Genomic DNA, 112,024 nt, shown 5'->3' with positions numbered 1-112,024 from the left:
CGGTCGGGGCCGGCGACGAGGTAGCCGGTGCCGAGCGGGTACACGAGCGCCCCGGCGGCGGGCGCGGCCGGCAGCGCGGTGGTGCCGGCGCCCGCGCCCGTGGCCGGGTCGAGGCTGCGCACGTCGGTGTTGTCGGGGCCGTCGGTGACCGTCAACCGGGCCGTGGTCGGCGTGGGCTGCTCGGCCGCGACCGGACCGACCACCGTGGGCGCGGTGGCCGAACTCGCGCGCCAGGTCGGCGTGGCGGTGCCGGCGGTGACGCCGTACACGGTGCCGTCGACGTCCACGATCTCGAGATTGCCGATGCCGACGGCCGTCGGCGGCGAGGTCGGGGCCGCCGCGAGCGTAGTGCGCGCGTCGACGGTGCCCGTGTCCTGGTCGTAGTGGGTCAGGGTGCGTCCCGAGACGGCCGACACCAGCCCGTCGGCCGAGACGGGTGTCGCGGTGACGCCGAGGAGGTTCCAGGTGATGCGGTCGGGATTCGCCTTGCTCTGCTCGCTGTCGCCCTCGTCGCGCCCGTCGTAGCCGTTGCGCAGCAGCAGTTGCGGGCCGCGTCCGCAGAACTTGACCTTGTCCTGGCACACCAGCGCGTTGCCGCAGCGCTGGCTGATGAGCGCGCCGCCCGACCCGAGCACCGCGCCGGTGATCGCACAGCCGTACCGGGTGTAGGTCCAGCGGTTGTAGCCGCTGTTCGGGTCGATCGCGTAGATGACCGCGGACGTGCGGACGAGCAGCGTCGTGAAGTCGCCCTGCGCGGCGGTGCTGAACACCGGGGTGCCGTTCACCGGCATGGCGTCCATGTCGAGGGTGCGGGTCCAGCGGCGTTCGCCGGTGCCTGAGTCGAGGCCGGTCACCTGGTCGCAGTTGCCGTTGACCCGGTACACCGCCACGGTCGTGCCGGCGAGCTGCGCGGCCGTGCACAGCGAGCGGTTCGAGCGCGTGTACGACCAGGTCTGCTCGCCGGTGCGCGCGTCGAGGCCGCGCACGGTGTGGTCGCCGGAGACGACCACCGTTCCCCGCCACTGCGGTGAGCCGATGGCGGCCCGGCCGTCGGCGCCCCACCGCTGCCGCACGCTCGGGCCGGGCTGGCCCAGCGGCAACGACGACGGCGCGCTCGCGACCGTCTTCAGCGTCGTGTTGTACGTCTCGCCGCGCGTCCAGGCGACGACGACCAGCACCCCGATCACGAGGACCACGACGGTGATCGCCGAGACGTAGATCGTGCGGGCCCGCTTCATGCGCGCGTTGTGGCGCGCGAGAGCCGGGCTCGTGCCGGGGTCGGCCACGCTCAGTCCTCGGCGGCGGCCGAGCTGCCGGCGCTCGCGTCCGAACCGGCGGCCGAGCCACCGCGGCCACGGCCGCCGCGGCGACGACGGCGGCGCGGCGCGCCACCGTCTCCCTCGGCGGACGGTGCCGACGCGGCCGACGCGTCGGCGTCGGACGCCGCCGCGGTCGCCGGCGCCGCCGACCCGTCGACGGGCTGGCCGGCACGGGTGCGCGTGCGGGTGCGGCTGCGCCCGGCGGGACGGTCGGACGCACGTTCCGACGACCGCTCGGACGGCTTGTCGGACGGCTTGTCGCCGCGCTTCGGCTTGCGCGGACGCGCCGACGCCGAGTCGCGGCCGCCGAGGTCCTCGACCCGCTCGGCGTCGAGGCCGGCGCGGGTGCGCTCGGAGCGCGGCAGCGTGCCGGTGGCGCTCTCGGGGATGTCGAGGTCGCTGCGCAGGTGCGGCGAGGTGGAGTAGGTCTCGGCCGGGTCGGCGAACGGCAGGTCCAGCTCGGCGCAGATGAGCTTCCAGCGCGGCACGTCGTCCCAGTCGACGAACGTGACGGACGTGCCCTTGCGGCCGGCGCGCGCGGTGCGGCCGATGCGGTGCACGTAGGTCATCGCGTCCTCGGGCGCCTGGTAGTTGACGACGTGCGAGATGCCCTCGACATCGAGGCCACGGGCAGCGACGTCGGTGGCGACGAGCGTGTCGACCTTGCCGGAGCGGAACGCGCGCAGGGCCTGCTCGCGGGCGCCCTGGCCGAGGTCGCCGTGGATGGCGGCGGCGGCGAAGCCGCGGTCCTCGAGCTCGTCGGCCACCTTCTGGGCGGTGCGCTTCGTGCGGGTGAACACCAGCGTCAGCGACCGCTCCCGTGCCTGCAGGATGCGGGCGAGCATCTCGACCTTGTCCATGGCGTGCGCGCGGTAGGCGAACTGGTCGACGTGCGAGGTGCTGGGGATGCTGGTGGCCGATTCGGCGCGGATCTGCACCGGCTGGATGAGGAAGGTGCGCGCGAGCGTGACGATCGGGCCCGGCATCGTGGCCGAGAACAGCATCGTCTGGCGACCGGCGGGCAGCATCGCCATGAGCTTCTCGATGTCGGGCAGGAAGCCCAGGTCGAGCATCTCGTCGGCCTCGTCGAGCACCGCGATGCGGGCCTCCGAGAGGTTCAGGTGGCCCTGCTGCGCGAGGTCGAGCAGCCGGCCGGGCGTGCCGACGACGACGTCGACACCCTTCTTCAGCGCGTCGATCTGCGGCTCGTAGGCACGGCCGCCGTAGATGGTGACGACGCGGGCACCGAGCCGCTTGCCGGCGCTCGCGAGGTCGGCCGACACCTGGACGGCCAGCTCGCGGGTGGGGGCGACGACGAGTGCCTGCGGCAGCGCGCCGGCACCGCCGGGCAGCTCGAGCCGGTTCAGCAGCGGCACGCCGAAACCGAGCGTCTTGCCGGTGCCGGTGCGGGCCTGGCCGATGAGGTCGTTGCCGGCAAGGGCGATGGGGAGCGTGAGCTCCTGGATGGCGAACGTGCGGACGATGCCGACGTCGGCGAGGGCCTGGACGATCTCCGGCTTGACGTCGAAGTCGCTGAAGGCGGGGTTCTCGTCGCTGACGGGCGCGCGGGCGGCCAGTTCGGCCGGCTCGGGGGCCGCGACGACGGAGTCGGGCAGATCGGTGGCGTGGTCGACCTCGACGGGCGACAGTTCTTCGGTCACAACTTCCCTACGGTTCGAATGATGCGTCGACCGAGGGGCGGCTACCGGTTTGTCGGGCCAGCGAACGCAGGCGGTCAACGCGCAGATACGAGTGATCGTGCAGACCCAGTCTAGGGCGTCGGGGGGATAACCTGCCGAGGTGTCACCCCGCGCCCCGTCCGAGTCGCCTCCCGCGGACGCCGTGATCGACCTGTTGGGAGCCCTCGCGTACGGCGAACTGAGCGCCTTCGACCGGCTCGCGGACGACGCCCGCATGGCCCCAGACCTGCGGTTGCGGGCGGAGATGTCGGCGATGGCGGCCGTCGAGTTCGGCCACTACGAGACGCTGGCGGCCCGCCTGCGCGAGCTGGGCAGCGAGCCCGACACCGCGATGGCGCCGTTCGTCGCGGCGCTCGAGACCTATCACGAGCTGACCGCGCCCTCGACGTGGCTCGAGGGCGTCGTGAAGGCCTACGTGGGCGACGGCATGGCGGCCGACTTCTACAACGAGGTCGCCGCGTTCGTGGACGCGTCGACCGGCACGCTGATCCGCGAGGTGCTCGCCGACGGCCGCCGCGCGGAGTTCGCGGTGCGGGAGGTGCAGCGCGCCGTGGCCGCCCAGCCGTCGGTCGCGGGACGCCTCGCGTTGTGGGCGCGACGCCTGGTGGGCGAGGCGATCAGCCAGACCCAGCACGTGCTCGCCGACCGGGACTCGCTGATGATGCTGATCGTCGAGGGCAGCGGCGACCTGTCGGGCGTCGCGAACCTGTCGTCGCGCATCACCGCACGCCACGAGGAGCGGATGACGGCCCTCGGGCTGAGCAGCTAGCCCCGTCAGTCGGTGACGAACCCGACCCGGCGCACCTCGGGCTCGGCGATGTCGACGTAGGCGACGAGGTTGCCCGGGACGATGACCTTGCGGCCGCGCTCGTCGGTGAGCTCGAGACGCCCGTTGACGTCCTTCAACGCCGCCGCGACGGCCTGCTCGACCTCTTCCGCGTTCTGCACGGTGTCCACGACGATCTCGCGGGCAGTGTGCAGCACGCCGACCTTGACCTCCACGCCTTGCCTCCAACTGGGTCGAGCAACGATGTACGACCCACGCTAGTCGAGCGGCGGTCGCCGGGCGGCCGCCCCCGCTGCGCCTACAGCGAACGAGGGTCGGCTACTGCCGCGGGAAGTTCGAGATGCCCCGCCACAGCAGGGCCTCGAGCAGACCGACGGCCTGCTCCTGCGACACCGGACGATCGCTGGTCAGCCACCACCGCGCCACCACCTGCGCCGAGCCGGTGAGCGAGACGGCCAGCAGCTCGGCCTCCGCCTTGCCGAGGCCGGTGTCGGCGGCGACCGTGTCGGTGACGGCCTGCACGGTGCGCGCGGTGACCGAGTCGACGCGCCGGCGCACCTCGGGGTCGTTGACCAGGTCGCTCTCGAAGATGAGGCGGAACGCGCCGTCGGCGTCGTCACGGTCGACGAAGTCGAAGTAGGCCGTCAGCACGGCGTGGATGCGCTTCTGGTTGTCGGTGGTGGTGGCGAGTGCCCCGACGACGGCGTCGGCCAGCGCGGTGGCCTGCTCGTCGAGCAGGGCGAGGTACAGCTCGAGCTTGCCGGGGAAGTGCTGGTACAGCACGGGCTTGCTGACGCCGGCCCGCTCGGCGATGTCGTCCATGCCGGCGGCGTGGTAACCGTTGGCGACGAACACCTTCTGCGCGGCGTCGAGCAGTTGACGTCGGCGCGCCGACCGCGGCAGGCGGGCACCGCGTCCGTACTCGGAACCGTCGGCGCTGGGCATGCCGGGAACCCTACTCAACCCAGCCGCACCCGGTTCGCGTCGTCGAGCACCGGCGCGTAGAGGTCTCCGAGCTGCTCGACCCGCTCGAGCACCTCACCGGCCGTGAACGACAGCGCCTCGCCCGAGTCGTGCGCGGCGGTGACCTCGTCCCAGGTCACCGGTGTCGACACGGTCGGCTGCGGACGCGCCCGCAGCGAGTACGGCGCGACGGTGGTCTTGGCGGGGTTGTTCTGGCTCCAGTCGACGAGGATCTTGTGCGGGCGCAGTGCCTTCTGCATCTTCGAGACGACCAGGTCGGGGTGCTCGCGTTCGAGGCGCCGCGCGACCTCGTGCGCGTAGTCGGACGTCTGCGCCGGGTCGTCGACCTCGACGCGGGCCGAGAGCTGCATGCCCTTGCTGCCGGACGTCTTCGCGCACGGCGTGAGGCCGTCCGCCTCGAGCACCTCGCGCAGCAGCAACGCCACCTCGCAGCACTCGACGATGGTGGCCGGCGGTCCCGGGTCGAGGTCGAACACGACGAGGTCGGTGCGCGGCTTCCGGGCGCGCTTCGGCACAACCCACTGCGGCACGTGCAGTTCGAGCGCGGCCAGGTTGGCGAGGAACACCAGCGTCGGCAGCTGCTCGACGACTACGTAGTCGATGGTGTCGCGGTTCTTGGTCGACCCGGGCGCGGGGAGGGTCACCGTCCGCACCCACGAAGGCGTGGAGCGCGACGCGTTCTTCTCGAAGAAGAACTTGTCGTCGACGCCGTTCGGGTAGCGCTTGACGGTGAGCGGACGGTCGGCGAGGTGCGGCAGCAGCACCGGCGCGATGCGGCTGTAGTAGTCGATGACCTCGCCCTTGGCGAAGCCCGCCTCGGGGTAGAGCACCTTCGACAGGTTCGACAGGGTCAGGCGGTGCCCGCCGACCTCGACGGTGACCTTCTCGCTCGTGTCAGCCACGCGCGTCCTCCGGCTGCTTGTCGGTGCGGATTCCACGGAAGACCGGTTGCCGCAGCACGCCGTCGGGCGTCCGCATGCTGAAGGCGACGTCGACGACGACGGTGGGTTCGACCCAATGGGCGACGCGGCCGCGAGGCGTGGTGGGCACGTCCGTCACCGGCTCGGGTCGCGGCACGAACGCCGCCTTCAGCGCTGCGACGACCCGGGCCGACAGGCCGCTGCCGGCGCGCCCGGCGAAGGCCCAGCCGTCGTCCGTGGCGACGCCGAGCACGAGCGACGACGGGGTGCGGGGGTGGTCGGTGCTCGCGTCCCACCCGAGCACGACGAACTCGCCCGACTGCAGGAAGCGCAGCTTGCGCCAGTCGTCGTGGTGGCGACCGGGTCGGTAGGAGGAGTCGACCCGCTTGGCGACCACGCCCTCGAGGCCGTGCTGCCGGGCCACCTGCTGGGTGGCGGGGCCGTCGTCGAACCAGGGGCTGACCGTCCACCCGGGGTGCTCCTCGGCGAACCGGTCGAGGGTGGCCCGCCGCTCGGACCACGGGCGCGCCGTGAGGTCGACGCCGTACCGGCGCAGGATGTCGAAGGCCACGAAGGTGACCGGCACCTGCTCGACGAGCCGCTTCAGTTCGGTTCTGCCGCGGACGTGCATGCGCTGTTGCAGGAGCGCGAAGCTCGGCCGCCCGTCCTCGAAGGCGACGATCTCGCCGTCGAGCAGGACGTCCCCGATGTCCGCCGCACGTGCCACGACGTCGGGGTACCCGCCCGACACGTCGTTGCCGTTGCGGCTGAGGATGCGCACCCGGCCCGTCGAGCTCACGTCGAGCAGGGCGCGGACGCCGTCCCACTTGAACTCGAACGCCCAGCCGGCCCCGGACGGCAGCGTCGTGACCGCCGAGGCCAGCATCGGCTCCATCAGCCCAACGTAACGGTGAACCGTCCCGTCAGCCGGTCCGAGACCACCGTCGCGCCGCCGGCGTCGAGCACCGCGCGCCGCGGGGTGAGTACGAGGGCGTCGAACGACCCGCTCCCGCCGGTGAACCGGGCGGTGACGGTGCTCGCGCCCGCGGGCAGGATGCCGACCCGCACCGGCGTCAGCCGTCCGGGGACGGGCGAGTCGCCCTGCGGCGCCCCGCCACCGGACGTCACCCGCCCGAGGCGGCGGCCGTCGGCCGAGATCACCGCGTCGCTGCCGCGGCCGGGCCGGACGTCGGTCACGACCTCGATCACCCGCGGACGGCCGCTGGGCGTCACCCGCCACGTGGCGGTGGCCGTCCCCGTGACGCGCAGCAGTTCACCGCCGCTCGCCGACGACTCGGCGGACGGGGCGGGAGCGTCGACGGTGCGTGCGTCGCCGGTCGTCGTGGCCGACTCGGCCTCGACCACCGCGGGGGTGCCGCGCGAGACGAGCTCGTCGGCGGCCCGGGCCACCGCCGCGACCCGCGGGTGCGCGTCGAGGGCGAGCATCGACAGCAGGCCGTGGATCGTCGACTCCGCACCGGAGTTGCGGTTGACGGTGCCGTCGGCGGCGATGCCGTCGACCGTGACGCCGGTGGCCGGGTCGTAGGCGGGCGCCCCGGCGGGGTTCTGCCCGAAGTACCAGCCGCCCCAGACGCCGGCCAGCGTCCGCAGTCGCGCCGACCCGGTCGCGTCCGCGGTAGCGAGGGCCGACTGCAGGCGCGAGTCGACGCCGTAGGCGATCGAACTCGTGTCGACCGGCGCGGGCGTCAGGCCGTTGGCCGGACCGACGGTCGCCAGCAACCCGGCCGAGAACGCGCCCGAGTCGGCGGCCGCCGGACGGGCGAGCCGTGGCGTGTGCAGCGCGACCGAGGCGTCGGCGAGGGCCGCGGGCGCCAGTCCGGCCCAGGCGTGCCACGACGAGCGCGACAGCGCCGACGGCAGCGCGGCGCCGTACGGCCACGTGCCTCCCGGACGGGAACCGAGCGCGGCGATGCCCTCGGCGAACTGCCGCAGCGGGGTGCGGCCCTCGCGTCCGCCCGCCTGCACGAAGGCGCTGAGGCCGAGCACCGCCTCGGCGGTGGCGTCGGCGCCGTCGACGATCAGCCACGCGGGCGTGCGCGCGCCGTCGACGCGGTGGTACGTGCCGTAGCGCGCCAGCGTCTCGCGCTGCAGCGCGCCGAGTGCCAGCCGCATTCGGTCGCGCAGGAAGCGCGCGAACGACGGGTCGGCGTCGCGGTAGGCCGCGTACCCCTCGCCGAGCGCCCACACCGTGCGCGCCAGCCAGTACGAGTTCGCGCTGTCGGACGGGTCGGGCTCCTCGCGCGGGATCGCGCTCGGCGTGAGCGTGCCGTCGGGCTGCATCCAGAGCACGACGTTTCCGCGGTCGCGTCCGCGCGTGGTCTGCATGTACGTCAGGCCGCGCAGCAGGTCGAACGCGTACGTGCGGCTGTGCGCGTCGCCGAACTGCCGCCAGTGGCGCAGGTAGACGACGGCGGCGCGGGCGATGTCGTCGGTGTCGTACGCGCCCTGGTCGTAGGTGTCGGTGTCCGGGTGGTAGGTGCCGCCGCCGACGCGCTCGTACCCGTCGTCGCGCTTCTCGGCGTAGACCCACACCTGCCGCAGCGGACGGTCCGGCCGGTACGTCGTGTGCCCGGCCTGCGCGGGCGGGCGGACGGTGTCGGTGAGGAAGTCGAGGTGTGCGAGGTTCGTCAGCGGACGGGCCGGTGCCGCCTGCGCGGGCACGGCCACGAGGAGCGACGCGGCCAGCGCGAGCACCGAGAGCAGTGCTCTCACAAGGCGCCGTCCAGGTCGAGCCGCGCGACGCCGATCGCGGTGTCGGCCATGCCGTAGAACACGAAGTGCGCGCCGTCGACCTCGACGATCGCGGTCGGGAAGACGACGTTGGGCACGGTGCCCGCGGTCTCCTCGGCCGTCTGCGGTGCGAGGAGCGGCTCGGTGGTGCGGTCGAGAACCTTGGTCGGGTCGTCGCGGTCGAGCAGCATCGCGCCCGCGCAGTAGCGGACCTTCTGCTGCTGGTCCCAGCCCTGCGCGAGCTCGCCGGTGACGCCGTGGTGGATGAGCAGCCAGCCGGCGTCCACGAGCATCGGCGGCGGCCCGGCGCCGATCTTCAACGCCTCGAAGTCGTACTCGCTCATCGCGACGAGCCGGTGCTGCCCCAGTGCCACCAGGTCGGCCGCCGTGGTCACCTCGTCGACGGGCACGTAGGAGATCCAGATGCCCGGACGGTCGTCGGTGACCCCCGCCGGCAGGTAGGTGCCCTCACCCGGCCGGATCCAGCTGAGGTCCCACATGGGGCGGTGCAGCATCGCGTAGGCGGGCCGTCCGTCGGGCGCGGTGACCGGTTCGGGGAAGAAGACGCAGTCCTTGTTGGGGAACAGGTTCAGATCGGTGTCGAGGTCGGCCTGGTAGGTGAAGCGCAGCGGGCCGTGGCGGGTCCACGTGCGCAGGTCGGGCGACGACGCGAGCGCGGGGTGCGGGCCGAGCGGGCCGTAGGCGACGTAGGTCATCACGTGCACGCCGAGCGACGGCACCCACGTGGTGCGCGGGTCTTCGACGCCGCCGTACCCGTGGCCGCGCTCCCAGCCCTCGTCGGGCTCGAGCACGACGCCCTCGCGGCGGACGGACGTCGGCACGCCGTCGGTGACGACGACCTCGCCCAGGCCGACGCGCGAGACGTTGCCCTCGGCGACGAGGCGCGGGAGCAACCACAAGCGGCCGTCCGCGTCGCGGCCGGCGGCCGGGTTCAGCACCCCCTCGACCTCGTGCGGGTTGCCGTCCTCGGGCGTCATGACGACGCCGAGGCGGGTGAGACGAGCGGGAAAAGTCATGATCAGCCTTTCACTCCGGAGCCGAGGTCGGTGTTCACGAACCAGCGCTGGAACACCACGAACAGGCCGAGCACGGGTGCGGCGAGCACGCACGCGCCGGCGAGGATGGAACCGAACGGGTTGTCGGCCGCGGCCGCGACCGTGGTGATGTAGTTCGACAGCGACACCGCCAGCGGCTGCATCGACTGGTCCTTGGTGACCAGGAACGGCCAGAGGAACTCGTTCCACGGGCCGATGAACGTGAGCAGCGCACCGGTCAGCAGCGCGGGTCGCACCATGGGCACGGCGACGCTCCACAGGATGCGGAACTCGTTCGCGCCGTCGATGCGGGCGGCCTCGAACAGCTCCTGCGGCAGCTGCAGGAAGTACTGCCGGAACACGAACACCGCGGTCGAGTTGATCGCGAACGGCGCGATCATGCCGAGGTAGCTGTCGGACAGGCCGTAGTCACGGGCGACCAGCACGTACATCGGGATGATCAGCAGCTGGAACGGCACGGTCTGCAGCAGGAGCAGCAGCGCGAACAGCACACCACGGCCGCGGAACTGCAACCGTGCCAGCGCGTAGCCGGCCAGCGTGCCGAAGAACAGCGTGCACACGAGCACCCCGCCGGTGAACACCAGCGAGTTCAGCAGCGACCGGCCGAGGTCGATCGCGGCGTTGATCTCGCTGTAGTTCGACAGCGTGAAGCCGTGCCCGCCGGGGATCAGCCCGGACGGCGACCCGTCCGAGCGCTCGGCGAACGAGCCGACGAGCATGTAGTAGAAGGGGAACAGGAACAGCAGCGCGCCCGCGCCGAGCACGGCGTAGCGCCACCAGGGCACCCGCGGTGCGGCGTCCTCGTCGGGGACGTCGGGCGTGGCCGGCGGGGCGGGCTTGTCGACGGTGAGTGTCATGGTGCGCTCCCTCAGTCCTTGACCAGCAAGCGCTGGACGCCGGCGAGCAGCAGCACGCCGGCCACGAGCACGACGCCGATCGCGGCGGCGACGTCGGGGCGGTTCTGCTCGATGCCCAGCTGGTACATCAGCAGCACCGGCGATGCGGACGCGCCGTCCGGGCCGCCACCCCCGGTGAGCAGGTAGGGCTCGGTGAACAGGTTGGCGCCGGTGACGATCGCGAGCAGCGTGACCAGCGACGTCGCGTGACGGACGCCCGGCACGGTGACGACGAAGAACTGCCGCACCGTGCCCGCGCCGTCGACCGACGACGACTCGTACAGCTCCTTGGGCACGTTCTGCAGCGCCGCCAGGTACAGCAGGACGAAGAAGCCGAGCTGCTTCCACGTGACGAAGCCCGCGATGGACGGCATGGCCCACGAGCTGTTGACCAGCCACGACGGGTCGGGCGCCCACGAGCCGAGCACCTGGTTCACCAGCCCGGTGCTGTTGAACAGGAACAACCAGATGCCGACGACGGCGACGCTCGCGGTGACGTACGGCGCGTAGAACGCGGTGCGCAGGAACGTCCGCCCCCGCAGTTTCGCGTTGAGCGCGGTGGCGAGCACGAGCGAGAGCGCGACCGTCAGCGGCACGTTGATGACGAGGAAGACGAGGATGTTCTTGAAGGCCTGCTGGACGGCGTCGCTGCCGAGCGCATCGCGGTAGTTCTGCAGGCCCACGAACGGCCGGGGCACGTCGACACCGGGTGCGGTGAACACGTAGCGGTGGAACGACATCCACACCGCGAGCCCGATGGGGTAGGCGAACAGCACCGCAATGAACAGCGCGTAGGGGGCGGCGAACAGGTAGCCGACCGGCTGCCGTCCGAACGTCCTGCGCAGGGACGGGGTCTTCGGCATCGTCACGGTCATTTCTTCGTCACCAGCCCGTCGATGGCGTCTGCGGTGTCGCGCAACGACGCGTCCACCGGGGTGTTGCCGAAGATGACGCTGCGGGTCCAGCCGTCGCGGAACCGCTGCCAGATCTGCACGGAGTTCGGCACGTTCGGTACCTCGACGAGGCCCGGCGACAGCGAAGCGAACGTCTTGTAGTCGCGGTGTTTCGCGAAGTAGGACGCGTACTGCTGCGTGACGTCCGTCCGCGTCGGGATCTGCCCGGTCAGGTCGAGGAACTTCCCGTCCTGCTGCGTGCTCGTCGAGAACTTCAGGAAGTCCCACGCGGTCGCGCGGTTCTTGCACGACGCGTACATGGCGACGTTCTTGGCGTCGGTGAAGGTGTGCGGGCTCGGCGTGCCGGACGGGGTCGGCACCCGGGTGACTCCCCAGTCGACCTTGTCGCCGTAGACGGAGATCGCCCACGGACCGACGGTCGCCATGGCCGCCACGCCGTCGGCGAACGCGTCGCCGTTGTAGACCTCGTTGCCGGCGAGCTTCTCGGCGTAGAGGGTGCGCCAGAACTGCGCGACCTCGCGGCCGGCGGCGTTGTCGAACGTGGCCTTTCCGTTGTCGCCGATCAGCTGTTTGCCGCCGCTCGCGGCGACGTAGGTGGGGTAGAAGTCGAACCAGCTCTGGAAGAAGTCGCTCGCCGGGGACGGGTTGATGGCGAAGCGGGCGGCCTTGCTCTTGACGATCTTCCGCGCGGCGGCGAGGAAGCTGCGGTAACTGCGCAGGTCGGGGTTGTCGGGATCGAGACCCGCCTTCGCGAAGATCTTCTTGTTGTAGAAGATCATCACCGGGTTGGCCTTCCACGGCAGCTGGTAGTACTTGCCGTCCGGGCTGCGGTACTGCTCGGCCGTGGCGCCGCTGCGCTGTTCGATGTACTGCCGGGCACCGGGGAACTGGTCGAGCGGCACGAGCCCGCCGATGGCCTGGAACTCCGGCACCGACGCCGGCGAGGTGTTGTAGATCAGGCACGGTTCGGTGCCGGCGATGATGCCGGCCTGGATGACGGCCTCGGACGACTTGCCCGTGGGCACCTCGCCGCCGGTGACCTTCTGGTCGGGATGCGCGCGGTTCCACGCGGCGACGGCCTGCTTGGCCCACGCCACCTCCTGCGCGTTGTTCGAGTACCAGATCTGGATCGGTCCGCGGGAGGTGCGCGCGCTGTCGGCGTCCACGGGGTCGACGACGCTGCACGCGGTGAGCGCAAGCGTGGCGACGGCCCCGAGCGCGGCGAGCGCGCGGCGGGAGTGGCGGGTCATCGTTGTCCCTTCGCCGGTTCACTGATCGAGCCGCGCGCGACCATGCGCGCGGGGGAGAGGTCGAGGTGCCGTGGCGGGGCTCCGCTCACGGCGTCGAGCAGGGCGCGCGCGGCAGCGGCCCCCCATTCGGCGACGTCGGTGCGCACGCTCGTCAACGGCGGGTACAGGTGCTGCACGAGGTCGGTGTCGTCGAACCCGGTGATCGACAACTCGGTGGGAACGTCCAACCCGAGGCGTTGCGCCACGGCGAGCCCCGCGACCGCCATGACGTCGTTGGCGTAGGTGATCGCGGTCGGACGCCGCCGGCGGGCCAGCAGCCGCTCGGTGGCGGCAGCGCCGGCCGCCGCCCCGAAGTCGGTGTACTCGAGCGGCCCGGGACGCAGCCCGGCGTCGGCGAGCGCGGCCGTCCACGCGTCGCGGCGCGAGCGCACGTGGCCGAACTGCTCCGGCCCGGTGACGTGCGCGATGTGGCGGTGACCCGCGGCGATGAGCGACTCGACCGTCTCGCGCATTCCCGCCGCGTCGTCGACCGACACCGAGCCCACCCGCGGGTCGGCGGCGTCGGCGTCCGGACGGCCCAGGGTCACCGCGGGCAGCCCGAGGTCGGCGACCAGCCGCGGACGGGGGTCGCCGGCACGCAGGTCGGTCAGGAACACGCCGTCGACCCGCTGCTCGGCGGCGAAGCGCCGGTACGTCTCGATCTCGGCGCGGTCGTCGGGCACGACCGTGAACACCAGGGCCTGCTCGGTGGGCTCGAGCGCGGTGGTCACGCCCGCGACGAACGCGGGGAAGAACGGGTCGGCGCCGACCGTCGTCGCGGGCCGCGCCACGACGAGCCCGAGCGTGGAGGACGAGCGCCGCGAGAGCGAGCGGGCCCGGTGGTTGGGGCGCCAGCCGAGTTCGGTGGCGACGTCGAGGATGCGCTGTCGGGTCTGCTCGCCGACGCCGGGGCGGCCGTTGAGCGCGAACGACACGGCACCCGGCGAGACACCCGCGTGGCGGGCGACGTCGGCGATGGTGACGGGACGCGGCATTCGTCCACTAAAACGCTTTAGCGTGGAGTGTGTCAACCGTCACGGCACGATGGGTACGTCCCGGGGATGCCGCGACCTGATGTCCTCGCCCTCGTCCTCGCCGGGGGACAGGGCTCCCGCCTCGACCTGCTCACCGAACACCGCGCGAAGCCCGCGGTGCCCTTCGCCGGGGGTTACCGGCTCATCGACTTCCCGCTGTCGAACTGCCTGCACAGCCGCATCACCGACGTCTGGGTGATGCAGCAGTACCAGCCCGCGTCGCTCAACGACCACCTCGCCAACGGCCGTCCGTGGGACCTCGACCGCACGACCGGCGGACTGCTCGTGCTGCCACCCTTCGAGGGCACCGTGCGGGAGGGGTTCACCAAGGGCACGGCGGACGGCCTGTGGCGCTACGCCGACTTCATCCGCGAGGAGAAGCCGCGCACGATCGTCATGGTCAGCGCCGACGCCGTGTACCGCCTCGACTACGCCGATCTCGTGCGCGGCCACCGCGAGTCCGGGGCGGCGCTGACGATGGTCACCTCACGCGTCGACCGCTCGGACGCGGGCCGCTACGGCGTCGTCGTGATCAACGGCGACGACGAGCAGGACGGGGCGACGGTCGCCGAGTACGCCTACAAGCCCGACGAGCCGGCGTCCGACCTCGTCGCCAACGAGGTGTTCGTCTTCGAGCCCGGGCACGTGCTCGACGTGCTCGACCGGCTGGCGAAGGACGCCGACACCGAGGAGGAGGGCCTCGGTGATCTCGGCGACGGGCTGCTGCCCGCGCTCGTCGAGGCCGGAGAGGTGCGGCAGCACCGCCACCGCGAGTACTGGCGTGACGTCGGCACCATCGACGCCTACTGGGAGGCGAACCTCGAGTTCGCCTCCGACGACCCGCCGCTCGACCTGGACGCCGACGAGTGGCCGGTGCGCTCGCAGGGTGGCGAGCGCTCACCGGCGTGGTTCGCCGCGTCGGCGTCCGTGTCGCGCAGCCTCGTCGGCGCGGGGGCACACGTCGCGGGAACCGTCGAGCACAGCGTGATCTCGCCGGGAGCCGTCGTCGAGGACGGCGCGACGGTGGTCGACAGCGTGCTGCTGCCCGGCGTCGTCGTCCGCGCCGGCGCCCGCGTCGAGCGGGCCGTCGTCGACGACGCCGTCGAGATCGGTCGCGACTGCGTCGTCGGCGGTCCGGGCGGGGAGCTCACCCTCGTCGGCGATCAGGCGGTGCTGGCCACGGGTACCCACTTGGCGGCCGGATCGCGGTACCCCGAGGGAAAGGACGAGTAGATGATCTTCATCGCCGCCAGGTGGCAGGTCAAACCCGAGCACGCCGACGAGTGGCCGCAGCTCACCCGCGAGTTCACCGAGGCCTGCCGCGCCGAACCGGGGTGTCTGTGGTTCGACTGGTCGCGCAGCCTCGACGACCCCGACGAGTACGTGCTCGTCGAGGCCTTCCGCGACGGTGACGCCGGAGGTGAGCATGTGCGGTCCGACCACTTCAAGAAGGCCCGGCAGGACCTCCCGCAGTACCTCGCGGCCACGCCGAAGATCGTGAACGTCGAGGTCGAGGGCACCGACTGGTCCGAACTGGGCGAGATGAAGGTCGACTGAGGCTTTCCTACCGATCCGGTCGACTACGGTGGAAGCCATGAACGGGTTGCCCGTGCTCGACCTGTCCGAACTGGACGACGGGGCCGACGCCGCGGTGCAGTTCGGCGAGCAGGTGCTCGCCGCCGCGCACGACGTCGGCTTCTTCGTCCTCACCGGTCACGGCATCCCCGACGACGTCGTGGCGCGCGCGTTCGCGACGGCCTCCGACTTCTTCGCGCTGCCGGACGAGGACAAGCTGTCCGTCGAGATGCTGCGCAGCCCGCACTTCCGCGGGTACACGCGCACCGGCGGCGAGCTCACCGGCGGCGCCGTCGACTGGCGCGAGCAGATCGATCTCGGCGCCGAGCGCGAACCCGTGGTGGGCGGGCCGGCGTACCTGCGGCTCGAGGGCCCGAATCAGTGGCCGTCCGCCCAGCCCGACCTGCGCGAGGTGTTCGGCGACTGGGAGCGGCGCGGCGTGGTGGTCGCGACCCGGTTGATGCACGCGTGGGCGGGGGCGCTCGGCTGTCCGTCCGACGCCTTCGACGGCCTGTTCGGCGACCGGCCGTCGACGTTGATCAAGCTGATCCGCTATCCCGGGCGGGACGAGCGCGGCCAGGGCGTCGGCGCCCACAAGGACCCGGGCGTGCTCACCCTGCTGATGGTCGAGCCCGGCAAGGGCGGTCTGCAGGTCGAGCACGGTGACGAGTGGGTCGACGTCTCCACCCCGCCCGGCGCGTTCGTCGTCAACACCGGTGAACTGCTCGAGTACGCGACCGACGGGTACCTGAAGGCCACCCGCCACCGGGTCGTCTCGCCGCCCGCGGGGGAGTCCCGGCTGTCGATCCCGTTCTTCTACAACCCGGCCCTCGACTCGACCGTGCCTCGCATTCCGCTGCCGGCGGGGCTGACCGGACCGGGGGTCACCCAGGACCCGGCCAACGTCATCTCCGGCACCTTCGGCGAGAACCTGCTCAAAGCCAGGTTGCGCGCCCATCCGGACGTCGCCGAGCGTCACCACGCCGATCTGCTCGCCGAAACGCGCCGCTGAGGCCGCAGTTCGGGCAGACTGCCGGGCATGCGGTCGATCTGGAAGGGGTCCGTCTCGTTCGGGCTCGTGAGCATCGGGGTGAAGCTGTACTCGGCGACCGAGGAGAAGTCGGTCAGCTTCAACCAGGTGCGGCGTGAGGACGGCGCGCGCATCCGCTACAAGCGGGTGGCCGAGACCGACGGCGAGGAGGTCAAGTACTCCGACATCGCCAAGGGCTATCAGCTGCCCAGCGGCGAGACGGTGGTGCTGACGGACGACGACTTCGCCGACCTGCCGCTGCCGAGCGCCCGCGTGGTCGACGTGGTGCAGTTCGTGCCCGCCGAGCAGATCGACCCGATCTACTACGCCAAGAGCTACTACCTCGAGCCCGAGAAGAACGCGATCAAGCCCTACGTGCTGCTGCGCCGGGCCCTCGAGGACAGCGACATGGTCGCCATCGTCAAGGTGGCCATCCGCAACCGCGAACAGCTCGCCACGCTGCGGGTGCGTGAGGACGTCATCGTGCTCAACACGATGATCTGGCCGGACGAGGTGCGCGCCGCCGACTTCGGGTTCCTCGACGAGGACGTCGAGCTGCGTCCGCAGGAGGAACAGATGGCGCGCTCGCTCGTCGAGAGCATGGCCGGCGACTTCGACCCCGACCAGTACACCGACAACTACCGCGAGGCGCTCGAGGCCGTCATCGAGGCCAAGGCCGAGGGTCGCGAGGTCGTCGAGCCCGAGGACCAGCAGCCCACCGCCGACAACGTCGTCGACCTCATGTCCGCTCTCCGCGCGTCGGTCGACGCCGCCAAGAAGGGCCGGGGCGAGTCGACCTCGTCGGTGCCCGCGAAAAAGGCTCCGGCCAAGAAGGCGGCCGCGAAGAAGGCACCCGCGAAGAAGGCGGCCGCGAAGAAGGCACCCGCGAAGAAGGCCGCGGCGAAGAAGACGACCGCGAAGAAGGCGGCCAAGAAGGCGGCGCGCAAGACCGCCTGACTCCCGCCTGTCGTCAGAACGGGGGTGGGTCGGGATCTCCTACCGTCTCGGGGACCGGGTCGGGCGGGAGTGGGTCGAGCCAGGGTTCGGGGTGGCCGGCGTAGTGGCGGCTGTCGGGTGAGAGCCAGTGGGTGGTGCCGTCGTGGCGAGCGGTGATCCAGCCTGCGTCGTGTTTGAGGCGGTGGTGCCGGCGGCAGAGGCAGTGCAGGTTGCCGGCCTCGGTGAGCCCGCCGCGGGCGGGGTCGGTGTGGTCGAAGGGGTCGAGGTGGTCGCAGTCGCAGGCTTCGGCGCGGCGGCGGCAGCCGGGGAAGCGGCAGGTGCGGTCGGTGAGTTCGACGAGCCGTTTGAGCATGGCGCCGCGGCTTGTAGGTGCGGGCGCCGACGGCTTCGAGGCGGCCGTGGCGGTCGATCAGGACCGGCCGCCACCAGGCTGTCGGGTCCATCGCGAGGCGGGCCGCGACCGAGATGGGGACGGGTTCGCCGTCGATCTCGGCCACACCCTCGGCGTCGGTCGCCTTCGCGCTCTCGAGCGCGCGGAGCGGGACGACGACCTGGATCGGCCGGGGCTTCTTCGCCGGACGCCGCCGACCTCCACGTTTCGCCCGCGCCACCCCGCGCGTGGGATCGGGCGCTGGCGCCGGGTCGGTCGGCCGTGCCCGTTCGCCGGTCGGCTCGTCGCAGGCGGCGGCGTCTGCGGCGTCTGCGGCGTCACCGTTGTGGGGATCGGCGCCGGCGGTGAGCAGATCGACCAGTACGTCGGCGCGGATCTCGTCGCGGGTGCGCGCGTCGTCCGGGTCTTCGGCGGCGGCGGCCACCTCGGCCTCGGTCAACGCGTCCAGTTCGTACCGCACCCGCGCCAGCTCGTCCGCCCCGAGGTGGGCGAACAACGATCCCATCCCGTCCGGATCGGCGACGAACCGCACCCGACGCGCCTTCCGCGCGATCGCGTGCCGCCGCTCGGCTCCCTCGGGATCGACCGCGAGCAGGGCTTTGCGGCAGCGGGCCTTGAACTCCGCCACCGACAGGTGATCGCAGCGCGGCAGCACCCGCGCCTCCACCCGACCGGTCGTCTCGGCATCGGCCAGCAGCGTGACGTCCAGCAGCACCGCCACGTGCCCACCGGTGATCCGCCCCGCCTCCAACGCCGTGAGCGTCTCGGGCAGCAGGTCGCACACCGTCCGCGCCTGCGCCAGACGCCCGGCCGCGGTCACCGGCGCGCACCTCAGCAGCGACGACACCGCCTCCCGGTTCCAGCGCATCGCCGGATGCTCGCGCTCGTCCAGCCGGTCGATCGCCGCGAGCGTCATCAACCGTCGCGCGTCCAGCGCGCACTGCTCCGCCTGCTGCGCCTCCAACTCGTCCAGCAACGCGTCCCGCGCGAGCACCGCCGGCTCGACCGCAAGACCGTTGCTGCTCATGTGTTCGATTCTACGAACCGCTACCGACAGAAAGTTCGTCCGCCGAGCCGTACGGTCTGGTTCGGGCGGGTCGACGAGTTCGTGACGATCGTCCGGCGACGGGCAGGACCGTCGCCGCTCTGACCAGCCGGGAGCGGCCCGGAGCGGCCCGGAGCGGCTCGGATCTCACCGTTCAGCGCACGGACCCCAGCCAGCGCCGCAGCTCGACCCCCAGCGCGACCGGCTGGTCGAGGTGGATCAGGTGCCCGGCGTCCGGGATCAGCGTCAGCGTGCTGCCCGGGATCGCGGCGTGCAGCCGGTGCGCGCGGTCGGCCGGGATCCAGGTGTCGTCCTCGCCCCAGACGATGTGGGTAGGAATGTCCAACCCGCCGAGCAGATCCTCGAACTCGGCCGTGAACCGCTCGTCCGCCTGCGCGATCTGCCGGTAGAACGCGGCCTGCCCGGCCTCGTCCGTCCAGGGGTCGACGAGCACCGCGAGCTCGTCCTCCCGCAACCCCCGGTGCGACGCACCCGCGATGTACGCCGCCAGCGCGCCGCGGTGCACGGCCGGTGGCAGCTGCGCGAAGACGTCCGCATGGTCCTTCACCAGCCGGAAGAACGGCGATCCCCAGGGGCGCAGCGCGACCACGTCGACGAGGCACAGCGAGGCGTACGGCACCCGGTCGAGCAGGTGCGTGCGCAGCGACACCGCGCCGCCGTAGTCGTGCGCGACCACGTGCGGGCGGTCCAGCCGCCAGTGCGCGAGCAGATCCGTGAACGCCTGCGACTGCACGCCGAGGTCGACGTCGTGCGCGGCGTCCTTGGACGACAGCCCGTACCCCGGCATGTCCCAGAGATGGACGGTGAACTCGCTCGCCAGCGCACGGGCGAACGGCGCCCAGAGCGCGGACGACCAGGGCGTGCCGTGGCAGAACACCAGTGGCGGACCCTTGCCGAACCGGTCCCACGCGATCTGCCGGCCGCGCCACTCCCACCGGTTCATACGACCACCCGCTGCTCCGTCTTGCCGGCCACGAGCAGGTGCAGCTGCATCGGCACGCCCTCGGCCTCGAGGGCGGTCCGCGCGGCGGGCAGGGCGTCCTCGACCAGGAATTCGCGGACGGCGTCGATGTCGCCGGCGGCGTGGGCCGCGACCCGCAGCACGAGGGTGGGCGTGTCCGCGCGACCGGTGACCAGCACCCGGGCCCGGGCGACGCCGGGGTGCGACTCGAGGTCCTCCTCGACCTGGTCGGTGAGGGCGGTGGCGGCGAGGACGGTGCGGCCGTGTTGCCCGGTGTCGGGGTCGATCGGCAGCCGCCGGAGCCGGTCGATGCGCGGCTGCACGAACAGCCAGCGCAGCGCGACGAGGCCGACGAGCGCCGCGGCGCCGCCGACGACCGCGAACGCCCACGTGTGGTCGTGCACCCACCGCCGTTGCGGACGGCTGTAGAGCCGGTCCGACTTCGGGAGTTGGGAGATCCAACCGAAATGGCGGGCGAGCAGGAACGTGCCCGCGGCGAGCAGGACGATGCCGACCACGACGAGTAGCACGTGGTTGAGCCGGGTGGTGCGCCGGTGCATCGTCACCCACTCCCTCGGACCACGGCGCGCACCGCGATCGGCCTGACGGGCGCGAGCACCGACAGACGCTCGCCGACCGCCGACTCGACCGCCTCGGACATGCCCGACACGTCGCGCAGCGGCGAGCGCGCCGTCACGCGGGCGCGGCCACGCCGCAACCGCACGCGTGCCGAGCCGATGCCGTCGACGCCGACGGCGACCGCGGCGAGATCGCGGGTGAGCCCGCCACGGGTGATGCCCGTGACGGTGTGGGCGTCGACGTCGGCGAGCTGCACCAGTGACCGCCGGGCGGGCAGCAGCCCGGCGAGAAGGAGCAGCAGGCCGGCTGCTGCGAGCACGACGCCGGCGACCAGCACGCCGACGTCCGTCCAGTCGTGGTCGCGCAGGCGGGCGGCCACGTCGGACGCGTCGCCCAGCACGGTGCGGTCCCGGCCCGACGCGACCTGGAACGCCGCGACGGACCCGAGCGCGGCGAGCACGAGCACGGCGAGCGCGGCGAGCGTCGAGGGCAGCGCGCGACGCCGCCGCGGCAGCGCGTTGCGGGCGCTCATCGGACCGGTCCGGACGCGGCCGGCTGCGCGCGGCGCAGCCGGGTGACCTCGATGTCGACGTCGCGGACGTCGACGTCGCACAGCCGGTCGACGACCTCGGTGACGTGACGGCGCACCTCGCGGGTGACGGGCACGACCGGGTTCGGGTACTGCACTCCCAGTTCGAGGCGCAGCTGCACGAACCGTCCGCTGACGACGGCGGACGCGCGGGCGCGTCCGACGTTGCGGCCGGGGAAGCGTTCGGCGAGCTTCGGGTCGAGCGGCGCGGTGCGCTCGACCTCGCCGGCGGCCTGGGCCGCGACCTTCTCGATGACCCGGTTCGCGACGAACAGCGAGCCGCGGTCCTCGGGATCGAGCAGCGGCCGGGGTCGGCTCATCGGTCGCGGCGGCCCTTACCGCCGAGGTACTCGGTGAGGTCGAGTTCGCCGTCGGCGACACGTCCGACGAGCACGCCGACCGCGGCGAAGACCGCGACCACGACGAAGCCCTGGAAGCCGCCGAAGACGAGGGCGAAGCCGAGTGCGATGCCGACGGCGAGGCCGATCAGCGTTGCGGAGTTGCGCATGGAAGTCCTTCTCGAAGAGTCATGTCAGATTGCGCGGCGGTCGCCCGGACAGCCGTCGCCGCACGTCGCGCACGACCCGCTGCACGACGCGGTCGGGACGGCGGCTGCGTACCACCCGGGGACGCTCGGCGCCGGTCGGACGCGGTGCGTCGAACCCGCGCAGTCCCGCGATGAACGCGTCGGGATCGCCGCCGCGGTCGGGATGCGCCGACCGGATGAACGCCCGCCGGGCGGCGGCGCGTTCGGCGGCCTCGCGTCCGTCACGGTCGGCATCGCTCACCCCTGCGAGTCTGCCGGATCGACCACGGGACGGGGTGCGGGCGCCGGTTCGCCGGGCAGCAGCACGTCCTCGACGGTGACGGTCACCGGCCGTCCGCCGGTGAGCGTCCCGAGCGCGGTCGCGACGCGCGCGCCGAGCCCGCCGAGATCGCCCCAGCGGGCGACCACGTTCAGCTCGACGTGCTCGTCGTCGACCCGCACGCCGGGGACGCTCGCGCCGCCACCGAGGTAGCTGCGGAACTGTCCGTGCGGCCCGGACGACATCGCGACGACGTCGTCGACGGTGAGCACCGCCGCCGCGATCGCGGCGGCGGCACCCGGGTCGGCGGCGGTCACTGCACCCGCGGATCCTCGTCCTCGGGATCGTCACCCGGGATGAACACGTCGTTGATGGCGATGTTCACCTCGGTGACCTCGAGCGCCGTCATGCGCTCGACGTTGGTGATCACGTTGCGGCGCACGGCCTTGGTGAGCTCGGCGAGCTCGACGCCGTACTCGACGACGAGGTCGAGGTCGATCGCGGCCTGCCGCTCGCCGACCTCGACGTTGACGCCCTGGCCGACGGCGGCCTTCACGCCGATGCGGTCGCGGACGGCACCCAGCGCGCGGGCGGTGCCGCGGCCGAGGTTGTGCACGCCACGCACCTCGCGTGCCGCCATGCCGGCGATCTTCTCCACGACGGTGTCGGCGATGGTCGTGCGGCCCTCGGTGGTGACCAGCGCGCTCTCGGGAGCGGGGGTCACCGCGGTGCCCGGGGTGTCGGTCTGCTTGGCGGTGCTCGTCATCTGCGTGTCCTTCCTGTGCTTCGCTGCGTGTCGGTGTGTCGCCGGGTCCGACGGGGCACGATGCCGTCGCGGCGATCGTTGGTTGGACGCACCGGCCGACGTGTTCGTCATGCGGCCATCGTGTGACCTGCATCACCGTCGCAGCGGGAGCGGAGGGAACCATGGCGACCGGTCACGGCGACCTCGCCGATCGCGCCGACGACGTGCTCGCCGATCGGGCTCGCGACGGCGACGCGGGCGCCTTCGAGACGCTGCTGCGCCGTCACGAACCCGCCGTGCGTGCCCTGGCCCTGCGCATCACCGGCAACGCCGCCGACGCCGACGACGCCCTGCAGGTGGCGTTCGTGTCCGCCTGGCGGGCGCTGCCGCGCTTTCGCGGCGACTGCGCGTTCGGCACCTGGTTGCACCGCATCGTCGCCAACCGCTCGACCTCGCTGGTGCGCGGCCGGCGGCCGGCCGTCCCCCTGCCCGAGGCCGACGACCGCCACCCCGCCGCCGACCATGCCCGCGGTCCCGCGGCATGCGCCGAGCGGGCGGCCTTCACGGGGGCGGTCACCGACGCGCTCGCCGCGCTGCCCGCCGACCAGCGCGCGGTGTGGCTGCTGCGCGAGGTCGAGCACCGCAGCTACGACGAGGTGGCCGTGCTCGTGGGCGAGAGCGCGAGCACCGTGCGCGGACGCCTGGCGCGGGCCCGGCGCACGCTCGCCGGTTCGATGGCGCAGTGGCGATGAACGGGTCGTCCGCCGTGCCGCCGGCCACGTCCGACCTCGCGTCCGACCTCGGGTCCGACCTCGTGTCCTCCGTCATGCGGACGGTCGCGGCCGAACCGCACCCCGCGCCGCTGCTCGACCTGCCCGTCGACGGGTGCCGGGTCACTGCCTCGGCGGTCGCGGCCGCCGTCCGCATCGCGCTCGACGCCGACCCGGGCGTCGTCGTCCGCCGCTGCCGCCTCGAACCCGGCGACAGCGCGTCGCGGGTCGTCGTGTGGGTGTCGCTCGCGATGGTGCTGCCCGCGTGGCGGGGGGCCGCGTCCGTCCGCACGCTGGTCGTGCAGACCGTCCGCACGTCGTTCGGGCTGGACGTCGAGCGGGTGGACGTCGACGTCGTCGACGTCGAGCTCCCGGTGGACGGCACATGAGCGTGACCGTCCGCTTCGCCGACGCGGCGATCCGCACCCTCGCGCGCCGCGCCGCCGGCACGGTCGCCGGGTTGGTGCGGGTGGTCGACTGCGACATCGCGCCCGGCGGGGGTGCCGTCGCGCTGCGCGTCGTCGTCCGTCCCTCGCCGCCGCCGGTGACGGTCGCGGCGGGCGTCGTCACGGCCGTCCGGACGCAGCTGCTGAGTGCGGGCGCAGAAACGGATGGGGAAATGCCGCGCGAGGTGGGCGTCACGATCGTCGGCGTGGAACCCTGATCCCATGGCCGCACGCCGCAACCCGTTCCTCGTCGCCGTCCTGGTGCTCGTCGCGCTGTGGGTGCTGGTGTCGGTGATCGGGCTGCTGATCAAGGGCCTGTTCTACCTGTTCGTCATCGGCGTGCTGCTCGTCGTCGGCACGCTGCTCTACGGCGCGTACGGCGCCGGACGCCGCTCCCGCCGGTGACTACCGGCCGGTAGCCGCCCGGTTAGGCTCGTCGAGTGCCGAAACCGCCGTCGCGTTCCGCCCCGGTCGCGCGTCTCGCCGACGCCGACTTCCCGTCGCTGGACGGGGTCACCGCGTGGCCGGCGTCGCGCACGACCGTCCACACGCCGGCGGGCAGCGTGACCCTGCAGGTGCGCACCACCTCGGGCAGCGACGGCGAGCCCTCGCGTGGCGAGCCCGCCCTGTTAGTGCACGGACTCGGGGGGTCGGCGCTGAACTGGACCGACTACGCCGGCCTGCTGCGCGACCGTCTCGCCGTCGAGTCGATCGACCTCCCCGGGCACGGCGGCTCCGATCCCGCGCCCGGCAACCGCTACACCCCGCAGACGCACGCCGACGCGGTCACCGCCTACCTCGAGCAGTCGGGCAACGACGGTCGCGGCCGCGGCGCGGTGCACCTCGTCGGCAACTCGATGGGCGGCGCCATCAGCATCCTGGTCGCGGCGCAGCGGCCCGACCTCGTCCGCAGCCTCACGCTGGTCTCGCCGGCGGTGCCCGACAACCGCATCCGCATCCACCCGCTCAAGGCGAACCCGCGCTTCGCGTTCATCATCGTGCCGGTGCTGGGCGAGTGGCTGACCAGACAGTTCACGAAGCGCTACGCCGCCGAGGTGCGCGCCAAGGGCACGATCGCGCTCTGTTTCGCCGACCGCAGCCGCTTCCCGCAGCAGCGCCTCGACGAGCTGGTCGCCGAGATGCGCGAGCGGGAGAAGATGTCGTGGGCCGACGCCGCCGTGCTGCGCTCGACCCGCGGACTGGCCCGGTCGCAACTGCTGCGTGGCCGCAGCGGCTGGCGTCTCATGCGCGACGTGAAGGCGCCCACCCTCGTGGTGTGGGGCGACACCGACCGTCTGGTGGCGCCCGACCTCGCGGCGTACGTCGCCGCGGCCATCCCCGATTCGCGGTTGCTCGAGCTCGAGCACATCGGGCACACCGCGATGATGGAGGACCCGGTGATCACCGCCCGGGCGACGGTCGGGCTGCTGGACGACCTGTGAACCGGTTCGCCGACATCCCCGTTTTCCCGGGTCGCTGTGCGACGCTGGGGGCGTGTCGCAGCACGGGGATCACGGCGCGCGCGGGCGGACGATGACCGCCGAGCGACGCGGCCACCCGCGCGACCCCTCCGGCGGGTACGGCACCGTCGAAGAGGGCCCCACCGAGGACGTCGACGTCCGCCACGCGCGGGGCAACCTGCGCCACGCCACCCCCTCGTACGGACGGCCGTCGCGCCCACCTGCGCGCTCCGGGGGCGTCGAATGGCTGCGCACGTTCGTGCGCCGGTACGGCTGGCGCGCGTACGCGTTGCCGATCCTGACCGTCGTCACCATCGTCGCGCTGGCGACCACCGGCAGCAGCAGCCCCTCCGGCGGCGAGGCCCCGCCCGCAGCTCAGGGCGGGCAGTCGTCCGCGTCGACGCCGCCCATGGCCGGCTCCCGCATCCCGCTGAAGAACGACGACAAGGGCAACCTGTCCGACACGCTGCTCAAGGCCGCCGCGCTGCCGCCCGGCCCCGCGTACACGAAGGCCGGCAACGGCACTTTCCGCGTCCTGCCCGGCAGCATGGCACCCGTCGGCACGGGTCAGCGCTTCCGCTACAGCATCGACGTCGAGAACGGCGTCACCGGCGTGAACCTGACGGCCTTCGCGGCCAAGGTCGACGCCGTCATGAGCGACAAGCGGTCGTGGGCCGGGCACGGAGTGTCCGTGCAGCGGGTCGGCTCCTGGAAGGGCACGACCGAGGGCACCGACGACTTCCACGTCACGCTGACCTCGTCCATGACCGTCCGGACGCTGTGCGGCTACGACATCCCGGTCGAGACGTCGTGCTTCGTCCGTGCCGGCTCCACGCCCGGTCTGACGGTCAACCGCGTCGTCTACAACGTCGCCCGCTGGGTGCGCGGCGCCCCCGCCTACCTCGGCGACCTCGACGCCTACCGCACCTACATGATCAACCACGAGAACGGCCACGCCCTCGGCCACGGGCACGCACACCAGTGCCTGCCCGGCGGGCTGTCGCCGGTGATGCTGCAGCAGACGTTCGGGCTGCGGTCGGCGGCCACCGGCAAGCTGTGCGAGGCGAACCCGTGGCCGTACCCGCCGGGCGTCCGGGGCACCCCGGGCGCCGAGCAGCCCGACACCCCGCAGAACAGCGAGTACGGCAAGGGCGACTGACGCGCCTCGTCGGAATGCGGGCGGCCACCGTACGGTTGTGACGAGACGTTGTCGCCGACCGTGAGAGAGACCGCACCGTGTCGATAAAGCTGCCGCCGCTCGTCGAGCCCGCGGACGAACTGACCACCGACGAGGTCCGTCGGTACAGCCGCCACCTGATCATCCCGGACGTCGCGATGGACGGGCAGAAGCGGCTCAAGAACGCCAAGGTGCTGTGCGTGGGCGCCGGCGGGCTCGGCTCGCCCGCGCTGCTCTACCTGGCCGCGGCCGGTGTCGGCACGCTCGGCATCGTCGAGTTCGACGTCGTCGACGAGTCGAACCTGCAGCGCCAGATCATCCACGGCCAGAGCGACATCGGCCGTCCCAAGGCGGACTCCGCGGCCGAGAGCGTCCGCGAGATCAACCCGTACGTGAACGTGATCGTCCACAACGAGCGTCTCGACAACGACAACGTGCTCGACATCTTCGGTCAGTACGACCTCATCGTCGACGGCACCGACAACTTCGCCACCCGCTACATGGTCAACGACGCGTGCGTGCTGCTCGGCAAGCCGTACGTGTGGGGTTCGATCTACCGCTTCGACGGTCAGGTGTCGGTGTTCTGGGACCAGTACGGACCCAACTACCGCGACCTCTACCCGGACCCGCCGCCGCCCGGAATGGTGCCGTCGTGCGCCGAGGGTGGCGTGCTCGGCGTCATCTGCGCCTCCATCGGCTCGGCCATGGTCAACGAGGCGATCAAGCTCATCACCGGCATCGGTGAGACCCTGCTCGGCCGCCTGCTCGTCTTCGACGCCCTCGAGATGACCTGGCGCGAGCTCAAGATCCGCAAGGACCCGAACGGGTACGAGATCAAGGAGCTCATCGACTACGAGGCCTTCTGCGGCGTCGTGTCCGAGGAGGCGCAGGACGCCGCCCGGGGCTCGACGATCACCGCGGCCGAGCTCAAGGAGCTGCTCGACAGCGACAAGCCGACGTACCTCGTCGACGTCCGCGAGCCGGCCGAGTGGGAGATCGTCCGCATCCCGGGCGCGACCCTCATCCCCAAGGACGAGATCCTGCGCGGCGACGCCCTCGCGACGCTGCCGCACGACAAGCAGATCGTCATGTACTGCAAGTCGGGCGTGCGCTCGGCCGAGACCCTCGCCGCCGTCAAGAACGCGGGCTTCAAGGACGCCGTGCACGTGCAGGGTGGCGTGACGGCGTGGGCCAACCAGGTCGACAAGACGCTGCCGGTCTACTGACCCGTCCTGCGACGTCATGAGCGAGGACGGCCTCACCGAGTTCGGTGAGGCCGTCCTCGACGTCGTCGAGCGCATCCCGCCGGGCCGGGTGATGACCTACGGCGCTATCGCCGAGGTCGTCGGTCGCGGCGGCCCCCGCGGCGTCGGGTCGGTCATGGCCCGCGAGGGGATGGCCGTCGCCTGGTGGCGGGTCGTGCGCGCGAACGGCACGTTGCCGTCCCATCTCATGCCCGATGCCCAGGAGCACTGGATCCTCGAGGGCACCGCGTTGCGCCGCGGCATCGTCGACGTCGAGCAGGCGCACTGGGTGCCCGACGACTGACGGTCCCCGTCGCGGAACTGTCGGACGTCCGTGATCCGATGGACGGGTGAGCGACGCCGCCTACCGCCTGGTGCGGACGAGCCGGCCCCCGGCCGACCCGCCGGTGCTCGACGACGCCCAGCGCGCGGTGGTCGAGCACCCGGGCGGTCCGCTGCTCGTGCTGGCCGGCCCCGGCACCGGCAAGACCACGACGCTCGTCGAGACCGTCGTCGCCCGGGCCGACGCCGGCGTTCCCGTCGAGTCGATGCTCATGCTCACCTTCAGCCGGCGCGCCGCCCAGGAGTTGCGCGACCGGGTCGCGGCCAGGCTGGGGCGCACCGTGCGCGAGCCCGTCGCCCGCACCTTGCACTCCTACGCGTTCGGCGTCGTGCGCATGGCCGCCGTCCGCCGCCGCGAACCGACCCCGCGCCTGCTGACGGCGTCCGAGCAGGACGTCGTCATCCGCGACCTGCTCGCCGACGGCGACGCGGGACGCTGGCCGGCGTCGCTGCGTCCGGCGCTGCGCACGCTGGGGTTCGCCGACGAGCTGCGGGCCCTGCTCACCCGTGCGGTCGAGCGGGGCCTCGACGGTCCCACGCTCGCCGAGCTCGGGCGCCGGCACCGCCGTGCCGACTGGGTGGCTGCGGGGGCGTTCCTCACCGAGTACCAGGGCGTCACCGTGCTGCGCGACCCCGGCGGCTACGACCCGGCCGAGCTCATCCAGGCGGCCATCAACGCGCTGCGCGACGACGCCGACCTGCTGGCCGGCGAGCGGGAGCTGCGGCGCCACCTGTTCGTCGACGAGTACCAGGACACCGACCCCGCGCAGCTCGAGCTGCTGCAGTTGGTGTCCGCGGGCAGCGACGAGCTCGTCCTCGTGGGCGACCCCGACCAGTCGATCTACGCGTTCCGCGGCGCCGACGCGAGCGCCATCCGCGACGTCGACACCCGCTTCGGCGACGGCCGGCCCGTCCCCGTCGTGGCGCTGCGGCAGTGCCGCCGCAGCGGTGCCACGCTGCTCGCCGCCACCCGCCGCGTCGCCTCGCGGTTGCCGGGGCGGCGTGAGCAGCGCGCGATCGTGCCCGCCCCCGGCACGCCGCCGGGCGAGGTGCAGGTGTCGGTGTTCCGCAGCGCGAGCGAGGAGGCCGCCTACGTCGCGGGCGAGCTGCGGGCCGCGCACCTGGCGGGCGTGCCGTGGTCGCGCATGGCCGTGCTCGTCCGGTCGACCACCGCGTCGCTCGGCACGCTGCGCCGCGCGATGGTCACGGCGGGCGTGCCCGTCGCGGTGGCCGGCGACGACCTGCCGCTGGCCGACCAGTCGGCGGTCACCGTCCTGCTGCAGCTGATCGGGCTCAGCCTGCGCCCGCACGCCCTCGACGAGCAGTTCGCCGAACAGCTGCTCACCGGGCCCATCGGCGGCGCCGACGACCTCTACCTGCGCCGGGTGCGCCGCACGCTGCGGCGCACCGTGCCCGAGGAGAACGGCGCCCTCGTGCCCGCCCTGCGCGACCGGCTCGGCATCGAGGCGCTCGACGACCAGGTGCGCCGTCCGCTCGCCCGGGTGGCCGCGGTGCTCGCGGCCGGCGCCGAGGCGGTCGCCGAGAACGTGGCCACCGAACAGCTGCTCTGGGCGCTGTGGGACGCGTCCGGTCTGGCCCGACGCTGGGAGGCCGCCAGTGCGGCGGGCGGCGCTGCCGGCGCCGCGGCCGACCGCGACCTCGACGCGGTCGTCGAGCTGTTCCGCGCCGCCGCCGACTTCACCGACCGCCTGCCCCACCTGGGCGCCGGCGAGTTCGCCGCCTACGTGGCCGCGCAGCAGATCCCGGGTCCGGGCGCGTCCGGCCGGGCGCACGAGCCCGAGGCGGTCGCCGTGCTCACCGCCCACGCCAGCAAGGGCCTCGAGTGGGATCTCGTGTGCGTGGCCGGCGTGCAGGAGGGCCGGTGGCCCGACCTGCGACGCCGCGGCTCACTGCTCGGGGTCGACCAGCTCGTCGACGCGGTGCAGCAGCTCGACATCACCCCCAGCACCGGCGCCGACGCCCTGGCCCCCCAGCTCGCCGAGGAACGCCGCCTGTTCTACGTCGCCGCCACCCGCGCCCGCCGCCGCCTGGTCGTCACCGCGGTCGCGGGCGACGAGGAGCAACCCTCGCGCCTGCTCGACGAGCTCGACCCGACCGACGGCACCCGCGCGGCCCAACCGCCCAAGCTGGGCGTGCACCTGCCGGGGCTGGTGTCCGAACTGCGGGCGGTGGTGTGCGATGCCGCCGCGGCCGACGCCGACCGCCGGGCGGCCGCGGCGCAACTGTCCAGGCTCGCGGCCGGCGGGGTGCCCGGCGCCGACCCGGACGAGTGGTGGGGCCTGGCGCCGCTGAGCACCGAGGCGGGCGCGGCCGACCCCGACCGTCCGGTGCGGGTGGGCCCGTCGCGCATCGAGCAGTTCCTCACCTGCGAGCTGCGCACCCTGCTGCTCGGCCTGGGCGTCACCGGCGGCGAGAGCGCCGCCGCCGACCTCGGCACCCTCGTGCACGATCTCGCCGCCACCGCCGATCCCGACCAGACCCTGCAGGAGTTCGAGGCCCGGCTCGACGCGCGGTGGCACGAGATCGACTTCGGCGCCGCGTGGCTCTCCGACAACCAGCGGGTCCGGGCGAGCGAGATGCTGCGACGGCTCGTCGACTGGTTGCGCGAGAGCCGCCGGCGGCTCGAGCACGTGGCGTCCGAACGGGAGTTCTCCGCCCAGGTCGGCGACGCCGTCATCTCCGGCCGCGTCGACCGACTCGAACGCGACCAGCAGGGCCGGCTCGTCGTCGTCGACCTCAAGACCGGCAGCACGAAGGCGAAGGACCTCGACCGGCACCCGCAGCTCGGGGCCTACCAGCTGGCCATCGCCCACGGCGGTTTCGCCGGCGAGGGCACCGACCCGGGCGGTGGCGAGCTCGTCCAGCTCGGCGCCTCCGGCGCGGTCACCCAGACCCAGCCGCCGCTCGCCGACGCCGACGACCCCGGCTGGGCGCGCGAGCAGGTCGACCACGTCGCGTCCCGCATGCGCGGGTTCGAGTTCACGGCGATCCAGAACGACCGCTGCCAGCTGTGCGTCGTGCGCACGTGCTGCCCGTTGCAGCCGAGCGGACGGCAGGTGCCGTGACCGCCACCGTCTCCGCGCCCGAGCTGGCCCGCCTGCTCGGCCAGCCCCCGCCCACCGACGAGCAGCGTGCGGTCATCGAGTCGGGGCTCGAGCCTGCCGCCGTCGTCGCCGGGGCGGGGTCGGGCAAGACCGAGACCATGGCCGGCCGGGTGGTCTGGCTGGTGGCCAACCGGCACGTCCGTCCGGACGAGGTGCTGGGGCTGACGTTCACCCGCAAGGCCGCCGCCGAGCTCGGACTGCGCATCCGGCGGCGGCTCGCGCAGTGGCGGCGGGTGGTCGAGCACGACCTGCCCGGCGACACCGAGCACCTGGCGATGCTGCAGTCCTTCGAGCCGACGGTGTCGACCTACGCCGCGTACGCCGGCCGGCTCGTGTCCGAGCAGGCGCTGCGCGTGGGCCGCGAGCCCGACGCCCGGTTGCTGTCGCCCGCGCTGCTGTGGCAGGTGTCCGACCGGGTCGTGCGGCACTGGGAGGGCCCGCTGCCCGACTTCAAGGCCGTCTCGTCGCTGGTGCACTGGGTCATCGCGATGGCCGGGCAGTTCGCCGACCACCTCACCGACGCGGACACCGTCGGCGCGTTCTGCGACGACGCCCTCGCGCGTTTCTTCGCGCTGCCCATCGGCAAGGGCGCGCGCAGCGACGTGCCGTCGTCCACCACGGGTTACGTCAAGGCCATGGGTCAGCGGCAGGCGCTGGTCCCGATCGTCCGCCGGTTCCAGGAGGCCAAGGAACAGCTCGGCGCCGTCGACTTCGGCGACCAGACCCGCATCGCGGCCGAGCTCGCGGGGCTGCCCGAGGTCGCCGCCGCCGAACGTGCCCGGTTCCGGGCGGTGCTGCTCGACGAGTACCAGGACACCGGCCACGCCCAGATCGTCATGCTGCGCGGCCTGTTCGGGGCGGGCCACCCGGTGACCGCGGTGGGGGACCCGTTCCAGTCGATCTACGGCTGGCGGGGGGCCAGCGCCGGCAACATGGGCGCGTTCGACGTCACCTTCCGGCGGGCGGACGGCGAGCCCGCCACCGTCTACCCGTTGGCCACGAGCTTCCGCAACGGCCGGGCGATCCTCGCTGCCGCCAACGACGTCGCCGCGCCGTTGCGCACCAGCCGGGTCACGGTGCCGCTGCAGCCGCACGCCGGCAGCGGCCGGGGGCACGTCGCCGTCACCTTCACCGAGACCGTCGACGAGGAGGCCCGCTGGGTCGCCGCGCAGATCGAGGCCGCCTGGGACGGCCTGCCCACCGGACAGCGCACCGCCGCGGTGCTCGTGCGCCGCCGCAGCCAGATGCCGGTGCTCGCCGATGCGCTGCACGAGGCGGGGTTGCCCGTCGAGATCGTCGGGCTGGGCGGCCTGCTCACCACCCCCGAGGTGGTCGACGTCGTCGCCACGCTGCGCGTGCTGGGCGAGGGCAGTCAGGCCGGTGGCAGCGCGGCGCTGATGCGCCTGCTCACCGGGGCACGGTGGCGCATCGGCCCGCGCGACCTCGCCGTGCTGCGCGACCGCGCCGCCGACATCGTCCGTGTCGACGCGCCTGCCGACGCGCCTGCCGACGCGCCTGCCGCCGAACCGGTCGTCGAGCCGTTGAGCCTGGTCGAGGCGCTCGACGACCTCGGGCCTCGCGAGCGCTTCTCCGACACCGGGTACCGGCGGCTGCGCCGCCTGGGCGGGGAGCTGGCCCGGCTGCGGCGACGGCTGCAGGCGCCGCTGGCCGAACTCGTGGCCGAGGTCGAGCACGCCATCGGAGTGGGCGTCGAGGTCGAGGCCCGCCCCGACCACGCGCAGGTGGGCCGCGTGCATCTCGACCGGTTCCTCGACGTCGCCGCCGGTTTCGCCGCCGAGGCCGGCGACCCGAGCCTGGGTGCGTTCCTCGCCTACCTCGAGGCGGCCGAGGACGAGGAGAACGGCCTCGAGGCCGGCGAGGTGGTCGTCGCGGCCGAACGGGTGCAGCTGCTGACGGTGCACGGCGCGAAGGGACTCGAGTGGGACGTCGTGGCCGTTCCGGGTCTCGTCGACGACGTCTTCCCGGGCAGGCCCACCGGCATCAACTGGACGAAGGCGCGCCACGAGCTGCCCGCGCCCCTGCGGGGCGACCGCGACGACCTGCCCGCCCTCGACCTGCGCGAGGCGACCACGCGCGTCGAGATCGGCACCGCGCTCAAGACGCACGAGCAGGCCGTCCACGACCGGCACCGCGACGAGGAACGGCGCCTGGCGTACGTCGCGCTCACCCGCGCCCGGTCGACCCTGCTGGCGAGCGGATACGCCTGGGACACGACCAAGAAGCCGCGTACGCCGTCGCCCTACCTCGAGACCCTGCGTGGGCACGTCGAGCCCGACGAGTGGTTCGTGCCCGAGGAGGACGCGGTCAATCCCCGCACCGCCCAACCCGTCACCGCCACCTGGCCGGCCGACCCCTTGGGCGCCCTGCCCGGGGTCAGCGACGACCGCCGCGCCGCGGTCGAGGCGGGTGCCGCCCTGGTGCGCGCGGCGGCGGCGGTGCTCCCCGGCCTGGCGGACCTCGGCAAGGTCGCGGCCGGCGGCGCGCCCGAACCCGGTACCCGCGCGGCCCAGTGGCGCGACGACGTCGACGTGCTGCTCGCCGAGCGCGAGCGGCAGCGCCGGGGCGCCACCATCGACGTCCCCCTGCCCGGGCGGTTGTCGGTGTCGCAGCTGGTCGAGCTCGACCGCTCGCCGGACGTGCTCGCCCGCCGGCTGCACCGCCCGTTGCCGTCGCCGCCCGCGCCGTGGGCGCGCCGTGGCACCGCGTTCCACGAGTGGCTCGAGCGTCGATGGTCGATGCCCACGCTGCTCGACGTCGACGAGCTGCCCGGCGCCGCCGACGACGGTGCCGGCGAGGCGCCCGGTCTGGCCGAGCTGCAGGCCGCGTTCGAGGCCGGCGCGTGGTCGCACCGCACCCCGCACCAGGTCGAGGTGCCGTTCGAGATGACCATCGACGGGCGCGTCGTGCGCGGGCGCATGGACGCCGTGTTCGCCGAGCCGGACGGCGGGTGGTTCGTCGTCGACTGGAAGACCGGCGCACGCCCGGCCGGCGCGGCGGCCGCGGCCGCCGCGGTGCAGCTGGCCGCCTACCGCCTGGCGTGGGCGCGGCTCGTCGGCCTGCCCGACGCGCACCTGCACCGCGTCCGCGCGGCGTTCCACTACGTGCGCACCGACGAGACCGTCGAACCGCAGCCGTTGCTCGACGCCGACGGCCTGCGCGCGCTGCTCGCCGGCGAGCAGCCCGCGGTCAGAGGGGCTTGAGCTCGCTGATCCGCCAGCCCGCAGCACGGTGCACGGCGGTGATCTGCACCTGGGCGGCCGACACCGAGCTCTGCCCGTCAGTGGCGCGGGTGCTCTGCTGGTCGAGGAACACGAGCAGCCGCGCGGTACGCCCGTGCAGCTCGACGACACCCGCCGAGGTCACCCGCGCCACCAGCGTCAGCTTCTGGTTCGGGGCCAGCTGCTGCAGCTGCCGGAACAGCAGCGTGTACTGCGCGGGCGCGTCACCGACCAGCCAGCGCCGCGCCGCGGCCTGCGCCACCTCGGGCTTGCGGTAGTCGTAGCTGAGCATCTGGTTCAACGCCGTGCTCACCTGTCCGACGGCCTCGCCGGTCGTCGTGCGGTCGAGCAGCGCCCGGTTGGCCGTCGCGGGGTCGTCCGAGAGCGAGTGTGCCCGCACGAGCAGCACGGTCCCGAGCGTCACGCACACGAGGGTGACGGCGGCCAGGGCCGCGACGAGAGCGGTGCGGCGCCGGGGAACCGTCGTGGTGACCGCCATCAGAACTGCACCGCCACGATCGTCAGTCCCGACAGTTTCCACTCGTCGCCGACCTTCGTCATCGTCGCCTGGAACCGGTTGCGCGTCGTCGTCGCGGCACCCCGGGCGGGTTGCTTCTTCACGTTGACCGAGGCGATCACCGTGGCCGTCCCCTTCGTGGTGTCCAGCGACCGGACGGCGGCGTCGAGCACGGTCGCGCTGGTCGTGGTGCGGGCCTGGGCGAGCAGTTTCACCGCCGCGGCCCGCGAGTCGGAGAACTCGTCGTGCAACGAGCCGGTCGACACGTCGAGCCAGTTGCGCATCGCCGCGTCCGGGTGCTGCCAGTCGGACGTGTTCACCGTCGCCACCGCCAGTCGCGCGTCGGTCGCCACCTCGTCGCGCGCGTGCGCGAACGCGCGCTGCCGGTCGTGGTCGGCGCGCCACCAGATCACGCCGCTCACCACCGCGAACGCCACCGCCAGCGCCGCCGCGACGCTCGCCGCGACCACCGCCGCTCCCGGGCGGGCGCGGCGCTGCGGCGCCGCGTCGTCGTCGGGCTCGGGGTCGGTGTCGGTGTCGGTCGTGTCGTCGTCAGCGGCGGTGTCGTGGGTGGTGCTGGTGGTGTCGTCGTCGGCGGTGACGGTGTCGTCGGTGGTGTCGTCGGTGTCCTCGGTGACGGCAGCGTCGAGATCCGTGTCGTCGCTGTCGATCCGGCGCGTCGCGCCGGACGCCGGTGCGTCGGCAGCCTGGGACGTGTCGGATGCAGCGGGGGCGCGCCCCGCCGCCCGCAGGGCGCGCAGGGTGGCCCCGGCCATCGTCCGATCGCGCCCGGCGTCGGGCTCGGAGGTCGACGAGGTCGAGGAGGTCGACGAGGTCGAGGAGGTCATCGCGGTCTCTCTGCTCTCGGTGTCGGGGTGCGTGCCGGTGTCGGTGTCCGCGGGCGCGCCCGGCCGAGGGCCGGGGTCGCCGGTCACCTCGACCCCGGGGCGTTGCGGCTGCCGCGCACGTCGGTACCGGAACCGGGGGCGGCGGCGCACCCGGCGTCCAGATTGAGCGGCGGGTCGCCGGCGGTGTCGAGACCGCTGCGGACGGCCGTGCCGCCGTATCCGCTCGTGCACGGCAGCGGGTCGAAGAACGTCGGCACGAGCCCGACGTTGATGCCGTTCGGCGTGACGAGTGCTCCGCCGGCGGTGACGGCGACGGGCAGTTTCACGAGCAATTCGCGCAATCCTGCTCTATTTGCGAAGAACACCTGCGACGAGGTGAAGAGGTTCGACAGGATCGTCCGCAGCGGTGTGCTGACGTCGTCGAGCAGGTCGTTCGCAGTGGTGAGCGCGGGCGGCGCCGCGGCCAGCACACGGCCGATGTCCCCGTCGCTGGCCCGCAGCTGCGCGCCGATCAGCCGCAGGTTCGCGCTGAACGCGCGGATGGCGTCGGACGTGTTCTGCTGCGTGGCCAGCACCGTGCGCGAGGAACGGATCAGGTCGAGGGTCTGCGGGAGCGACTGCTGCGCCCGTCCGACGAAGCTCTTCGTCGTGGTGATCAGAGAGCCCAGGTCGGTGCCCACGTCCTGGGTGGCGAGGTAGAGCTCGTTCACGACCGTCTGCAGCGACCCGATCGGCACCGAGCGGGCGAACCGGTCGGCGCTCAGCAGGAGGTCCTCGACCGGGGGCGGTAGCGCGGTGTCGCGCTGGGCGATGACGCTGCCGTCCTTCAGCGACGGTCCGCCGCCGCGGCGCGGCCGGAGGTCGAGGTACTGCTCGCCGATCACCGACCGGTTCGCGACGACCGCCTCGACGTCGTCGGGGATGGGCTCGTCCGTGTCGATCTCGGCGATCGCCTGCACCCCGTCGCGGGTCAGGCGCACGTCCGAGACGCGGCCGACGGACACGCCGCGGTACGTGACCTCGGCGTTCGGGAAGATGCCGCCGGCGCGGGCGAGGTCGACACGCACCGTGTAGCCCTCCGCGCCGATCCAGCGCGCGACGCCCACATAGCGCACCCCGAGGTAACCGATGCCGAGCAGCGCGATCACCACGAAGGCCACGACCTGGAACCGGGTCGTCCGTGTCAGCATCAGCGGCCTCCCGGCGAGGACGGAGAGCCGGACCCCGAGGACGACGCCCCGCTCGTCGACCCGTTCGCCGACCCGGTCTGTGACGACGACCCGGACGGGGACCCGGACGGGGACCCGGACGAGGACCCGGACGGGGACCCGGACGAGGACCCCGACGAGGACCCGGACAAGGACCCGGACGGCGACCCGGACGGCGACCCGGACGGCGACGGAGACCCGGGTGAGGACGACGACGGGCTCAGGGTGAGCGTGCCGGGCAGTCCCGTGCCCGCCGAGCTGGTGGCGGGCAGCAGCCCCGACGGCGTGGGGACCGTCGGCGGTCCGGACGCCGGCAACCGGGACGCCGCGCGCCGCGTCCCCGTGCCGCGGGTGTCGGCGTCACCGGTGAGCGGCCGGTACACCGACCCGCCCGGTGTGCGCAGCTGCGCGGTGACGTACCCGTTCAGGTAGTCGCCCTTGATGCCCGCCAGCGCGCCGTCGCTGAAGGGGTAGGTGAACAGCACCTGCAGCGACTTGGGCAGCGCGTCGCCGGCCGCGGCGAGCTGCCGCAGCACCGGCGCGAGCGACGTCAGGTCGGCCACGATGTCGTCCTTGCTCGCGTCGAGCGTGCGGACGGCGACGGTGGACAACCGGTTCAGTGCGGCGAGCGCGGCGACGAACTGGTCGCGCTGGCCGGAGATGACGTCGATGCCGGGCGCGAGCGACGTCAGCACGCGCCGGATGTCGGCGTTCTGGTCACGCAGTGCGCCGGCGAGGGTGGCCAGCGAATCGAGCGCCTTCGTGATCGCCCCGCGCCGCGCGTCGAGCGTGCCCACGACCTTCTGCACGCCGTCGATGAACGAGCGGACGTCGCCGGTGCGCCCGGTCGTGACCGCGTTCAGTTCGCGCGTGATGTCGTCGAGCTGTCCGACGCCGCCACCGTTGAGCAGCATCGACAGCGCACCCAGCACCTGTTCGACCTCGACGCCGTTGCTGGTGCGCGCGACGCCGATGACGTCGCCGTCGCGCAGCCGTCCGCGTGACTCGACGCCGAGCGGAGGTGACAGGGCGACGTACTTCTCGCCGAGCAGGCTGGTCTGCTGGATCGACGCCTGTGCGTTGGCGGGCAACTTCACGTCGCCGTTGAGCTCGACGCTGACGTCGGCGACACGCCCGCTGCGATCGAGGGTGATCTTCGAGATGCGTCCGACCGCGACGTCGTCGACCTTCACGCCGGCCTGGGGGACGAGGTCGAGTGCGTTGCGGAACTGCGCGACCACCGTGTACGGGTGGTCGCCGAGGTCGGCGCCGCCGGGCAGCGGCGCGTCGTACAGGCCGTCGCCGAGGCCGCAGCCCGACAGCGTCGTGACGGCGGCCAGGGCCGCCGCGAGCACGCCCCGCCTCACCGCGACACCTGCGTCGCGTTCGCGCGCGGCAGCAGCAGGGGCGGCCCGCCCGGCACGGACACCCCCGGCGAGCCCGACACCGCGGGCGCCCCGGACCGGGCGGTTGCCGCCGACGACGGCGCCGCCGTCGACGGGGCCGCCGCGCCGCCGCGCGCCCACACCGTCAGCTCGTTGAGGTTGGCGCGGCCGCGCAGCAGGTTGCCGTCGCCGTCGTAGGCGGCGAGGAAGTTCTGCACCAGCACCGGCGCCGACCGCAGCGCCTTCGCCAGGGACGTCCGCTGCTCGCCGAGCGCGCGGGCGACGCCCGCCAGCCGGTCGACGTTCGTCGACAGCGCGGCGCGGTTGTCGCGCACGAACCGCTGCACGAGACCGAGGGCGGTGCCGAGTTCGCGGATGGCGAGGGCGAACGACTGCCGGTCGTCCGCCAGGGTGCCGCTCACGCTCGCGAACGTGCGGTTGGCGCTCGCGAGCTCGTCGTTGCGGCGGCGCAGTGTGCTCGTGAACGTCGCGAGCTGCTCGACGGTGGCGAAGATGTCGTCCTTCGCGCTGTCGAGCGTGCGTCCCGACCGGGCGAGCCGCCGGATCGTCGCGTTCAGCGTGCGCCCGGTGCCGTCGAGGTTCGCCGCGCCCGTGCGCAACAGCCGCGAGAGCGCCCCGCCGCTGTTGGCGCCGTCCGGGCCCAGCGCGGTGGCCAGCCGGGTCAGGTTGCGGTTGAGCTCGTCGAGTTCGACCGGCGTGCGCGTGCGCGCCGGGCCGATGACCGCACCGTCGCGCAGCGTCGGGCCCGAGGCCGGCGACGCCCACGCCCCGGTCAGCTGCACGAAGCGGTCGCTGACCAGGTTGGGAGCGATCACGACGGCGTACGTGTCGGCACGCACGCGGACGCCGGGGTCGAGGTGCATCGCGACGGAGACGTACGTGGGGTGGGGGACCACGGAGTCGACCTCGCCGACGGGGACGCCGAGGACGCGGACGTCGGACCCGGCGTACACGCCGACGGCTGCGCTGAAGCGGGCGGTGAACGCGATGCCGGTGCGGTGCTCACGCCACCACCACAGACCCGCGGCGGTGGCGAGGACGACGGCGACCACGACACCGAGCACGGCGCTGCGCCGGCGCAGGTGCGGACGCGGGGGAGCGGACTCGTCGCTCATGTCACCTCCCGGCCTGCGGACGGCAGTTGCGGCGGGCGTTCGCGTTCACCTGCGGGTCGCCGTCGGCCGCGAACAGCCCGCAGATGTAGACGTCGACCCAGGGGCCGCTGCCCGTGGCGTCCGCGAGCAGCGCGTAGTAGGGACCGATGCGCCGCAATGCCGCGGTGAGGTTTGCGCGGTTGCGCGCCAATACCTCCGTGACCCTGGACAGCTGCGTCAACGCCGGCCCGATCGACGCCTCGTTGTCGCGTACCAGTCCGCGCAGCTGGACGGCGAGCTGCCGCGTGCCGTCGAGCAGGCCGGTGATCGCCTCGCTGCGCGCATTCAGTTCCTGCAGCAGCAGGTTGCCGTCGCGGATGAGCGCGTCGACGCTCGCGTCGCTCTGGGCGAGCGAGCGGGTGACCGCGTTCGTGTTCGCCGCCAGCTGCTTCAGGGCGCCGTCGCGTTTCGCGATCGTGTCGGACAACCGCGACAGACCCTGCAGTGCGGTACGCGCCGCCGCCGGGGTGTTGCGGAACGTCTCGGACAGGACGTCGAAGCTGCGGGCCAGTTGGGTGGTGTCGATCGCGCCCGCGCGATCGGACAGGCCGCCCAGCGCGTCGGCGACGTCGAGCGGGGTGCGCGTCCGCGCCTCGGGGATGAGCCCGTCCTCGGCCAGGGCGTGCTCGCCCTCGGGGACGATCTCGAGGTACTCCTGCCCCAACAGGGTGCGGATCTTGATGTTGGCCGAGCTGCGGTCGCCCACCCACGCGTCCTCGACGGTGAACTCGACGCGCACGTGCGCCCGCACGAGCCCGACGGAGTCGACCTCGCCGACCCGGACCCCGGCGATGCGGACGTCGTCGCCGGGTTTCAGGTTGCTCGCGTCGCCGAAGTTCGCCGCGTAGCTCGTGCCGCCGTCGCCCACCAACGGCAGGTCGTCGTAGAAGAACGCCGCCACGAGCAGCAGCACCGTCACGGTGATGCCGCCGACCGCGATGGCGATCGGGTTCCGGTCGCTGAACGCCTTCACGCGCCGCACCTCGCCGTGGTCACGTCCGCGCCCACGTGGCCCGTCGGGTTCGGCGGTCCGATCGCGATCGTCGGGTACGGGCCGACGCCCGGCGGTGCCGGGTACTGCTTCGTCGGGACCTTCCCGTAGGTCGGCGTGCCGTTCTCGATCGGCACGGGGATGCGCCCGCCCACCGAGCAGAGGTAGGTATTCAGCCACGATCCGTAGGACGCGATCCGTCCGATCGTGGTCAGCTTGCCGGGCAGTCGCTGCAGGAACGAGTTCAACGCACCGGACGACCCCGCGAGGTTGCGCGAGAGCGCCCCCAACCGGTCGATGGACGCCTTCAGCGGGGCCCGTCCCTGCCGCAGCAGACCGGCCACGCTGGTCGTCAACCCCGAGATGCCGGTGAGCGCGGAACCGATCGTCGTGCGATCGGCGGCGAGGCCGGACACCAGCTTCTGCAGCGAGACCACCAGGGTCGACAGCCGGTTGCCCCGTCCGTTGACGACGTCGAGCACGGCGTTGAGGTTCGTGACCACCTTGCCGATGACGGCGTCCTTGTCGGCGAGGGTGCCGGTCAGGCGGCCGGCCTCGTCGAGCAGGTTCTCGATGGTGGGGCCCTCGCCCTGGAACACCGCGATGATCGCGCCCGACAGCAGGTTGATCTGCTTCGCGTCGAGGGCCCGGAACAGCGGCTGGAACCCGTTGAACAGGACGGTGAGGTCGAGGGCGTCCTGGGTGCGCGAGCGCGGGATGGTCGAACCCGCCGGGAGCGGGTCGTCGAGCGACCCGGTGCCCTGGTCGAGCGCGAGGTACCGCTGGCCGATGAGGTTGCGGTAGCGCAGGGCGGCGGTGACGGTGCGCGTGAGCCTGCGGTCGTCGGGCAGCGAGAACGTCACGAGCGCGCTGCGCCGGTCCTCGACGCGGACGGAGTCGACCTGCCCGATTCGGACACCGGCCATGCGGACGTCGTCGCCGGGGTTGACGTTGGTCGCGTCGCCGAACACGGCCCGGTACGTGGCGCCGCCGCCGCTGGACCCGTTGGCGATGGTGAGCCCGAGGACGGTGGTCGCGAAGACGGTGACGGCCACGAAGACCAGGCTCTTGACGATCGGGCCGGTGAGGCTCTTCATCGCACGGTCACCTCCGTGCCGCGCAGGGCCGGCCCGAGCAGCAGACTGCTCCACGCCGGGACCTGCGCGGGGCTCAGGCCGGTGCGCGCCGCGAGCAGCTCGCCGATCAACCGGTTCTCCTGGGGCGAGTTCGGGCTGCCCATGCCCGCGACCTGGGGTCGCACCCGGGTGGTGGCGGTGTCGGCGCCGGGCACGCCCGGCAGGTCGGCGAGCGCGGTGCTCGCCAGCGAGGTGGCCGGCACGTACGGGCACTGCGGCCCGTCCGCGGCGTCGAAGCGTGGTGTCTGCCCGGCGCGGTAGGGCGTGCGCGGCGGCACCACGGTGAGCGTGAGCCGGGCGCCGGGACGGCGCGTCCCGGCGCCGAAGGCCTTGTCGGCGCGCGGGATGTACGCGACGAGCGCGCGGCTCAGGCAGGGGAACTCGCTCGCGTAGCGCCGGGTGAGGGCGAGCGGGGCGCGCGCGTCGCGGGCCAGACCGATGATCGACCGTTCGTTGGTGTCGCCGAACTCGCCGAACGTGGTGCCGGTGCGGGTGAGGGAGGCGAGCACGTCCTCGAAGTCCTGCCGCTGGCGCACGAGGGTGCGGGTGGTGGTGGTCAGCGCTCCGAGTCCCTGCAGCAGGTCCGGCGCCGCCGCACGGTAGGTGTCGGCGACGGACGCGAGCCGCTGGAGGTCGTCGGTCAGGCGGGGGACGTCGGGCGCGAGCCGTTGCAGGTAGCGGCCGACGAGCTGCAGCGTGTCACCGAGCTCGGTGCCGCGGTCGCGCAGGGCGGCGGCGACCTCGCCGAGGGTGGCGGCCAGCTTCTCGGGCTGCACGGCCCGCAGAACCGGCAGCAGGTCGGCGAACAGCCGCTGCAGCTCGACGGCGTGCGGTGCGGTGTCCTGCCGCAGCACGTCGCCGTCGCGCAGCCGTCCGCGCCGCTCGGCCGGCAGCACGAGGGCGACGTAGCGCTCGCCGAACAGCGTCTTGGGCAGCAGCTGCACCGTCAGGTTCGCCGGCAGTCCGCGGACGTCGTCCGGGTCGAGTCGCAGCTGCACAAGGGCGCCGCGTCCGTCGGTGGTGACGTCGCCGACCTGGCCGACGGTCACGCCGCGCACCTTGACCTCGCTGCCCTCGCGCAACGCGTTGCCGACCGCCCCGGTGCGGGCCGTGACGTCGACGAAGGTGGTGAACCGCTTCTGGTAGATCGCGACCGACAGTGCGACCAGCGCCGCGATGACGACGACGTACACCAGCCCGATGAGGGCGTCGCGCCCGCGGCGGCTCATCCGGCCACCTGCACGGTGGTGGTCGAGCCCCAGATGGCCAGCGAGAGGAAGAAGTCGAGCAGGCTGACGCCCACGATCGACAGCCGCACCGCCCGACCGACAGCGTGCCCGACCCCGGCCGGTCCGCCGGACGCGGTGAAGCCGTAGTAGCAGTGCACGAGCACGACGAGGACCGAGAAGACGAGCACCTTGAGGAAGGACAGCAGGATGTCGCCCGGCGGCAGGAACAGGAAGAAGTAGTGGTCGTACGTGCCGGCCGACTGCCCGTAGAAGTAGACCGTCACGACGCGGCTGCCGAGGTAGGAGACCAGCAGGCCGACGACGTACAGCGGGACGACGGCGACGAAGCCGGCGATCACGCGGCACGTCACCAGGTAGGGCACGCTGCGCACCGCCATGACCTCGAGGGCGTCGATCTCCTCCGAGATGCGCATCGAGCCGAGCTGGGCGGTGAACCCGCACCCGACGGTGGCCGCGAGTGCGAGGGCTGCGACGAGCGGCGCGATCTCGCGCGTGTTGAAGTAGGCGGAGACGAAGCCGGTCAGCGGGGCGGTGCCGATGGCATCGAGTGCGCTGTAGCCCTGCAGGCCGACGACCGCGCCGGTGAACAGGCTCAGCGTGACCATGACGCCGACCGTCCCGCCGATGACCGCCAGCGCACCGGATCCGAACGACACCTGGGCGAGCAGGCGGACGATCTCGCGCGGGTAGCGCAGCACGGCGATCGGCACGTAGCCGAGGGCGCGCACGTGGAAGCGCAACTGCGCACCGAGACCGGCCAGTCCGTCGATCGGTCGGGTCAGGGGCGAGGACGTCATCTCAGCCGACCTTCGGCGGCACGAGCTGCAGGTACACGACCGTGACCGCGAGGTTGACGAGGAACAGCAGCACGAAGGTGACGACCACCGACTCGTTGACGGCGTCGCCGACGCCCTTCGGCCCGGGACGCGGGTTGAGCCCGCGGAAGGACGCGACGACCGCGGCCAGGAAGCCGAACAGCACCGCCTTGATCTCGCCGACGACCAGGTCGGGAAGCTGCGCGAGCGCGGAGAAGCTGGCGAGGTAGGCACCGGGCGTGCCGCCCTGGACCACCACGTTGAAGAAGTAGCCGCCGACGATGCCGACCACGGACACCATGCCGTTCAGCAGCACCGCGACCAGGACGGCCGCCCACACCCGCGGCACGATCAGGCGCTGGACCGGCGAGATGCCCAGCGTGCGCATGGCGTCGATCTCGTCGCGGATCGTCCGGGCGCCCAGGTCGGCGCAGATCGCGGTGCCCGCGGCTCCCGAGATGAGCAGCGCGGTCACGATCGGGCTCGCCTGCTGCACGACGGCCAGCACCGCCGCGGAGCCGGTGAACGACTGCGCGCCGATCTGCACCGTCAGGGTGCCGAGCTGCAACGCGATCACGGCGCCGAAGGGGATGGCGACCAGCGCCGCCGGGAGGATCGACACGCTGGCGACGAACCAGAACTGTTCGACGAACTCGCGCCACTGGAAGTCGCGGCGGAAGGTCGTGCGCAGCACGTCGAGGCCGAGCGCGAACGCGGACCCCACGACGATGGCGCCGCGCGCGAGCCGGCCGTGCTGCGGCGGCCACGGGATCGGCGGTGTCCCGTCCGGCTCGGACGGGCGACCCGCGGGCGGCGGCTCGTCGAGCAGGTCGTCGAGGGTGGTCACGCGGCGCCCACTGCGGCGAGGCGGGCCCGGTGACGGTCGAGCCCGCGGCGCGGCGGCAGGCCGGGCAGCGGTTCGAGCTGCGGGGGAAGGACGTCGAAGCGATCGCCGTCGTCGCCCTCGTCGAGGTGGGCCTCGGCCGTCATCGTGGCGACGTCCTTCTCCTCGGACATGCCGATCGGCCCCTGGCGGCGGCCGGTGAGGAACTGCCGAATCGCCGGGTCGGTGCTGGTGAGCATCTGCTCGCGCGGGCCGAAGTCGACGAGGCGGCGGCGGTACATCATGCCGAGGTTGTCCGGCAGCGTCCGGGCCAGGTTGATGTCGTGGGTGACGACCAGGATCGTGGCGTCCGTCTGCGCGTTGAGGTCCATGAGCAGCTGCGCGAGCAACGTCGTGCGCACCGGATCGAGTCCGCTGTCCGGCTCGTCGCACAGGATGATCTGCGGGTCGAGCACCAGCGCCCGCGCGAGCGCCGCACGCTTGCGCATGCCGCCGGAGATCTCGCCGGGCAGTTTCGCCTCGGTGCCCGCGAGCCCGACCATGGCGAGCTTCTCGAGCACGATCGAGCGGATCTCGCGCTCGGACTTGCGGGTGTGCTCGCGCAGCGGGAAGGCGACGTTGTCGTAGAGCGGCAGCGACCCGAACAGCGCGCCGTCCTGGAACAGGACGCCGAACAGGCGGCGCACCCGCAGCAGGTCCTTCTCCTCGGCGCGCACCGTGTCGACGCCGTCGATCACGCACGACCCGCCCTCGGGACGGACGAGGCCGATCAGGCTCTTGAGGAACACCGACTTGCCGGTGCCGGACGGGCCGAGCAGGGCGCTGATCTCTCCCGCGGGCAGCGTGAGGGACACGTCGTGCCAGATGTTCTGCCGTCCGAACGACTTGGACAGGTGTTCGACCCTGACCTCGACGCCCACCGAGCTCCCTCCTCGAGCCGCGACGGACGCGGTCGCGACACGACCGCGCGGCACGGCCGCGTGACGTCCGTCGCGGGCACCCGGCAGTGCCCGACGTGACGTATTTCGCAGTAACCTTTCGCGGGCTGTCACGTTAGCCAGCCGACCGAATCGGCACAAGACTGCCTGGATCACACCCGTCGGATCGTGGTAGAACCTCGATAGTTGTCATCGACGTCACTACTTCGGTGGGCGCCGACTCGGGGAGGTGGGGGCGTACGACAGCAGTTCGTTGCGCCGTCAACCGAGGCATCAGCGGCATGAGCGGCATGGACAGCGTGTGGGCGGGGATCGCGAGCGAGGTCCTGCCGCGCGCCGCCCGTGACATCACCGAGCGCATCCGCACCGAGGTTCCCGAGCTGCACGACGACGCGTCCGGCGTGGTCTCGCTCGAGGCCGGCCGGGCCGTCCGCGAGGCGATGGCCGCCTTCCTCAGCGACACCGTCGCCGGCCTGCCGCCGGGTGCCCGCACCGCCGACGCGTTCCGCAGGCTCGGCCGGCAGGAGGCTCACGCCGGGCGCAGCCACGACACCCTGCAGAGCATCTACCGCATCGCGTCCCAGTCGGTCCTGACGCATCTGCTCGACTGGGAACGCGAGCACGACGTGCCCCGCGAGGTGATGGCCTCGCTGTCGGCCGCGGTGTTCGGGTTCATCGACGACCTCGCGCGCTTCTCGGCCGAGGGCCACGCCGCCGCGGTCGCCGCCGCCCTCGACGCCTCGCACGCCCGCGGCGAGCTGCTGGCGATGCTGGTGCATCCCGACGGCGCGAACCGTCGACAGCTCGCCGCGGCGGCCCGCCGCGCCGACTGGACGTTGCCGGCCACCGCCACGGTCATCGAGGCGGTCGACGGCCCGGTGCCGTCCGGGCTCGTCGGCGAAGGGGCGCTGGTGGCCTGGGTCGGCGACCGCGCGCTGGCCGTCGTGCCCGGCCCGGTCGACCCCGAGGCGCTCCGCTCGGCCGTCCGCGCGGCTGCGCTCGACGTCCTGCTCGTCGTGGGTCCGTCGGTGCCCCTGGTCGAGGTGGGTTCGGCGGCGCGGCTCGCGCACCGCCTGCGCCTGCGGCACGACGTCCGGCAGCGTGCGGTCGACGGTGTCGTCACCTGCGACGAGAGCATGGTCGAGATCGTGCTCGACTCGAGCCGGGACGCCATGCGGGCGCTCGCGTCCTCACGGCTGCTGCCGCTGGCGGCGCTCTCGCCCGCGAAGCGCGTCAAGTACGGACGGCTGCTGTCGGCGTGGCTCGAGTTCGGCACCCTCGCCGCGGACGAGCCGGGCGTGCTCGACAAGCATCGCCAGACGTTGCGCTACCAGTGCGGCCAGCTCGAGAAGATGTTCGGCGACGCGCTGCACGACCGCACCGCCCGTCTCGAACTCATGCTCGCGTTGCGGGCGGCACTGCCGCTGTGGGAACGGCAGGCCGGGGCGTCGCGGTGAGCCCTCCCGCCCGCCGTGCGCGGCGCGCCTGGCGTCTCGCGGCCGCGGCCGCCGCCCTCGTCGCGGCGGTCTCGTCCGTGAGCGCCGCCGCCCCGGCCCCGACCGACGCGGGCGCGACCCGTGGGACGGCCGCCGCGCCCCGCTTCGGCGTCCCGCCGCTCGATCAGCGTTACGCGCAGGCGTTCGAGGGCCTCGCCGACACGACCGGCCAGGCGCGCAAGCTGCTCACCACCATCCGGGTCCCGCGCGTGACCGTGCTGGGCTACCTGCAGTTCTGCGTCCAGCTGTTCACCAACCCGCCGGACGACCCGGCGACCTGTCCCGACTTCCACCCGCCGCGCACCGACTTCGACGGCTTCGACAACCCGTTCTTCCCGATCTGGCTGCTGACCAGCGGCCCGCTGTGGGTGCAGTCGCCGAAGGGGGCTCCGCTGCGGTACGGCACGTTCCCCAGCTTGCGGGTGCGCACCCTCGCCTTCGGTTCGATCCCGGTGTCGGCCACCGTGCACATCAGCCAGTCGTTGCGTGCCGACGGCATCGTCGACCCCCTGCGCATGCGGCTGCTGATCGACAGCAACCCCGTCCCCCAGGGTGGGGGCACCATCTACGCCAACCGGTACTGGCCGGGGCTGACCTTCGGACGCAACCAGGGCACCAACTACGTCAACCAGTACTTCGTCATCTCCGGACGGGTGCAGCTGCGACTGAGCGACGTGACCATCGACGGACGCCCCGTGCCGGTGGGCCCGTCCTGCCGCACCGCACGACCGGGCAGCATCCGGCTGACGTCGCCCACGGGCATCTACCTCAACGTCGCGCCGGCGTCGTCGTTGCGCGGCCGGCCGGGCGGTGCGCAGCCGTTGAGCAGCAGCGACGCGGGCAGCATCCAGGGCAGCCTCGGCATCCCGGCGTTCGAGGGTTGCCGCAACGGCACCGAGGACCTCGACCCGCTGTTCACCGGGTTGGTGTCGGGCCCCTCGAACCCGATCGACGTGGCGTTCGCGTCCGGGTTCTCGCAGTGCGGCGTCGACCGCTGCGGCGGCGACTATCCCGTCCGTCCAACCGCGTCGACCGGCGCGTCCGGTGCGCTACGGACGGCGCTCGCGCAGCTTCCCGCCGCCCGCCGCGACCGGGTGCTGCGGCAGGTCCCGGCTGCCCTCGGCGGACGCGCGCGCTGAGGATTTTTCGTACCTCCTGCACGAACGACGGCCCTGTCTTCGTCGCGCACGGACGGACTTCGGGCCCGCCTCCCGAACGCCGTCGCGCGGCCCTTCTACCGGGCGCTGCGGCTGCCTAGCGTCCCTGTTGTCCGGCTTCATCTCCTCTCGAAAGGACCACGTCCATGACGTCACTGCTCGCGCGATCGCTGGTTGTCGGTACCGGCGTCGCCGCAGCGGGTGTGCTGCTCGCGACCAGCGCACTGGCCCACGGTGCCCCCTACACGGTCAAGGCCGGCTCCGCCGCGTCCGGAACGACCGTCGCGGTGACCGGCACCTCCGGAACGATCAACTTCAAGGACACGACGACAGGCGTCACGCTCACCTGCACCAGCTCGACGCTGACCGGCTCGATCAAGGTCGGCAAGCCGACGACCGGGTCGAAGATCGCGACCATCAGCGGCTCGGGCGCCAAGTTCAACGGCTGCACCGGACCTGCCGGGCTGAAGTTCGCCGTGACCGGTGTCGGCACCTGGTACATCAACATCTCGGACTCGACCAGCGGCGTGAACAAGGGCACGGTCAGCAACATCGTCGCCAACGTCAAGAGCACCGCCGGCCCGACCTGCTCGTTCAGCGTCGGCTCCACCTCGGGCTCGTCGGGCACGGTCGTCGGCGGCTCGGTGGCGGGCACCTTCACGAACTCGACGCAGAAGCTCGTGGTGCCGGCCACGACCACCGGCTCGCTGGGCCTGTGGAACGTGAAGGGCGGCACCACCGGGACGAACACCTACTGCGTCTCGCCGTCGATCATCAAGAAGGGCGACAAGGCCTCGTTCTCGGCGACCTACACGCTGAAGGCCAGCACGGCCGCGTACAACCCCATCTCGATCACCTGATCGGCCATGACTCGCGGCGGGGGCGGACGACCGTCCGCCCCCGCCCTCTCGCCCGAGACGAAAGGCAGGACATGACCCGTACCCTTCGCCGGCTCGCGGTCGGCGGCGCGGCTGCCGTCGCCCTCACCGCCACGGCGCTCACCGGCGCGGCCCCGGCCGTGGCGTCCACGGCTCCGCCCGGATCGTTCGAGATCGACTACGACGCGACGGGCACGTCGCTGATCAAGAAGCCGAACTCGACGATCAAGCTCGGTCCCACCGTCAGCAAGACCTACATCAGCGACTCCGGGGACGGCTCGTTCACCGCCGACCTGCCGCTGCCGCCGACGAAGTCGACGTTCAAGATCCTCGGGTTCGTGCCCGTCAGCGCGACCGTCAACTTCATCCCCGTCGGCAAGCTGACCGGCCGCATCTCCGACTCGGTCCCGGTGCGGCTGACGGCGACGGCGAAGTACACGATCCGCCTCACCGACGTGAAGGCGTTCGGCCTGCCGACGTTCCAGGGCAGCAGCTGCCAGACGGCGAGCCCGGTCTCCATCCCGGTGGCGACGCCCGCGGGCCAGCAGTTCGACCTGACCGAGGGCGGCAAGCTCTCCGGCAGCTACACGATCGGCAAGTTCGCCCACTGCGGGCTCACGACCGGGCTCATCAACGCGGTCGTGCCCGGGTCCGGCAACACGCTGACCTTCTCGCTCAGCAACGGTCGTTTCGTCGAGTAGCAACCCCACCGGGGGCGGGGTCGCGTGTCGCCGTCGGACGAGACGGCGACACGCGATCCGGGACGGATCCGCCCCGGGTCTGCTCTCGCGAGCTCCGCGAGGTTAATGTGTCGGGCATGTCAGACGTGCGGCGGTTGCGGTGACCCTGCCGGGTTCGGCCGCACCCGCCGGGTGGCCGCCGGACGGCGCCCGCCGCGCCTCCCACCGGGGGGTACCGCGCGCGCTGGCGCAGTTCATGCGCCCGGTCGAGGACGACCTCGTGTCCGAGATCGTCGACGAGGTGCAGCGCCGCATCGCCGAGTACGGGCCCGACCCGGACGGCGTCAACCTGACCAGCACCCGCCTGGTCGTCGACCAGGCGGTGCGCTACTTCGTCGAGCACATCGAGCAGCCGGACGCCCCGCGCGACCAGCTGAACGAGACGTTGCGCCGGCTCGGGCGCTCGATGGCCTACGAGGGGCGCCGCGTCGAGGTGCTCCACTCCGCGTACCAGATCGGTGCCCAGCTGGCCTGGAAACGGATTCGCGCGATGGCGGAGCGTCGCGGTCTCGGGGCGACGCTGCTGGGCGAGCTCGGCGAGGAGCTGTACGCCTACATGGCGACGCTCGCCGAACAGTCCGAGATCGGCTTCCGCGAGGCGCAGTCCCAGTTGAGCGACGCCGCCCACCAGTGGCGCGGCCGGGCCCTCGAACTCGTCCTGGCCGGGCAGGCCGCACCGACCGGCGAGCTGGCGGCGCACGCCGCCGCCGGCGGGTGGCAGGTGCCCGAGCAGGTCGCGCTCGTGGCCGTCCGGCCGTCGCGGGACCTGCCGTTGCCGTCGGTGCGCATGCTGCACCCCAGCACCCTCGCGACGATGCGGGCGGACGATCCGGTCGTCCTGCTGCCGGCGCCGGTCGCCCCCGAGCTCGGCCGCGAGCTGGCCGTGCTGTTCGAGGGGCATCGCATCGCCATCGGCTGCGAGGTGCCCCTCGCGTCGGCCGCCGCGTCGTTGCGCTGGGCCCGCCGGGCGCTCGAACTCGTCGACGCGGGCGTCATACCCGCGGCGCCGGTCGTCGACTGTCGCGACCACGTCGGCACGCTCTGGATCCACGCCGAGCCGATGCTCGCCGAGATCGTGGTGTCGTCCACACTGGCGCCGCTGTTCGCCGAGCCCCGCAACAGCCGCCGCATCCTGGGTCTGACGCTGCTGCACTGGCTCGCCGCGCAGAACCCGTCCGCCCCGGCGATGGCCGAGGCGCTCGGGGTGCATCCGCAGACCGTCCGCTACCGCCTCAAGCGGCTGCGGGAGATCTTCGGCGACCGTGTCGACGATCCGCAGGTCCGGCTGGAGATGTCACTGGCGCTGCGCGCGACCGGCCCGCAGTGGAACGACGGGCGGCCCGCGCCGGCCTGACGGACGCGGACGTCAGCGCGCGACCTCGGCCGCGACCTCGGCCGCGACCTCGTCGGGGCGGACGGGGTGGTCGGCCTCGGCCAGGCGGTGCTCACCGTGGTGGTGGGCGGCGGCGCGCCCTCCGGTCACCATCTCGCCGAGGCCGATGAGCAGCGCCGCCGCCACGAAGGCCGCCGCGACGCCGAGACCAATCTCGAACGAGGCCGCGAAGTCGCCGCGGCTGTTCGCGAGGTGCGCGAAGAAGGCCGATCCGACGGCGGCGATGCCGACGGCCGACCCGATGCGTTGCCCGGTCTGCAGCAACCCGCCCGCCGTCCCGGCGTGGCGCACCGGTACGTCGTTGAGCGTGAGGGTCTGGTTCGGGGAGATCACCAGGCCGTTGCCGAACCCGGCGATCAGCAGCGGCAGGATCGTCGCGATCGCGGTGTCGTGGTCGGGGAACAGCCGGGCCGCCACGAAGGTGCCGGCGAACCCGAGCAGCACGAGCAGCAGCCCGATGACGACCACGGACCGTCCGGCCCGCTCGACGAAACGGCTGCCGACGGCGGCCATGATGCCGGAGCCGACCGCGAACGGCGTGATCGCGAGGCCGGCGAGCAGCGCCGAGTACTGCTGTCCGGTCTGCAGGTACAGCGTGAAGACGAAGAACAGCGGCGTGAAGCCGGCGAAGTAGAGCGCGATGAGCGCCGAGCCGAAGCTGTACGACCGCGCCTTGTAGAGGTCGAGATCGACGAGCGGTTCGCGTCCGCGACGCTTGTACCGCACGTCCCAGAGCACGAACGCGGCCAGCAGCAGGAGCGCGGCGGGCACGAGCAGCCACTTCGTCGAGCCCGTCCAGTTCTGCTCCTGTACGAACGGCAGCAGCAGCACGACCGCGCCGGCGCCGAGCAGCACGACGCCGAACAGGTCGAGGTCGTGGTGCTTGCCGTCGCGCTCCTTCGGCTTCGGCAGCAACCGCCACGCGAGCGGGATGGCGACGAGGCCGATCGGCACGTTGACGACGAAGACCGCCCGCCACCCGTGGTCGGTGCCGAACAGCTCGATGAGCACACCGCCCAGCAGGGGGCCGATGGCGGTCGAGACGCCGACCATGCTGCCGAACAGGCCGAACGCCTTCGCCCGCTCCTTGCCTCGGAACAGTTCCTGGATGACGGCCGTGATCTGCGGCGTCAGCATGCCACCGGCCAAACCCTGCACGAGCCGGGCCAGCACCAGGAAGATCGCGTTCGGCGCGGCACCGCACGCCGCGGACGCGAGCGTGAACAGCCCCAGGGCGACGACGAACACGGTGCGCCGCCCGCGCAGGTCACCGATGCGTCCCGCCGGGACGAGCAGCAACCCGAAGGTCAGGGCGTAACCCGACACCACCCACTGCAGCTCGCTCTGTGCGGCGTCGAGGCCGGTGCGGATGGACGGCAGCGCGACGTTCACGATCGAGACGTCGAGCAACACCATCGACCCGCCGAGCAGGCAGACGGCGAGGGCCCGCCAGCGGTTCGGGTCGGGCCGGTCCTGCGGTTGGCTCACCCGGACCCCTTACCCGCCTCACGCGCGAGCTATGCGTGGCGTGTGCGGCACCGGCGGGTACGACTCTCAGCGTGCTGGAGCGGCTGACGGACGACGAGCGGGGTCTGCTGCGGGAGGCCCGTCCGCCCGTGTCCGTGCCGGTCACGCTGGCGACGCTCACCGACGAGCGCTTCAGCGACCCGCAGTGGATCTTCGAGCGCAAGTGGGACGGCATCCGGTGCGTCGCCCACCGGTCGGCGGACGGGTCGGTGCGGCTGACGTCGCGCAACGACCTCGACCTCACCGGGCGCTTCCCGTCCGTGGCGGCGGCGGTGTCCGCACAGGGTGACGGAGAGCTCGTCGTCGACGGCGAGGTCGTCGCGATGGACGGCCGCCGCACCAGCTTCGAGAAGCTGCAGCAGGGCGGGCGTCCCGTCTACTACGTCTTCGACGTGCTGTTCGCCGGCGGGTACGACCTGCGCGCCCTGCCCTTGCGCACCCGCAAGAAGGTGCTGCGCGACGTGCTGGCGTTCGACGACCCGCTGCGCTTCACCGCCCACCGGGTCGGCGCGGGGGAGCAGATGTTCCGCGAGGCCTGCGCCCGTGGCGACGAGGGCGTGATCGCCAAGCGCGCCGACACGCCGTACGAGGGCGGTCGCTCAAAGCACTGGTTGAAGTTCAAGTGCGTCAAGGACCAGGAGCTTGTGCTGGGCGGGTGGACCGAGCCGCAGGGCAGCCGGACGGACTTCGGGGCCCTGCTGCTCGGCTACTGGCACGGGGACGAGTTCCGCTACGCCGGCAAGGTCGGCACCGGGTTCACCGGGCACACGCTGGCCGAGATCGGCGCCGCGCTACGCGAGCGCGAGACCGACACGTCCCCGTTCAGCACGCGGGTGAAGGAGAAGGGGGCCCACTGGGCCCGTCCCGAACTCGTCGCCGAGATCGGTTTCACCGAGTGGACGGCGGGTGGCATGCTGCGCCACCCGCGCTTCCTCGGCCTGCGCGACGACAAGGACCCCCGTGAGGTCGTCCGCGAGCAGAAGTAGGTTCGGGGGTATGAGCGAGCGTCAGCGAGCGAATCATCAGCACAGCGCGTTCGGTGCCTCGTGCCGTCGCCCGGAGCGAAGCGAGGACGCGGCATGAGCACCGCAGAGCGTGAGTATGTGACCGCCCACCGCGACGACCTGTTGTCGGACCTGGACGCCTGGCTGCGCATCCCCGGCATCAGCGCCCAGCCCGATCGGCACGACGACGTGCGGCGCAGCGCCGAGTGGTTGGCCGACGCGTTCCGCCGCACCGGCTTCCCCACCGTGGAGGTGTGGGACGGCGGCCCGTGGCTGCCGGCCGTGTACGCGGAGTGGCGCAGCGACGACCCGGACGCCCGCACCGTGCTGGTCTACGGGCACCACGACGTGCAGCCGGTCGACCCGCTGGAGCTGTGGCACACCGACCCGTTCGACCCGACCGTCGACGGCGACGTGCTGCGCGCCCGCGGCGCGTCCGACGACAAGGGCCAGTTGCTGTTCCACCTGCTCGGCGTGCAGGCGCACCTCGCCGCGACCGGGCGCACGTCCCCGGCGGTGAATCTCCGCTTCGTGATCGAGGGCGAGGAGGAGTCGGGCTCACCGCACTTCGAGGAGCTGCTCGCCGCCCACGCCGACCGTCTCTCGTGCGACGTCTGCGTCGTCACCGACACCGGCATGGTCGCTCCGGACGTGCCCAGCACGGTCACGGGCATGCGGGGGCTCGTCGCCGCGACGGTCGGTTTCCACGGCCCCGACCTCGATCTGCACTCCGGCCAGTTCGGCGGTGCGGTGCCGAACCCGGCCACCGAGCTGGCCCGGCTCGTCGCGGCGCTGCACGACGCGGACGGCCACGTGCAGGTCCCGGGCTTCTACGACGACGTCGTCGAGCTGACCGACGAGGAACGCGACCTGTTCGCGAAGGTTCCCGGCGAGGACTCGGATTTCCTCAAGGTTGCGCAAAGCCGGGCAACCCGCGGTGAGTCCGGTTTCACGACCCTCGAGCGACTGGGCGCCCGTCCGACCGCCGAGGTGAACGGCATCGGCGGTGGCTACCAGGGCGACGGCCACAAGACGATCGTCCCGAGCGACGCGTTCGTGAAGCTCAGCTTCCGGCTCGTCGCGAACCAGGACCCGGCGAAGATCGTGGCCGGCGTCGAACGGTTCGTCTCCGAGCACACCCCGGACGGCATCGTCGCCCACCTCGAGTGGGAGGGGGCCGGCGTCGCGCCGTGCCTTGTGCCGCTCGGCACCCCCGCCTACACCGCGCTGACCGACGCCATCTCGGCCGCGTTCGACGGGGCCGAGGTGCTGCCGACCCGCGAGGGCGGCAGCGGGCCCGAGGCGGCGCTGCAGCAGGCGGTCGGCGCGCCCCTGGTCTTCCTCGGCGTCGGCCTGCCCGACGACCAGATCCACGCGCCCAACGAGAAGGTCACCCTGTCGATGCTCTACCGCGGCGCCGAGGCGGCCGCCCACCTGTGGTCCCGGCTCGCCGCGCTGTAGCGGCGGCGCTCGCCGTCGCCGCGACCGTCCTGACCGCCTGCTCGACCGTCGACGGCAGCGGCTCGGTCGCGTCCGGGGCGTCCGCGGTCCCGTCCGGTTTCCCGTCAGCGCCGGCCGGTACCGCCGGCCCGGTCATCCCGTCCTCGGTCCCGGGGTCGGCGGCGCCCGGTTCCTACCGGTGCCCCGACGCGCGCTTCCCGCTCGCCGACCTGTCGTTCACGTGCGTCACCGACGGCATGACGGTCTCCTCCGGGCCGGTGTTCTCGCCGGTGCTGTCCCGGGAGGTCGAGGCGGGCACGGGCTGGCGCCTGGAGATGAGCGCCGAGCGCTGGAACCAGGGCCCGTCCAGCGCCCCCGCCATCGTGCAGGCGATCAGCCAGGAGCAGGTGGGCCTCGAGTCGTACGGCGAGGACCCCACCGTCCGACAGGTGCAGCGCACGACCCGCACGGTCAGCGGCCGTCCGGCGTACCTCGCGGTCGACGACATCACGATCAACCCCACCTGGGCCCGGTCCGAGGGCACGAAGGTGAAGGTGGAGCGCCGGTGGCTGATGGTCGTCGAGACCACCACCGACAACTTCTCGGTGTTCTTCGCGAGCATCCCCGACCTCGAGAAGCAGCTCTGGCCGCGGATGGGTGACGTGCTGGACTCGGTCAAGATCCTTTGAGGACGCCCCGCGCGCGTCCGGCGTGTCGTACGTAGGGTGAACTGGTGCCGCCTGCCGTGAAGACGCGCTCCCGGACGAAGCCAGTGCCGTCCCCGAGCTTCGAACTCGCCCATCACACCCTCGACAACGGCCTGCGGGTCGTGCTCGCCCCGGACCGGTCCGCGCCGGTCGTCGGCGTGGCCGTCCTGTACGACGTGGGCATCCGGTCCGAGCCCGAGGGCCGCACCGGGTTCGCCCACCTGTTCGAGCACCTGATGTTCCAGGGATCGGCCACGCTCGAAAAGCTCGAGCACTTCCGCTACGTGCAGTCGAGCGGCGGCACCTTCAACGGCTCGACGCACTTCGACTACACCAACTACTTCGAGGCGTTGCCGTCGAACGCTCTCGAACGCGGGTTGTTCCTCGAGGCCGACCGCATGCGCAGCCCGCGCATCACCGCCGAGAACCTCGCCAACCAGCTCGAGGTCGTGAAGAACGAGATCCGCGTGAACGTGATGAACCGGCCGTACGGCGGGTTCCCGTGGATCCACCTGCCGTCCGTCCTGTTCGACACGTTCGCGAACTCGCACAACGGCTACGGCGGGTTCGAGGACCTCGAGAGCGCGACGACCGCCGACGCCGAGGACTTCTTCCACCGCTACTACGCGCCGGCCAACGCGGTGCTCAGCGTCGCCGGCGACCTCGACGTCGACACCACGCTCGCCATGATCGAGACCCACTTCGGTGGCATCGAGAAGCGTCCCGCGCCGAAGCGTCCGTCCTTCGCCGAACCGCATCTGACGTCGCAACGGCGTGCGACGCACGAGGACCCGCACGCGCCCATCCCCGCCGTGGCCATCGGCTACCGGGTCGCCGACCCGGTCGGCTCGCTCGACCGGTTGCTGGCGAAGCTGCTGCTGTGCGAGGTGCTCACCGACGGCGACGCCTCCCGCCTGCAGCGCCGGCTCGTGCACCGCGACCGGCTGGCCACCAGCATCTCCGCCTACGTGGGCGAGTTCGGCGACCCGTTCGACGAGCGCGACCCCACCACGCTGACCATCAGCGCGCACTACCCGGACGCGAAGGCGCTCGACGCCATCCTCGACGCGCTCGACGACGAGATCTCCCGCGTCGCCGACGACGGTCTCGAGCCGGGCGAGCTCGACCGGGTGCGCACGCGCCTGGTCAGCGTGCTGCTGCGCGAGGTCGACGCCGTCATCTCCCGCACGCTCGAGTTCGCGAAGTTCGAGCTCGTACACGGTCGCGCCGAGCTGCTCAGCGAGATCCCCGGGCGGCTCGCCGCCGTCACCGAGGACGACCTTCGCGCAGCCGCGCGCGAACTCGTGCCCGAGCGCCGCGCCGTGCTCGAACTGATCGCCGGCGGAGGCCGCTCATGACCGTCCCCGCCCTCACCAAGCCCAAGGCGGCGCGGGCGCTCAAGGCGTCCGAGACGACCCTCGACAACGGCCTGCGCGTGGTCGCCGTCCGCAAGCCGGGCGTGCCGCTCGTCGAGATGCGGCTGCGCCTGCCCTTCCTGTCGGCGAAGCCCGAGCACCCGGCGCGGGCCACCGTGCTGGCCGAGGTGCTGCCCACCGGCGCCGGGCCGTACGACCGGTCCGCCCTGGCCGCGGCCGTGCAGGAGCTCGGCGCCGACCTGTCCGTGTCCGTCGACGCCGACCGGCTCATCGTCGGCGGCAACGTGCTCGCCACCAACCTGCGGCCGTTGCTCGACATCGTCGCCACCGTGCTCACCGAACCGGCGTACGCGAAGGACGAGGTCGCCACCGAGCGCGACCGCATGGTCGAGCGGCTGACGATCGCCCGCGCCCGCGCCGGCGTCGTCGCCGCCGAGGCGCTCGCTCGTCGCATGTACGGCGACCACCCGTACGCCGTCGACCTGCCCCAGCCCGAGGCCGTCGCCGAGGTCACGTCCGCCAACCTGCGCTCGCTGCACAAGTCGCTGGTGCGTCCCGACGGGGCGATGCTCGTGCTGGTGGGCGAGGCGACGCCCGACCGCATGATCGCGCAGGCGCAGGAGGCGTTGGCCGGCTGGACCGGCACGCCCACGAAGCAGCGTGCCCCGAAGCTTCCGACGCCCCCCGGCGGACCGCTGCTGGTCGTCGACCGTCCCGGCTCGGTGCAGTCGTCGCTGCGCATGGGCCGCGCCGGCATCGGTCGGCTCGACGAGCGCTTCCCGGCGCTCGCGCTGGCCAACATGATCTTCGGTGGGTACTTCTCGTCCCGCTGGACGGAGAACATCCGCGAGGACAAGGGCTACACGTACGGCCCGCACAGCCGCATCGAGCACCACGCGCTCGGCTCGTCCCTGACGCTCGAGGCCGAGGTGGCCACCGAGGTCACGGCGCCCGCGCTGCTCGAGACCTGGTACGAACTGGGTCGCATCGCGTCGCTGCCGGTGACCGCGACGGAGGTCGACTCGGTGCGGCAGTACGCCATCGGCACCCTCGCGCTGTCGACGGCCACGCAGGCGGGGCTCGCGTCCACGCTGTCGGCGCTGTCGCCGTTCGGGCTCGGGCTCGACTGGATCAAGCAGTACCCGTCCCTGCTGCAGAAGACGACCGTCGAGGACGTCAGCGCCGCCGCCGCCGAGTTCTTCACGCCGACGGGTTTCACGTCCGTCGTCGTCGGCGACGCCGGCCAGATCGCCGAGCCGCTGGCCCGCCTCGGCGCCGTCGAGCGGTAGCGGTGCCCCGCGACCCGGACGCGCCGCCGTTGGCGCGCGAGGCCTTCGACCGCGCCGCGCACCGGCGCTCGGACGACGCGTGGCTGGCCGACGCGTGGAACCGCGCCCGGGTCGTGCTGATCAGCCCCGGCTCGGCCACGCCGGTCGGTGCGGACGGGCACGCCGACTTCCGTCCGTCCTCGTCGGTCGACGCGTCGCTGACCCGCCGCTTCCTGGGCGAGGTCGACGGCGTCCCGTACTTCACCGTCACCACCGAGCCCGACGGGGCGGACGGCGCCGACGCCGGCTGGCTGACGCTGCGCGACATCGGCGCCTCGAGCACGGACGTCGAGGGCGCGCTGCTCGCGACGTCCATCGGGCTCGAGCAGTGGCACCAGAAGCACACCCACTGCCCGCGGTGCGGTGCGCCGACGGACGAGACCCAAGCCGGGTGGACGCGTACCTGCACCGTCGATCACAGCCAGCACTTCCCGCGCACGGACCCGGCCGTCATCATGCTCATCCACGACGGCGTCGCCGGTGCGGGCGGGCTGGCGCTGCTCGGCCGCGGCCGGCAGTGGGGGCCGGGTCGGTTCTCGACCCTGGCCGGGTTCGTCGAGCCGGGGGAGTCGCTCGAGCAGGCGGTCGCGCGCGAGGTCTTCGAGGAGGTCGGCGTCGGCGTGCGCGACGTGCGCTACGTGGCCTCGCAGCCGTGGCCGTTCCCGGCATCGTTGATGCTGGGGTTCACCGCACGGCTGGACGGCCCGTCGGGCATCACACTCGACCCGGTCGAGATGGCCGAGGCCGACTGGTTCTCGCGCGACGAGGTGCGCCGCGCCGCCGACTGGACCGACGACCTGACCACCCCGATCGAGGGCGAGGGTGACGTGCGGCTGCGCGCGATCCCACCGGTGTTCTCGATCAGCCGGTTCCTCATCGACCGCTGGCTGGCCGGCGGGGACTGACCCCGCCGACCGTCCGCGGTCAGACGATGTTCAGCGCGTCGAGCAGGGCCGTGCCGTAGGCCTCGTCGCCGGCCAGGGTGCTCGACGGACGCCAGTCGGCGCGCTTCGTGCCCCAGAGGACGAAGTCGGTGGCGGCGGACGTGACCGTCGCGGCGGGGTCGGTGAGTCCCTCGCCGATCGTCGGGAAGGGCTCACCCGGCAGCAGCGTCCACTGTCCGCCGCCCGGGCCGGTCAGCACGATGCCGAACGGGCGGTCGAGTCGCTGCGCGACGGGCGAGCACATCTGCGGGATGCCGGCGAGCATCCACCCCACGCCCGGGGCGAGGATCTCGTCGGTGACGGGCTGCGGCGGACGCTGCACCGGGCCCTCGGGCGCGAGCAGGTCGATGTTCATGTGGCAGTACATGTCGAACGCGAAGGCGTCGGCCAACAGGTTCATCGGGTAGGTGCCGAGGTCGGCGAGCGTCAGCGGTGCCTCGGCGGCAGGAGGCTGCTGCACGGCCTCGAGCGCGCCGATCGCGGGCTCGAGCCACTGGTCGAACTCGGCGCGGACCTCGTCGGCCGACCAGCCGCGGCGGGCTGCGACCAGCATCTCCTGCTGGTCCTCCGCCTTCTCCGGCGGCGGGGGAGCGTCGAGGTCGGGAGCCGGCGGCTGGGCGAGGACGAAGAAGTTGCTGCCGGTGTGGGCGACGAGGTCCTGCACGCTCCACCCGGTACAGCGACTGGGCGCCGCCCACTCCTCGGGGGTCAACGTGCCGACGACCTCGGCATAGCGGCGGGCGAGCTCACGGCTCGCGGCGGCTCCGGCTGTTGTCACTCTGATTCCTTACCGTAGGCGGTGTACAGAAACGTAACCGCTCGCGATGCCGGGCGCCACAACGAGATTTCTGTGCGCCTCTACCGCGTGACCCGTCGGTTGCGCGCAAGAATGCGGAGAGTGCGTGCCGAGCGTGCGGTCGTCGGTGGTTCGTGTCGCAATCAGGACGGTGTCGTCCGGCGGTTCCCACGGCTTTCCGCAGTTCTGCTGCTAATTTCCGGGCGTGGTCCAAAAAAGGGAAACGGTCGTGTCGCTCATCGACGACCTGGACGGCGGCAAGGCCGACCGGACGATCTCGTTCGCGTTTGAGGGAGCGCACTACGAGATCGAGTTGAGCAAGAAGAATGCGGCAGCGCTCGAGAAGGCGCTGAAGCCCTACATCGAGGTCGCACGCCGGTCCGCGGGATCGAAGCGGCCGTCGCGTCCGCGGGGTCGGTCCCGTGCCGCGTCCGGCGCGGCGTCGTCGCGCAAGGACCTCGCAGCCATCCGCGAGTGGGCCGCTGCGAACGGCATCGAGGTCTCGACACGCGGGCGTATCGCGCAGAGCGTGCTCGACGCCTACGCCGCCGCGCACTGACCTTCAGCTCAACCTGACCAGCACCGGTCCGAATCGGACGTCGGGTGGGTGATGCGCATAGTTGCGCAAAGGTCGCCGCTGCGGGTCGAGCAGGCGGGGCGGGATCCATTCGGGTCGTCCGTCGTCGGCCATGCGGACGCTCCAGTCACCGCGGTCGAGCAGCTGGTGGTGGAACACGCAGACGAGGCACATGTTGTCGATGTCGGTGCGGCCGCCGTCCTCCCAGCGGACGACGTGGTGGGCCTGCGTCCAGGCCAAGGGGCGGGTGCAGCCGGGGAAGCTGCAGCCGGCGCCGTCGCGGCCGGCGATGACCTTGCGTTGCGTGCCGGTGGCGTTGCGCCGAGCGCGCCCGTAGGCAAGCACCGGCCCCCGTCCGGGGCGGCGAGGGAACAGGCGGGTGACGAAGCGGCGGACGGCCTCGAACGGCGCCGTCTCGTCCGGGCCGGGCATCGGCTCGTCGCTGGTCGGCTCGTTCGCCCTCGGCTCGTTCGCCCTCGGTTCGTCGGCTACCGGTTCGTCGGCTACCGGTTCGTCGGCGAGGGTGTCGTCAGGCGTGTCGTCGGTGAGGCACAGTTCGATGCCCAGCTCCCCCGCCAGGGCGAGGACCTGCTCGACGCCGAGCAGTTCGCCGTGGCTGGTGCGCACCACCCCGCCCGCGCGGGCGAGCTCCCGGAGGCCGACGGTGACGATCAGCGTGGCGGGGACGCCGCCGGCATCGGGCAGCACGCCGGAGCGCAGCAGCCGCAGCCCGATCTCCTCCATCGCATCATGGCGCCGTTGCGCCGGACTGCGCTCGTCCCGCACGACTGTCCCGTCCGCGGTCGTCGTCTCCGGGCGGGGTGCGGCGAGCGTGTCGAACAGGGTCCGCCACAACGCCGCGCACCGTGCCGTCATCGCGCCCGACAGGCCGGCCAGCCCGGCCACGTCCGGTGACAAGGTCACACCACGCCGCTCGGGATCGGGCTGCTTCTCGGGCAGGATCCGCTGCAGCAGCTGCTCTCCGAGTTGCCGCAGTGTCTGCGGGTCGGTCTGCCTCGCGGCACCCAGCAGCGCCGTGTGGGCGATCTGCCACACCTCCGGCCCGAGCGATTCCGGCACGCGCCGCAGGATCGCGGCGATCACACTCGCGTGCGGCCCCGATATTTCCCCGCGGGTCACGGCGTCCGCCACCTCGTCCAGCAGCGGGGGCAACGCCTCCCCGGTCACCGCCCGCCGCGCACCGATCTCCGCGGCCCGCCGAACCCGGGCCCGTGCCTCCGCCCGGGCCACGTGCAGCCGCACCGTGAGCACGTCCGCCACCGACGTACGCCCCAACTCGCCGGCCAGACGACGATCGTCGACCTCGGCCAGCCATCGCGCGTCCACCGCAGCAAGACGCCGCGACTGCACCTCCAGCGCATCCACCGACGCCAGAAACGCCTCGGCATCACAGCCGGTCAGATCCACCGACAACAACCCGTCGATCGCCGCACGCAACGCACCCACCGCCTGCACGGCGGAGATCGGCGGCGCAACGCTGGTCACGAATCGAACATAGAACGGGGGTCTGACAGTTTCGGCCATCCGGGACCCGGTCAGGCGAAGATCATTCTGCTGGCGGCGAACACTCGTGTCACCATCTCGGCATGACTGTTCCGCCCGAGCTGCGACGCAGCAGCTCGCCGTCGGGAACCGTCCGCGACGTGGTCGTCGTCGAGGGCTACGCGATGGTGCTCGACGACCGCAATTCGGACGGTCAGGAGGTCGAACTGTCGATCTTTCGCGTGGACCACGACGGTTGGCGCTTCCTTTGCGAGCGCGATGACGTCGGTTACCCGCCCGCGGGCGCGACGGGCGATGTGGCATCGGGCGGCTCTCTCGGATTCGACGGTGAGTACTACGACTGGGCGGCCGGGCGGGACGCACCGCACGCCCGGGTGACCCTGCACTGGCACGGCCACAGCGTGGACGTCGCAGCGGACGACGACGGTTGGTGGCTGTTCGTCCGGCCGACGACCCAGGCCGAGGCGGGACGGATCCGGCGTGCGTGGTGAGCCAGGAATCCACCACGCCCGGCCGAGGGCGTACTCGCATCTACGACCTGCTCAGTCCGTCGAACAATCCAACTGACTCGACGACGCGGCGCAGTCGGTCGAGGAGGACGTGCGTCAGGCTGTCGTCGAAGAACGAACGGCCGGTCCGCGTCCACACGTCGCCTCGCCCGACGTCAGCGGTCGCGGACGAGTTCGGGGTCGCGAGGGTCGTCATGACGGACGACGATGGACGCGCGGTCGAGCGGGTCCTCCTCGGTGAGATAGAGACGGCACGCGGCCATGTACCGGGTCTCGTAGGCGTGGCGGGCGACGTCCGGGCCGCCGAGTCGGGCGGCGTCGCGGGCGATGCCGCGCGCCTGCGCCGATGCGAGGTCGGTGTCGAGGAACACGACCTCGTCCCAGAGGTCGCGCAGGCCACCCCGCTGCAGGAAGGTGCAGTCGAACAGCAGGACGCCGTCGTCCGGCAGCGTCGACCACGCGACGTCCGGACGGTCGACATCGAGGTCCATGACCCGTGTCGCGAACCGCCTCGAACCGCCGGGACCGAGCGGCAAAAGCACGTGCTGCTCCAGCGCTGCGAAGTCGTACGCGTCGTCGTAGTAGCCGCGGGCCGGGTCGTCCCGGTTACGGCGACGTCGTTCGGCCAGATGGTGGAAACCGTCGGAGTCGACGCGGGCCGCAGGACGCCCGGTGGCCGCGACCGCGGCCGTCAGCTCGCGCGCGAACGTGGTCTTGCCCGAGCCGCACACGCCGTCGACGCCCGCCCGCAACGGGTGGCCCGGCGACCGTTCATCCAGCCTGGCGACGATTCGGGACAGCAGTCCGTGGCGATCCACCCCAGCAGCCTGACAGGTGTCACCCGACGGCGCCGACGGACTCGAAGCTGCGCCACATGCGCGCGTACTCGCCGTCGCGCTCGAGCAACTCGTCGTGCGACCCGACCTCGGTGACGCGCCCGGCGACCAGCACGGCGATGCGATCGCAGACCTTCGCGGTCTGCAGCCGGTGCGCGATGACGATCGTGGTGCGGTCGCGGGCCACTGCCCGCATGGCGTCGTTGACGCGCGCCTCGGTCGCGAGATCGAGGTTCGAGGTCGCCTCGTCGAGCAGCAACAGGGCCGGGTCGGCGAGCTGCGCCCGGGCGAGCGCGATCAGCTGGCGCTGCCCGGACGACAGCGACCCGCCACGCTCGCCGAGCTGCGACTCGTACCCGCCGGGCAGGGCGCTGACCATCTCGTGCGCACCGACCGCGCGGGCGGCCGCCTCGACCTCGGCGTCGGAGGCGTCCGGCCGTCCGTAGGCGATGTTGTCACGCACCGACCCGGTGAACAGGAACGCCTCCTGCGGCACGTACCCGAGATGGTGCCGGTAGTCGCCGAGCGCGAGCGTCCGCAGGTCGTGGTCGTCGAGGCGGACGCTGCCGGTGTCGGGATCGTAGAAGCGGGCGAGCAGCTTGAGCGCCGTCGACTTGCCGGCGCCGGTCTCGCCGACCAGCGCGACCGACTCGCCCGGGACGACGTCGAGCGAGACCCCGCGCAGCGCGTCTCCGGCGGCCGATCCGGGGTAGGCGAACGACACCTGCTGCAGCTCGACGGCACCGTGCACGTCGTGCAGCGCCACCGGACGGTCGGGTTCCGGTGTCAGCGTCTCCTGACGCATCAGGTCGGCGATGCGGTTCACCGACACCCGGGTCTGTTGCCAGGCGTCGAACACCTGGGACAACTGCTGGATCGGCGCGAAGAACATGTCGATGTAGAGCAGGAACGCGATGAGCGCGCCGACGGTGAGCGACCCCGAGTCGATGAGCGCGGCGCCCACACCGAGCACCAGCGCGTCCGCGGCTGCGGACAGGAACTGCACGAACGGGAAGTACAGCGCCACGAGCCGCTGCGCGGCGACCCGGCTGCGGAAGTAGCCCATGCCGAGTTCGTGGAACCGTTCGTTCGCGGCGGCCTCGTGCACGAAGGCCTGCGACTCGCGGACACCCGACAGGCTCTCCTGGAAATCGGCGTTGACGGTCGCGATGCGGTCGCGCGACAGGTCGTAGAGGGCGGACGACCGCGTGCGGAACCACACCGTCGCGATCGCCAGCGGCACCAGCACCGACAGCACGACCAGACCGAGCTCGAGGTCGAGCACGAGCAGGAAGACGCCGACGCCGACGAAGGTCACGAAGGCCACCAGCGCAGCGAGCAACCCGTTGGACACCAGCTGCTCGAACTGGTCGACGTCCGTGGTCATCCGCGTCATGATGCGGCCGGCCAGCTCGCGTTCGTAGTAATCCAGCGACAGCCGCTGCAGCTGGGCCCACACGCGCAGGCGCAGCGACAGCATGATGCGCTCGGCAATCCGCCCGGTGACGAAGGTCGACGCGACGCGCACGACGAGGTCGACCGCGGTGACGGCGAGGAAGCCGACGGCGCAGGCGAACAGCACGTCGCGCGACTCGTCGACGACGCCGTGGTCGACGCCGTACTTCACGAAGTACGGACCGGCGAGGCCGAAGACCGCATCGAGCACGACGAGCACGAGCCCGACGGCGAACGCAGCGCGGAACTGCCGCAGCAACCGTCCGAGGGAGAACTCGCGCTGCGGCGCGGTCTCGGTGGCGAGGTCGACCTGCGCCTCGTCGCGGACGGGGGGAAGTGCCGCGACCTTGTCGGCCAGTTCCTCGGGCACCGCGAGGCCGTCGACCCGCCGGCGGCGGGGGACGGTCGCGACCGGTTCGGGCTCGGCGACGGGTGTGGATGCCTCGCCCGACAGCAACGAGCGGTACCGCGCACTGCGCTCGGTCAGTTCGGCGTGCGTGCCCTGGTCGGCGACACGGCCGTGGTCCATGACCACGATGCGGTCGGCGAGGCGCAGCGTCGACAGCCGGTGCGCGACCAGCAGGGTCGTCCGTCCGGCCAGCACGTCGCGCAGGCGGTCGTGGATCGCCTCCTCGGTGCGGGCGTCGACGGCACTGGTGGCGTCGTCGAGCACGAGCACCCGCGGGTCGGAAATGATCGCGCGCGCCAGCGCGATGCGCTGCCGCTGCCCGCCCGACAGGGTGAGCCCGCGCTCGCCGACGACGGTGTCGTACCCGTCGGGCAGGGCGCGGACGAAACCGTCCGCCTGCGCCACGACCGCGGCGGCGGTGATCTCGTCGTCCGTGGCGTCCGGACGGCCGTAGGCGATGTTCGCGCGGATCGTGTCGGAGAACAGGAAGCTGTCCTCGAAGGCGACCCCGATGCGGCGGCGCAGCGAGGGCAGCGTCACCGCGCGCACGTCGTGGCCGTCGACGCGGACGACCCCCGAGCGCGGGTCGTGGAAGCGCGAGACGAGGGCCGCGACCGTCGACTTGCCGCTGCCGCTCGCGCCGACCAGAGCCACCCGCTCGCCGGGTGCGATGTGCAGCGAGAACCCGTCGAGGACGGGTGCGTCGTCGCCGTAGCCGAAGACGACGTCGTCGAACGCGATGTCACCGCGGATGTCCGCCAGGTCGACGGCGTCAGGCGCGTCCGCGATGCGCGGCTGCAGGGCGAGCAGCCCGAAGATGCGCTCGACACCCGCGCGGGCCTGCTGGCCGACGGTGAGTATGCCGGCGAGGTATCGCGCCGGGGCCACGAACTGCCCGACGTAGGTGGTGAAGGCCAGGAAGGTGCCGATGCTGATGCTGCCGTCGAGCGTCAGCAGGCCGCCGAACACGAGGATGGCGACCTGCGCGAGCGTCGGGATGGCCGACAGCAGCGGCTGGTAGCGCGCGTTGAGGCGGACGGCGCGCAACCGTGACCCGTACAGGGTGCGGGCGGCGCCGGTGAGCCGTTCGAGCTCGCGCTGCTCCTGCCCGAACGCCTTGACGACCCGGACCCCGGTGACGCCCTCGGACACGAGCTGGGCGACGTCGCCCTCGTGCTGCTGCGCGACCCAGGTGGCGGGGAAGATCTTCACCCGCATGCGGTACGACGCCACGAACAGTGCCGGGATGACGACGAGGGCGACCAACGCCAGCAACGGCGACAGCACGAACATCACCACGACGGCGAGCACCATCAGCACGACGTTGCCGGTGACCAGGGGCAGGAACATCAACAGTCCCTGGATGAGCCCCGAGTCGGAGTTCGCCCTCGACACCAGCTGGCCCGTCGGCAGGGTGGCCAGCGTCCCCTGGTCGAGGCGCTGCAGGTGGTGGTGCACCGCGTCGCGCAGGTCGAGCTGCACGCCGAGCGCGACACGTCCGCCGTGGTAGCGGCGCACGTACGCGAGCGCGAACGTGACCACCGCGACGCCGAACAGCGCGACCAGCCACGGCCAGAGCGCATCGCGACGGGCCACGACCACCTCGTCGACGATCTGCCGGGCGATCAGCGGTACGGAGATCTGCCCGACGCTGCCGAGCAGCGCGGCGCCGAAGGCGAGCACCACCCCGTTGCGGTGCCGCATGAGCTGGCGCCACATCAGCGTGAGCCACCCGGCCGGCGGAGCGGGGGTGGGCAGGTCGGCGGCCGTCACGCGCTGCTGCGCGCGGTCTGGCGGGTGGCCTGTCGGGTGCGGTGGTAGTGCGCGCGGACGCGCTCGCGATTGCCGCACTCGCCGGGTTCGCACCAGCGGCGCGAGTTGTTGCGCGTTGAGTCGACGAACAACCATCCACAGGTCGGACCCTCGCACGCACGGACCCGGTCGAGCCGGTCGGACGACAGCAGGGCCGCCGCCGAGAGCGCGACGGTGTGCATCGGCAGGTCGAGCGGGTTCGGCTCGGTGTCGAGGCGCAGCAGCCAGCCGCCGTCGCCGTCCGGCCTCAGCCGCAACCGGGCCGACGCACGGGCGACCCATTCGTCCAGGGCAGCCAGCTCGTCGGCCGGGGGCGTGCCGCCGGCGGCGGTCGCGGCGAAGACGGCGTGCACGGTCTCGCGCAGCGCGACGGCGCGGGCGAGGGCGCGAGCGGCCGCGCGTGGCGAGGCGTCGGCGGCGGCACGCAGCGTGGCGAGGTCGCCCGGCTCGCCGAGGTACGTCGCGTGCAGGCGCAGCAGGAAGTCGACGTCGGTCATGCGGTCGACCGGTTCGTCGCTGCGGCGCCACTCGACCGTGTTCACGAACAGCAGGCATTTCGCGCCGCCGTAGCGGGGATCGGTGGTGTCCGCGGCGAGTCGCAGCGCCGGTGAAGTCACCTAACGACCATACCGCCGTTTGCTCAGACTAACTATCTAACTCCGTTTGACACATTAGGCTCGGCACATCTAGCGTCTGCCGCACCCGACCAGGAGGACCACCGTGACCAGCACGATCCCGGCGCTCGCCGAGGCGCCGACCGGCGTCCCCGCCGCGTATCCCGCTCCGGCCGAGGCCGTCGCCCACCACCGGCTGCACCGCGTGCTGCCGCGCGAGTTGCGCCGGCTGCCGGGGCTGTTCGCCGCGCTGCCCGCGACCGATCTCACCGTCCGCGTGCGCGTCGCCACTCATGCGCGCGAACTGCTCACGGTGACGCGCGCGCATCTGCGCCCGGGCGAGGGCCCGTCGCGGGAGATCGCCGAACTCGCCTCGCGGGCCGAGACGCTGCTCGCGCGCTTTCCGGTGTTCGACACCTCGGCCCTCGGCCGGTGCTTCGGGCAGCTGGCCGACGTCGCGGGCCGGTCCGGATGGTGTGCGGGGCCGCGCAGCGATCTCGGCCTCGGTCTCGTGCCGCGACCCCGGCGGCTCGCCCTCGTGGGTCGCCTGCTCGACGGTGCGCACCCGGAGGAGAAGGCCGCAGTGGTCGCCGCGCTGCCCGGCCCGCTGCGCTCCGCCTGGACGGTCGCCGGCGAGCGCCGGCACCGTGCCGAACTCGCCGTCCTCGACGCCATCGCCGCCGGCACCCGCCGCCACGGCCCCACCGGAATCAGGAGAACCCCGTGACCAGCACCGCTTCGCCGTCGGCCGACGTGCCCGACACCACCGACATGATCGTCGTCCATCGGTTGTTCCGGCGGGAGTTCCGCCGCCTGCCCGAGGTCGTGGCCGCCGCGCCGCGGGTGGCCGCGGCGGGCGATGCGGCGGGCCTCGCCCGCATCGTCGACCACACCCGCGAGGTCGTCAGCGGGTTGCACCACCACCACCTCACCGAGGACAAGTTCCTGTGGCCGCTGCTCGCCGAACGTGCCTCGTTCGACGCCGGGGTGCTCGCCCGCATGGAGGGCCAGCATGCGCAGCTCGGAGCCGCGCTCGACCGGGCGGCCGTCCTGCTCGAGGGACTGCCCGCCACCGCCGCCGACCTCGTCGAGGTGCTGCGTCCGGTGCCGGACCTGCTCGAGGCGCACCTCGACGAGGAGGAGCGGGTCGTGCTGCCCGAGGTGCGGCGCGTGGTCAGCACGGACGAGTGGTCGCAGCTGGGCGACCGCGGTCTCGAGGCGATCCCCGCGAAACGGCGGCTCGTCGCGCTCGGTCACATCCTCGACGGTGCGAGCACCGCCGAACGCCAGGTGTTCCTGATGAAGGCGCCGTTGCCGGCGCGCCTGTTGTTCCCGCTGCTCGGAGAGCGGCGCGCACGGCGGGAGCGGGCGGCGCTCGACTCAGTGCTGCAGGCCTGACACCGCCGGCCGTCGCGGGTCGTCGAGCTTCACGACGACGTCCGCGAGCTGCGCCGGCCGCACCTGCTCGTCGTACTCGTCGTAGGCGGGCAGGGTCCACGCCTCGTCCGCGGGGGTGCGGCGGGTGCGTGCGGCGGGGGACAGCGCGAGGTGCACGACGAGGTCGAAGGTGAGGCCCAGGCCGAGCAGGAGCGGGCCGCTGACGGCGAGGACGGTGCCCGGTTGCACCGCGACCGGTGCCGCCCGTGTCGAGCGGTCCGTCACCGGGTCGCGCAGCGTCGGCAGGTACTCGCCGCGCTCGACGGCCGCAACGAGCACCTCGCGCTGCACCGCGCCGTGGTCGAGCCAGTTCGCGTACGACTCGACGTCCTCGTGACCGTGTTCGAACCGCACGGACGCGTCGCGCAGGAAATCTTTCGCGCGGACGTGCGCAAAAGGACGTCCAAGGACGCGCAACGGCTCGCGCAACGCGTCCGCGAACGCGCCCGGGTCGGCGCACGGCGGGCCGTCGACGGCCACGCGCACGAGACCGCCGCGGCCGGCGAGCAGATCGGCCAGCCGTCCGGTGACGACGTCGGGGGAGAGCGGGACCCAGTCAGGCAGCGAGCTTGGCCTTGACCTGCGCGACGGACGGGTTGGTCATCGCGGTGCCGTCGGCGAACACGACGGTGGGGACGGTGCGGTTGCCGTCGTTGGCGCTCATGACGATGTCGGCCGCACCCTCGACGCGCTCGATGTCGATCTCGTGCCACTCGATGCCCTCACGGGCCAGACCGGCCTTGAGGCGGGCGCAGTAGCCACACCAGCTGGTCGTGTACATCGTCATGCGGGAGTCGGTGGGGACCGAGCCCTCGGTGGTGTCGCTCATGGTGGGGCGCCTTTCGTCGGGACCTCATCCTAGGAACCCGGTCACCCACCCCCGGATTCCCGGTCGGACGGAGCGGCCGGGTGGAGCGGCCGGACGGAACCGTCGGACCCGGCTGGCAGGATCGGGAACCGTGCAGGAGGCGGAGCAGGTTCTGGCGGGTCTCGACCCCGAGCAACGCGAGGCGGCGCAGGCCGTCCGCGGGCCGGTGTGCATCCTCGCCGGTGCCGGCACGGGCAAGACCCGGGCCATCACGCACCGCATCGCCTACGCGGTGCGCAGCGGCGCGGTGCCGCCCGGCCAGCTGCTCGCGGTCACGTTCACCGCCCGCGCGGCGGGCGAGCTGCGCACCCGGCTGCGGGCGCTCGGTGCGCAGGGGGTGCAGGCGCGCACCTTCCACGCCGCGGCGCTGCGCCAGCTGCAGTACTTCGCGCCCAGCATCCTGGGCGGCGAGATGCCCGAGATGCTCGACAACCAGCTGCGCCTGGTGGGCAATGCCGCCGCCCGGCTGCGACTCAAGGTCGACCGCACCGAGCTGCGCGACCTCACCTCCGAGATCGACTGGGCCAAGTCCGTCGTCGCCACCCCCGAGAGCTACCCGAGGGTGGCGCGGGAGGCCGGCCGCGAGACCCCGATGACGCTCGACACCATCGCCAAGCTCTACGCCGAGTACGAGGCCACCAAGCGGCGCATGGGCGTCATCGACTTCGCCGACCTGCTGCTGATCATGGCCGCGGGCATGGAGGAGAACGCCCGCGTCGCCGAGGAGGTCCGCAGCCGGTACCGCCACTTCGTGGTCGACGAATACCAGGACGTCTCGCCCCTGCAGCAGCGGCTGCTCGACGCCTGGCTGGGCGACCGCGACGACCTCTGCGTCGTGGGCGATCCCAACCAGACCATCTACTCCTTCGCCGGCGCCACGCCCCAGCACCTCCTCGGTTTCCCGCGCCGCTTCCCGGGCGCTGTCGTCGTCAAGCTGCACCGCGACTACCGCTCCACCCCGCAGGTGGTCGAGCTCGCGAACTCGCTGGTGCTGGGCGAGCAGGGGGTGAGACTGACCGGTCAGCGTCCCGACGGGCCGGCCCCCACGTTCGCCGAGTTCGACGACGAACCCGCCGAGGCCGCCGACGTCGCGGCCCGCTGCGTCCGGCTGATCGAGGCGGGGACGCCCGCGAGCGAGATCGCGATCCTGTTCCGCATCAACGCGCAGAGCGAGGTCTACGAGGCCGAGCTCACCCGCGCGGGCGTCCCGTACGTGCTGCGCGGCGGCGAGCGGTTCTTCGACCGCACCGAGATCCGGGAGGCGCGGCTGCTGCTGCGCGGCGCCGCGCGCAGCGGCGAGGTCGCCGACGAGGCCCTGCCCGACGCCGTCCGCGCCGTGCTCGGCAACCTCGGCTGGTACCCCGACAACGCTCCGCCCGGCGGTGCCGCGCGCGAGCGGTGGGAGTCGCTGGCCGCGCTCGTCACCCTCGCCGACGACGTGCTGGCCGTCGACCCGCAGGCGCACCTCGACGAGTTCACCGCCGAGCTCGACGCCCGCGCCGGCGCACAGCACGCCCCCACGGTGCAGGGGGTCACGCTGGCGTCGCTGCACTCGGCCAAGGGACTCGAGTGGGACGCCGTGTTCCTGGTCGGGCTCACCGACACCACGCTGCCCATCCAGCACGCCACCACGCCCGAACAGCTCCAGGAGGAGCGGCGGCTGCTGTACGTCGGCATCACCCGCGCCCGGGAGCACCTTGCGCTGTCGTGGGCGCTGGCGCGCAGCCCCGGTCAGCGCAAGGGCCGCCGGCCCAGCCGGTTCCTCGACGGGCTGCGCCCGGCGGGCGAGCGGGTCGCCCCGCGCAAGAAGGCCAAGCGTCCCGAAGCCGGCGACGCCGAGCTGTTCGGCCGGTTGCGGGCCTGGCGCAAGGCCCAGGCCGAGGCGCAGAGCGTGCCGCCCTACGTCGTGTTCAGCGACGCCACCCTCGTCGCCATCGCCGACGCCCAGCCGTCGTCCCGGGCCGCGCTCGCGCAGATCTCGGGTGTCGGTCCCACCAAGCTCACGAGGTACGCCGACCCGGTGCTCGCGGTGCTCCAGGGCGCCGACCCGTCCGACGTCGCCCCCGTCGAGGTGAGCTGACGGCCCACGCCGTTCACCTGGCGGCCCTAGCCTGACGCTGTGACCCACGGCACCGACGAGGAGCTGCTGGCGGCCGGCCGCGAGCCCGACCCGCGCCGGCGCCGTCTCGTCCTGCTGCTCGTCGCCGTGCTCGCGGGGCTCGGCGCGATCGTGGCCGTCGTCGTCGCGGTGTCGTCCGGGGGAGACGAGCCCTTCGCGCGGCCCGCCCCGTCGAGCGCGCCCGCACCGTCGGACGGGCTCGAGGTGCGGCGCGCACCGCAGGTGGTGGTGTCGGCGCCGCACATCCCCGGACGCTGCCCGCAGACCGTCAACTGCCGCGGCGCCACCACCCCCGCCCGGGTCGTCGCCGCCTACCGGGCGGCGATCGCGCAGGCGTTCGGGCGCCCGAGCCAGCTGCGCACGTTCACCCGCGAGCGGGCCGACGGACGGGTGTACAGCCGCACCGTCCTGGCCACCGTCGACTACGGCACGGTGCAGGTCCTGGTGACCGCCGACCCGCGCGACGACCAGAACTTCCCGATCCGGGGCTGGCCGCTGTCCAACGCGCGCGCGACGGCGCGGGGGTACCACCTGACCGGTCAGCTGAACGGCACCGAGGAGGACCCGGCGGTCGTGCCGTCGCCGCGGTTGGCGCGGCTGCTCGCCGACCCGCGCCTGCTGGCCGGGCTGTGACCGTGTCGCGCCCCGATCCCGACGCCGTCGAGTTCCTCGACGACGCCGGCGCCCCCGCGGACGACGAACTCGACACCGGGCGGCAGCCGACGCGGCCGCGCCGGCCGTGGGTGCTGCCGCTGGCGCTCGTCCTGCTCGCCGGGCTCGTCGCGGCCGTCGTCCTCGTGCGGCGGACGGACGACGGCAACGGCACGGACGACCGGCGCGCCCGTCCCACCGTGTCCGCGTCACCGACGGCCATCCGGGCGTCGACCCCGCCCGCCGACGCGGGTGGCGAATGCGTCGAGCAGGCGGCATGTCGTCTCGTGCCCACGCCCGCGGCCGTCGTCGCGGGCATCCGCGCGGCGGTCGTCGACCAGTTCCGCGGCGCGCGCGACCTCAGCGTCGCGACGCGGGTGCGCATCGGCGGCGAGCTCTACAGCCGGTCGATCTTCGTGCGCGTACCGGCCGGCTACGTGTCGCTCGAGGTGTCGGCCCTCGGCGACCGCTCGCTGCCGGTGCCGCGCGGGGCCGGACGCTTGTCGGTCTCCGGCGCGACGGTGGGCGACTTCGCCGTCCGGGGGTTGCTCGTCGTCCCGGGGGCGGAGCACACCGTCACCTCGTCGAGCGGGCTCGACCGGCTCGTGGCCGACCGCCGCCTCGTCGCCTGACCCGGTCCGGGCGGCCCGCCTACCCTGGACCGGTGCCCGACGTCGAGTTCGTCGATCCCGACGCGGGTACGTCCGGTGCGGACGAGGAGCTGGCGGCGGGTGCGCGCGAGCGCCCGCGACGCCGCTGGCCGGTCCCGGTCGGCATCGCCGCCGTCGTGATCGCCGCGGCCGGAGCCGTGCTGCTGTCCGACACCACCGGCGGCGAGACCACCCCCACGCCGTCGGCCTCCGTGATCCTGGGCGCTCCGCTGCCGATCCCGCGCCCGTTCCCGTCCCGCAGCGTGGCGCCCGTCGTCGTCGCGCCGCTCGCTCCCCGGTGCCCCGGGACGACGGCGTGCCGCGTCACCGCGCCGCTGCCGGACGGCGCCGACCGGGTGCGGGCGATCGTGCGGCCGGTGGTGGCCGCGCCACGGGTGGTGGGCATCCGCGACGCGCGCCGCGACGACGGCCGTCTGGTGCAACGCGTGATCACCGCGATCGGTGACACCCGCACGCTCGTGATCTCGGTGTGCCGCGTCGACGACGTGGTCGTGCCGCGCACGCTGGAGACGAGGGAGCAGTCGTACCAGTCGTCGCTGACGCGGCGTGGTTATCTCGTCACCGTGCAGATCGGCGACCCCGCGGGCCTCGAAGGCGGCGGCATCCCCGAGGCCGCGCAGCGCATCGCGACCGACCCGAGGTTGGTGCAGTGAGCGGCATCGACTCCGGCGGTCGGGGTGTCCGGGCCGGTGATCCCCGACTACGGCGCGCTGCCCGGCGGGTCGGAGTCGATCTCGCAGCCACCGGCGGATCCCGACTGCCCTGCGCCCACGTCCTGCGTGCAGCGGCCCGCCCCACCGGCCGTGCTCGCGGTGGCGGCGCGGGCCCTCCGGCCGCTGATCGCGGACCCCAGCAGGCTGTCGGTGGTCGACACCGTGACACGCGGGGGAGTGTTCTCCGAGCGCAGCATCACCGCCGCCGGCGGCGGACGCGGGCTGGCGGTCGTCGTGTCGCGCCGGGGACGCGAACCCGACATCGACGGCCCGGGGTCACGCGCGTACGGACACGGCCTCGTCGGCGACTACGTCGTCAGCGGCACCCTGGTGAGCCGGCACGGTGTGGTCGAGCGCGACGCGACGGCGCTGTCACGGCTCTGCCGCAACCCGCTCCTCGCCCCCTGAGTCCGGTTCGCGCGCCGCGGCCACCGCGATACCGGCCACCACGACCAGTACGGCGGCGACGAGCAGCGACCAGCGCAGCCCGTCGAGGAAGCCGTCGACGAACGGCTGCAACTGCGGCGTCGTCCGCAGCGCCTCGGTGATGTCGACCCCGCCGATGTCGCCGCCGGTCTGCAGCAACCGCACGGCCGCCTCCCGTCCGCCCACCAGTTTCACCAGCAGCGGGTCGACCCGGTCGACCGCGGACGTCAGGTAGTGGTTGACGACCGCGCCGAGGGCGGCCACGCCGACGACGGCTCCGAGCTGCCGTGCCGTGTTCGTCGCCGAGGCGGCCATCCCCGAGTCGCGGGCGGGCACGTGGGTGAGCACCGCCGACGTCAGCGGCACCACCGTGATGCCGAACCCCAGCCCGGCGACGGCCAGCGCCGTCGCCAGCACGGCCGAGGACGGGTCGCCGGCCACCACCGACCGGGCGAGCAGCATGCCCGCCGCCGCGAGCGCGCACCCCACGGCGGTGGGCCGTCGCGACCCCGCCCGGGCGACCCACCGTCCGGACAGCAGGCCGCCGGCGACGATCGCGACCGCCATGGGCGCGAAGGTCAGCGCGAGGCGTCCGCCGGAGTAGCCCAGACCGATGTCGAGGTACAGCGCGGTGAAGAAGAAGATCGCGAACACGCCGAAGTAGACGGCGAACGCCGCGAACAGCGCCGTGCTCACCACCCTTTCGCGCAGATACGCGATATTCAGCATCGGGTTGCGCGCCCGCCGTTCCACCGGGACGAAGAGCACCAGCAGCACCGCGCCGCCGACCAGGCACGCGAGCACCCACCAGGTGGTCCAGCCGCGGTACTCGCCGCTGATCACACCGAAGATCAGCAGCCCCAGCCCGCCGGCGGCCAGCACGGAACCGGGCGCGTCGACCGGGCCCGGGCGCGGGTCGCGGGACTCGGGGACGCACCGCAGCACGGCCGGCAGCAGCACCGCCGCGGCCGCGAGGTTGGCCCAGAACACCCAGCGCCAACCGCCGGCCGCGACCAGCACGCCGCCGACCACGGGCCCGAGGGCCAGGGCGAGCCCCGACACCGCCGACCAGGCGCCGAGGGCACGGGAGCGCTCGCGCCGGTCGGGGTAGAGCTGCCGGATCACCGACAGCGTCCCGGGTTCGGCCGCCGCCGCTCCGACGCCCATGACGGCGCGGCCGGCGATGATCCATCCGACCGAGGGCGCCAGCGCGCACACCAGTGACCCGGCCGCGAAGGCGACGACGCCCGCGACCATGACCCGACGGCGTCCCACCCGGTCCGAGATCGCGCCGCCGAGCAGCATCAGCGCGGCGAAGACGAGGGCGTAGGCGTTCACGACCCACTGCAGCGGGATGACACCCGCGCCGACGTCGGCCACGATGTCGCCCAGCGTGACGCTGACGATCGTCGTGTCGAGGAAGGTCAGGAACAGCACGCCGAGGACCGCCCCCGTCGCCGCCCGGCGACCCGATGGCGCGGCGACCGTCACGGCGGCGAGTCTGTCAGGTCGGCACGCGCACCGGCCCGGCGCGCCGTAGGGTCGGGATCCCGACCGGAAGTCCGGAGCTGAGACACATGTGCGGCATCGCCGTGGTGCACGACCTGCGTCCGACCCCCGAACGGCTGCGCGCCGCCGTCGCCGTCGGCGAGGCGATGCTGCCGGCCATCGCCCACCGCGGCCCGGACGGTCAGGGCTCCCGCCTGGTCGGCCCCACGTGGCTCGGCCACACCCGCCTGGCCATCGTCGACCTCGACGGCGGACACCAGCCGCTGTCGAGCGGCGGGTCCGGGCTCTGGGTCGCGGCCAACGGCGAGATCTACAACCACGACGTGCTGCGCGAGCGGCTCGGCGGGCCGTTCACGACCTCCAGCGACAGCGAGGTGATCCTGCACGTCGTCGACCGCGGTGACGGCACGGTGACCACCGACGGCATCCACGACATGCGCGGCATGTACGCGTTCGCGGTCGCCGGCCCGGACGGGTCCCTCGTGCTCGCCCGCGACCCGCTGGGCGTCAAGCCCCTCTACTGGGCGCGGCACGACGACCGCGTGCTGGCGGCGTCCGAACTCGGCGCGTTCCCCGACGAGGTGCGTCCGCTCGTCGAGGAGTTCCCGCCCGGCCACCACTGGACGCCCGCGCAGGGCCTCGTGTCGTTCGTCGACCTGCGCAGCGAACCGCTCGGCGAGGACGAGCCGGTCGGGCCGGCGTTCACGTCGCGCACGCAGGCGCACGAGGCGATCCGCACGACGCTGTCGACGGCCGTGTCCGAGCGGATGATGGCCGACGTCCCCGTGGGGGTGTTCCTGTCCGGCGGCCTCGACTCGTCGCTGGTCGCCGCCATCATGGCCCGCTCGACGAGCGAGCCGGTGCACTCGTTCAGCGCGGGCACCGCCGACAGCTCCGACCTCGTGGCCGCCCGCCGGGTCGCCGACGAGTTGGGCCTGGTGCACCACGAGCGCGTCTACACCGACGACGAGGTGATGGCCGTGCTGCCCGCCGTCGTCCGCTCGATCGAGAGCTACGAGCCGTCGCTGGTGCGCAGCGCGGTGCCCAACTACCTGCTGGCCGAGCTCGCCGCGCAGCACGTCAAGGTCGTGCTCACCGGCGAGGGCGCCGACGAGCTGTTCGCCGGTTACCACCACCTGCGCGAGCTCGACCCCGACCAGCTGCGTGACGCGCTCGCGGACGGCATCGACACGCTGCACCACCTGAACCTGCAGCGCTGCGACCGGGTGACGATGGCGCACGGTCTCGAGGCCCGCGTGCCGTTCCTGTCGCGCGACCTGCTGGCCGTGGCCCAGCGGGTGCCGCTGGAGTGGAAGCTGCTCGGCGACGACGGTCAGGAGAAGGCGCTGCTGCGCGAGGCGTTCGACGGCTGGTTGCCCCACGACATCCTCTGGCGGCGCAAGGAGCAGTTCGGCGACGGCTCCGGCACCGCCGACGTCATGACCCGGCAGGCCGAGGCGTTCGTCCCCGACGCCGAGTGGCGGTCGGTGCGCATCCCGGGCCTGCCGCCGGCCCGCAGTCGTGAGGAACTCGGCTACCAGCGCATCTTCGCCGACCACCTCGGCGGCATCCGCGCCGAGCAGGTGCTGGGACGGTTCGCCACCGCCTGACGCGCGCTGGCACAACCCCCTCGCCCGGACGCGGGCAGCCCGTCACGCCCCGGCAACACGGCCGTGTCACGCTGGCGCAATGCACCCGGTGAGCGAGCTGCTGCAGCGTGAGGCCACCGGCCCCACCACGCTGTCGGCCACCCGCCTCGCGCACCTCGTCGGCGCCGGCGAGCTGAGCGCCGAGGAGGTCGTCGCCGCCCACCTGCAGCGCATCGCCGACCTCGACCCCGGGCCGGGTGGCCTGCACTCGCTGGTGCACGTCGACGGCGAGGGCGCCCTCACCCGCGCTGCCGCGATCGACCACGACCGGCGCACCGGGCGACCGCTCGGACCGCTCGTCGGCGTCCCGTTCGTGGTCAAGGACAACATCGACGTACGGCGGCAGACGACGTCGTCGGGATCGCGTGCGCACACCGACGTCGTCGCGCTGCGCGACGCCCCGGTCGTCGGACGGCTGCTCGACGCCGGCGCCGTGCTGATCGGCCGCGCCAACATGGACGAGCTCGCGATGGGTGCGTCCACGCACACGTCCGCCTTCGGCCCGACCCGCAATCCCTGGGACCGTCGCCGCAGCCCCGGCGGCAGCAGCGGCGGCAGCGCGGCCGCGCTCGCCGCGGGGTTCGCCGCCCTCTCCCTGGGCACCGACACCGGCGGCTCCATCCGCGAGCCGGCGAGCCAGTGCGGTGTCGTCGGCATGGCGCCGTCACCCGGGCTGGTCCCGGTCGAGGGCACCGTGCCGTTCGCTCCCGACTTCGACCGGGTCGGTCCGCTCGGACGCACGGTGGCCGACACCGCCCGGCTGCTGGCCGTGCTCAGCGACGACCCGCAGCTGGCCTCGCTCGCGCTGCACCCGAGCGGTCCCCGCACGTTGCGGGTCGGTGTGGTCGAGGAGCTGTGCGGGCCGCGCAACCATGACGGTGTGCTGGCGCGGCTCGCCGCCGCGGAGCTGCTGCTCGCCGAGCTGGGGATCGAGGTCGTCCGGGTCTCGGTGCCGGACGGCCTGCGCGCCCTCGCCACGTACATGACGATCACGTCCGCGGCGTGCGTGGTGTCGCTGGAGCCCTACGTCCGCACCGGACACGCCGGCGACGAGGTCGTGCGCCGCTGGGAGCTCGGCGTCTCCCTGCTGCGCGACGGTCGCGACGAGCTGTCGGCCGCCGAACGGGTGCGAGCCGACCTCGTCGCCCAGACGCACGCCGCGCTCACGCGCTGTGACGTGCTGCTGTCGCCGACGATGCCCACCACGGCGCCTCTGCTGTGGGACGAGACCGCCGACCGGCACGACATCCACGCCGAGGTCCTCGCCGACCCGATGACCGCCCCGTACACCGACTGCTGGACGGTCGTCGCCAACCTGACCGGGTTGCCGTCGCTCTCGCTGCCCGCGGGCCGGTCGTCCGAGGACGGCATGCCGGTGGGTGTGATGCTGACCGGACGCGCCGGGTCGGACGGGGACCTGCTCGCTCTCGCGGCCCGGCTCGAGGCCCACCAGCTGGCGTCCCGCTGAGGTCCGGACGGACCTGAGCAGCAGTACTCTTTCCCGGCACGAATAAATCGGTTGCGGCCCGGTTCCGGGCCTCGATAGCCTGCCTGCACACACGTCGGAGCACGCGCGCCCGCGCCTGCCCGTCCGCGACGAGAGGAGGTCGATTCCCGTGGAGAACGCCATCGCCACCACGACGTTCGGCCCCCGCACCGCCGCGCTGCGCCTCGAGCGCGAATGGCACGCCACGCCCCTGAAGACCGTCGCCGGCCTGCCCGGAGTGCGTGGCCTCGTCTCGCAGGACGAGTCCGTCTTCATGTCGAGCGTCCAGCCCACCGTCAACTACATCGACCCGAGCGCCGTGGCAGCGGCAGGCGTCAGCGACGCCGGCCGCACGGGCCGCCCACCTCGAGGAGAACCACGCTGACCCTGCGTCAGCGCACCGGCTCCTCGAGGCCGCGGCTCCCCACACGGGAACCGCGGCCTCTTTCTTTTGTCCGATCCGGCACCACCGGCGCCACAGCACGCGAGCAGAGATGACCGACACACGACCCGACACCGCACCCGCCACCGATCCGACACCCGCACACGACCGAACACGCACGACGACCCAGGGAGGTGACCCGACATGTTGACCAGCTGCACCGGCACCATCGATCGAGGCATCGAGCACGGCACCGACACCGATCTCGAGTCCTTCAGCGGGATCGAGCCGTTGGACCCGCTCGCCAAGGACTGCCCCGACGACCTGCCCTGCCGGGTGGAGAACGGCGAGCTCTGGTTCGCCGACACCCCGGCCGAGCTCGAGCAGGCGAAGGCGTTCTGCGCCGGATGCCCGGCCCGGCTCGCGTGCCTCGCCGGCGCCGTCGATCGTCGGGAGCCCTGGGGAGTCTGGGGCGGCGAGATCTTCGAACGCGGCGTGATCATCGCGCGCAAGCGGCCCCGCGGCCGCCCGCGCAAGTCCGAGCGGACCGAGGTGGCGGCGTGATCCCTGCGACCGCGCCGCACCTCGACCGCCACACCATCGTCAGGAGCACCGAGATGACAACCATGCACGAAGCCCTCGCGCGCGAACGAATGCGCGAGCACCTGCGGCGCTCGGCCGCCCACGCGCAGGCCCGCGAGCTCGCGGCCCAGCGGCGGTGGCACCGGGTGTCGGCGTACGCGCGGCGCGTCGAGCGCCGGCACGCGTCGCGCCTGAGCTGAGCCGGTCGCACGACCGGACAGGCTCGCGAGGAAGAGACGACGGCCGCCGGACCCCGTCGGGTCCGGCGGCCGTCACGTGTCCCGGGGGAGAATCACCACCACTGCTGGTCGAGCTTGGCCTCGATCGCGCGCACGTGCCGTCGCGTGCAGTCGGGGCACACGTACGTCACGGCGCCGTTCGGGTCGCCCCGACCGGGGTCGGCCACCTCGGCCGTCCAGAGCAGCGGCGGGTCGCCGTCGAGCGCGGGGTCGGCGGGCCGGCCGCACATCGTGCAGCAGGTGGCGGGGCCCGGCGCGGAGGTCATCGCCCGCGGGCGTCCCGGCTGTCGGGCACCGCGCCCGGACCGTCCGCGGTGAAGCCGGGCTGCCACTGCTCGGCGAAGGTCCGGTAGGGGGCCGTCGCCCCGAGCTGGCACAGCACCGCCACCGACCCGAGGGTCACGCGGTGGACCAGCACGAACTGGGCGGGCAGGTTCAGGTACCGGCCGACGCGGGCCTCGGCGCTGCGCGGGTCGGCCAGCCGCGCCGCCTGCGCCTGCATCCACTCGCGCGAGAACGTGAACGTCGGCGTGCGCAACGGCTCGACGACCGGACCGAGGTAGTCCATGACCTCCTCGCCGGTCAGGTCGATGCCCGCCCGGACGAAACCGAGCCGGCGCATCAGCGCGATCATGGCGTCGGAGTCGCCGTCGACCGCGAGCCTGGTCAGGCGGCCCAGTTCGGGCGGGAACCCGTCGTCGAGCCGCGCCACCGCGCCGAAGTCGATCACGCCGAGGCGGCCGTCGGGCAGCAGCCGGAAGTTGCCCGGATGCGGGTCGGCGTGCAGCAGCCCGGCACGGGCCGGGGCGCTGTAGTGCAGCAGCGCCATCATCGAGCCGGCGCGGTCGCGCTGCTCCTGGGTGCCCGCGCGGATGATCGCCGACAGCTGGGTGCCGTCCATCCACTCGGTGACGATCGCCTTCGGCGCGCTGGCGACGACCCGCGGGATGGCGATGTCGGGGTCGCCCGCAAAGGCCTCCGCCATGCGCCGCTGCGCGTCGGCCTCGAGGGAGTAGTCGAGCTCCTCGAGCACGCGTTCGCGCAGCTCGGCCAGCAGCGGCTTGACGTCGAGGCCGGGGGAGATTCGTCCGAACAGCCAGGCGAAGCGGGTCAACTGGTTGAGGTCGGCCATGAGCGCCCGTCCGGCGCCGGGGTACTGCAGCTTCACCGCGACCGTGCGTCCGTCGGCCCACACGGCCTTGTGCACCTGGCCGATGCTGGCGGCGGCCGCGGGCTCGTCGTCGAACGTGCTGAACCGCTCGCGCCACGTCGTGCCGAACTGCTCGTCGAGCACCCGGTGCACCTGCGAGGTCGGCATCGGCGGCGCGGCCTCCTGCAGCTTGGTGAGCGCCTCGCGGTAGGGGGCTGCGCTGTCCTCGGGCAGCGCCGCCTCGAACACCGACAGTGCCTGGCCGAGCTTCATCGCCCCGCCCTTGAGCTCGCCCAACACCGCGAACAGCTGTTCGGCGGTGCGCGCCTGCAGGTCGGCCTGGACCTCCTCGGCGGAGCGACCGCTGATGCGGCGGCCGAGCCCGAGCGTCGCCCGGCCCGCCACGCCGAGCGGCAGCGCGGCGAGCTTCGCGGTGCGACGGCGCGTCGGGATGCGGTCGGTGTCGCCACGGTCCTTCTGCTGTGCCACGGAGCCATCATGCCCAGATCACGGGTCGCTGTCCGTCGGCGGCCCGCCGGGCGTGCAGCCGCACTCGGCGTGGGGCGGACGGCTGCGCCGCCGCAGCCGCCAGTCGGGCAACCGGAGTTCGAGCGAGCCGTCGAGGCAGGCCGGGTCGCCGCCGTCGAGGTGGGCGAGCACCTGGACGGCCGCCGCCGCGACGACCAGCGCGGTGACCGCGGCGTCCGAGGACACGCCGTGGCGCGGTGGCACGGACAGCTGCGCCGCCAGCATCGGCCAGAGCGGGTCGCGGTCACGCCGGTGCAGCTCGGCGCAGCGCAGGCAGCTGGTCAGGCCCGGCACGACCAGCGGCCCGACGACCCCGTGGGCCGCGCCGACGGACACCAGCAGGTGCGCGTCACGGGCGTCGTGCAGCGCCGCGCACCGGGCCTCGTCGACCGGACCGTCGACGGCGAGCACGGTGACGTCGGGTCGTTCGCCGGGTGCGAGCGGACGGGTGTCGGCATCGGGGACCGCGCGGCGGATCGCCGCCTCGGTGGCGTCGGCGATGCGTTCGCCCTCGTCGTCCGTGCGCACCCCGCCGGGCAGGGCGTGGTGCAGCCGGACGGTGCCGGTCGCGAGGCTGTGCACCCGTCCGACCCCGGCGGTGGCGAGCAGCGCGGCCAGCGGTGGTCCGGCCCGGCCGTCGCCGTGCACGACGACGGACGCGCGGCGTCGCGCGGACACGACCTCGGACGCCCGCTCGCCGACCCGGGTCGCCAGCGAGCGCAGCTCGCCGCTGAGCCGGGGGTGGGGGACGCTGCGCCGCGGGTCGGGACCCGACGGCGACCCCGCGCGCGGCCAGAGCTGGCCGCCGCGGGCCAGCTCGGCGAGAGCGGTCGTGACGGACGGGTCGTGAGCGGTGTCGGACACCGGCTGGCTGCCGGCGTGCGCCAGCCGCCGCACGACCGCCGTGGGCAGGCCGTCGACCACGTGCGAGGTACTGCCGTCGGCCGACTCGAGCTGCACCGACCGCGGCGAGCGCCAGAGCAGCCGGGTGGCCGGGGCGAGCACGTAGTCGGGGTTCTGCGGGTGGACCGTCACGCACCGGAACCCTGCCACCGCGAACGACGCCGTCCGGAGTTGTCCACAGGGGTGGGACGTCGCACGGCGCGGTGGAACGAGGGTTGTGCCCTACCGGTGGGTTGCGGTGCGGCCGCACTCACTCTGCGTGTTCATTGCCGTCGGGACGGGGACGCAGCGTCGCCGCCGACGTGGCCAGGAGGTAACCCTGAAGTGAATGTCCACACCTGTGGACGGAATTGTGGATAGTCGGGCCCGCGCCTGTGGACGGCGCTGCGGTGCTGTGGACGGAGCCGAACCCCTACCGTGGCTGCCATGGCGGCACCCCTGACCCGAGTCGGCGACACCGACGTGGAGGTGCGCCGCAGCACCCGCCGGCGCCGCACCGTGTCCGCCTACCGCGACGGTGACCGGGTGGTCGTGCTGGTGCCCGCCCGCTTCACCCGCGCCGAGGAACTCGACTGGGTGACCCGCATGGTGGAGCGGGTCGAGAAGCGGGAACGCCGTCCGCCCGCGGGGGACGCCGACCTCGCCGCGCGGGCCGCCGAGCTGTCGCGGCGGTACCTCGGCGGACGGGCCCGGCCGGCCTCGGTGCGCTGGGTGCCGCGCATGCGCACCCGCTGGGCGTCGTGCACGCCGGGTGACGCGACGATCCGGCTGTCGCGGGCGTTGCAGCCGTTGCCCGACTGGGTGCAGGACTACGTGCTGCTGCACGAGCTGGCGCACCTGCTCGAACCCGGGCACGGGCCGCGGTTCTGGACGTTGCTCGAGGCGTACCCGCGCACCGAGCGGGCGCGCGGGTTCCTCGACGGCGTCACCGCGGCCGCGCACCTCGACCTGGGCCTCGACGCCGACGTCGAGGGCAGCCCGGACAGCAGCTGAGTCAGGCCTTCGGGTCGTCCGGACGGTCGGAACCGCCCTGCTCGTCCGGACCGTCCTGGTCGGTCGCCCCGTCCTGGTCGGTCGCCCCGTCCTGGTCGGTCGCCCCGTCCTGGTCGGTCAGCAGGTCGAGCTCGCTGAGGTCGTCGGGGGCCTTGAGGTCGGTGGGCATCGGGGTGTCGCCGAAGCCGAGCGGGTCGTCGAGGTCGTCGGCGACGGGCAGCAGGTCGGGGTGGGTCCAGACCGCGTCGCGGCCGGAGACGCCGCGCTTCTCGGTGACGCCCCACCACAGGGTCGCCGCCTCGCGCAGCCGGCGGGGCCGCAGCTCGAGCCCGACGAGGGTGGCGAAGGTCTGCTCGGCCGGACCGCCCGACGCCCGGCGACGGCGCATCGCCTCGCGCAGCGCCTCGGCACCGCCCATGTGCTCGCGTGCCGCGGCGTCGACGACGGTGTCGACCCAGCCCTCGATGAGGGCGAGCAGGGTCTCGAGCCGCCGCAGCGCGGCCTGCTGCTCGGGCGTCTCCTCGGGGGTGAACAACCCGCCGCTCAGCGCCTGCTGCATGCTCTCGGGGTTCATCGGGTCGATGCCCTGCACGGCCTGCTCGATCGCGGACAGGTCGACCTCGATGCCGCGCGAGTAGCCCTCGACGGTGTCGAGCAGCCGCTGCCGCAGCCACGGCACGTGCACGAACAGCCGCTGGTGGGCGGCCTCGCGCAGCGCGAGGTAGAGCCGCACCTCGTCCGCGGGCCGCTCCAGGTCCTTCACGAACGCCGCGACGTTCTCGGGGACGAGGGCCGCGACACCCGGCGAGCCGACGGGCAGGCCGATGTCGGTGGCCGTGAGGACCTCGCGGGCGAGGCCCCCGAGTCCCTGGCCGACCTGCGCGCCGAACATCAGGCCGCCGACCTGCTGCATGATGCCGGCCATCGGGTTGCCCGGGCCCATGGCCTCGATCTGTTCCTGCGGCATCGCCTTCGCCATGGCGGCGACGACCTGGGTGGCGATGGGGTCGCACAGCGACGACCAGACCGGGATCGACTTCTCGAGCCATTGCAGCCGGGTCCACGACTCGACCGTCGAGACGCCGGACGGCAGGTCGGTGACGCCGTCGAGCCACACGTCGGCGACCCGCAGGGCGTCGGCGACGGCCATGCGATCGGCCGGGCTGACGATCGAGCTGCCGCCGAGGGTGGAGACCGCGAGCTGCTTGGCGAGGTCCCAGTTGACCGGGCCACCCTGCCAGCTCAGCAGCTTCTGCAACTCCGCGAACAGCGGCATCTGCGACGAGAGGTCGTCGCGCTTGGCCGGGTCGCCCTCGCCGTCACCGGACGGGGCCCCGAATCCGAAGGGGAAAGTCATGGCCGTCCTCCGCGGGGGCTGGTCGCTGCCGTCACTGTGCTCACGGTAGTAGCGACGAACGAGCGGTGGCCGCTGTTCCCGCGTTGCGCGCAGGGCGAACGGCATCACGCCGGTACCGTCCGCCCCGTGGCCTGGATGTGGTGGCTCTCGGCGCCGGTCTTCGCGACGGTGCTGGCCGCCTGCTGGTCGTGGGTGCGGTCGCGGCCGAAGCGACGTCCGACGACGGACGAGAGCCTGGCGGAGCACCGCGACTATCTCGACGCGCTCGCCCGGCGGCCCCGCAGCGACGCTGGTTAGGCTGCCCGTGTGGCGAACGCAGCGTTACAGGGTTTCGCGCGGCTGAGCCGACGCGTCCGCAGCCTGATCGTCGCGGGCCTGCTGTTCCTGGTGCTGTTCGTCCTGGTGCTGACACTGCCGGTGCCCTACGTGATCCTGTCGCCGGGCCCGACGTACAACACGATCGGCAGCACCCCCGACGGCCAGCAGATCATCCGCATCGAGGGCACGACGGTCCGCAAGACCTCCGGCAACCTCAACCTGACCACCGTCGGGGTGTCGACGCAGTCGATCACCGCCTTCGAGGCGCTCAAGGGCTGGCTGGCCGGCGACGAGGTGGTCGTGCCGCGCTCGTCCGTCTATCCACCGGGGGTGTCCGAGCAGGAGACCGACCGGCAGAACACCCAGGACTTCATCACCTCGCAGGACAACGCGACCGCCGCTGCGCTCTGCGAGCTGAAGTACCCGCGCGCGTTCGGCGTCATCGACGTCCTCGACGACGGCCCGTCCAAGGGCAAGCTGCGCGGCGGCGACGCGCTCCTCACGCTCGACGGCAAGGACGTCAGCACGGAACCCAAGCTGCGCGCGGTGCTCGCCGACCTCGCGCCCGGCAAGGCGGTCGACGTCGTGGTGAAACGAGCCGGCAAGCCGGTGACGCTCAGCGTGGCGCCCGCCGCCGCGTCGAAGGGCCAGCAGGGGGCGCGGCTCGGCGTCACCGTCTCGACGACCTGCCTGGCGCCGTTCACCGTCGACCTCGCCCTGGCCAACGAGATCGGCGGCCCGTCCGCCGGGCTGATGTTCGCGCTCGGCATCATCGACAAGGTCGGCACCGAGGACCTCACCGACGGACGGTTCATCGCCGGCACCGGCACCATCGACCCGTCCGGCAAGGTCGGGCCGATCGGCGGCATCCAGCTGAAGATGATCGCGGCGCGCGACAAGGGCGCCAGCGTCTTCCTCGCGCCCGCCGGCAACTGCGGTGACGTGCGCGGCAACGTCCCCGACGGGCTCAAGGTCGTGAAGGTCGAGACCCTGCACGGCGCGATCGTCGACCTCGAGAAGATCGAGAAGGGGCAGTCCGTCCCCGGCTGCTGACCGTCAGCGCAGGGTGTCGCGCAAAGCCGCGACGAGGTTCGGCGCGAGGTCGTCCCCGGTCACGAGCTCGCCGTCCCCGGACGGGTCCTCGGGGTCGCGCAGCCGCAGCAGGGTGGCGTCCGTCCCCTCGCGCAGGGCGGCGGCGACGAGGCGGGCCTCCCGCCGGTCGGGATTGCGCGCGGCGTCCTCGGCGGACGTCTCCTCGGCCCCCGGCGGCAGGATGACGATCTCCTGCACGACGGCGCAGCCGTCGACCGAGTCGGGCCAGGCGATGCCGGCCAGCAGCTCGTCCAGCGGCTGGTCGGGAAGGTCGTCCTGCTCGACCGGGCACAGCGCGTCCGCCGGAAGCGCGTCGATGCCCATGCGCGAGGCCGTCTCCGGATCGTCGGCGGTGAACCGCCCGGCGGTCACCAGCGCGAACAGCGAGGGGGCGCGGTCCCAGCCCGAGGCGTGCACGTGCGCCTCGATCTCGGCGAGGACGGCAGTCAGGCCCGATTCGTCCATCGCCCCAGTGTGCACGGTGCCGCACCGTCCGGACGGACGCGGCCGGAACCCCGGGGACGGCCGGTACGTTGATCGGGCAGTCCCCCCGACGAGGACCCGGTGGTCCCGAGCAGGTCAGGAGCACGCCCGTGGCGATGCGGCCACCCATGCCGTCCGTGAGCTTGTCGCGCCGAACGAAGATCGCCTTGACGGTGGTCGGCATCCTCATCGTGCTGCTCGTGCTCGTGGTGAAGCTGTCGGGCACCTTCGTCGACTACCTGTGGTTCGGCGAGGTCGGCGCGCGCGGTGTGTTCTCCACCGTGCTGTGGACCCGCGTCGTGCTCTTCCTGATCTTCGGCGTCCTCATGGCCGCGATCATCGGCGGCAACATCGCGGCCGCCTACCTGCTCAAACCGCCGTTCCGGCCGATGTCGCCCGAACAGCAGAACCTGCAGAACTACGTGCTCATGGTCGAGCCGCGCCGCAAGCTGATCCTGATCGCGGTCGGCGCCGTCGCGTTCCTCGCCGCGGGCGCCTCGGCGCAGGGCGACTGGGCGTCCTGGCAGCTGTGGCTCAACGGGCAGAGCTTCGGCACCAAAGACCCGCAGTTCCACCTCGACATCTCGTTCTTCGCCTGGGACTACCCCGTCTACCGCCTGGTCCTGGGCTTCGGGTTCACCGCGGTGATCTTCTCGCTGATCCTGTCGATCGGCATCCACTACCTGACCGGTGCCATCCGGTTGCAGACGCCCGGCCCGAAGATCACCGTGGCCGCGCGGCGGCACCTCACCATCCTGGTCTTCGTCTTCATGGTGCTGAAGGCCGCCGCCTACTGGCTCGACCGCTACGGCATGGTCTTCTCGCAGCGCAGCCGGTTCACCGGCGCGAGCTACACCGACGTGAACGCGGCCCTGCCGGCGAAGACGATCCTGTTCTGGATCACGATCGTCCTGGCGCTCGGCGTGCTGGCGAGCCTGTGGCTGCGCAGCTCGCTGCTGCCCGGCATCGGCTTCATCGTGCTGCTGATCCTGTCGATCCTGATGGGCGGCGTGTACCCGGCGATCGTCCAGGGCGTGTCGGTCAACCCGAACGCCAGCGACAAGGAGAAGCCCTACATCTCGCGCAACATCGAGGCGACGCGCGAGGGGTACGGCATCCAGAACTACGACCCCGCGACCAGGTCCGGCACGGTCACGTACGACAACTACCCGGCCACCCCGCAGCCCTCGGCCGCCGCGGTGACCGACACGAACACCACCGTCGGCAACATCCGCATCCTCGACCCGAACATCGTCAGCCCGACCTTCCTGAACGCGCAGAAGATCGGCCGGCCGTACGGCTTCTCGAGCCGGCTGGACGTCGACCGCTACACGATCGACGGCGTCGAGCGCGACTACGTCGTCGCGGCGCGCGAGCAGGTGCCGGGCAGCAACCTCAACGGCTCCGAGAACAACTGGATCAACCAGCACACGGTCTACACCCACGGGTACGGCTTCGTGGCCGCTGCCGCCGACCGCGACGTCACGGCGGGCAGCTCGACCGACGCGTACACCGAGGGAGACATCCCGCCCAGGGGCCCCCTCAACGTGAAGGTGCCGCAGATCTACTACGGCCAGCTCGGCAACGACTACGCGATCGTCGGCGCCAAGGGCACCAAGCGCGAGTTCGACGCCAACGGCACGAAGATCACGTACACGGGCAAGGGCGGGGTGTCGCTGAGCAACCCGTTCACCCGGCTGGCCTTCGCGCTCGACTACACCGAGACGAACTTCCTGCTCAACGATGCCGTGTCGGCCGACGGCGCCCGCATCATCTTCAACCGCGACCCGAAGCAGCGCGTCGAGAAGATCGCGCCCTTCCTCACCGTCGACGGCGACCCGTACCCGATCGTCGACCAGAAGACCGGGCACATCGTGTGGATGGTCGACGGGTACACGACCATGGCCAACTACCCGTACTCCGAGCGGCAGTCGCTGTCCGAGATCACGGGCACGTCCCTGCAGCGCGGCCAGCGCGACACGCAGATCAACTACATCCGCAACTCGGTCAAGGCCACCGTCGACGCCTTCGACGGCACGGTGAAGCTGTACGCGTGGGACGCGTCCGACCCGGTGCTCAAGACGTGGCGGTCGGTGTTCCCCGGCCTCGTCAAGCCGGCGTCCGACATGCCGTCCGAGATCAGGTCCCACGTGCGGTACCCGCAGGACCTGTTCAACACCCAGCGCTCCCTGCTCACGCAGTACCACATCAGCGACCCGGTGCAGGCGTACAACGGCAACGGCCGGTGGCAGGTGCCCGCCGACCCGTTCAACCCCGGGCAGGGCGACCAGCCGGCGTACTACGTGCTGGCCAACCCGCCGATCGGTGACGCGACCTCCGACCCGCAGTTCCAGCTCACCACGCCGCTGGTGGTCAACGGCGCCCGCAACCTGGCCGCGTACATGTCCGTGAACAGCGACCCCGGGCCGAACTACGGACGAATATCGGTGCTCCAGGTGCCGACGACCAACAACATCCAGGGTCCGGCGCAGATCGCCAACGTGTTCAAGACCGAGAGCGTGATCTCGACCGACATCAACCTGCTCGACCAGGGCCAGACTCAGGTGCTGCACGGCAACCTGCTCACGCTGCCGCTGGGCAACTCGTTCCTGTACGTCGAGCCGCTCTACGTGCAGTCGACCGGCGCCGGGTCGTATCCGACGCTGCAACGCGTGCTCGTCACCTACGGCGACGAGAAGGGCTACGCCGCCAACCTCGCGGACGCGCTCGCCGACCTGAAGGACGGCGGTTCCCTGGGCCAGTCGATCGACGCGGGCAAGACGAGCGCGTCGGGTCCGAACCCGACCGGCAACGGCAACTCCAGCTCGCCGCCGCCCTCGTCGTCCTCGTCGTCGGCGCCGTCCTCGGGCGGCTCGACCTCGTCGGGAACGACGGGCACGCCGGGCACGTCCGTCGACACGCTGCTGACACAGCTGCAGAAGGCCCAGGCCGCCCTGGCGGACGCGTACGCCAGCGGCGACCCGCAGAAGATCGCCGACGCCACGGCGGCGCGCGACAAGCTCGTGGCCCAACTGGTCGCCGCGCGATCGAGCGAGACCGCCCAGCCGTCGCAGCCGTCGTCGCCACCGGGCAACAGATCGTCGGCGAGCCCGTCACCCACCGGGTGACGGGCGCGCCGGCCCGGCGGCGTACCTGCAGATAGCGCAACCCTGCGCGAAAGCGACGATCGGGACACCGGAGGACGCCTGCCGGACAGTTCGAGCCGCCGTGCTTAGACATCGGCTGTGGAGGCTCAGGTCCGGGCCCTCGACGTCGATGGGCAGGGTATGGCCGCTGCCCCGACGCATCGTTGGCGAGACCGCATCACGATCCGGGCGCGGCTGGTCGCGCTCTCGGTCTCGGGGGCGGTCGGCCTCGGGGTAGTGACCACTGCGGCGTTGATCGGCAGCGCGCAGTCGTCCGCCGCCGAACGCGAGATGGTGCGCGTCAGCGCGGCGATGAGCTCGCAGTGGAACGCGGACATGCTGCACGACGGCATCCGGGCCGACGTGATGGCCGCGCTCTACGCGACGACGCCCGACGAGCGTCGCCGCTTCGAGGTCGACGACGTCGCGACGAAGGCGCGCGAGATGGTGTCGGACCTCGATGCGGCGGCCGAGGGCGCTCCTGCCGCGTTGGGCGCGAGGTTCGCCGCGGTGCGTCCGGACGTGGAGCGCTACGGCCGGCTCGCGACCACCCTTGTGCAGCGGGCCGCGACGGACCGGAGCGCGGCGGAGGACCGGCTGCCGGCGTTCCTGCAGCTGTTCGGATCGCTCGAGGACCGCCTGGGCGTCGTCGACGAGCGGCTCGAATCGGCCGTCGACGACACCCAGGCCGCCGCCTCGGAGACCGCCGGCACGTGGCGCACCGTCATCGTCGTCACCGTCCTGCTCGCGGTTCTCGCCTTCCTCGTCATGGGGCTGCTCGTCGGCCGCGCGGTCCGGCGACCGCTCGAGCGCATGCGCAAGGCCCTGGCCGGCCTGGCCGAGAAGGATCTGACCGTGTCGGTGCCGGTCGAGCGTCACGACGAGTTCGGGCAGATGGCCGCGTCGCTCGACGCCGCGCTGGCGCCGCTGCGCGAGGCGCTCGCGTCCATCGGCGCGCGGGTCGAGTCGCTGGTCGACACCGGTGCCGGTCTGGACACCGTCGCGGCGGACCTGGGCAGTGCCGTCGACACGACATCGCGTGAGACCGGCCGGGCGTCGGCGTCGGCCCGCGAGATGTCGGAGAACGTCGCGAGCATCGCCGCGTCCATCCGGCAGATGGACGGGGCGGTACGCGACATCGCCGGCCAGACCAGTACGGCGGCGGCGATCGCGTCCGACGCCGTCGACACCGCGGCCGCCGCGTCCGCCGACATGGACCGACTCAACGCGGCCAGCCAGGAGATCGGCCAGATCGTCAAGGCGATCACGGCGATCGCCGGGCAGACCAACCTGCTCGCGCTCAACGCGACCATCGAGGCCGCCCGTGCGGGCGAGGCCGGTAAGGGCTTCGCCGTCGTGGCCTCCGAGGTGAAGGACCTCGCGCAGGAGACCGCGGCAGCGACGAACGACATCACCGACAAGATCACGAGAATCCAGGGCATGACGGCCGAGACCGCCGGCGCGATCGGACGGATCACCGACGTGATCGGCCGCATCAACGAGAAGCAGCTCGTCGTCGCGTCCGCCGTGGAGGAGCAGAGTGCGACAACTGCCGAGATCGATCGCAGCGTCGGAATGCTCAGCGTCGGCGCGACGGCGGTCACCGACAACATGGCGGGTATCGAGCGCTCGACCACGACGTCGGCCGACTGCGCCGCTACGACCCGCGACTCGGCGGCCCGGCTGACCACGGTCGCCCGCGAGGTGCAGTCGCTCGTCGGCCGGTTCCGCTACTGACGCCGCGCCCCGGCCGCTCGTCTCAGGGCAGGTTCAAGGCGGTTTCCTAGGCTTCGCGGATGCCCGAGCACGCCGTGGACCCGTCCGGCGGCCGGGCTGCGCGTCCGACGCGGACCGTCCTGCACAGCATCCCCGTCCGCCTGACCGCACGGGTGGTCGCAGCGCTGGTGTCGGCAGCGCTGCTGGTGCTCGCCGGGTACGTCTGGGTGTCGTACCGCGACCTCGACGCCGGCGTCACGCGACTGCCGATCGCGGTGGGCCGGCCCGACGGTCCGGGTGCCCCGCGCGACGTCGACGGCAACGACCAGAACATCCTGCTCGTCGGCAACGACGACCGCTCGACGATGACGAACGACGAGGTGCGCGAACTCAAGGTCGGCCGCGACGGCGGCAGCCTCGCGACCGACACCATGATGATCGTGCACATCCCGGCGGACGGGTCGCGGGCGACGTTGATCTCGCTGCCGCGGGACACGAAGATCGACCTTCCCGGTCAGGGGCAGGTGCTGCTCAACGCGCCGTACGCGCTGGCGTACTCGCAGACGCGGGGCGACCGCGACGCGCGGCGCACCGCGGGCGCGAACGCGCTGCTCGCCTCGCTCAAGAGACTGACGGGGTTGACGTTCGACCACTACGTGCAGGTCGACCTGCTCGGCTTCTACCGCATCAGCAACGCCCTCGACGGCGTGCCGGTGACCATGTGCGCCGCCGTGAACGACACGGTTGCGTACAACCGCGCCCACAACGAGGACGGCGGCTCCGGTCTGGTGCTGCCGAAGGGGCGCAGCGTGCTGGACGGCGCGAAGGCGCTGCAGTTCGTGCGGCAGCGTCACGGCTTCCCGACCGGTGACCTCTATCGCGTCAAGCGACAGCAGTACTTCCTCACCGCCGCGTTCCGACGGGTGGCATCCGTCGGGATCCTGTTCGAGATCCGCCGGCTGAAGGACGCGTTGCGGCGCTCGGTGTTCGTCGACGACGGACTGAGCAACCTGCTCGACCTCAGCGGGCAGCTCGAGAACCTGACGGCCGACCGCATCGTCGGCAGGACGATCCCGGTCGCGCTGGACGGCTCCAACGACCCCCTCCGGGTCAAGCAGTTCGTCACCGCGTTGACGGCACCGTCCCGGCGTCCGACCACGTCGCCGAGTACGTCCCGCCGGCCGTCGCCGACCCGGCCGACGCGTTCCGCGCCGATCGACTCGGGTTGCATCAGATGAGCGCCGAGCGGCGTGGACCACGAGCCGCGCGAGGCGATGTCGAGAACGCGCGTTCGGCTCCGTCCCCGTCGTGACGACACGGTCACGACGGAAGGAACGACCATGGACCAGCAGCAGATCGACGCCGTCCTGAACGACGCGACCACGCGGGAGCTTCTCGCACGCTCGCCACTGATGCGGGTGGCCTACACCGGCCGGGACGGCGCGCCGCGCGTCGTCCCCGTCGCCTACGTCGTGCGGGACGGGCGCTTCGTGTTCGCCACGGCCGAGAGCGCGGCCAAGGTCGCGGCGCTGCGGGCCGACCCGCGGGTCGCCGTCACGATCGACACCCCGCACCCGGAGCTGTGCTGCCTGCTCCTGCGGGGGACGGTCTCGGTCGACATCGTCGAGGGCGTGCCGGACGAGTACCTCGAGGCGAGTCTGCGCACCGTTCCGGCCGAACAGCACGCGATGTTCGAGCAGCAGGTGCGCGGCCTGTACGACCGCATGGCCCGCTTCGTCGTCGCGCCCACCTTCGCTCGGCTCAACGACTTCGTCCGTACCGCTCCGCGCGCCGTCGAGAGGATCATCGCCGCGAAGTCGTGACGGGGGCAGCGGCGCGGCGTGACGAGCCCGCTGCCGAACGCGCGGACCACGGCTGCGGCGCGGTCGCGCAGGTGCAGCTCGGCCGTTCTCGACGACTTCTCGTGCGCTACCCCGACTGTCCCGCCGCCCGTCCGCGTGGGGCGGCTCGGTCGGGTGTCCGACAGCCGATCGGGACCGAAAGCCTCTTAAAGCGCCCTTGTCTTCTGGCTAGCGTGCGCCGTACACGCCGCGAATCGCCCGCATCGGCGTTCTACCTAGGAGCCTTCGTGGAATTTCTCGCCCCCGACATGCTGGAGAAGCCGGCCCTCGAGGTCCAGAAGGCGATGAGCAAGGACGTGCGGGCCGCGGCCAAGAAGCTGAACACCTCGCCCGGGTTCTTCGTCGTCGCCGACGACGTGCCTCTGAAGGACAAGAAGTCGCCGTTCTTCGTCGTCGTGAAGACCGAGGCCGAGGCCAAGGACTGGGTGCTGAAGGTCAAGGGCAAGAAGCCGCGCGTCGTGCTGACCGGTCAGTGCAAGCTGCAGATGGCGGGCGCGGACGTCAGCGTGTCGCTGACCAAGGTCACGGGTGACCGCGTGACCGCGCTCAAGGCGCTGAAGCTCGCCTTCCGCATGGACCCGACGGTCAAGCTGCCCGACCTCGAGGAGAAGAAGCCGGGCGAAGCGGGTGCCGGCGCGGCGAAGCCCGCCGCCACGTCGCTGTCCATCTCGCCGACGGTCGACGCGATGGTCGCGAAGGTCCCGGAGAAGGACCGCACCGAGATCGCCGGACTGCTCAAGGAGTTCGAGGGTCTGGGGCTGAGCGAGCAGGACCTCAAGGACGCCCTCAAGGAGACCTTCGCCCGCAAGTAGGCCCCGCCACCGATCGCCACCTGCACAGAGCTCACAGAAGAGGCACGACATGACGAGTCCGGCCGCACAAGCACTCCGCAAGACCCTCGAGGCCAAGCTGGCCCGCAGCCGTGCCCAACAGGATGCCGGCCTCGCCGACCGTCCCCTGCCGCCCCTGCCCGACCTGCCCGTCCAGACCCGCGCGCGGGCGAACGCGGTCGTCGGGCGCCCCGGTGGACCGGACGCCACCGGGCCGGACCTCGACGCGACGGTGCTTCCGCCGCTGCCGGGCCTGCCTCCCCAGCCGGACCTCGACGCGACGGTGCTTCCGCCGCTGCCGGGTCTGCCTCCCCAGCCGGACCTCGACGCAGTCGTCCTGCCCCCGGTGCCGGGTGTCCCTCACAGCCCCAACGCGCACGGCCGGCACGACAGCCTCTCGCCGGCGCGCGAAGGACACTCGGGACGACGCGGCGACATCCTCGAGCAGTTCCACACGAGGACGGGCGCGTACGAGGGCCGGGCCGACGACGCCGTCGCTCCGACGATCTTCAAGCTCACGATCGCCGGGTCGGGCGGCGTGGTCTGGAAGACGAAGGCCCTGACGTCGGACAGGTCCGCCACCACCGACGGCAAGCTCGAGAAGATCTTCGAGGTCGGTGACTGGAAGGCGAAGGACACCTCGGTGTACCAGGACACCGACAAGGGCGATCTGATGTTCTCCGGCCCGATGGGCCTCGGCGGAACGAGCGACAGCGGCGCGAACAGCATCGACATGCTCGTCAAGAAGGTGCCGGGCGCCGTCATCAAGGCGCTGCCGCCGGGTACGGACGGCACGAACGTCGTCCTCATCGTGAAGGCGCACAGTCGCGGCGCGGTGGCCGCCAGCATCATCTCCAAAGCGCTGAAGCGCGCGCTGCCGAAACTGACGATCGAGCTCACGCAGTTCGACCCGGTCCCCGGTCCCGCGAACTACGGGAAGAAGAACGAGATCGATTTGGGGCAGACCGGGAAGCGCGACGACATCACGGCGGCACTCGACGAGACCACGATCGTCTACTCGATGGCCTCGGGCTACAGCTACCTGCTCAGGTCGTTCGTCCCGCAGCGCGTCTTCGGTGTCAAGCGGATCATCCTGTCGGCGCAGAACCACGGCGGCGGCATCCGGACCGGTTACATGATCGGCGACCAGAAGTTCAAGGGCGCGCGGCTCAACTCGATCCCGCCGGGCGCCTACTACGAGACGGGTGTGATCGCCCAGGGCCAGGACGCGGGCTACCTCACGCTGGAGCGGATGAACCAGAACAACTTCATGGCCATGCTGGACGCCACCTACGCGAAGAGGGTCGAGGTCAAGGACACCGGCCGGTACGACAACGTCAAGGCCGCGCTCAAGGAGTTCTTCAAGCGCAACGGCGGCTGATGTCGGGCAGAGCCGGGGCGACGCGTCGGACGACGGCGTGGGTCTACCCGACTCGTCGAGCGGCACGTCGCGCCCGGGGGCGATGGCGTCGTTCAGCGTCGCGGGGTGACCAGCCCGCTGTCGAACGCGCGGACGACCGCGGCGGCGCGGTCACGCAGGTGCAGCTTGGCGAAGACGTGGTTCACGTGCGTCTTGACCGTGCCCTCGCCGAGGACGAGTTCGGCGGCGATCTCGGCGTTGGTGAGTCCCTGCCCGATCAGTGACAGCACCTCGCGCTCGCGGGCGGTCAACTGCTCGATCCCGGCCGTGGCGGACGGTGTCGGCGCGGCGCGGTAGGTCGTCAGGACGCGTCCGGTGACCGCGGGGTCGAGCCAGTGCCCGCCGGCGGCGACCGTCCGCACCGCGCGCTGCAGGTCCTCGGTCGGCACGCCCTTGAGCAGGAAGCCGGCGGCACCGGCACGCAGCGCGGCGGCGAGGATCTCGTCGTCGTCGAACGTGGTCAGCACGAGCACCGGCGGTGCGGCGCCGTCCTCGCGCAGCGCGGCGGTGGCGGTGACGCCGTCGACGCCGGGCATGCGGATGTCCATGAGCACGACGTGCGGACGCACCGCGGCCACCGCGCCCGGCACGCCGCCGCCGTCCGAGCACTCGCCGACGACGTCGAACCCGGAGGCCGGGCGCAGCAGTCCGCGCAGCCCGGCCCGCACGAGGTCCTGGTCGTCGACGATGAGCACCCGCACCGGTGCGCTCGCGTCGGACGGCTCGGTCACGAGGCCCTCACCGGCAGCGATGCGCGCACCCGCCAGCCGGGACCACCCGGACCGGCCTCGCACGTGCCGCCCACCGACTCGGCGCGCTCCCGCATGCCCACGAGTCCCAGCCCGGTGCCGTCACCCGGACGTCCCTCGCTGTCGACCAGCAGACCGACCGATCGGTCGGTCGCGTCGACCCGGAGGGTCACGGGCCGTCCGGGCGCGTGCTTCGCGGCGTTGGTCAGGGCCTCCTGCACGATGCGGTAGGCGGCGAGGCCGACCGTCGCCGGCAGCGACTCCAGGTCACCCTCCACGGTGGCCGACACGTCGGCGCCCGCCCGCCGGAAGCCGGCCACGAGGTCGGGCAGGTCGGTGCTGCCGGGCAGCGGCGCGGTCGGGTCGGACGCGCCCCGGGCGCGCAGCGTCCCCACCGCGTGACGCACCTCGTCGAGGCTGGCGCGGCCGAGGCGCTCGGCCTCGGCGAGCGCGCGGTCGGCGTCCGCGGGGTCGTCGACGAGTGCCACCCGGGCGGACGACACGTGCAGCAACGACACGGTGAGGCTGTGCGCGATCACGTCGTGCAGCTCGCGCGCGATGCGGGCGCGTTCCTCGGCCTGCGCCCGCACGGCGAGATCCGCCTGCGCCTCCCGCAGTTGCAGGACGAGTTCGCGCTGGTGCCGGCCGGCCCCGAACCCGAACAGGCTGAACGCGGCGCCGCCCAGCCACGAGAACCACCCGCTGTCGGGCACCACCACGAGGGCCTCGAGCACGAAGGTGGCGGACACGAGCAGCCACAACCCGGCGGCGACGAGGTACGACATGGTCCACACGGCCCAGCCGATGAGCAGGCACAGTGCGAACCACGCGATGTTGGACGAGGCGTCGGTCGCGACGAGGGCGACGCCGACACCGGCGACGACCGCGACGGCGGGCTGGGCGGCGTCGACGGACGCCGGCCGCGCGGCGAGCACCGCGGCGGCGGCCAGGGCGAGCACGGCACCGACGATCACGCGCACGGCGTTGCACGGGCACACCGCGTCCGCCACGCCCACGAGGACCAGCGCGGCGAACACGCCGAAGGCCGCCCACCCCGCACGGCGGGGGAGCGGCTCCGGTCGGGCGCGCAGGTCCATCGGCTGCGGATGCTACTTACAGCGCGGTACGGCGGACGGCGAGCGCGGTGGTCACGACCGCGAGCACGGCCACGGCGAGCAGCTGCGGGGTGGCGGACGACAACCCCAGCCACGGTTCACGGATCGCCTTGGTGACCCAGGTGAGCGGCAGCACGTCGGCGACGGTGCGCATGGCGTCGCCGAGCACCCGCGGCGGCGGGCCGCCGGCGCCGAGCAGGAACGACGGGAAGAACAGCATCAGCCCGACCGCCTGCGCCGCGCGGGCCGAGGGCAGCGCCGTCCCCAGCAGCACGCCGATCGAGACGAACGCGACGGCGCCGAGCACGGTGGCCAGCGCGACCCGCCACACGCTCTCGACCGTGGGGATGCCGAACACCGGCAGCGCGACGATCAACAGCGCCACCGCCGCGACGGCCACCGTGACCAGACCGAGCACGAGCACCGCGACGGCGAACGACCACCGGGGGAACCCCGCTGCGGCGAAGCGCCGCAGCACGCCGCGCTCGCGGTAGGCGGCGAGGTGCACCGGGATCATGATCAACCCCACCGCGGCGACGACCACGGTGAAGTACGACGCGACGTACCACTGCGAGGGATCGGCGTTCATGAAGGCCGGGTCGGGATCGGTGCCGAACGAGTTGCCGATGATCAGCATGGTGACGATCGGGAACGTGAGCACGAAGGTCAGCACGATCGGTTCGCGCGTGGCCAGCCGCAGCTCGGCGGTGACGAGCCGGCGGACGGCGGACGGGTGGCGGGTGCGGGCGACGGGGACGGGACGGGCGGCGGTCGCGGCGGTCATGTCAGGCTCCGATCTTCTCGAGCTGCGGGGCGGGCGAGCTGTCGAGCAGGTGCAGCAGGGCGTCCTCGAGGTCGGGGACGTCGACGTGCAGGTCGGCGGGGATGCGGTCGCGGCGGACGAGCTCGGCGCCGACGTGGGCGATGCACTCGCGGTGGCCCTCGATCTCGATGCGGCCGTGGCGGACGGTCGCGTGGCGGACGCCGGGCAGCAGCTGTAGCTCTGCGGCGGTGGCGGCGGCGGTGCCGGCGTCCCATCCGAACCGGACGTGCGCCCACGGTGCGTGCCGGTCGATGAGCTCCGCCGGCGTGCCCTGGTCGAGCACCCGTCCGTCGCGCATCGCGACGACCCGTTCGCACAGCGCCTCGGCCTCGTCGAGCTCGTGCGTGACGAGCAGGACGGTGGTGCCCTCGTCGCGCAGCTGCGCCACGGCGGTCCAGACGTCGCGCCGGGCGGCCGGGTCGAGGCCCTGCGTCAGCTCGTCCAGGACGACCAGGCGGGGCCGGTTCAGCAGGGCGAGCACCAGGAACAGTCGCTGCCGTTCGCCGCCGCTCATGCCCGCGAACGCCGAGCGGCGTCGCTCGGCGAGACCGAACTGCTCGAGCAGCTCGTCGGCGTCGCGGGCCTCGCGTCCGGCGAACAGCGTGATCGCCTCGCCGACGCGCATCCGGTCGGGGATCGCCGAACTCTGCAGTTGGCTGCCGAGCATCGTCCGCAACCGGTCGGTCTCGCGGGCCGGGTCGCACCCGAGCACCCGCAGCGTGCCGGCGTCGGCGCGGCGCAGTCCCTGAACGCACTCGACGGTCGTGGTCTTGCCGGCACCGTTGGCGCCGATCAGGCCGACGACCTCGCCGGCGCGGACGTCGAGGTCGACGCCCGCGACGACCTCCCGTCCGCCGTAGCTCTTGTGCAGCCCGCGGACGGTGACGACGGGCTCGGGGAGTGTCGCTGTCATGGGGCCAGCCTGCGGGCCGGCGGCGCCGGACGGATCCACCCGTGGGTGGAGATCGCGGTCCACCCGGGTGCGTGGACCACGTCGCCGAGGTCGGCCACCGCGAAGAAATCGGCGTGCCGCAGCTCGCGCGGAGGCCGGCGTCGCGCCCGGCCTCGTTGTGTCAGGCGGCGTGCACCCCGACGGGGATGTCGCCCCGCAGCGTGACCCGGTGCATCACGCGGTGGAAGTCGGCGTAGTTGAAGTCGGCGTAGTGGGCGGTGCTGCGGTTGTCCCACATGACGACGTCGCCCGCGTGCCAACGGTGGCGCACGAGGTGTTCGGGCTTGGTCAGGTGGGCGAAGAAGATGTCGAGCAGGCCGCGGCTCTCGGCATCGCTGACGTCGCGAATGCGGGTGGTGAACCCGGGGTTCACGAACAGCGAGCGGCGTCCGGTCTCGGGGTGGACGCGCACGACCGGGTGGGGCACGGGCACGAGCTTGCGCACCGGCTCTTCGTCCCAGGTGTTGCCCTCGCCCTGCCGCCGCTTCTCGAGGTACTCGGCGAACTCGCGGCTGCCGTCGTGCTCGGCGACGAGGGTGTCGGCGAGGTCGCGGACGGCGGGCGACAGCGAGTCGTAGGCGGCCTCGAGGTCGACCCAGTTCGTGTTGCCGCCGACGTCGGGGATGTTCACGGCCCGCAGCACCGACGCCATCGGCGGACGGGGCATGAAGGTGACGTCTGTGTGCCACACGTCCGAGCGTCCGCCGTCGTAGCTGTCGAGGGCGTACACCTCGGGGTGGTCGGACGTCGCCCCGACGACGACGGGATGCGACACGGTGAGCTCGCCCATCGACCGGCCGAGGGCGACCTGGGCGTCGAGGTCGAGGGACTGGTCGCGGAACACGAGCACCTTGTGCTGGGCGAGCAGCGTCCGCAGCCAGTTGCCTCGTCCCTTTTGCGCGATAATGCGCAAATCAACACCGTGCACTTCGGCGCCGATGGTGGGGGCGAGCCTGTCGAGCGTGGCGGCGAATTCGGGAGTTGCGCTCAGTGATGTCCGGTCGATGGTGGTCATGTCACGTCCCGCTGCGTTGACTTCTACTTATTCTGTAGACAACATATCAACTTGGTTCGAGACGCAAGGACCGCACCACGACCGGACCATCGCCGGCCGCTCAGGCCCACCCTGGAGAATCGCTCATGCAGCTTCGTCCCCGCCTCCGCCGCACCACCGTCGCCGTGGCCGTCGTCTCGGCCGCCGCTCTCGCCCTGAGCGCGTGTGGTTCCGACAGCGCCGCCGGCGGCGGGAGCCAGATCGACATCGGGTACTTCCAGAGCGCGACCATCGGCCCCGAGGTCCTGGTCAAGGGCAACAGCGACCTCGCCGACAAGGTGGGCGCCACGCTCAAGCTCACCCCGATCCAGTCCGGTGTGACCGGGCTCGCGTCGCTGCGCGGCAACGCGTTCCAGTTCGCGTCCGGCGTCGGCAACCCGCCGGTCACCGGCGCCATCTCCAACGACACGAAGCTCAAGGTCGTCTTCGCCGAGTACTACGACGCCGCCCAGCTGATCGTCGGCCCTGACGTGAAGCAGAACTCCGACCTCGCCGGGAAGACGGTGGGCGACCTCCAGGGTTCGTCCGAGGACTACGAGATCCGGGGCTGGTTGAAGACGCAGGGCCTCGACTCGAAGGTCAAGGTCGTCGGCTTCCCGAGCGAGCAGGCCGTGGAGGCCGCCTACAAGTCGGGCCAGATCGACGCCGCGTACGTCGAGGTCGCCCAGGCGCAGGATCTGCTCAAGGACTCGAAGAACCGCCAGATCGTCACCGCGCAGCAGATCGCCAAGCTCGGGTACGCCTCGCTCAACGTGCTGGTCGTGCTCGACTCGTACGCGACGAAGAACAAGAAGACCGTGCAGAACCTGGTCTGTCAGATGATGAACGCCCAGGCCAAGGCGGCCGGCGCCGACGCCGAGAAGTACATCACCAACGGTTCCAAGCTCGTCGGCGCTACGCCCGCCACGGCCGTCGCCGCCACCAAGGACCTGCCCTTCGTCACCGCCAAGGACCAGCTCACCTGGTTCGGCACCGAGAAGGACGCATCGAACAGCAAGCTCGCCGACTCCTACGTCAAGACCGGTGAGTTCCTCAAGGAGCAGGGCCGGATCAGCACGCTGCCGACGAAGGCCCAGATCGGCTCGAAGATCGACCCGACGTACGTGCAGCAGGCGGTCAAGGACGGCTGCGGCGCATGACCTCGCTGGAGAAGCCGGTGGGCGCGCGGGAGGTCCGCGCGCCCGTCGCGGTCGAGATCAAGGGCGTCCGCAAGCAGTTCGCCGGGCGCAACCGCAAGTCGGCGGGGCGCCTCGCCCTGGACGGGTTCGACCTGACCGTCCGCGAGGGTGAATTCCTGTGCCTGCTCGGCCCGTCCGGCTGCGGCAAGTCGACGCTGCTGAACCTGCTCGCCGGCTTCTCCGACGTCGACGGCGGCGAGGTGCTCGTCGCCGACAAGCGCGTGACCGGGCCCGGCGCCGACCGCGGCGTGCTGTTCCAGACGCCCAACCTGTTCCCGTGGCTGACCGTGCTCGACAACGTCCTCTACGGACCGCGCGCCCGCCGCGAGAGCGGCAAGGAGACGAAGGACCGCGCCGTCGAGATCCTGGAGACGGTGGGGCTGGGCAAGGCGATGCATTCGTACCCGCACGAACTGTCGGGCGGCATGCGTCACCGCGCCGCCTTCGCGCGGGTGCTGATCAACAAGCCGAAGCTGCTGCTCATGGACGAGCCGTTCGGTGCGCTCGACGCGATCACGCGGGTGGCGATGCAGAAGTTCCTGCTCGAGCTGTGGCAGCGCGAGCGCATCACCATCGTCTTCGTCACCCACGACGTCGAGGAGGCCGCGCTGCTGGGCGACCGCGTGTGCGTCATGACCGGCAGCCCCGGACGGGCCCGCCTGCTGCTCGACGTCGACCTGCCCCGGCCACGCACCATCGAGACCACCGAGACGCTGGAGTTCGTGCGCATCAAGCGCGAGATCCGTGAGGCGCTCGAACACCAGGAGGTCGGCCGATGACAGCCACGGACAGCGGCGCGGCCACCCGCGCCGACGACGAGGTCATCGCCCTCGCCGAGACCCGGCAGCGGCGGTCCTTCTCCTGGGCGCGCATCGGCTACGGCCTGCTCGGCCTGCTCGTCTTCCTGGCGATCTGGCAGACCGCCGCGCTCGTCAAGGACGACTCGGCGATCCTGCCGACGGTGCCGGCCACGGCGAGCACGTTCTGGCACTACCTGTGGAACGACTACCCGCAGGTCGACGGCAAGACCCTGTTCGGGCACACGTTCGACAGCGCCAAGCGCATCGTCGGCGGCTGGGCCATCGGCGTCGTGATCGGCGTCGCCGTCGGCGGTGCCATGGCCTCCATCCGGGTGGTGCGCTTCATGGTCGACCCGATCATCGAGCTCACCCGGCCGCTGCCGCCGCTGGCGTTCCTGCCGCTGCTGATCGTCTGGCTCGGCATCGACGACACACCCAAGACCGTCCTCATCGTCATCGGCGTCGCCCCGATCATGATCATCGCTACGGTCACCGCGCTGGACGCGGTCCCGAACGAACTCGTCCAGGCCAGCCGCAGTCTCGGCGCGTCACCGCTGTGGGCGTTGCTCACCGTGCGGTTGCGCGCGGCGTTGCCCGTGATCATCACCGGCATGCGCCTTGCCATGGGCGGTGCCTGGACCTGTGTCGTGGCCGCCGAACTCATCGCGAGCACCAGCGGCCTGGGCTTCCTCATCAACGCGGCGGGGCAGAACCTGCAGATGTCACTGCTGCTCAGCGGCATCGTGATGATCGCGATAGTCGGCATCGTGCTCGACAGCCTGCTGCGCCTGCTGCACCGCCGCACCGATCCGACCTCGAGGTAACGCCGTGTCACTCCAGCTGCACTGGTACCTGCCCACCAACGGCGACGGTCGCGGCATCGTCGGTTCCGGCAACGCCGGCGACCGCGGTCAGGGCGAGTCGGCCGCGATCGAGCGCGAGGCCACCATCGGCTACCTCACCCAGCTCGCGCAGGCGGCCGAACAGCTCGGTTTCGAGGCCGTCCTCACCCCGACCGGGTCGTGGTGCGAGGACGCGTGGCTCACCACGGCCGCGCTCAGCCAGGTGACGTCCCGGCTGAAGTTCCTCGTCGCGTTCCGTCCCGGCTTCATCAACCCGGTGCTGGCCGCTCAGCAGGCGCAGACGTTCCAGCGCATCAGCAACGGCCGGCTGCTGCTGAACATCGTCACCGGGGGCGACCCGGTCGAGCAGCGCCGTTTCGGCGACTTCACCGCGCACGACGAGCGCTACACCCGGACGGCCGAGTTCCTGACCGTGCTGCGGGGCGCGTCGAGCGGCGAGCCGTTCGACCACGAGGGCCCGCAGTACCGGGTCCAGGGCGCGACCGCACGGCTGAGCGAATGGGGCCTGCCGCCGCTGTTCTTCGGCGGGGCCAGCCCGGCGGCCGAGCAGGTCGCCGCCGAGCACGTCGACGTGTACCTCGCCTGGGGCGAGACGCCGCCGCAGATCAAGGAGCGGCTCGATCGCATGCGCGAGAAGGCGGCCGCGGCCGGCCGGGAGCTGAGCTTCGGCATCCGGCTGCACGTGCTGGGTCGCGGCACGTCGGCGTTGGCGTGGGACGAGGCGCAGCGCATGGTCGACGCCCTCGACCCGGCGCGCGTCGCCGCGGTGCAGAAGCAGCTCGCGGCCATGGACTCCGTCGGGCAGCAGCGTATGCAGACCCTGCACGGCGGCAGCCGCGAGGAACTCGAGATCTACCCGAACCTCTGGGCGGGGTACGGCCTCGCCCGCGGGGGTGCCGGCACCGCGGTGGTCGGCAGCCACGAAGAGGTCGCCGAGCGCCTCGAGGAGTACCACGCGCTCGGCATCGACCACGCCATCCTTTCGGGCCAGCCGCACCTGGAGGAGGCGTACTGGTTCGCCGAGGGCGCGGGCCGGTTGCTGCGTCAGCGCGGGGTCGTGGCGTCCCCCGGGCCGCTGTAGCGGGCGGTCGTCCCCGCACTGGTGCGGCCTGCGCGCACCTCCGCGACCGAGTCCGCCAGGTCGGCGACGAGGTCGTCGACGACACGGGCGTGGAACGGCGACAGCATGGCGTGCAGCGCACCCGGTTGGCGGTTCAGCCACCACCGTCGCTGCTCCATCGCGTCGGCCACGGCCGCCATGTCGAGCTCGTCGCTCGTGAACCGGACGACGGGGCCGTCGGGCACCGCGCTCAACCGCAGCCCGTCGATCGCCCCGACCCCGTCGACCAGCGTCCGCGTGGCCCGCACGGTCGCCGCCGCCTTGCGGCGCAGGCCGTCGTGGCCGTGGTGGCGCAGCGTGGCCCACGCCGCGGCGATGGGCGGCGCCGGACGGGTGCCGGCCGGGGTCGGCGTCGCGTACAGACCGCCGCCCCACACGTCCTCGTCGAACCACCATCGCCGCGCTGCGAGCTGCTCGTCGGCGAACAGCACGACGGACGCGCCCTTGAAGCTGTAGCCGTACTTGTGGACGTCCGCGCTGATGCTGGTGACGCCGGGGACGCGGAAGTCCCACGGCGGCACCGGCTCGCCGAGCTGCTCCCAGAACGGCAGGATCAGCCCGCCGAGGCAGGCGTCGACGTGGCACAGCACGCCGGCCTCGGCCGCGGCCGCGGCGATGGCGGGCACCGGGTCGACGACGCCGTACGGGTAACTCGGCGCGCTCGCCACGACGAGCGCGGTGTCGGGGCCGATGGCGGCGCGGACGGCGTCGGCGTCCGTCCGCATGTCGTCGGTCAGCGGCACCCGGACCTGGCGCACGTCCAGCAGGTGGCAGGCCTTGGCGAACGCGGGGTGGGCGGTGAGCCCGGTGACGATCGAGGGGTTCGCGATGCCGCGCTCGCGGGCGACGTCGCGTGCGACCGACACGGCCACGAAGATCGATTCGGTTCCGCCGCTGGTCAGGCCCCCGGCGCCGGCCGGTCCGTGCAGCAGCCCGGCGAGCGCGTCGACGGTCTGCTGCTCGAGCCGGGCCAGGCTCGGAAATTTGAACGGGTTGAGCGCGTTCTCGGCGAGGTACTCCTCCGCCGCCTCGCGCAGGAGCTGTTCGAGCTGCTCGTCGTCGGGATGGAAGATCAGGCTGAAGATGCGCCCCTCGCGCCACGGGGCGTCGTCGTGACGATTGGCCCGCAGCTCCCGCAGGACCTCGTCCGCGGGGGTGCCGTGCTCCTCGAACATTTGTCTACCGTATCGGTGGGGTTAGTCGTCGAGGCCGTCGGCCCAGGCGCGCAGCAGCCGCTCGAGGGCGGTGCGCTGCGCCGCCGACAGCGGAGCCAGCAGCCGCGCCTCGTTGCGCATGTGCGCCTCGAAGGCCTGGTCGATGACGCGCCGCCCGGCGGCGGTGAGGCGGACGACCCGGCCGCGGCCGTCGGACGGGTCGTCCTGACGGCGGACGAACCCGGACGCCTCCAGCCGGTCCAGGCGCTTGCTGATGGCGCCCGTGGTGACCATCGTCTGCTTCGCGAGCTCGCCCGGGGCCAGCTGGAAGGGTCGACCGCTGCGCCGCAGCGTGGCGAGGATGTCGAACTCGCCCTCGCCGAGGCCGTACTCGTTGTAGAGGGTGACCAGTTCGGCGCGCAGCCGGTCACCGAGCCGGTGCAACCGGCCGATCACGGCCATGGGGGAGACGTCGAGCTCGGGGCGCTCGGTCCGCCACTGCGCCTGGATGGCGTCGACACGATCCACGTTTGACACAATAGCTTCCTCGGAAGGTAAAGTGCCTTCCATGGAAGCTAAATGGCGCTGGCTGGTCGTGACGGCGTTCGCGCCGGTCATGTGGGGCGCGGTCTACTACGTGACCAAGCACTACCTGCCCGCCGGCGCCCCGCTGTGGGGTGCCGCGCTGCGGGCGCTGCCGGCCGGGTTGCTGTTGCTCGCCGTCGCCCGGCGGCTGCCGCACGGCTCGTGGTGGTGGCGCGCGCCCGTGCTCGGCCTGATCAACTTCGGTGCCTTCTTTGTGCTGATCTACGTGTCGGCCCAGCTGCTGCCGACCTCGATCGCCGCGTCCGTCATGGCGCTCGCGCCGGTCGTGCTCATGATCATCGCGTGGCCGCTGGTGCACCAGCGGCCGACGACCCGACTCGTCGTCGGGGCCGCGCTCGGCATCACCGGCGTCGTGCTCGTCGTGCAGCTCGCCGTCGCGGGGTCCGACCTGCGGGGCGTCGCCGCCTCGCTCACGGCGCTGCTGCTCTCGTCGCTCGGCGCACTGCTCACGACGCGGTGGCGCGACGACGTGCCGCTCGTGGCCACCACCTCGTGGCAGCTCGTCTCCGGCGGCACGGCACTGCTCGTCGTCGCGCTCGTCGTCGAGGGCGGCCCGCCGTCCGTCGACGCCCCGGCGGTCACGGCGTACGCGGGCGTCACGGTCTTCGCCACCGCGGTCGCGTTCCTGTGCTGGTTCACCGGCCTGCGGCACCTGCCCGCCGGCATGGTCGGGCTCGTCGGCCTGCTCAACCCCGTGACCGGCATCGTGCTCGGCGTCTCGCTCGGCGGCGAGACGCTCACGCCCTGGCAGGGCGCCGGAATCGCCCTCGTGCTCGGGGCCATCGTGCTCGGGCGGACGCGGGTGCCCCCCGCCCCGCGTCCGCCCGTCCCTCCCGCCACGCCTCAGCGCGAGCCGACCTCGATCTCCACGGCGGGGTGCTCGGCGTAGAAGGCGATGCGGTCGCGGATGTCGCGCACCGCGGGCAGCGGTTCGCGGTAGCGCCACGCGATGTCGTCCGCGCCACCGCCGGTGTCACCGGTGTCGCGGCCGGGAGTGTCGCCGCCGGCAGCGGTGAAGGCGTCGGCGACGCCCTTGTACGGGCAGACGGTCGTGTGGGCCGCGACGGTGAGCGCGTCGAGACGGACGTCCTGCGCCGGCAGGTACCAGCGCACCGGCATGCGGGTCTCGAACACGGCCACCGCCTGCGTCGTGTCGGCCACCACCTCGCCGTCGACCCGCACGACCACGTGGCGACTGGTCGGCAGCGCGTCGACCCGCTTGTACGGGTCACGCGGGTGGCCGACGATCTCCTCGTCCTCCTCGAACCAGTGGTCGAGGCCGGGGCGGCCGCGCCGGAACCAGTCGAACGCGATGAGGCCGTCCAGCTCGCCGGTGTTCTCGTAGCGCCAGGCGATCGCGTCCCGATGGCTGTCACCGACGCGCAGGTCGAACCAGGCCCCCGCGCCGGGCCGCGACCCGGGGGTCGCGGCCGGCACCAGCAGGTCGGTGCGGACGGCCGCCGCCGGGAACGCGTACAGCGGAACCGGGACGGCGGGAGCGGGCTCCCACACCAGCACCGGGTGCGGCGAGTCGACGACGGTGACGCCGTCGAGCTCGCCGCGCACGTGCCGCTGCGCCGGTTCCCACGTGAGGTCGTCCGGGGGCACCGGGTGGCGGCGCGAGGCCCGTACCGTCACGCGGACGCCAGCGGGGCGACGAACGGGCGGCCCTCACGCCACGCGGCGATCTGCTCGGGACGGCCGAAGACGGCGAGGTACTCCTCGACGTCGTTCTTGACGCCGTCCCAGATGAGCACCGGGTCGAACTCCTCCTCGCCGTCGCCCACGAACTCGGGCAGCGGCGCGATGGTGGTGTCGACGCGCGGGCTCCAGAACATGCCCGAGGACAAGCGGGTCACGCTCCCGCCCGCCACGACGCGGTGGCGTCCGGGCTTGAGCACGCCGTTGGTCCAGCGGGCCAGGTTGCTGCCAGAGAACACCTGCAGCGCACCGGGCACGATCGGGACCGTGATCCAGGTGCCGTCCTCGCGCTGGCCCTGCAGTCCGTCGTAGTCACCGCGCTGGTGCAGCACGGTCAGGACGTTGCCGTCGGCGTGCTCGAGCAGCAGCAGCTTCTGCTCGTCCGGGGCGGACGCGTCGTAGCCGTCCCACGTCCAGGTCGGGTAGTTGTTGACGACCAGGCGGCTGTGGTCGGGACCGTCGCCGACCGGGAACACGGTCGGCTCGAAACCCAGGGCGAGGGCGTAGGCGGCGAGGACCCGGCGGGCCAAGCCGTCCGCAGCGGCGTGGTAGGCCGTCACGACGTCGCGCAGGCCGGGGTCCTGCGGTGGCCACACGTTGGCGTGGGCGTACTCGAGGCTGTACTCCGGCTCGAGTCCGGCGGCGCGCGCGTCGTCGGCCGAGTCGTACTTGCCGAAGGTGAAGCGCTCGAGTTCGAGGCGGCCGAAGTCGTCGGGCCACTGCCGCCACCCGCGGTACGGGTGGCCGGTCGGGCTGGCCAGCGCGATCTTCTCCTCGCGCGGCAACGCGAGGATCGCGGCGATGCGGTCGTGGAAGTCCTCGACGAGCTGCTGGTCGACCCCGTGGTCGACGACCTGGATGATGCCTAGGTCCTGGCCGGCGTACTTGAGCCGGTCCAGCTCGGCGCGGTCGCCGTCGAGGGCGCGGCCCAGGTCGATGAGCGTGATGTTCTCGGTGCGGTCGGTGGTGGCGGTCATGCGATCTCCTCGGTGGGGTCGAGCAGGGCGGCGACGGCGGACGGGCTCGCCGCGTCGACGTCCGGGTGAGCGGTGACGGTGATGCCCTTCTCGTCCAGGGCGGGGTTCGGGGACTCGGGGGCCGCGGCGCCGACGAGCACGACGTGGGTGACGGTGCGGGTGCGCGCGGCCGCGGCGAGCGCGGCGGCGGCGCCGCCCTCGCCGAGACCGACGAGCGTGGTCGCCCGGTTGGCGAACGACCACACGGCCTCGGCGAGCGGACGGGCCTCGCGGGCCGGGGTCGACGGCGCCGGCCCGCTGGAGCGTCCGGTGCCGAGCCGGTCGATCAGGACAACGGGCTGCAGGGCTTCGCCGAGGCCGTCGAGGTCACGCGCTGTGACGCCGGTGTCGGGCACGACGACGACCTCCGGGGTGCCGGCGCCCCAGACGACGGCGCTGACATGACCGCCGACCGACGCGGTGAACCAGCGGCGCTGGACGGTCACGGCGGTCGGCAGGTCGGCGAATTCGTTCTCGGGTGTGGCGGTGGTGGCGGTCATGCGGGGCTGCTCTCCTTCGGTCGGACGGGGAGGTCGGCGGCGGGCAGGTGACAGCGGACGGCGTGCCCGTCGGTGGTCTCGCGCAGCGGGGGCGCCTCGGTGTCGCAGACCGCGCCGAGGTGGAACGGGCAGCGGTCGGCGAACCGGCACCCGGTGGCGGTGACGGCGTCCCGGTCGGTGGGTTCGCCGGTCGGGCGCCGCTGCGCGGCCGCGACGAGCTCGGCGGTGTAGGGGTGGTGCGGTCCGTCGATCACCTGCGCGGTGGTGCCGGTCTCGACGACCTGGCCGCGATACATGACCGCGACGCGGTCGGCGAGGTAGCTGATGACGGCCAGGTCGTGGGACACGAACAGATAGGCGGTCCGGTCGCGGGCGGCGGTGTCGGCGAGCAGGTCGAGCAGTTCGGCCTGCACGCTGACGTCCAGGGCCGACACCGGCTCGTCGAGCACGACGAGCTCGGGCGACCCGGCGAAGGCGCGGGCGATGGCCACCCGCTGTTTCTGGCCACCCGACAGCGTGGTGGTGCGGGCGGGCAGCAACGACGGCTCGAGTCGCGCCCAGTCGGCCAGCTCGTCCGGGGTCCGGGTGCCGTGCAGCGTCCGCACCGCTCGTGCCAGCACCCGCTCGGTGGTGTGCGCGGGATTGAGCGTGGCGTCCGGTTGCTGGAACACCATCTGCAGCCGCGGCAGCACCCGCGCGGGACGCCGTGAGACCTTTGGCGCCAGTGTTTCGCCGTCGAGGAGGAGTTCGCCCTCACCGGACGGTCCCAGGCCGGCGATCGCCCGCGCGAGCGTCGACTTGCCGCTGCCCGACTCGCCGACGAGACCGAGCACCTCCCCGGCGCGGACGGTGACGTCCAGGCCGTCGACGGCCACCCGTCCGCGGTAGGCGCGCCGCAGACCGCGCACGTCGAGACGGACGTCGCCCGGCGGCGTGGCCGGCTCCGGCTCGCCGGTCCCGGTGAGGCGGGCCTCGTGGCGCGAGACTCCCAGGCGCGGCACCGCCCGCAGCAGCGCCTGCGTGCACTCGTGCTGCGGCCGGGTGAGCACGTCGCGGGCGCGGCCCTGTTCGACGACCCGTCCGCCGTGCAGGACGGTGACGTCGTCGCACAGCTCGCCGACGAGCCCGAGATCGTGGCTGATGAGCACGACGGCGCACTCGAGCTGCACCCGCAGTTCCTCGATGAGCGCGAGCACCCCGGCCTCGACGGAGGCGTCGAGACCCGTGGTGGGTTCGTCGAGCAGCAGCAGGCGCGGACGCCCGGCCAGGGCCGCGGCGATGACGACGCGCTGCTGCTGGCCGCCGGAGAGCTGGAACGGGTGGCGCCCGGCCGCATCGGCGGGCAGGCGGACGCGCTCGAGCAGCGCCCGCACCTCGTCGCGGCGGCGCGAGCGCGGCACACCGTGCAGCTCGAGCACCTCGGCCAGCTGCGCGCCGACCCGCATGGTGGGGTCGAGGGACGCCCCCGCCTCCTGGTGGACGACCGCCAGCGACGACGCCCGCCACTCCCGCAGGGACCTGCCGCGCAGCGCGAGCACGTCGACGCCGTCGATCTCGACGTGACCGTCGACGACGGCGTTGTCGGCCAGTGCGTTGCCCAGTGCACGCCCGAGGGTGGTCTTCCCGGAGCCCGACTCGCCGACGACGCCGAGCATCCGTCCGGGAGCGCAGTCGACGTCGACGCGGTGCAGCACCTGCGTGGTGCCGTGTCGGTCGGAGAATCCTACGGACAGGCCGCGGACGGAGATGCCGGCCATCAGATGTCCAACCGGCGGCGCAGTTCGTCACCGACGAGGGCAACGGCCACGACGAGGGACGCGATGGCGAGTGCCGGGGCCAGCACCGTCCACGTGGCGACGGCGAGCCAGGCCCGGTTGTCGGCGACCGATGCGCCCCAGTCGGGAGAGCCGGGTGCACGCCCGAGGCCGAGGAACGAGAGCGTCGCCGCGGCGAACACCGCGTCGCCGAGCCGGGACGTCGCCTCGACGAGGACGGTGCGGTTGACGTTGGGCAGCACCTCGCGGGTCAGCAGCGACCACGTCGGTTCGCCGCGCAGCCGGGC

At 72.7% G+C, this 112,024-nt stretch carries 112 protein-coding genes and 2 pseudogenes (2 of these 114 cut by a window edge); 54 read left to right on the top strand and 60 right to left on the bottom strand.

Going from position 1 to position 112,024, the window contains the following annotated elements; translation table 11 throughout:
- Both ACYVP9_RS22375 and ACYVP9_RS22370 read right to left on the bottom strand, forming a co-directional pair.
- On the bottom strand, window positions 1-1,286 hold the 5' portion of the coding sequence (locus ACYVP9_RS22375) for a PQQ-binding-like beta-propeller repeat protein (RefSeq protein ID WP_460607191.1). 19 nt of this gene lie to the left of the window's left edge; 1,286 of the gene's 1,305 nt are visible here — the first part of the coding sequence; its start codon is at window positions 1,284-1,286; its stop codon lies off the left edge, out of view.
- Window positions 1,287-1,288: 2 nt separating this feature from the next.
- Window positions 1,289-2,980: a DEAD/DEAH box helicase gene (locus ACYVP9_RS22370; protein ID WP_460607190.1), complete on the bottom strand. Its 1,692-nt coding sequence runs from the start codon at window positions 2,978-2,980 to the stop codon at window positions 1,289-1,291.
- Between the two features lie 139 nt (window positions 2,981-3,119).
- Between ACYVP9_RS22370 and ACYVP9_RS22365 the strand changes: the two genes are divergently transcribed.
- Window positions 3,120-3,788 carry a ferritin family protein gene (locus tag ACYVP9_RS22365; RefSeq protein ID WP_460607188.1) on the top strand — a complete coding sequence of 223 codons (669 nt, stop codon included), beginning with the start codon at window positions 3,120-3,122 and terminating at the stop codon, window positions 3,786-3,788.
- A gap of 5 nt (window positions 3,789-3,793) precedes the next feature.
- Here the strand turns inward: ACYVP9_RS22365 and ACYVP9_RS22360 are convergent, their stop codons facing one another.
- The 10 genes from ACYVP9_RS22360 to ACYVP9_RS22315 form a co-directional block, all read right to left on the bottom strand.
- Window positions 3,794-4,021, bottom strand: a complete 228-nt coding sequence (locus tag ACYVP9_RS22360; RefSeq protein ID WP_460607186.1) for a DUF3107 domain-containing protein — start codon at window positions 4,019-4,021, stop codon at window positions 3,794-3,796.
- A 103-nt stretch (window positions 4,022-4,124) separates the two neighbouring features.
- Window positions 4,125-4,751 carry a TetR/AcrR family transcriptional regulator gene (locus ACYVP9_RS22355; protein ID WP_460607185.1) on the bottom strand — a complete coding sequence of 209 codons (627 nt, stop codon included), beginning with the start codon at window positions 4,749-4,751 and terminating at the stop codon, window positions 4,125-4,127.
- A 14-nt stretch (window positions 4,752-4,765) separates the two neighbouring features.
- Entirely contained in the window at window positions 4,766-5,692 is a 927-nt protein-coding gene (gene ligD / locus ACYVP9_RS22350) for a DNA polymerase domain-containing protein (RefSeq protein ID WP_460607184.1), read from the bottom strand.
- Window positions 5,685-6,605 (bottom strand): non-homologous end-joining DNA ligase, encoded by a 921-nt coding sequence (gene ligD, locus ACYVP9_RS22345; protein WP_460607183.1) that lies wholly within the window; start codon window positions 6,603-6,605, stop codon window positions 5,685-5,687. The genes ligD (ACYVP9_RS22350) and ligD (ACYVP9_RS22345) overlap by 8 nt, the downstream gene beginning before the upstream one ends.
- Window positions 6,605-8,443, bottom strand: a complete 1,839-nt coding sequence (locus ACYVP9_RS22340) for a DUF5585 domain-containing protein (protein ID WP_460607182.1) — start codon at window positions 8,441-8,443, stop codon at window positions 6,605-6,607. Before ACYVP9_RS22340 ends, ligD (ACYVP9_RS22345) begins: the two co-directional genes overlap by 1 nt.
- The gene (locus ACYVP9_RS22335) at window positions 8,440-9,498 is read right to left on the bottom strand and encodes a glycoside hydrolase family 130 protein (RefSeq protein ID WP_460607181.1); all 1,059 of its coding nucleotides are present in this window, start codon (window positions 9,496-9,498) and stop codon (window positions 8,440-8,442) included. The genes ACYVP9_RS22340 and ACYVP9_RS22335 overlap by 4 nt, the downstream gene beginning before the upstream one ends.
- A 2-nt stretch (window positions 9,499-9,500) precedes the next feature.
- Complete coding sequence (locus tag ACYVP9_RS22330) at window positions 9,501-10,394, bottom strand: carbohydrate ABC transporter permease (protein ID WP_460607180.1); 894 nt, start codon at window positions 10,392-10,394, stop codon at window positions 9,501-9,503.
- An 11-nt stretch (window positions 10,395-10,405) separates the two neighbouring features.
- Window positions 10,406-11,308, bottom strand: a complete 903-nt coding sequence (locus ACYVP9_RS22325; RefSeq protein ID WP_460607179.1) for a carbohydrate ABC transporter permease — start codon at window positions 11,306-11,308, stop codon at window positions 10,406-10,408.
- A complete protein-coding gene (locus ACYVP9_RS22320; protein WP_460607178.1) occupies window positions 11,305-12,597 on the bottom strand; it encodes a type 2 periplasmic-binding domain-containing protein in 1,293 nt (430 codons plus the stop codon). The genes ACYVP9_RS22325 and ACYVP9_RS22320 overlap by 4 nt, the downstream gene beginning before the upstream one ends.
- A complete protein-coding gene (locus ACYVP9_RS22315; protein WP_460607176.1) occupies window positions 12,594-13,631 on the bottom strand; it encodes a LacI family DNA-binding transcriptional regulator in 1,038 nt (345 codons plus the stop codon). Before ACYVP9_RS22315 ends, ACYVP9_RS22320 begins: the two co-directional genes overlap by 4 nt.
- A gap of 66 nt (window positions 13,632-13,697) precedes the next feature.
- Between ACYVP9_RS22315 and ACYVP9_RS22310 the strand changes: the two genes are divergently transcribed.
- The 4 genes from ACYVP9_RS22310 to ku are packed head-to-tail and all read left to right on the top strand — an operon-like array spanning window position 13,698 to window position 17,232.
- On the top strand, window positions 13,698-14,903 hold the full coding sequence (locus tag ACYVP9_RS22310) for a glucose-1-phosphate adenylyltransferase family protein (RefSeq protein WP_460607175.1): 1,206 nt from the start codon (window positions 13,698-13,700) through the stop codon (window positions 14,901-14,903).
- Complete coding sequence (locus tag ACYVP9_RS22305; RefSeq protein ID WP_460607174.1) at window positions 14,904-15,227, top strand: putative quinol monooxygenase; 324 nt, start codon at window positions 14,904-14,906, stop codon at window positions 15,225-15,227. It abuts the gene before it with no gap.
- 37 nt (window positions 15,228-15,264) lie between these two features.
- Window positions 15,265-16,257, top strand: a complete 993-nt coding sequence (locus ACYVP9_RS22300; RefSeq protein WP_460607173.1) for an isopenicillin N synthase family dioxygenase — start codon at window positions 15,265-15,267, stop codon at window positions 16,255-16,257.
- A gap of 27 nt (window positions 16,258-16,284) precedes the next feature.
- Complete coding sequence (gene ku, locus ACYVP9_RS22295) at window positions 16,285-17,232, top strand: Ku protein (RefSeq protein ID WP_460607172.1); 948 nt, start codon at window positions 16,285-16,287, stop codon at window positions 17,230-17,232.
- A gap of 13 nt (window positions 17,233-17,245) precedes the next feature.
- Here the strand turns inward: ku and ACYVP9_RS22290 are convergent, their stop codons facing one another.
- The 10 genes and pseudogenes from ACYVP9_RS22290 to ACYVP9_RS22245 all read right to left on the bottom strand — a co-directional run bounded on the left by ACYVP9_RS22290 (window position 17,246) and on the right by ACYVP9_RS22245 (window position 22,390).
- Window positions 17,246-17,584, bottom strand: a complete 339-nt coding sequence (locus tag ACYVP9_RS22290; RefSeq protein WP_460607260.1) for an HNH endonuclease signature motif containing protein — start codon at window positions 17,582-17,584, stop codon at window positions 17,246-17,248.
- Between the two features lie 409 nt (window positions 17,585-17,993).
- A pseudogene (locus ACYVP9_RS22285) lies at window positions 17,994-18,539 on the bottom strand (DUF222 domain-containing protein); the annotation flags it as partial.
- Window positions 18,540-18,822: 283 nt separating this feature from the next.
- On the bottom strand, window positions 18,823-19,632 hold the full coding sequence (locus ACYVP9_RS22280; RefSeq protein ID WP_460607171.1) for an alpha/beta fold hydrolase: 810 nt from the start codon (window positions 19,630-19,632) through the stop codon (window positions 18,823-18,825).
- Window positions 19,629-20,210, bottom strand: coding sequence for a hypothetical protein (locus tag ACYVP9_RS22275; protein WP_460607170.1), 582 nt, complete (start codon window positions 20,208-20,210; stop codon window positions 19,629-19,631). The genes ACYVP9_RS22280 and ACYVP9_RS22275 overlap by 4 nt, the downstream gene beginning before the upstream one ends.
- Before the next feature lie 2 nt (window positions 20,211-20,212).
- Window positions 20,213-20,761, bottom strand: a complete 549-nt coding sequence (locus ACYVP9_RS22270; RefSeq protein ID WP_460607169.1) for an Asp23/Gls24 family envelope stress response protein — start codon at window positions 20,759-20,761, stop codon at window positions 20,213-20,215.
- Window positions 20,758-21,138 (bottom strand): Asp23/Gls24 family envelope stress response protein, encoded by a 381-nt coding sequence (locus ACYVP9_RS22265; protein WP_460607168.1) that lies wholly within the window; start codon window positions 21,136-21,138, stop codon window positions 20,758-20,760. The genes ACYVP9_RS22270 and ACYVP9_RS22265 overlap by 4 nt, the downstream gene beginning before the upstream one ends.
- Window positions 21,135-21,326: a hypothetical protein gene (locus ACYVP9_RS22260; RefSeq protein WP_460607167.1), complete on the bottom strand. Its 192-nt coding sequence runs from the start codon at window positions 21,324-21,326 to the stop codon at window positions 21,135-21,137. Before ACYVP9_RS22260 ends, ACYVP9_RS22265 begins: the two co-directional genes overlap by 4 nt.
- A 19-nt stretch (window positions 21,327-21,345) precedes the next feature.
- The gene (locus ACYVP9_RS22255; protein WP_460607166.1) at window positions 21,346-21,606 is read right to left on the bottom strand and encodes a hypothetical protein; all 261 of its coding nucleotides are present in this window, start codon (window positions 21,604-21,606) and stop codon (window positions 21,346-21,348) included.
- Window positions 21,603-21,941 (bottom strand): Asp23/Gls24 family envelope stress response protein, encoded by a 339-nt coding sequence (locus ACYVP9_RS22250; protein ID WP_460607165.1) that lies wholly within the window; start codon window positions 21,939-21,941, stop codon window positions 21,603-21,605. Before ACYVP9_RS22250 ends, ACYVP9_RS22255 begins: the two co-directional genes overlap by 4 nt.
- Window positions 21,938-22,390, bottom strand: coding sequence for an Asp23/Gls24 family envelope stress response protein (locus ACYVP9_RS22245; RefSeq protein ID WP_460607164.1), 453 nt, complete (start codon window positions 22,388-22,390; stop codon window positions 21,938-21,940). Before ACYVP9_RS22245 ends, ACYVP9_RS22250 begins: the two co-directional genes overlap by 4 nt.
- 161 nt (window positions 22,391-22,551) lie before the next feature.
- Between ACYVP9_RS22245 and ACYVP9_RS22240 the strand changes: the two genes are divergently transcribed.
- From ACYVP9_RS22240 to ACYVP9_RS22195, 10 genes are all read left to right on the top strand, one after another.
- Window positions 22,552-23,121 (top strand): RNA polymerase sigma factor, encoded by a 570-nt coding sequence (locus tag ACYVP9_RS22240; RefSeq protein WP_460607163.1) that lies wholly within the window; start codon window positions 22,552-22,554, stop codon window positions 23,119-23,121.
- A complete protein-coding gene (locus ACYVP9_RS22235) occupies window positions 23,118-23,528 on the top strand; it encodes a hypothetical protein (RefSeq protein WP_460607162.1) in 411 nt (136 codons plus the stop codon). Before ACYVP9_RS22240 ends, ACYVP9_RS22235 begins: the two co-directional genes overlap by 4 nt.
- Complete coding sequence (locus ACYVP9_RS22230) at window positions 23,525-23,803, top strand: hypothetical protein (RefSeq protein ID WP_460607161.1); 279 nt, start codon at window positions 23,525-23,527, stop codon at window positions 23,801-23,803. Before ACYVP9_RS22235 ends, ACYVP9_RS22230 begins: the two co-directional genes overlap by 4 nt.
- A gap of 4 nt (window positions 23,804-23,807) precedes the next feature.
- Complete coding sequence (locus tag ACYVP9_RS22225) at window positions 23,808-23,990, top strand: hypothetical protein (protein ID WP_460607160.1); 183 nt, start codon at window positions 23,808-23,810, stop codon at window positions 23,988-23,990.
- A 35-nt stretch (window positions 23,991-24,025) separates the two neighbouring features.
- Window positions 24,026-25,027: an alpha/beta hydrolase gene (locus ACYVP9_RS22220; protein WP_460607159.1), complete on the top strand. Its 1,002-nt coding sequence runs from the start codon at window positions 24,026-24,028 to the stop codon at window positions 25,025-25,027.
- 52 nt (window positions 25,028-25,079) lie between these two features.
- Window positions 25,080-26,204 carry a DUF3152 domain-containing protein gene (locus ACYVP9_RS22215; RefSeq protein ID WP_460607158.1) on the top strand — a complete coding sequence of 375 codons (1,125 nt, stop codon included), beginning with the start codon at window positions 25,080-25,082 and terminating at the stop codon, window positions 26,202-26,204.
- 83 nt (window positions 26,205-26,287) lie between these two features.
- The gene (gene moeZ, locus ACYVP9_RS22210; RefSeq protein ID WP_460607254.1) at window positions 26,288-27,448 is read left to right on the top strand and encodes an adenylyltransferase/sulfurtransferase MoeZ; all 1,161 of its coding nucleotides are present in this window, start codon (window positions 26,288-26,290) and stop codon (window positions 27,446-27,448) included.
- A gap of 16 nt (window positions 27,449-27,464) precedes the next feature.
- The gene (locus ACYVP9_RS22205) at window positions 27,465-27,770 is read left to right on the top strand and encodes an MGMT family protein (protein WP_460607157.1); all 306 of its coding nucleotides are present in this window, start codon (window positions 27,465-27,467) and stop codon (window positions 27,768-27,770) included.
- 46 nt (window positions 27,771-27,816) lie between these two features.
- Window positions 27,817-30,894 (top strand): ATP-dependent helicase, encoded by a 3,078-nt coding sequence (locus ACYVP9_RS22200; protein WP_460607156.1) that lies wholly within the window; start codon window positions 27,817-27,819, stop codon window positions 30,892-30,894.
- Window positions 30,891-34,154, top strand: coding sequence for a UvrD-helicase domain-containing protein (locus ACYVP9_RS22195; RefSeq protein ID WP_460607155.1), 3,264 nt, complete (start codon window positions 30,891-30,893; stop codon window positions 34,152-34,154). Before ACYVP9_RS22200 ends, ACYVP9_RS22195 begins: the two co-directional genes overlap by 4 nt.
- On the opposite strand, the gene ACYVP9_RS22190 is transcribed toward ACYVP9_RS22195, so the two are convergent.
- The 11 genes and pseudogenes from ACYVP9_RS22190 to ACYVP9_RS22140 all read right to left on the bottom strand — a co-directional run.
- Window positions 34,141-34,671: a hypothetical protein gene (locus tag ACYVP9_RS22190; RefSeq protein WP_460607154.1), complete on the bottom strand. Its 531-nt coding sequence runs from the start codon at window positions 34,669-34,671 to the stop codon at window positions 34,141-34,143. The genes ACYVP9_RS22195 and ACYVP9_RS22190 overlap by 14 nt on opposite strands.
- Window positions 34,671-35,537 carry a hypothetical protein gene (locus ACYVP9_RS22185; RefSeq protein ID WP_460607153.1) on the bottom strand — a complete coding sequence of 289 codons (867 nt, stop codon included), beginning with the start codon at window positions 35,535-35,537 and terminating at the stop codon, window positions 34,671-34,673. The genes ACYVP9_RS22190 and ACYVP9_RS22185 overlap by 1 nt, the downstream gene beginning before the upstream one ends.
- A gap of 83 nt (window positions 35,538-35,620) precedes the next feature.
- Complete coding sequence (locus tag ACYVP9_RS22180; RefSeq protein ID WP_460607152.1) at window positions 35,621-36,727, bottom strand: MlaD family protein; 1,107 nt, start codon at window positions 36,725-36,727, stop codon at window positions 35,621-35,623.
- A complete protein-coding gene (locus tag ACYVP9_RS22175; RefSeq protein WP_460607151.1) occupies window positions 36,727-38,112 on the bottom strand; it encodes an MCE family protein in 1,386 nt (461 codons plus the stop codon). Before ACYVP9_RS22175 ends, ACYVP9_RS22180 begins: the two co-directional genes overlap by 1 nt.
- Complete coding sequence (locus tag ACYVP9_RS22170; protein ID WP_460607150.1) at window positions 38,109-39,266, bottom strand: Mce/MlaD family protein; 1,158 nt, start codon at window positions 39,264-39,266, stop codon at window positions 38,109-38,111. The genes ACYVP9_RS22175 and ACYVP9_RS22170 overlap by 4 nt, the downstream gene beginning before the upstream one ends.
- 1 nt (window position 39,267) lies before the next feature.
- Entirely contained in the window at window positions 39,268-40,278 is a 1,011-nt protein-coding gene (locus ACYVP9_RS22165) for an Mce/MlaD family protein (protein ID WP_460607149.1), read from the bottom strand.
- Window positions 40,275-41,393, bottom strand: coding sequence for an Mce/MlaD family protein (locus tag ACYVP9_RS22160; protein WP_460607148.1), 1,119 nt, complete (start codon window positions 41,391-41,393; stop codon window positions 40,275-40,277). Before ACYVP9_RS22160 ends, ACYVP9_RS22165 begins: the two co-directional genes overlap by 4 nt.
- Complete coding sequence (locus ACYVP9_RS22155; RefSeq protein ID WP_460607147.1) at window positions 41,390-42,661, bottom strand: MCE family protein; 1,272 nt, start codon at window positions 42,659-42,661, stop codon at window positions 41,390-41,392. Before ACYVP9_RS22155 ends, ACYVP9_RS22160 begins: the two co-directional genes overlap by 4 nt.
- A complete protein-coding gene (locus ACYVP9_RS22150) occupies window positions 42,658-43,479 on the bottom strand; it encodes an MlaE family ABC transporter permease (RefSeq protein ID WP_460607146.1) in 822 nt (273 codons plus the stop codon). Before ACYVP9_RS22150 ends, ACYVP9_RS22155 begins: the two co-directional genes overlap by 4 nt.
- Window position 43,480: 1 nt before the next feature.
- Window positions 43,481-44,344: an MlaE family ABC transporter permease gene (locus ACYVP9_RS22145; RefSeq protein ID WP_460607145.1), complete on the bottom strand. Its 864-nt coding sequence runs from the start codon at window positions 44,342-44,344 to the stop codon at window positions 43,481-43,483.
- Window positions 44,345-44,489: 145 nt separating this feature from the next.
- A pseudogene (locus tag ACYVP9_RS22140) lies at window positions 44,490-45,261 on the bottom strand (ABC transporter ATP-binding protein); the annotation flags it as partial.
- A gap of 299 nt (window positions 45,262-45,560) precedes the next feature.
- Between ACYVP9_RS22140 and ACYVP9_RS22135 the strand changes: the two are divergent.
- The 5 genes from ACYVP9_RS22135 to ACYVP9_RS22115 all read left to right on the top strand — a co-directional run bounded on the left by ACYVP9_RS22135 (window position 45,561) and on the right by ACYVP9_RS22115 (window position 50,904).
- The gene (locus ACYVP9_RS22135; protein WP_460607144.1) at window positions 45,561-46,736 is read left to right on the top strand and encodes a helix-turn-helix domain-containing protein; all 1,176 of its coding nucleotides are present in this window, start codon (window positions 45,561-45,563) and stop codon (window positions 46,734-46,736) included.
- Window positions 46,733-47,914 (top strand): hypothetical protein, encoded by a 1,182-nt coding sequence (locus tag ACYVP9_RS22130; protein WP_460607143.1) that lies wholly within the window; start codon window positions 46,733-46,735, stop codon window positions 47,912-47,914. The genes ACYVP9_RS22135 and ACYVP9_RS22130 overlap by 4 nt, the downstream gene beginning before the upstream one ends.
- Before the next feature lie 164 nt (window positions 47,915-48,078).
- Complete coding sequence (locus ACYVP9_RS22125; RefSeq protein ID WP_460607142.1) at window positions 48,079-48,792, top strand: hypothetical protein; 714 nt, start codon at window positions 48,079-48,081, stop codon at window positions 48,790-48,792.
- A gap of 71 nt (window positions 48,793-48,863) precedes the next feature.
- Window positions 48,864-49,511, top strand: coding sequence for a hypothetical protein (locus ACYVP9_RS22120; RefSeq protein ID WP_460607141.1), 648 nt, complete (start codon window positions 48,864-48,866; stop codon window positions 49,509-49,511).
- A gap of 139 nt (window positions 49,512-49,650) precedes the next feature.
- Entirely contained in the window at window positions 49,651-50,904 is a 1,254-nt protein-coding gene (locus ACYVP9_RS22115; RefSeq protein WP_460607139.1) for a PucR family transcriptional regulator, read from the top strand.
- A 12-nt stretch (window positions 50,905-50,916) separates the two neighbouring features.
- On the opposite strand, the gene ACYVP9_RS22110 is transcribed toward ACYVP9_RS22115, so the two are convergent.
- Complete coding sequence (locus ACYVP9_RS22110) at window positions 50,917-52,431, bottom strand: MFS transporter (RefSeq protein WP_460607137.1); 1,515 nt, start codon at window positions 52,429-52,431, stop codon at window positions 50,917-50,919.
- A gap of 71 nt (window positions 52,432-52,502) precedes the next feature.
- On the opposite strand from ACYVP9_RS22110, the gene ligD (ACYVP9_RS22105) reads away from it, so the two are divergent.
- The 6 genes from ligD (ACYVP9_RS22105) (at window position 52,503) to nudC (ending at window position 59,230) form a co-directional block, all read left to right on the top strand.
- Complete coding sequence (ligD, locus tag ACYVP9_RS22105; protein ID WP_460607136.1) at window positions 52,503-53,456, top strand: ATP-dependent DNA ligase; 954 nt, start codon at window positions 52,503-52,505, stop codon at window positions 53,454-53,456.
- A gap of 93 nt (window positions 53,457-53,549) precedes the next feature.
- Window positions 53,550-54,935, top strand: coding sequence for a zinc-binding metallopeptidase family protein (locus ACYVP9_RS22100; protein WP_460607135.1), 1,386 nt, complete (start codon window positions 53,550-53,552; stop codon window positions 54,933-54,935).
- Window positions 54,911-55,603 (top strand): hypothetical protein, encoded by a 693-nt coding sequence (locus tag ACYVP9_RS22095; RefSeq protein WP_460607134.1) that lies wholly within the window; start codon window positions 54,911-54,913, stop codon window positions 55,601-55,603. Before ACYVP9_RS22100 ends, ACYVP9_RS22095 begins: the two co-directional genes overlap by 25 nt.
- 44 nt (window positions 55,604-55,647) lie before the next feature.
- Window positions 55,648-56,979, top strand: a complete 1,332-nt coding sequence (locus ACYVP9_RS22090) for a M16 family metallopeptidase (protein ID WP_460607132.1) — start codon at window positions 55,648-55,650, stop codon at window positions 56,977-56,979.
- Window positions 56,976-58,286: a M16 family metallopeptidase gene (locus tag ACYVP9_RS22085; protein WP_460607131.1), complete on the top strand. Its 1,311-nt coding sequence runs from the start codon at window positions 56,976-56,978 to the stop codon at window positions 58,284-58,286. Before ACYVP9_RS22090 ends, ACYVP9_RS22085 begins: the two co-directional genes overlap by 4 nt.
- A 2-nt stretch (window positions 58,287-58,288) precedes the next feature.
- Window positions 58,289-59,230, top strand: a complete 942-nt coding sequence (nudC, locus tag ACYVP9_RS22080; protein WP_460607130.1) for an NAD(+) diphosphatase — start codon at window positions 58,289-58,291, stop codon at window positions 59,228-59,230.
- Window positions 59,231-59,249: 19 nt separating this feature from the next.
- On the opposite strand, the gene ACYVP9_RS22075 is transcribed toward nudC, so the two are convergent.
- Window positions 59,250-60,047, bottom strand: a complete 798-nt coding sequence (locus ACYVP9_RS22075; RefSeq protein WP_460607129.1) for a maleylpyruvate isomerase family mycothiol-dependent enzyme — start codon at window positions 60,045-60,047, stop codon at window positions 59,250-59,252.
- 247 nt (window positions 60,048-60,294) lie between these two features.
- On the opposite strand from ACYVP9_RS22075, the gene ACYVP9_RS22070 reads away from it, so the two are divergent.
- On the top strand, window positions 60,295-60,624 hold the full coding sequence (locus ACYVP9_RS22070; RefSeq protein ID WP_460607128.1) for a histone-like nucleoid-structuring protein Lsr2: 330 nt from the start codon (window positions 60,295-60,297) through the stop codon (window positions 60,622-60,624).
- Between the two features lie 3 nt (window positions 60,625-60,627).
- Here ACYVP9_RS22070 and ACYVP9_RS22065 read toward each other — a convergent pair whose 3' ends face one another.
- Window positions 60,628-62,148: an HNH endonuclease signature motif containing protein gene (locus tag ACYVP9_RS22065; protein ID WP_460607127.1), complete on the bottom strand. Its 1,521-nt coding sequence runs from the start codon at window positions 62,146-62,148 to the stop codon at window positions 60,628-60,630.
- Window positions 62,149-62,306: 158 nt separating this feature from the next.
- Here ACYVP9_RS22065 and ACYVP9_RS22060 point away from each other — a divergent pair, with 158 nt between their 5' ends.
- Complete coding sequence (locus ACYVP9_RS22060; RefSeq protein WP_460607126.1) at window positions 62,307-62,657, top strand: hypothetical protein; 351 nt, start codon at window positions 62,307-62,309, stop codon at window positions 62,655-62,657.
- Between the two features lie 40 nt (window positions 62,658-62,697).
- Here the strand turns inward: ACYVP9_RS22060 and ACYVP9_RS22055 are convergent, their stop codons facing one another.
- From ACYVP9_RS22055 to ACYVP9_RS22040, 4 genes are read right to left on the bottom strand one after another with little or no spacing between them, the layout of a single operon-like run.
- Window positions 62,698-62,871, bottom strand: coding sequence for a hypothetical protein (locus ACYVP9_RS22055; protein WP_460607125.1), 174 nt, complete (start codon window positions 62,869-62,871; stop codon window positions 62,698-62,700).
- Window positions 62,831-63,493 carry a nucleoside/nucleotide kinase family protein gene (locus tag ACYVP9_RS22050; protein ID WP_460607124.1) on the bottom strand — a complete coding sequence of 221 codons (663 nt, stop codon included), beginning with the start codon at window positions 63,491-63,493 and terminating at the stop codon, window positions 62,831-62,833. The genes ACYVP9_RS22055 and ACYVP9_RS22050 overlap by 41 nt, the downstream gene beginning before the upstream one ends.
- A gap of 19 nt (window positions 63,494-63,512) precedes the next feature.
- Entirely contained in the window at window positions 63,513-67,094 is a 3,582-nt protein-coding gene (locus ACYVP9_RS22045) for an ABC transporter ATP-binding protein (protein WP_460607253.1), read from the bottom strand.
- Between the two features lie 50 nt (window positions 67,095-67,144).
- The gene (locus ACYVP9_RS22040) at window positions 67,145-67,804 is read right to left on the bottom strand and encodes a CGNR zinc finger domain-containing protein (protein WP_460607123.1); all 660 of its coding nucleotides are present in this window, start codon (window positions 67,802-67,804) and stop codon (window positions 67,145-67,147) included.
- A gap of 103 nt (window positions 67,805-67,907) precedes the next feature.
- On the opposite strand from ACYVP9_RS22040, the gene ACYVP9_RS22035 reads away from it, so the two are divergent.
- Together ACYVP9_RS22035 and ACYVP9_RS22030 are read left to right on the top strand one after the other, a co-directional pair.
- Window positions 67,908-68,528, top strand: a complete 621-nt coding sequence (locus ACYVP9_RS22035; protein ID WP_460607122.1) for a hypothetical protein — start codon at window positions 67,908-67,910, stop codon at window positions 68,526-68,528.
- A complete protein-coding gene (locus ACYVP9_RS22030; protein WP_460607121.1) occupies window positions 68,525-69,199 on the top strand; it encodes a hemerythrin domain-containing protein in 675 nt (224 codons plus the stop codon). The genes ACYVP9_RS22035 and ACYVP9_RS22030 overlap by 4 nt, the downstream gene beginning before the upstream one ends.
- Here ACYVP9_RS22030 and ACYVP9_RS22025 read toward each other — a convergent pair.
- Window positions 69,182-69,802 (bottom strand): nucleoside/nucleotide kinase family protein, encoded by a 621-nt coding sequence (locus ACYVP9_RS22025; protein ID WP_460607252.1) that lies wholly within the window; start codon window positions 69,800-69,802, stop codon window positions 69,182-69,184. The genes ACYVP9_RS22030 and ACYVP9_RS22025 overlap by 18 nt on opposite strands.
- Window positions 69,795-70,067 carry a thioredoxin domain-containing protein gene (locus tag ACYVP9_RS22020; protein ID WP_460607120.1) on the bottom strand — a complete coding sequence of 91 codons (273 nt, stop codon included), beginning with the start codon at window positions 70,065-70,067 and terminating at the stop codon, window positions 69,795-69,797. Before ACYVP9_RS22020 ends, ACYVP9_RS22025 begins: the two co-directional genes overlap by 8 nt.
- A 130-nt stretch (window positions 70,068-70,197) precedes the next feature.
- On the opposite strand from ACYVP9_RS22020, the gene ACYVP9_RS22015 reads away from it, so the two are divergent.
- From ACYVP9_RS22015 to ACYVP9_RS21995, 5 genes are read left to right on the top strand one after another with little or no spacing between them, the layout of a single operon-like run.
- A complete protein-coding gene (locus ACYVP9_RS22015; RefSeq protein WP_460607119.1) occupies window positions 70,198-72,186 on the top strand; it encodes an ATP-dependent helicase in 1,989 nt (662 codons plus the stop codon).
- Between the two features lie 39 nt (window positions 72,187-72,225).
- On the top strand, window positions 72,226-72,858 hold the full coding sequence (locus ACYVP9_RS22010) for a hypothetical protein (protein ID WP_460607118.1): 633 nt from the start codon (window positions 72,226-72,228) through the stop codon (window positions 72,856-72,858).
- Window positions 72,859-72,860: 2 nt separating this feature from the next.
- Complete coding sequence (locus ACYVP9_RS22005; protein WP_460607117.1) at window positions 72,861-73,508, top strand: hypothetical protein; 648 nt, start codon at window positions 72,861-72,863, stop codon at window positions 73,506-73,508.
- A 32-nt stretch (window positions 73,509-73,540) separates the two neighbouring features.
- A complete protein-coding gene (locus tag ACYVP9_RS22000; RefSeq protein ID WP_460607116.1) occupies window positions 73,541-74,200 on the top strand; it encodes a hypothetical protein in 660 nt (219 codons plus the stop codon).
- Between the two features lie 36 nt (window positions 74,201-74,236).
- Window positions 74,237-74,668, top strand: coding sequence for a hypothetical protein (locus ACYVP9_RS21995; protein ID WP_460607115.1), 432 nt, complete (start codon window positions 74,237-74,239; stop codon window positions 74,666-74,668).
- On the opposite strand, the gene ACYVP9_RS21990 is transcribed toward ACYVP9_RS21995, so the two are convergent.
- On the bottom strand, window positions 74,633-76,177 hold the full coding sequence (locus tag ACYVP9_RS21990; RefSeq protein ID WP_460607114.1) for an MFS transporter: 1,545 nt from the start codon (window positions 76,175-76,177) through the stop codon (window positions 74,633-74,635). The genes ACYVP9_RS21995 and ACYVP9_RS21990 overlap by 36 nt on opposite strands.
- 86 nt (window positions 76,178-76,263) lie before the next feature.
- Here ACYVP9_RS21990 and asnB point away from each other — a divergent pair, with 86 nt between their 5' ends.
- The 5 genes from asnB (at window position 76,264) to ACYVP9_RS21965 (ending at window position 80,494) form a co-directional block, all read left to right on the top strand.
- The gene (gene asnB / locus ACYVP9_RS21985; protein ID WP_460607113.1) at window positions 76,264-77,805 is read left to right on the top strand and encodes an asparagine synthase (glutamine-hydrolyzing); all 1,542 of its coding nucleotides are present in this window, start codon (window positions 76,264-76,266) and stop codon (window positions 77,803-77,805) included.
- A 79-nt stretch (window positions 77,806-77,884) separates the two neighbouring features.
- Window positions 77,885-79,312 (top strand): amidase, encoded by a 1,428-nt coding sequence (locus ACYVP9_RS21980; protein WP_460607112.1) that lies wholly within the window; start codon window positions 77,885-77,887, stop codon window positions 79,310-79,312.
- Between the two features lie 148 nt (window positions 79,313-79,460).
- Complete coding sequence (locus ACYVP9_RS21975; protein ID WP_460607111.1) at window positions 79,461-79,715, top strand: hypothetical protein; 255 nt, start codon at window positions 79,461-79,463, stop codon at window positions 79,713-79,715.
- A 201-nt stretch (window positions 79,716-79,916) separates the two neighbouring features.
- Window positions 79,917-80,276 (top strand): WhiB family transcriptional regulator, encoded by a 360-nt coding sequence (locus ACYVP9_RS21970; protein ID WP_460607110.1) that lies wholly within the window; start codon window positions 79,917-79,919, stop codon window positions 80,274-80,276.
- The gene (locus ACYVP9_RS21965; RefSeq protein WP_460607109.1) at window positions 80,273-80,494 is read left to right on the top strand and encodes a hypothetical protein; all 222 of its coding nucleotides are present in this window, start codon (window positions 80,273-80,275) and stop codon (window positions 80,492-80,494) included. Before ACYVP9_RS21970 ends, ACYVP9_RS21965 begins: the two co-directional genes overlap by 4 nt.
- A 92-nt stretch (window positions 80,495-80,586) precedes the next feature.
- Here the strand turns inward: ACYVP9_RS21965 and ACYVP9_RS21960 are convergent, their stop codons facing one another.
- Genes ACYVP9_RS21960 through ACYVP9_RS21950 form a run of 3 tightly spaced genes read right to left on the bottom strand, consistent with a single transcriptional unit; the run spans window position 80,587 to window position 83,246 of the window.
- Window positions 80,587-80,799 carry a hypothetical protein gene (locus tag ACYVP9_RS21960; RefSeq protein ID WP_460607108.1) on the bottom strand — a complete coding sequence of 71 codons (213 nt, stop codon included), beginning with the start codon at window positions 80,797-80,799 and terminating at the stop codon, window positions 80,587-80,589.
- Window positions 80,796-82,172 carry an ABC1 kinase family protein gene (locus tag ACYVP9_RS21955; RefSeq protein WP_460607107.1) on the bottom strand — a complete coding sequence of 459 codons (1,377 nt, stop codon included), beginning with the start codon at window positions 82,170-82,172 and terminating at the stop codon, window positions 80,796-80,798. The genes ACYVP9_RS21960 and ACYVP9_RS21955 overlap by 4 nt, the downstream gene beginning before the upstream one ends.
- Window positions 82,173-82,190: 18 nt before the next feature.
- On the bottom strand, window positions 82,191-83,246 hold the full coding sequence (locus ACYVP9_RS21950) for a ThiF family adenylyltransferase (protein ID WP_460607106.1): 1,056 nt from the start codon (window positions 83,244-83,246) through the stop codon (window positions 82,191-82,193).
- A 294-nt stretch (window positions 83,247-83,540) separates the two neighbouring features.
- On the opposite strand from ACYVP9_RS21950, the gene ACYVP9_RS21945 reads away from it, so the two are divergent.
- Window positions 83,541-84,107 carry a M48 metallopeptidase family protein gene (locus tag ACYVP9_RS21945; RefSeq protein ID WP_460607105.1) on the top strand — a complete coding sequence of 189 codons (567 nt, stop codon included), beginning with the start codon at window positions 83,541-83,543 and terminating at the stop codon, window positions 84,105-84,107.
- A gap of 1 nt (window position 84,108) precedes the next feature.
- Here ACYVP9_RS21945 and ACYVP9_RS21940 read toward each other — a convergent pair whose 3' ends face one another.
- Window positions 84,109-85,464: a zinc-dependent metalloprotease gene (locus tag ACYVP9_RS21940; protein WP_460607104.1), complete on the bottom strand. Its 1,356-nt coding sequence runs from the start codon at window positions 85,462-85,464 to the stop codon at window positions 84,109-84,111.
- 126 nt (window positions 85,465-85,590) lie between these two features.
- Here ACYVP9_RS21940 and ACYVP9_RS21935 point away from each other — a divergent pair, with 126 nt between their 5' ends.
- Both ACYVP9_RS21935 and ACYVP9_RS21930 read left to right on the top strand, forming a co-directional pair.
- Complete coding sequence (locus ACYVP9_RS21935) at window positions 85,591-85,761, top strand: hypothetical protein (protein ID WP_460607103.1); 171 nt, start codon at window positions 85,591-85,593, stop codon at window positions 85,759-85,761.
- 9 nt (window positions 85,762-85,770) lie between these two features.
- On the top strand, window positions 85,771-86,835 hold the full coding sequence (locus ACYVP9_RS21930; protein ID WP_460607102.1) for a YlbL family protein: 1,065 nt from the start codon (window positions 85,771-85,773) through the stop codon (window positions 86,833-86,835).
- 3 nt (window positions 86,836-86,838) lie between these two features.
- On the opposite strand, the gene ACYVP9_RS21925 is transcribed toward ACYVP9_RS21930, so the two are convergent.
- Window positions 86,839-87,339 (bottom strand): PPA1309 family protein, encoded by a 501-nt coding sequence (locus ACYVP9_RS21925; RefSeq protein WP_460607101.1) that lies wholly within the window; start codon window positions 87,337-87,339, stop codon window positions 86,839-86,841.
- A gap of 191 nt (window positions 87,340-87,530) precedes the next feature.
- On the opposite strand from ACYVP9_RS21925, the gene ACYVP9_RS21920 reads away from it, so the two are divergent.
- The 6 genes from ACYVP9_RS21920 (at window position 87,531) to ACYVP9_RS21895 (ending at window position 96,292) form a co-directional block, all read left to right on the top strand.
- Entirely contained in the window at window positions 87,531-90,485 is a 2,955-nt protein-coding gene (locus ACYVP9_RS21920; RefSeq protein ID WP_460607251.1) for a UPF0182 family membrane protein, read from the top strand.
- Between the two features lie 159 nt (window positions 90,486-90,644).
- Window positions 90,645-92,240 (top strand): methyl-accepting chemotaxis protein, encoded by a 1,596-nt coding sequence (locus tag ACYVP9_RS21915; RefSeq protein ID WP_460607100.1) that lies wholly within the window; start codon window positions 90,645-90,647, stop codon window positions 92,238-92,240.
- 59 nt (window positions 92,241-92,299) lie between these two features.
- Window positions 92,300-93,457 (top strand): LCP family protein, encoded by a 1,158-nt coding sequence (locus ACYVP9_RS21910; RefSeq protein WP_460607099.1) that lies wholly within the window; start codon window positions 92,300-92,302, stop codon window positions 93,455-93,457.
- Between the two features lie 102 nt (window positions 93,458-93,559).
- The gene (locus ACYVP9_RS21905; RefSeq protein ID WP_460607098.1) at window positions 93,560-94,042 is read left to right on the top strand and encodes a pyridoxamine 5'-phosphate oxidase family protein; all 483 of its coding nucleotides are present in this window, start codon (window positions 93,560-93,562) and stop codon (window positions 94,040-94,042) included.
- A 266-nt stretch (window positions 94,043-94,308) separates the two neighbouring features.
- Window positions 94,309-94,893: a hypothetical protein gene (locus ACYVP9_RS21900; RefSeq protein WP_460607097.1), complete on the top strand. Its 585-nt coding sequence runs from the start codon at window positions 94,309-94,311 to the stop codon at window positions 94,891-94,893.
- 49 nt (window positions 94,894-94,942) lie between these two features.
- Complete coding sequence (locus ACYVP9_RS21895) at window positions 94,943-96,292, top strand: hypothetical protein (protein ID WP_460607096.1); 1,350 nt, start codon at window positions 94,943-94,945, stop codon at window positions 96,290-96,292.
- Between the two features lie 92 nt (window positions 96,293-96,384).
- Here the strand turns inward: ACYVP9_RS21895 and ACYVP9_RS21890 are convergent, their stop codons facing one another.
- From ACYVP9_RS21890 to ACYVP9_RS21870, 5 genes are all read right to left on the bottom strand, one after another.
- On the bottom strand, window positions 96,385-97,062 hold the full coding sequence (locus ACYVP9_RS21890) for a transcriptional regulator (RefSeq protein WP_460607094.1): 678 nt from the start codon (window positions 97,060-97,062) through the stop codon (window positions 96,385-96,387).
- Window positions 97,059-98,177: a sensor histidine kinase gene (locus ACYVP9_RS21885; protein ID WP_460607093.1), complete on the bottom strand. Its 1,119-nt coding sequence runs from the start codon at window positions 98,175-98,177 to the stop codon at window positions 97,059-97,061. The genes ACYVP9_RS21890 and ACYVP9_RS21885 overlap by 4 nt, the downstream gene beginning before the upstream one ends.
- Window positions 98,178-98,193: 16 nt before the next feature.
- On the bottom strand, window positions 98,194-98,979 hold the full coding sequence (locus ACYVP9_RS21880) for an ABC transporter permease (protein WP_460607091.1): 786 nt from the start codon (window positions 98,977-98,979) through the stop codon (window positions 98,194-98,196).
- A gap of 1 nt (window position 98,980) precedes the next feature.
- Window positions 98,981-99,931, bottom strand: a complete 951-nt coding sequence (locus ACYVP9_RS21875) for an ABC transporter ATP-binding protein (protein ID WP_460607090.1) — start codon at window positions 99,929-99,931, stop codon at window positions 98,981-98,983.
- Between the two features lie 160 nt (window positions 99,932-100,091).
- Window positions 100,092-100,985, bottom strand: a complete 894-nt coding sequence (locus tag ACYVP9_RS21870) for a TauD/TfdA dioxygenase family protein (protein ID WP_460607089.1) — start codon at window positions 100,983-100,985, stop codon at window positions 100,092-100,094.
- Window positions 100,986-101,110: 125 nt separating this feature from the next.
- Between ACYVP9_RS21870 and ACYVP9_RS21865 the strand changes: the two genes are divergently transcribed.
- From ACYVP9_RS21865 to ACYVP9_RS21850, 4 genes are read left to right on the top strand one after another with little or no spacing between them, the layout of a single operon-like run.
- Window positions 101,111-102,163 (top strand): ABC transporter substrate-binding protein, encoded by a 1,053-nt coding sequence (locus tag ACYVP9_RS21865; RefSeq protein ID WP_460607088.1) that lies wholly within the window; start codon window positions 101,111-101,113, stop codon window positions 102,161-102,163.
- Window positions 102,160-102,981 (top strand): ABC transporter ATP-binding protein, encoded by an 822-nt coding sequence (locus tag ACYVP9_RS21860; protein WP_460607087.1) that lies wholly within the window; start codon window positions 102,160-102,162, stop codon window positions 102,979-102,981. Before ACYVP9_RS21865 ends, ACYVP9_RS21860 begins: the two co-directional genes overlap by 4 nt.
- Window positions 102,978-103,826 (top strand): ABC transporter permease, encoded by an 849-nt coding sequence (locus tag ACYVP9_RS21855; protein WP_460607086.1) that lies wholly within the window; start codon window positions 102,978-102,980, stop codon window positions 103,824-103,826. Before ACYVP9_RS21860 ends, ACYVP9_RS21855 begins: the two co-directional genes overlap by 4 nt.
- A 4-nt stretch (window positions 103,827-103,830) precedes the next feature.
- The gene (locus tag ACYVP9_RS21850; protein WP_460607085.1) at window positions 103,831-104,946 is read left to right on the top strand and encodes an LLM class oxidoreductase; all 1,116 of its coding nucleotides are present in this window, start codon (window positions 103,831-103,833) and stop codon (window positions 104,944-104,946) included.
- Here the strand turns inward: ACYVP9_RS21850 and ACYVP9_RS21845 are convergent.
- Window positions 104,910-106,160 (bottom strand): pyridoxal phosphate-dependent decarboxylase family protein, encoded by a 1,251-nt coding sequence (locus ACYVP9_RS21845; RefSeq protein WP_460607084.1) that lies wholly within the window; start codon window positions 106,158-106,160, stop codon window positions 104,910-104,912. The genes ACYVP9_RS21850 and ACYVP9_RS21845 overlap by 37 nt on opposite strands.
- A gap of 21 nt (window positions 106,161-106,181) precedes the next feature.
- On the bottom strand, window positions 106,182-106,709 hold the full coding sequence (locus tag ACYVP9_RS21840) for a MarR family winged helix-turn-helix transcriptional regulator (RefSeq protein ID WP_460607083.1): 528 nt from the start codon (window positions 106,707-106,709) through the stop codon (window positions 106,182-106,184).
- On the opposite strand from ACYVP9_RS21840, the gene ACYVP9_RS21835 reads away from it, so the two are divergent.
- Entirely contained in the window at window positions 106,708-107,634 is a 927-nt protein-coding gene (locus ACYVP9_RS21835; protein WP_460607082.1) for a DMT family transporter, read from the top strand. The genes ACYVP9_RS21840 and ACYVP9_RS21835 overlap by 2 nt on opposite strands.
- Here ACYVP9_RS21835 and ACYVP9_RS21830 read toward each other — a convergent pair.
- The 5 genes in view from ACYVP9_RS21830 to ACYVP9_RS21810 are tightly spaced (each overlapping or abutting the next) and all read right to left on the bottom strand, a layout consistent with a single transcriptional unit that may run on beyond the window.
- Window positions 107,589-108,383, bottom strand: coding sequence for a DUF427 domain-containing protein (locus tag ACYVP9_RS21830; protein ID WP_460607080.1), 795 nt, complete (start codon window positions 108,381-108,383; stop codon window positions 107,589-107,591). The genes ACYVP9_RS21835 and ACYVP9_RS21830 overlap by 46 nt on opposite strands.
- The gene (locus tag ACYVP9_RS21825) at window positions 108,380-109,423 is read right to left on the bottom strand and encodes an isopenicillin N synthase family oxygenase (protein WP_460607079.1); all 1,044 of its coding nucleotides are present in this window, start codon (window positions 109,421-109,423) and stop codon (window positions 108,380-108,382) included. The genes ACYVP9_RS21830 and ACYVP9_RS21825 overlap by 4 nt, the downstream gene beginning before the upstream one ends.
- Window positions 109,420-109,962 (bottom strand): hypothetical protein, encoded by a 543-nt coding sequence (locus ACYVP9_RS21820; protein ID WP_460607078.1) that lies wholly within the window; start codon window positions 109,960-109,962, stop codon window positions 109,420-109,422. Before ACYVP9_RS21820 ends, ACYVP9_RS21825 begins: the two co-directional genes overlap by 4 nt.
- Window positions 109,959-111,719 carry an ABC transporter ATP-binding protein gene (locus ACYVP9_RS21815; protein ID WP_460607077.1) on the bottom strand — a complete coding sequence of 587 codons (1,761 nt, stop codon included), beginning with the start codon at window positions 111,717-111,719 and terminating at the stop codon, window positions 109,959-109,961. The genes ACYVP9_RS21820 and ACYVP9_RS21815 overlap by 4 nt, the downstream gene beginning before the upstream one ends.
- Window positions 111,719-112,024: the 3' portion of an ABC transporter permease gene (locus ACYVP9_RS21810; RefSeq protein ID WP_460607076.1), read on the bottom strand. 555 nt of this gene lie beyond the right edge of the window; 306 of the gene's 861 nt are visible here — the last part of the coding sequence; the start codon falls outside the window, past its right edge; its stop codon occupies window positions 111,719-111,721. The genes ACYVP9_RS21815 and ACYVP9_RS21810 overlap by 1 nt, the downstream gene beginning before the upstream one ends.

This window comes from Jatrophihabitans fulvus (assembly GCF_054781375.1).
Note: the sequence above shows the minus strand (reverse complement) of the source record. Positions and strands in the feature narration are given on the sequence as shown.

Bases quoted from the DNA above. Each gene is read 5' to 3' on its own strand.
- ACYVP9_RS22355 (WP_460607185.1), bottom strand. From the start codon at position 4,751: ATGCCCAGCGCCGACGGTTCCGAGTACGGACGCGGTGCCCGCCTGCCG.
- ligD (WP_460607183.1), bottom strand. From the start codon at position 6,605: ATGGAGCCGATGCTGGCCTCGGCGGTCACGACGCTGCCGTCCGGGGCC.
- ACYVP9_RS22335 (WP_460607181.1), bottom strand. From the start codon at position 9,498: ATGACTTTTCCCGCTCGTCTCACCCGCCTCGGCGTCGTCATGACGCCC.
- ACYVP9_RS22330 (WP_460607180.1), bottom strand. From the start codon at position 10,394: ATGACACTCACCGTCGACAAGCCCGCCCCGCCGGCCACGCCCGACGTC.
- ACYVP9_RS22325 (WP_460607179.1), bottom strand. From the start codon at position 11,308: ATGACCGTGACGATGCCGAAGACCCCGTCCCTGCGCAGGACGTTCGGA.
- ACYVP9_RS22320 (WP_460607178.1), bottom strand. From the start codon at position 12,597: ATGACCCGCCACTCCCGCCGCGCGCTCGCCGCGCTCGGGGCCGTCGCC.
- ACYVP9_RS22315 (WP_460607176.1), bottom strand. From the start codon at position 13,631: ATGCCGCGTCCCGTCACCATCGCCGACGTCGCCCGCCACGCGGGTGTC.
- ACYVP9_RS22310 (WP_460607175.1), top strand. From the start codon at position 13,698: ATGCCGCGACCTGATGTCCTCGCCCTCGTCCTCGCCGGGGGACAGGGC.
- ACYVP9_RS22305 (WP_460607174.1), top strand. From the start codon at position 14,904: ATGATCTTCATCGCCGCCAGGTGGCAGGTCAAACCCGAGCACGCCGAC.
- ACYVP9_RS22300 (WP_460607173.1), top strand. From the start codon at position 15,265: ATGAACGGGTTGCCCGTGCTCGACCTGTCCGAACTGGACGACGGGGCC.
- ku (WP_460607172.1), top strand. From the start codon at position 16,285: ATGCGGTCGATCTGGAAGGGGTCCGTCTCGTTCGGGCTCGTGAGCATC.
- ACYVP9_RS22290 (WP_460607260.1), bottom strand. From the start codon at position 17,584: ATGCTCAAACGGCTCGTCGAACTCACCGACCGCACCTGCCGCTTCCCC.
- ACYVP9_RS22280 (WP_460607171.1), bottom strand. From the start codon at position 19,632: ATGAACCGGTGGGAGTGGCGCGGCCGGCAGATCGCGTGGGACCGGTTC.
- ACYVP9_RS22275 (WP_460607170.1), bottom strand. From the start codon at position 20,210: ATGCACCGGCGCACCACCCGGCTCAACCACGTGCTACTCGTCGTGGTC.
- ACYVP9_RS22270 (WP_460607169.1), bottom strand. From the start codon at position 20,761: ATGAGCGCCCGCAACGCGCTGCCGCGGCGGCGTCGCGCGCTGCCCTCG.
- ACYVP9_RS22265 (WP_460607168.1), bottom strand. From the start codon at position 21,138: ATGAGCCGACCCCGGCCGCTGCTCGATCCCGAGGACCGCGGCTCGCTG.
- ACYVP9_RS22260 (WP_460607167.1), bottom strand. From the start codon at position 21,326: ATGCGCAACTCCGCAACGCTGATCGGCCTCGCCGTCGGCATCGCACTC.
- ACYVP9_RS22245 (WP_460607164.1), bottom strand. From the start codon at position 22,390: ATGACGAGCACCGCCAAGCAGACCGACACCCCGGGCACCGCGGTGACC.
- ACYVP9_RS22240 (WP_460607163.1), top strand. From the start codon at position 22,552: ATGGCGACCGGTCACGGCGACCTCGCCGATCGCGCCGACGACGTGCTC.
- ACYVP9_RS22235 (WP_460607162.1), top strand. From the start codon at position 23,118: ATGAACGGGTCGTCCGCCGTGCCGCCGGCCACGTCCGACCTCGCGTCC.
- ACYVP9_RS22230 (WP_460607161.1), top strand. From the start codon at position 23,525: ATGAGCGTGACCGTCCGCTTCGCCGACGCGGCGATCCGCACCCTCGCG.
- ACYVP9_RS22225 (WP_460607160.1), top strand. From the start codon at position 23,808: ATGGCCGCACGCCGCAACCCGTTCCTCGTCGCCGTCCTGGTGCTCGTC.
- ACYVP9_RS22205 (WP_460607157.1), top strand. From the start codon at position 27,465: ATGAGCGAGGACGGCCTCACCGAGTTCGGTGAGGCCGTCCTCGACGTC.
- ACYVP9_RS22190 (WP_460607154.1), bottom strand. From the start codon at position 34,671: ATGGCGGTCACCACGACGGTTCCCCGGCGCCGCACCGCTCTCGTCGCG.
- ACYVP9_RS22185 (WP_460607153.1), bottom strand. From the start codon at position 35,537: ATGACCTCCTCGACCTCGTCGACCTCCTCGACCTCGTCGACCTCCGAG.
- ACYVP9_RS22180 (WP_460607152.1), bottom strand. From the start codon at position 36,727: ATGCTGACACGGACGACCCGGTTCCAGGTCGTGGCCTTCGTGGTGATC.
- ACYVP9_RS22170 (WP_460607150.1), bottom strand. From the start codon at position 39,266: ATGAGCGACGAGTCCGCTCCCCCGCGTCCGCACCTGCGCCGGCGCAGC.
- ACYVP9_RS22160 (WP_460607148.1), bottom strand. From the start codon at position 41,393: ATGAAGAGCCTCACCGGCCCGATCGTCAAGAGCCTGGTCTTCGTGGCC.
- ACYVP9_RS22155 (WP_460607147.1), bottom strand. From the start codon at position 42,661: ATGAGCCGCCGCGGGCGCGACGCCCTCATCGGGCTGGTGTACGTCGTC.
- ACYVP9_RS22150 (WP_460607146.1), bottom strand. From the start codon at position 43,479: ATGACGTCCTCGCCCCTGACCCGACCGATCGACGGACTGGCCGGTCTC.
- ACYVP9_RS22135 (WP_460607144.1), top strand. From the start codon at position 45,561: ATGAGCGGCATGGACAGCGTGTGGGCGGGGATCGCGAGCGAGGTCCTG.
- ACYVP9_RS22125 (WP_460607142.1), top strand. From the start codon at position 48,079: ATGACGTCACTGCTCGCGCGATCGCTGGTTGTCGGTACCGGCGTCGCC.
- ACYVP9_RS22120 (WP_460607141.1), top strand. From the start codon at position 48,864: ATGACCCGTACCCTTCGCCGGCTCGCGGTCGGCGGCGCGGCTGCCGTC.
- ACYVP9_RS22100 (WP_460607135.1), top strand. From the start codon at position 53,550: ATGAGCACCGCAGAGCGTGAGTATGTGACCGCCCACCGCGACGACCTG.
- ACYVP9_RS22085 (WP_460607131.1), top strand. From the start codon at position 56,976: ATGACCGTCCCCGCCCTCACCAAGCCCAAGGCGGCGCGGGCGCTCAAG.
- ACYVP9_RS22055 (WP_460607125.1), bottom strand. From the start codon at position 62,871: ATGACGACCCTCGCGACCCCGAACTCGTCCGCGACCGCTGACGTCGGG.
- ACYVP9_RS22045 (WP_460607253.1), bottom strand. From the start codon at position 67,094: ATGTGGCGCCAGCTCATGCGGCACCGCAACGGGGTGGTGCTCGCCTTC.
- ACYVP9_RS22020 (WP_460607120.1), bottom strand. From the start codon at position 70,067: ATGAGCGACACCACCGAGGGCTCGGTCCCCACCGACTCCCGCATGACG.
- asnB (WP_460607113.1), top strand. From the start codon at position 76,264: ATGTGCGGCATCGCCGTGGTGCACGACCTGCGTCCGACCCCCGAACGG.
- ACYVP9_RS21980 (WP_460607112.1), top strand. From the start codon at position 77,885: ATGCACCCGGTGAGCGAGCTGCTGCAGCGTGAGGCCACCGGCCCCACC.
- ACYVP9_RS21970 (WP_460607110.1), top strand. From the start codon at position 79,917: ATGTTGACCAGCTGCACCGGCACCATCGATCGAGGCATCGAGCACGGC.
- ACYVP9_RS21960 (WP_460607108.1), bottom strand. From the start codon at position 80,799: ATGACCTCCGCGCCGGGCCCCGCCACCTGCTGCACGATGTGCGGCCGG.
- ACYVP9_RS21945 (WP_460607105.1), top strand. From the start codon at position 83,541: ATGGCGGCACCCCTGACCCGAGTCGGCGACACCGACGTGGAGGTGCGC.
- ACYVP9_RS21940 (WP_460607104.1), bottom strand. From the start codon at position 85,464: ATGACTTTCCCCTTCGGATTCGGGGCCCCGTCCGGTGACGGCGAGGGC.
- ACYVP9_RS21925 (WP_460607101.1), bottom strand. From the start codon at position 87,339: ATGGACGAATCGGGCCTGACTGCCGTCCTCGCCGAGATCGAGGCGCAC.
- ACYVP9_RS21915 (WP_460607100.1), top strand. From the start codon at position 90,645: ATGGCCGCTGCCCCGACGCATCGTTGGCGAGACCGCATCACGATCCGG.
- ACYVP9_RS21910 (WP_460607099.1), top strand. From the start codon at position 92,300: ATGCCCGAGCACGCCGTGGACCCGTCCGGCGGCCGGGCTGCGCGTCCG.
- ACYVP9_RS21905 (WP_460607098.1), top strand. From the start codon at position 93,560: ATGGACCAGCAGCAGATCGACGCCGTCCTGAACGACGCGACCACGCGG.
- ACYVP9_RS21895 (WP_460607096.1), top strand. From the start codon at position 94,943: ATGACGAGTCCGGCCGCACAAGCACTCCGCAAGACCCTCGAGGCCAAG.
- ACYVP9_RS21885 (WP_460607093.1), bottom strand. From the start codon at position 98,177: ATGGACCTGCGCGCCCGACCGGAGCCGCTCCCCCGCCGTGCGGGGTGG.
- ACYVP9_RS21880 (WP_460607091.1), bottom strand. From the start codon at position 98,979: ATGACCGCCGCGACCGCCGCCCGTCCCGTCCCCGTCGCCCGCACCCGC.
- ACYVP9_RS21875 (WP_460607090.1), bottom strand. From the start codon at position 99,931: ATGACAGCGACACTCCCCGAGCCCGTCGTCACCGTCCGCGGGCTGCAC.
- ACYVP9_RS21870 (WP_460607089.1), bottom strand. From the start codon at position 100,985: ATGACCACCATCGACCGGACATCACTGAGCGCAACTCCCGAATTCGCC.
- ACYVP9_RS21865 (WP_460607088.1), top strand. From the start codon at position 101,111: ATGCAGCTTCGTCCCCGCCTCCGCCGCACCACCGTCGCCGTGGCCGTC.
- ACYVP9_RS21860 (WP_460607087.1), top strand. From the start codon at position 102,160: ATGACCTCGCTGGAGAAGCCGGTGGGCGCGCGGGAGGTCCGCGCGCCC.
- ACYVP9_RS21855 (WP_460607086.1), top strand. From the start codon at position 102,978: ATGACAGCCACGGACAGCGGCGCGGCCACCCGCGCCGACGACGAGGTC.
- ACYVP9_RS21845 (WP_460607084.1), bottom strand. From the start codon at position 106,160: ATGTTCGAGGAGCACGGCACCCCCGCGGACGAGGTCCTGCGGGAGCTG.
- ACYVP9_RS21835 (WP_460607082.1), top strand. From the start codon at position 106,708: ATGGAAGCTAAATGGCGCTGGCTGGTCGTGACGGCGTTCGCGCCGGTC.
- ACYVP9_RS21840 (WP_460607083.1), bottom strand. From the start codon at position 106,709: ATGGAAGGCACTTTACCTTCCGAGGAAGCTATTGTGTCAAACGTGGAT.
- ACYVP9_RS21825 (WP_460607079.1), bottom strand. From the start codon at position 109,423: ATGACCGCCACCACCGACCGCACCGAGAACATCACGCTCATCGACCTG.
- ACYVP9_RS21820 (WP_460607078.1), bottom strand. From the start codon at position 109,962: ATGACCGCCACCACCGCCACACCCGAGAACGAATTCGCCGACCTGCCG.
- ACYVP9_RS21815 (WP_460607077.1), bottom strand. From the start codon at position 111,719: ATGGCCGGCATCTCCGTCCGCGGCCTGTCCGTAGGATTCTCCGACCGA.